Here is a 115,343-nt window from a genome sequence, read left to right on the forward strand (position 1 = left end):
CCTGCAGTCCAACATCCCGGGCCTGTACGTCACCGGCGAAGCCAACTTCTCGGATCACGGCGCGAACCGCCTCGGCGCATCCGCCCTCATGCAGGGTCTGTCCGATGGCTACTTCGTCCTGCCGAACACGATCAACGACTACCTGGCTCAGGGCCCGTTCGACAAGCTCGAGGATGACAGCCCGGCGATTACCGAGGCGCGTGCCCGCGTCCAGGACCGGCTCGACCACCTGCTGGCCGTTGACGGAACCCGCTCGGTTGATTCCTTCCATAAGGCGCTTGGCCACATTATGTGGGAAAAGTGCGGCATGGAACGCACCGAAGAGGGCCTGAAGGAAGCGATCCAGGAGATTCGCGAGCTGCGCGAAGAGTTCTGGCGCGATGTCAAGATCATCGACAAGTCGACCGATCTGAACATCGAACTGGAAAAGGCCGGACGAGTCGCCGACTTCCTGGAGCTCGGTGAGCTCATGTGCATCGATGCCCTGCACCGCCGCGAATCCTGTGGTGGTCACTTCCGGGCCGAATCCCAGACCGAAGACGGCGAAGCGATGCGTCACGACGACGAGTTCGCCTACGTCGCCGCCTGGGAATTCGCCGGGGACGGACAGCCCCCGATCCTGCACAAGGAAGACCTCGTGTACGAGTACGTCGAGATGAAGCAGCGGAGCTACAAGTGAACATCACACTCAATATTTGGCGTCAGCCCGGCCCGCAGGCCGAAGGCAAGATGGTGGCATACGAGCTCGCCGGCGTCTCCGAGGACATGTCGTTCTTGGAAATGCTCGACGTCCTCAACGAGGAGCTCTTTGCCCGCGGTGAAGCCCCGGTCGCTTTCGACTCGGACTGCCGCGAAGGCATCTGTGGCATGTGTGGCCTCGTCATCAACGGCGTCGCCCACGGCCCCGAGCGCACCACCACCTGCCAGCTGCACATGCGCACCTTCAAGGATGGGGACACCATCACGATCGAGCCGTGGCGCTCGAAGGCATTCCCCATCATCAAGGACCTCGTCGTCGACCGGCGAGCCCTGGACCGCATTATCGCGGCCGGTGGCTACATCTCGGTCAACACCGGCGCGGCTCCCGATGCTCACTCCCAGCTCGTGCCCAAGCAGGACGCCGACCGTGCGTTCGAAGCGGCGGCATGTATCGGGTGTGGCGCATGCGTGGCGGCCTGCCCGAACGCCTCGGCGATGTTCTTCACCGCCGCGAAGGTCACGCACCTCGGAATGCTCCCGCAGGGACAGCCCGAGCGCGCGGCTCGCGTGGTCAAGATGCTGAACCAGCAGGATGCCGAAGGCTTCGGCGGCTGCACCAACATTGGTGAATGCGCCGCGGTCTGCCCCAAGGAGATCCCGCTGGATGTCATCAGCCAGCTGAACGCCGACCTGGCGAAGTCCTGGGCCGGCGGCAACTAGCCCCAGCCCTTTCCGAGACCACTGAAGCGGCCGGCAGCGCAAGCTGTCGGCCGCTTCGCTATGCCTGCAACACGCCACGTACCACACTGCTTTTGTGGAACGCCTCACTGGCCCAGGGCGGGCAGCGACCGGCGTAGCGCGTAGGCTTCCGACTCTAGCCTCAAGGCTGCTCAAGCCTGGCTGGGCGAAGCCTGAAAGAAGCCTTAATCCGTCGCAAAGCCCTGAATCTCGCGTCAAATTGCGCCTCGGACCGCTGCTAGATTGCAAGTAACGTCCACGCGAACTCAGGGGGGGATCCTTGACCACTTTCCGACCGCGCTCTTCTCGCCACGTGCTCGCCGCCCTCGCGGCGGCAGCGGCCCTGACCCTGAGAGCCTGCAGCGCCCCCAGCCAGTCGACCACACCCAGCTCAGCTGCCAGCACCACGGCGAGCGTGACCTCGAGCGAACAGTTCGCGAAAGCCATCAGCGACAGAATCGCCAAGCACTGGCCGCACATGGCAAAGATCTGGCCGACCTACGACTACACCAAGCACACGCTCGTGCTGTTCTCACTATCGGCGCCGGGCAAGGTCAATGCCGCCTACGCCATCACCACCTCGGGAATGAAGGAGCTCACGCCAACCGAATACGCCGACATCGAGGTCCCCCAACACGATGGCTACGCCCAGATCACCTTCAACGGTTTGCCGTCGATCGCGATGAGCGTCAACTCCTCGGAAATGTCGAAGCCACAAACGATCGACTCGACCTACCGGGTCGCGACGCACGAGCTCGTGCACTTTTACTACCAGGGCGAAATGAAGCAGCCCGACGAGAACGCCTCGCGTGCCCAGCCCTATCCGCTGGATCCGACGCCGCGCACCTACCGGCAGATGATCCACCGTCAACTGCTTGCCGCCTACGAGACGCCGGACAAGCGAGCCGAGCACCTCGCCAAGGCGCGATTCTGGCTCGATAAGTATCACAGCGAGTTCGCCGACGAAGCCAAGGCCACCGCAAGCACCGATATCACCGAGGGCACGGCCCGCTACACGGACCTGCTTGGCGCCATCATCACCGGCGACAACAAGCCAGAAGAAGTCCGCCAGGCCGCACAAAAACTCCTCGGACGCGATGATTTCGTCCCTTCCGCGGAGGCTGAGGCCTACCAGCTCGGAGAAGTCGCGGGCCTGCTGCTCGATGAGGAAAACCCGCAGTGGAAGAAGGACTTCTACATCTCGGGCCAGACCCTTCTCGACCTCCTGCTAAAGGACATCAAACCCGCCGAGGACAGCGTCGCACCCGAGGTGGCCAAGGCCGTCGAAAGCGAGGTCGCGAAGCGAAACTCGGAGGTGAAGGACGAAATCGCGGACGTCCAAAAAGCCGCGACGGACACCTCCATCCCGTACCTGAAGATCGACGACACGGACGCCGAGGGCAGCTTCGGAGCGACCGGCTCATTCATCGTCGGCGACGAAGAGATCAGCACCGGGTACACCGCACGGTTTGACGTCGGCGGCACCGAGCTTGCGATCAATGACGCGGCGGTGAAGGCGACCTTTGATGAATCCGGCAGGTCCTACCTCCTGCTGCCGCTGACGATGAAGCACAGCGGGAAGGACGGCGTGCTCACCGTCGACGATGCGAAGCTCGCGGCCAAGGGCTTGAAGGTTGCCGAGTTGAAGGAGGATGGCCGCACGGTCTACACCGTCGTCGTGAAGTAAGCGCGGCGCGAACAGCGGGCCTAGGCTGGGAAGATGGATATCCGAGAGCTCTTTGCCGATGCCGCTTCCCGTCCCGTCGAGGCTGCTCGGGCCCTGCCCACGTGCTCGCCCGAGCAGCTCAATGCCCACCCGCTCGGCCACGATAATTCGATCGCGTGGCTGCTGTGGCATACCGGCCGCGAGATCGATGTCCAGACCGCGGCGCTATCCGGCACCGAAGAGGTGTGGAACGCGCAAGGCTTTAGGGACCGGCTTGACCTGGCAGCGGCCGGCGACGATATTGGCTACGGCCACAGCGCGGCAGAGGCCCGCTCGATCCACACCGCCGACCAGGCTGGACTGGTGGACTATCTTGCGGCCGCGACGGCCTCGCTCATCGAGTACGCATCCTCGCTCAGCGATGAGGACTTCGACGAGATCATCGATACCTCGTGGGACCCGCCGGTCACGCGCGGCACGCGGCTCGTCTCGATCGTCGACGATGCCGCCCAGCATGTGGGGCAGGCCGCCTATCTGGCGGGGATGCCGCACCTTGGCGCGGGCGTATCCTAGGGGAGTGTCCACTCAAGCGCCCCTGATCCTCGGAATCGAATCGACCTGCGATGAGACCGGCGTCGCGCTCGTGCGCGGCACCGAGCTGCTCGCCGATGTGACCGCGACGTCGATGGACGAGTTCGCGCGCTACGGCGGCATCATCCCCGAGATCGCCTCGCGCGCCCACCTGGAGTCCTTCCTGCCGACGATGCACGCGGCACTGGAGGCCGCAGGCGTCGAGCTCGCAGACGTCGATGCGATCGCATGCGCCGCGGGCCCCGGGCTCATCGGTTCGCTCACCGTCGGGACCGCGGCCGCCAAGGCGCTGGCGACCGCGACCGGCAAACCGCTGTACGGCGTCAACCACATCCTGGGGCATATCGCCGTTGACGAGCTCGTCCACGGCGAACTCCCGACCCCGGTCATCGGGCTCGTCGTATCCGGTGGCCACTCCTCGCTGCTGCTCATTCGTGATCTTGCGCGCGATGTTGTGGAGCTTGGTGGCACGCTCGATGATGCGGCGGGGGAAGCCTTCGATAAGGTCGGGCGCCTGCTCTCGTTGCCGTATCCCGGCGGCCCACACATCGACAAGCTCTCGCAGACCGGCAACCCGGACGCCATTCGCTTCCCGCGAGGGCTGTCCCAGCCGAAAGACCGCGAACGCTACCCTTACGACTTTTCCTTCAGCGGCCTGAAGACCGCGGTCGCGCGCCATGTCGAATCGCTCGACGGCGACGTCGAGGACCAAAAAGCTGATATTGCCGCGTCGTTTTCCGAGGCCGTGAACGAGTCGCTCGTCGATCGGGCGATCCGAGCCTGCCTCGATCACGACTGCTCGGTGCTTGTCATTGGTGGCGGGTTCTCGGCGAATTCACGCCTGCGGGCGCTCGCGAGCGAGCGTGCCGCCGAGCACGCCATCGAGGTGCGGATCCCGCCGATCCGCTACTGCACGGACAACGGCGCCATGATCGCGGCGCTCGGTTCCGTGCTCGTGCGTTCTGGCGTCGCGCCGAGCGGCATCGAGTTCTCCAATGATTCCTCGATGCCGCTCGAGTGTGCCTCGGTCTAGGTCGGCTTAGGGAGAACTCTGCGCGAGAGCTCGGACGTCATCACCCGTCAAGGCTCCCGCCCGCTGAGATTCCGCAAGCGGCAGCAAGAGCCAATAGTACAGCGCACAGGGTAGTGATCGCCGCAGTGATTCGTACTGTCTGCGGCCCGTGAGGCGCCTTCGACGTACTTCGTTGCCCCTAGCGGATTGCCGTATTAGTTGTTCGGCGCCGCTTTCGAGACCTCGGCCAGGACATCGTCGCCGCCACCATGCTCGGCAAGATCACCAAGCGAAATAATGCCCACGAGGGTGCCGCCGTCAACGACGGGAACGCGGCGCAGTGCGCCGTCAATCATGAGCTGGCGAACCTCGGTCACGTCATCGTTCGGCCCGACGGTGGTGACATCGGTCGTCATAATGGAATCGACACTGTCCTCGGGGCCGAGGCCACCGGCGAGCCCACGCACGACGAGGTCGCGATCGGTGACGACACCGACGACGAGGTCATCCTTGACGACGGGAACGACACCAAATTCGCCGGCCTTCATGAGCTTGGCGGCCTTGGAGATCGTCGAGTAGGTGTCGAGCACCTCGGGGTTGGTGGTCATGACATCGGCTACCGTGGTCATCGCATTCTCCTTTGACGTAGGTGCGGGCGCTGGTGCGCCTCGGTTCTTCCCAGTCTTGCGCGAACGAGGCCCGGATGCCACCGCTGAGGCTAGCTGCGGGAGCCACCGGAGGCATCGGTGCGCACGATCAGGGGCTCGGGCTGACGTTGGAAGGTGAAATCCTCCGGCGGGATCGGCCGATCGGCCTTCATTTCTTCGACGAGATACTGCGCGACGGCCTCCAGTGAGCCGCCGTGGTTGTCCGCGACTTTGAGCTGGCGCTGATAGGAGGCGCCGAGGGTGAGGATGTCGTTCACCCAGGTCAACTGTTCGGCGCAGCCGAGGCGCTTGGCAGCGGGCATAAGGTCGCTCAGCATCTTTTCCACGGTGTCTGTCACGAGTTCCTCGTTGCCTGCTTCATCGAGGATGAGGATGGCATCCATCCCGTAGCGGGCCGAGCGCCACTTGTTCTCGTCGACGAACCAGTCCGGGATGACGGGCAGTGTCTCGCCGGCGTCGAGGCGCGCAGAGAAATCTTCGACGAGGCAGTGAATGAGGGCGGCCAGGGCGAGCGTCTCACGCAGGTTGGAGGCCGCGTCGCAGACCCGGAACTCGATGGTGCCAAGCCGCGGGGCGGGCCGGATATCCCAGCGAATCTCGTCGACGTTATCGATGACGCCGGTGTGCAGCATGTCGCCCAGGTAGTGCTCGTATTCGCTCCAGTGCGTGAACTGGCGCGGGACCCCGGCGGTTGGCAGCTGTTTGAAGACCATTGCCCGGTTGGAGGCATAGCCGGTGTCGTCGCCCGCCCAGTAGGGGGAGGATGCGGCAAGGGACTGGAGGTGGGCGAAGCGGGTGAGCAGGGCGCGGATGAGCGGCAAAACCTTGTCCCGGTTCTCGACGCCAACGTGCACGTGGATGCCGTACAGGAGCATCTGGCGGCCCCAGTAGCCGGTGCGCTTGACGAGCTCGGCGTAACGGTCGGATTCGGTGACGCGCTGGTAGAGCGGCCGCGCAAACGGGTGAGAGCCAGCCGTGGCCAATTCGATGCGCAGGGCGTCGGTAATGGGGCGTACCCGGGTGATGAAATCGGCCAGATCTGCGCCACACTCCGCGACGGTGGCATGCGGTCGGGAGGTCACTTCGATCGTGTTGAGCAGCATTTCTTGCACGATGTGCTCGGACTCGCCGTGCTGCTCGCGGACCGCCCGTAGGACCGCGTCGGCGCTTTGTCTCAGATCCAGCGTGTCCTTATCGATCAGCTGTAACTCCCACTCGACGCCAACGGTCGAACGGTCAGAGGTGGCGAAGTCGACTCCCATATCTCCATTGTCATCATGAATCGAGCCCTGCGCGCGGCTTGGCGAAAAAAGCGATCAGATTCGCTCCACGAGCACTGCGGCGTGCCGACCTGCCACGCGAGTCATCATCAGGGTGGCTGCTTGTGAACCCCGTAGCTTGAGACGACGCCGAAAATCGTCGGGGACGATGTCTATTCCGCGTTTGAGGATCTCCACCGAGCCAATATCGCGCTGGCGTAGCTCGGCTGCGAGCACCTTTGCCTTGGCAGGCAGCGTTTCGATGACGCGGAAGCTCGTGACTCCGGCGAGATCTGCCGGGGCGCTGGAGGTGAGGTAAGAAATATCTGGCGAGATCAGGCCCGCTGAGAGTTGCTCAGCGATCGTTGCGAGAGCCCCGGCTCGGAGGATCGCGGGATCGACCTCGTGTACGAAGCCCTCCAGGGCGCGGTGATCGACGATGGTTGCGGGCGCTCGCGCACTTGAGACGGGTGCCGCATACGTCGTAGCCTGGCCGCCGCGCGACAATACGACGGCGGAACGCCCGGGTCCTTCGGGCGCGAGATCTCCGCACCAGATCGCTGCTTCCACGAGCGAACCGTCAACGGAGGTCCACTGGACGTGAGAATCCGACGGCAGATTCTCATATGCAATGCCGGGCGCCACCTTGACGCCGACGTTCGCGACCACAGCGCGCAGCGCCATGATGCTCGACAGCGGGGGAGACCACGTCTCCGGATCGAAGGATCTGCCAGCATCTGAGCGGCGCGCGGGATCGGCAAATATTCCGTCGACGCCAAGATCTGCGAGGTCAAGGTCCTCAATGCGGGCGTTGAGAACGGTAACCTCGGGGAACGTTTTGAGATTCAACAGTGCGAGCGCGGCGTGCGCCTCATCGGCGTCTACCGCAACGACCTTCAGGCCAAGGCCCGCGAGCGCGAAGGACTCGGTGCCGATCCCGCAGCCAAGATCGGCTACCCGCGTGCAGCCAGCGTCCCGGTAGCGCCTGGCATGCCTGGCGGCGACCTCCAGGCGTGTTGCCTGCTGCAGGCCCTCGGTCGTGAAAAGCAGGCTGGAGGCAAACGGGCCGAATTTGTCCGCCGCCTTGGCGCGCAGCCGCTGCTGGGTAAGCGCGGCGGCTATGATGTCCGGGTCATGGCCGGCTTTACGTAGCGTCGAACTGACCTCCAAAATGTCAGATTTCGAGGTGATAGGGGGTAGATCGGCGAGAAGTCCGAGGCCCTCGGGGTGAGCGAGGAGTGAGGTCAGTCCGGCGATCTCGCTGGCATGGGTCATGGCATCGAGCCTATCGCCCACCCGCCTGGCACTCACCTTGACCGAGTGCTAAGCAACGCCTAGATTATTGGTAGGCGCAACCACGGTTGCGACTCGTACCGAAGCACCGACCCCCGCGACGGCGGCGCACGAGGTACGTGTCCCGAACACCTACACGATTTGAAGGAAAGGGAGGTCCGCAGTGTCGATCTCCATCAAGCCGCTCGAGGACCGTATCGTCGTCCAGACCCTCGAGGCCGAGACCACCACCGCTTCCGGACTCGTTATCCCGGATACCGCCAAGGAAAAGCCCCAGGAGGGCAAGGTCCTCGCCGTGGGCCCCGGCCGCGTCGATGACAACGGCAACCGCGTCCCGGTCGATGTTGCCGAAGGTGACGTCGTGATCTACTCCAAGTACGGAGGCACCGAGGTCAAGTACGCCGGCCAGGAATACCTGATCCTGTCCGCTCGTGACATCCTCGCCATCGTCGAGAAGTAACGCCTCAGAGCAATCGAAAACGGCCGCCACATCGGACATGTGGCGGCCGTTTCCTTATGCCTGCAAGCTGTGCGGCCTTCGCATCGCGGGCCCTCCACCCGGGATGCGACCTCAGCTGGCCGCTTCTTGCAAAAGTTCTAGGAGACTCGTCGAGCCTTTCGCTTGGTGAAGTACTCGCGGCGCTCGTCTTCGCTCATTCCGCCCCACACACCGTAGGGCTCGCGGACCGCAAGTGCGTGTTCGCGGCATTCATTCAGGACTGGGCACGTGGCGCAAATTGCCTTGGCCGCTTCGTCGCGGCGTCGCCGGGTGCCACCTCGTTCGCCCTCCGGGTGGAAAAACAGATCCGGGTCCGCATCGCGGCATGACCCCTCGTACTGCCATTCCCACAGATCCATGATCGGTCCGGGTAGACGTGAGATCTCAGCCATCTCTTTCACCAAAGCCTTCCGTACTTCGAGAGCGTTGAGGTGACTCGCGGCTCTAAGTGAATAACGTGAGCATAGCAAACGGTGCACAACTTGTTCAAGGAGCTACTGGCAAGAAAAAAGTTGTTCACTGAGGAGCCTGGCCGCGACGAGCTAGCCGCCTTTCAGCTGCGCAGAAAAAAGTAAAAGAGCTGAAATCATAGGGAAAAGTCGAGGCGCGCGAAACTGCTTCACGATGCCCTCGCATGCGCCGAAGATGGCTAACTCTTAGGCGAAAACGTGTGGTAGACCACAAAAATAGTCGTCGTTTCACGCGCAGGCAGTGGAAATCCATCCTAATACTGAGCAAAGGGGAACCCATCTCGCGTCGGTTGTCGTCAGGGGTCGTCGATGGGCAAGTCAAATAAACGCAAAGAAGTGCGTCAGTGTGAACAAGGTGTGGCGCGTCCGGCTGTCTCGATACGAGTTCTTGCGGCCGATCGCGCTTGGATAATCTCCATTACAGGGGCGCTAAGCGCCATGATCTCGCGCATTACGCGTGATCGGGCGCCGATTCCTCGTCTCGAGTCGCGAATTCGCTTCAGAAGCGTGACAATCGAAATACCGCCGATAACAACTGCGCTTGCGTCATGAAAGGGGCACGTGAGATGTCCGTACCGGATGTACCCGATGCGCCACTCACCGTCGCTGCTGTGGCTTCCAGGCTCGGTGTCGCCGCTTCCACGCTTCGCACATGGGACCGTAGGTATGGGCTTGGCCCCTCATCCCACGAAGCGGGCGCCCACCGAAGGTATACACCCGCCGACGTCGCGCGATTGGAGCGGATGCGCTCCCTGACTTTGCAGGGAGTAGCGCCAAGCGATGCCGCGAGCATCGCGCTGTCGGAATCTCCCGATGAGGCGCTGGACGTCATCCCGGAGCCCCCGGCCCGCAAGCTCGCTCTCGTGGGAGACCCCGAACTCCTGGCGGATCCGCTCACGCTCGTTGCCGCCGCGCTTGAACCGGACTTGCCCCGCACCGAGCGGATCGTCGTCTATGCCGTTGAACGCCTTGGTGTCCTGCGGGCATGGGCGGAGGTGATCCGTCCTGCGCTGCGGATCCTGCGGAACAAAACGCGCGCCGATAAGCCTGGCATTGAGCCCGATGCGGCGATCGCGTCGGCGCTATGTGTGGCGGTGCGTCACGCCACGCCAGATCAGCGGCCAGTGAGCGGGGAAGCCGTCGGGATTCTCTCCGCTGCTCCCTCAACCATGCACGGGCAGATCATCGCGGCCGCGCTGCGGGCGCGGGGCGCGGACGTCGTCCTGTTGCGGCCGGCCTCCCAGGACTCCGCAGACGATGTATTGGCCCTCGCCAAGCGCCATAACGTGCGCGCCGTCGTGGCCGTGGGGGACACCGAGTTGCTAAGCGACATCATGACGCGCGTATCGGAATCGGAGGATCTCGTCGGGTTCCTCGTCGGGCGGTTTGCCTGCGATCTGTGGCTGCCGAGGGTGCACCGGGTGCGTACGGTGCCGGCTGCCGTGGAAGAGGTCGCGGACCTGCTCGCCCTGTAGCGGTCGTCATTCACGATCAGGTGCGGGCACGGTTAGACTGCACAGTGTGAGTGAGGATCCCTTTGGCCTCGTTGGCCTGACATATGACGATGTTCTCCTGCTACCGGGCGCGACCGATGTGGTGCCATCAGAAGTAGACACCTCAACCCAACTAACGAAGAAGATCCGATTGCGGATCCCGCTGCTATCGGCCGCCATGGATACGGTGACCGAAGCGCGCATGGCGATCGCCATGGCCCGCCAGGGCGGCCTCGGCATCCTGCACCGTAACCTCTCGATCGAGGAGCAGGCCCAGCAGGTGCGCACGGTCAAGCGCAGCGAGTCGGGCATGATCACCGATCCCGTCACCGTCGGCCCGGACGCGACCGTCGGCCAGCTCGATGCGCTGTGTGGGCGCTACCGGGTCTCCGGGCTGCCCGTCGTCGCCGAGGATGGCACGCTGCTCGGCATTATCACCAATCGCGATCTGCGCTTCATCGACGAAGCCGATTACGACTCGATTCGCGTGCGTGATGCGATGACGCCGATGCCGCTGGTCACCGGTCATGTGGGGATCGAGCGGGAGGACGCACGCCACCTGCTGGCCAAGAACAAGATCGAAAAGCTGCCGCTCGTTGATGGCGACGGCAAACTCGCCGGACTCATTACCGTCAAGGACTTCGTCAAGTCCGAGCAGTACCCGAACGCGACGAAGGACGCCGAGGGGCGGCTCGTTGTGGGTGCCGCGATCGGGTATTGGGGCGATGCGAAGGAGCGCGCGGGCGCGCTTATGGAAGCGGGCGTTGACGTGCTCGTCGCCGATACCGCCAACGGCGAGGCACGGCTGCTTCTTGAAATGGTGGCCGAGCTGAAGAAGGATCCGGCGTTTAAGGACGTCGAGATTATTGGTGGCAACGTCGCGACCCGCGAGGGCGCCCAGGCGCTCATCGATGCGGGTGTTGACGCCGTCAAGGTTGGCGTCGGGCCGGGCTCCATCTGTACGACGCGAGTCGTCGCTGGGATCGGCGTTCCGCAGGTGACCGCGATCCACCTCGCCGCCCAAGCCTGCACACCGGCCGGCGTCCCGCTCATCGGCGACGGCGGCCTGCAATACTCCGGCGATATCGCTAAGGCACTCGTCGCGGGCGCATCCTCGGTCATGCTCGGTTCGCTGCTCGCGGGCTGCGAAGAGTCACCCGGCGAGCTCGTGTTTGTTAACGGCAAGCAGTACAAGCACTACCGCGGGATGGGCTCGCTCGGTGCCATGGCCTCGCGCGGGCGCGTGTCCTACTCCAAGGATCGCTACTTCCAAGCCGACGTCTCCTCCGATGACAAGATCGTGCCCGAAGGCATCGAGGGCCAGGTGCCCTACCGCGGACCGCTGTCGGCCGTGGCCTACCAACTCATTGGCGGCCTGCACCAGTCGATGTTCTACGTCGGGGCGCAAACAATCGACGAACTGAAGAGCAAGGGCCGGTTCGTGCGCATCACGAGCGCGGGGCTCAAGGAGTCTCACCCGCACGACGTCCAGATGACCGTCGAGGCACCCAATTATTCGAGCCGGGGGATCTGAGCACCTCGTCCGTTATGGGCTTGACCCTCACGCGACGTGAGGCCCAACAATGGGGGGCATGAGCACACCCGATGACACCGAATTCAGCGTGGGACAAAGCGCTGAGATCCTGGGGGTCACTGTGCGCACCCTGCATCACTGGGATGCGATGGGCCTGGTTCGACCCAGCGGTCGAACCTATGCCGGATACCGCCGCTATTCGCATTCGGATCTGCAGCGCGCCCAGCATGCCCTGATCTACCGCGAGACCGGGATGAGCCTTGCCCAGATCGGCGAGCTGCTCGATTCAGGCACCCCCGTCGCGGAGCACTTGCAGCGCCAGCGCGACCTCCTTGCCGAACGCCTCGAGGGCCTCCACCACATGATCGCAGCGATCGATCAAATCTTAGGACACGAGATGAACGACGAAACCACACCCTTGACAGTTGCCGAAAAGGCCGAGATTCTCGGATCCTCGTGGTCGCCCGACTATGACGCCGAGGCCGCAGAACGCTGGGGCGAAACCAAGGAATGGGAACTGTCCCAACAGCGTCAAGCCAGCCTCACGAAGAAGGACTGGCGGCGCGTCAAAACCGAGCTCGAGGAGCTGGAAGCGCGCCTCGCCGAGGCCATGCGTCGGGGCGTGGCGCCCGGCAGCCCCGAAGCCAATGAGCTCGCCGAGGCCCATCGCGCGAATATCTCGCAGTGGTTCGACGTGAGCCACGCTCAACAGGTGCTGATCGCCCGCGGCTACGTTGCCGATCCCAGCTTCCGTGCGCATTACGACGAGCGGGCCGAGGGCCTTGCCGCCTGGTTGAAAGCCGTCATCGATGCGAACGCTGCGGCGCATCGCGTCAATCCGGAGGCCGCGAGGTGGCAGTGAGAGGCGCGGCGTAGACTGCGCTCATGAGTTCTCGGATCGAAACGATGCCCGTCGCCGCCGTCTATCCCCACTACGTCGCGAAGGTCGAAAAGAAGCGCCACACCGTCGACGAGCTCGATGAGCTCATCTGCTGGCTGACCGGCTATAGCCCGGCCGAGCTGCAGGCGCACCTGGAGGCCGAGACGACTTTCAAGGACTTCTTCGCCGGCGCGAAGTTGAACGATAACGCCCACCTCATCACGGGCGTGATCTGCGGGGTTCGCGTCGAAGAGATCGAGGATCCGTTTATGCAACAGGTGCGCTACCTCGACAAGATCGTCGACGAACTCGCCCGCGGCAAGAAGATGTCCTCGATCAAGCGTGGCGCCAGCTAGGGCAGCGGCCGGCCGCGGGCAGCGACATAGAGCTCGTACCACTGCTCGCGGCTGAGGCAAAGGCGCGCCGCCGAGCCAAACGTCGCGATCCGCTCGGGGTTGGCCGAGCCGACGACGGGCACGATGCCCGCCGGGTGGCGCAGCAGCCAGGCGAGGACGACCGCCGCCGGTTCGGCGCCCATTTCGGCCGCGATCCGTGCGACGCAGGCGCGGGTATCGGCAAGGGCGTGGCCCGTCATGTTTTCTGGGCCGCCCGCAGCTCCGGAAAAGACGCCGCCGGCCAGCGGGCTGTAGGCCTGGATCTCGATCCCGTGCGTCATGCAATAGGGGAGCAGGCCGGTCGGAAAGTCGTGGTGCTGATCGACGCAGTTAACGTCTACGTCAACGTCGACGAACGCGTGGTGGGCGAGCGAAAGCTCGATCTGGTTGGCGCTGACCGGGATGACACGCTGCCACAGCGCGATCTGATGCTCGTGCATATTGGAAACGCCGACGCGGCCGATTGTGCCTTCCTCCATCAGGCGCATGAGCGCCGAGCCGGTGGCGAAATAGTCGGCGAGCGGGTCTGGCCGGTGGATGAGCAGCGAGTCGATCCGATCGACTCCGAGGCGCTTAAGGGAGCCTTCCACGCTCGCGCGCACGTAGTCCCCGTCCTGGCGGTAGGTCGTCGGATCGCCCGGGCGGATCCCGAATTTCGTTTGGATGCTGAGCTGCGAGCGCCACGAGGGGTGAGCGGCAAGGACGGCACCGATCGCGCGCTCGCTGGCGCCGGCGCCGTAGATGTCGGCCGTATCCAGCCGGGTGATGCCGATCGCTAGGGCCGCCTCGATCGCTGCCTCGGCGCCGCCCTGATCGCGGAGCTTCATGCAGCCAAGGATGAGGTTCATGGCGCTAGCCGATCGGCTCGATGGGCCAGTGGGGGCTCGCACCCGGACCGCTCAGTCCCTTGGTGGTGCGCCAGGAGTTGAAGTTTTCGGCCCAGGCGCGGTGGGCATCGCACTGCCAGGAGTGGATCGCGCGCAGCTCCTGCAGCCCGAGGTCCGGATGGCTCGCAAGGATCGCGCGCAGCACATCGAGCGTGGCAAAGACATCGACCTCGGCGGTGTGCAGGTTCTCGCTGACGCTGAGGCCGTAGGCCACGGCGATATCCGCTAGGCGGCGCTTGCCCCGGCGGTAGCGATCAACGGCGCGATCGATGACGAGCGGATCGAGGATCGGGCAGACCTCGGCCCGCTCGGCGAGCGAGGGCAGCCCGTGACGGGCGAGTTCCCGCTCGATGATGGACAGGTCAAAGGCGGCGTTGAAGGCGACGAGGGGGATGCCCGAGCGCAGCGCGTCGACGAGGCGGGCGGATATCTCTGCGAGCGCAAGCGCGGGCGGCTGGCCGGAGGCGCGGGCCATCTCGGTGGTGATGCCGTGGACCTGGCTCGCGGCGGGCGGAATCTCGACGCCGGGGTTGATGAGCCACGTGTGCGTCTCGCGGTTACCGCGGCCATCGTCGTAGACGAGGGCGGCCGTCACGATGCGATCGGTGGCGGTATTGACGCCCGTCGTCTCGGTATCAAAGCCCAGCAGGGGGCCTGCGCTCCAGGTCATGGCGCTCCTTTGTTCTCGACTGTCTCCACTCTTGCACATCGCTCGGACAATGCCTGCTTGCCGCCCACCGACCCGGTAGCCTTAGACCGTGAGCTACGAGATTGAAATTGGCCGTGGAAAGCGCGCCCGGCGCGCCTACAGTTTCGACGATATCGCCGTCGTACCCTCCCGTCGCACGCGCGATCCGCAGGATGTGAGCGTCTCCTGGCAGATCGATGCCTACCACGTTGAAACGCCCGTCATGGCCGCGCCGATGGACTCGGTCATGAGCCCAGAAACCGCGATCCTGCTGGGCAAGCTCGGCGGCATCGGGGTGCTCGACCTCGAGGGCCTGTGGACGCGATATGAGGATCCGCGGCCGCTGCTCGCCGAGATTTCGCAGCTGCCGGCCGGTCAGGCGACGGCGCGCATGCAGGAGCTGTACGCCGAGCCGATCAAGCCCGAGCTCATCACCGAACGCCTGGAGCAGATTCGCGCGGCGGACGTTACCGTCGCGGGTAAACTCTCCCCGCAGCGCACCCAGGAGCTGTGGCGCACCGTCGTCGACGCCGGAGTCGACCTGTTCGTCATTCGCGGCTCGACGGTCTCGGCCGAGCACGTCTCCTCCGTGGCCGAGCCGCTGAACCTCAAACGCTTCATCTACGAGCTCGACGTGCCCGTGATCGTGGGCGGCGCCGCCACTTACACCGCGGCGCTGCACCTCATGCGCACCGGCGCCGCTGGCGTCCTTGTCGGCTTTGGTGGGGGCGCGGCGCACACGACGCGCCAGGCCCTCGGCATTCACGCCCCGATGGCCACGGCGATCGCGGACGTCGCCGCGGCCCGGCGCGACTACATGGACGAATCCGGCGGGCGCTACGTGCACGTCATCGCTGATGGTGGCGTCGGGCGCAGCGGCGATCTCGTCAAGGCCGTTGCGTGCGGCGCGGACGCCGTCATGCTCGGCGCCGCGCTCGCCCGCGCCGAGGAGGCACCCGGCGGCGGCTGGCACTGGGGCAGCGAGGCCCACCACCCGACGCTGCCGCGCGGCGAGCGCGCTCAGGTCGGCACCGTCGGCACGATGGAACAGATCATGCACGGCCCCGCGACGCAGCCCAATGGCACCCTCAACCTCGTCGGCGCGCTTCGCCGCACCATGGCGACGGCGGGCTACAGCGATGTCAAGGAGTTCCAGCGCGTCGAGGTCGTCATCGCGCCCTACCTGCCGGATTAATCCGTCGCGGCGGGGTTTCGCACGACGGCGTGAAAGAGCGTGAGGCCCGTCTCGGCGTGCTGGATGAGGAACGCATAGGGTCGGTCGACGATGAATTCGACCTCCGGCTGCGGCGGCGCAGAGGTCGCGCCGAGGCCCACCTCGGTCACGGCGGCCGCGATCGTTCCTTCCTCATCGACGATGAGGCGCGCCTGCTGAACGGCCTGCGTGAGCGCTAGATCCTCGCTCGGATCCGCGGGGGCCGTGATTCCTCGCAGCGGTTGCGCGCCCTGATCAAGTAGCGCCGAGACGCCGTTGTCTGCCAGCAGCGGGACGAGGTCGAGCCCGGTCGCCAGATTCAGCGTCGGCATCGCCATCCGGATAAACGACTGCTTGGCGCCCGGCAGGCCCGTGAGGATCGCCTCCAGCCGCGCGGTCGGCAGCTCGGCCGGATCGGAGCCGAGCGGCGGCAGGATCACGACCGCCGTGAAATCCTCGGTGTACGCGAGTTCAATCGCCTCCCAATCCTCGACGCGCACCCACGGCACGCGCCGGTCATCGGCCACCATCGGCACCTGGATCGTCTTGCCATTTGGCGGCGTGAACGGCATGTCGCGCGCCTCATCGAAGGGGACGCGCCAGCGCGCCGCGAAGAGCGTCGCGTTTTGCAAGGCGGCGCGTAGCCTCGGATCGGGTTTGATCGCCGACTCTTCGATGAGGCCGCCGCTGTGGTGCTTAACCCAGGCGTCCAGCAGCTTCTTCCCGTCGTCCGAGCCGAGGTCGGCCTCGGCGATCCCGGCATCGTGAAAGCGCTTCAGGCGCGTGAGGTAATCGTCGACGACGTCAATCTCGTCATCGAGCACGATCTGGTTCGCGACGTGCAGTAATGGCTTGTCGGGCGGCTTCGCCTCGGGATCGAAGTCGCCTGGGTCCGCGTCGTAGGGTTGTAGCGCCGTCAGGATCGCCGCCATCGCGGCGCTCGCCTCATCGCTGCCGGCGCCGAGGGCGGCGCGCAGTTCCGCGACGGCATCGTTGCTCGCACCTTCCCCGAGCATGCCGAGCGCGAGCGTCAGCGACACCGGGGAGAGCACGAGGTTGTCCTCGCGCTCCGCGCTCTTCAGCAGGTCATGCCCGAACGCCCGTGAGGCTGCGGCGACGTCCGCGAAGGCGGGCGCCTCGGCAACGGGGACGGGCGTGAACGTCGTATCCGGATCGCTTCTCACGTCCAGGCTGGACGTGCTCGCGCAGGCGGTCACGAACAGGGCGGCTGCCAGCCCCAGTGCGATGCGGCGTTTCATGCCTCGACGATAGCGCCGATGCGCTCAGACAGCAGGGCGTGTGGCACAACTGCAACCGTCGTCAGGGCGTGCGGATTGCGGCGAGCATGATCGGCAGCCCAGTCGGGGCGTGCACGATCGTGAACAGGAACGGGCGGTCCGCGCGGAACGTAAAGTCGATGGGGATGTAGGCGGCGCGAGCGACCGCGACTTCGGTGACCGCGGCCGCGATCGTGCCCGCCTCGGTGACGCGCAAGCCCACCTGATGCGACAGCTCGCTCATGGCGAGGTTGTGATCGGCGATGATGCGCTCAAAGGGCCGCGACGCCGGGTCGGTCGCGGCCGCGAGCCCGAGCGCCGGTAGATAGGGCATCAGGTCGAGGCAGTCGGATAGATCGAGCCGCGGGAGCTCGACGCGGCCATGACGCGGGCTGCCATCGGCGAGCGCGGCATCGCACTCGGCCAGCAGCTCGGCCGCCAGCAGGGCAGGGTCGAGGCCCGGCGGCGGTAGATAGATGCGTGCGACGACGTCATCGGTATAGGAAAGCTCGATCGCGTGCACGCCGCCGACCTCGGCGTAGGGAACGTCGAGCGTCCCGCTCATCATCGGCACGCTCGCCGGTCCCGCGAACGTAGCGAAGGGGGCGATCTGCGTGCCGTGCTGCGAAAACGGGGTGGCCCAGCGGGCCGCGAAGAGCAGCGCGTTTTGGATGACGAGGATTAGATCCGAATTGGGTTGGATCGCGGAGCGTTTGATGAGCCCGCCGGTGTGTTCGCGCACCCAGCGATCGAGGATCTTGCGCGCGGACGAACTCGCGAGGTCGGTGCGCTCAAGGTCGGCGCCGTGAAGCTCGCGCAGCCGCGCCGCGAACTCGGGCGCGACCTCGACGTCCGTGTCGACGAGCACCCGGTTGGCCACATGCAGCAACGCGCGTTCGGGCAGCGTCGCAGGATTAAAACGCCCGAGGTCCTGATCGAAGGCGGCAAGCGTCTTCAGCGCGCGCCGGCTCGCCGCGCTGCGTTCGGTGCCGAGCAGCTCATCAAAGGCCGCCGCCACCGCCCCGCTCGCGCCCTCGGCCACGGCCGATAGCGCGAGCGCGATGGACAGCGGAGACAGCACGCTCGTGCGGGAGCGGTCAGCCGCCGCCAGCAGCGTGTGTCCGATGCGTGCGACGGCAGGTGCGAAGCCGGAGCTTGTCATGAGCCCAGAATACTCAGAGCCCGGGCCGCTTTCCGATCGTCAGGGTCACCTCTTGGGTGCCGGCGAAGAAGTCGTTGCCCTTATCGTCGACGACGATGAAGGCCGGGAAGTCCTCGACGTCAATCTTCCAGACTGCTTCCATCCCGAGTTCTTCGTATTCGACGACCTCGACGTTCTTGATGCAGTCCTGCGCGAGGCGCGCGGCGGGCCCGCCGATCGAGCCGAGGTAGAAGCCGCCGTGGGCCTTGCAGGCGTCGGTCACCTGCTGCGAACGGTTGCCCTTGGCGAGCATGACCATCGAGCCGCCGGCTGCCTGGAACTGTTCGACGTACGAGTCCATTCGGCCGGCAGTCGTCGGGCCGAAGGATCCGGAGGGCATACCGTCGGGCGTCTTGGCAGGACCCGCGTAATAGACCGGGTGGTCCTTGAGGTATTGCGGCATGTCCTCGCCAGCGTCCAGCCGTTCCTTGATCTTGGCATGCGCGATGTCGCGCGCCACGATGAGCGGTCCGGTGAGGGAGAGGCGAGTCTTGATCGGGTATTTGCTCAGTTCTGCGAGGATCTCGCTCATCGGCTGGTTGAGGTCGATTCTGACGGCCGCGCCCTTGCCCGTGCCCGAGACGCCGTGGGTCTCGGCGTCGAGCTCCGCATCCGTGACATCGGGCAGGAAGCGCGCGGGATCGGTATCGAGTTTTTCGAGGAATACACCCTCGGGCGTGATCTTGGCCTTGGCCTGGCGGTCGGCGGAGCAGGAGACTGCGATCGCGACCGGGAGCGATGCGCCGTGGCGCGGCAGGCGGATGACGCGCACGTCGTGGCAGAAGTACTTGCCGCCGAACTGGGCGCCGATCCCGATGTTGCGCGAGAGCTCTAGGACCTTTTCTTCCAGCTCCGTGTCGCGGAATCCGTGTCCCGCGGGCGAGCCCTGCGTCGGCAGCGCATCGAGGTACTTCGCGGAGGCATACTTGGCGGTCTTGAGGCAGAACTCGGCGCTCGTGCCGCCGATGACGATCGCCAGGTGGTAGGGCGGGCAGGCCGCGGTGCCGAGCGAGCGCATCTTTTCTTCGATGAACTGCATCATGCGATCGGGGTTTAGCAGGGCCTTCGTTTCCTGGTACAGGAAGGACTTGTTGGCCGAACCGCCGCCCTTGGCCATGAAGAGGAAGGAGTACTCGTTTTCGTGGCCGGGCTTTGTGTCGGCCGCGATCTCGATCTGCGCGGGCAGGTTGGTGCCGGTGTTGATCTCTTCCCACATCGTGAGGGGGGCGTTTTGGGAATAGCGCAGGTTCAGGTGGGTGTAGGCGTTGTAGATTCCCTCGGCCATGGCCCGCTCGTCGGGTCCTTCGGTCAGGACCTGCTGGCCGCGCTTGGCCGAGACGATCGCGGTGCCGGTGTCCTGGCACATAGGCAGGATGCCGCCGGAGGAAATGGCCGCGTTCTTCAAAAGGTCAAGCGCCACGAACTTGTCGTTGTCGCTGGCCTCGGGATCATCGAGGATCGTCCGAAGCTGCTTGAGGTGGGCGGTGCGCAGGTAGTGCGAGATATCGTGCAGGGCCGTCTCGGTCAGCAGCGTCAGCGCCTCGGGCGCCACCTTGAGGAAGGTGCGGCCTTCCGGCCCTTCGATCACCTCCACGCCTTCGGTGGTCAGGAGCCGGTATTCGGTGTCGTCGGCTCCAACGGGCAGCATGTCTTCGTAAAGAAACTCGGCCACGAGTGTGCTCCTTGATTGCGAGGGGTGCTACCCCCAGGGTAGTCGGCACGCCGTCGGAAAGAGTATTCCTTCAGTCCTAGCTAGCTGCTCAATCTCGCGGAAGTCTGCGGCATTTGACACACTGGGTGCAGCCGACGAAGTCTCGCGAAAGGACCAGGTTATGGAATACCGCATCGAACACGACACCATGGGTGAAGTCAAAGTCCCCAAGGACGCGCTCTACAGCGCGCAAACACAGCGCGCAGTGGAGAATTTTCCGATTTCCGGCCGCGGCCTCGAGCCCTTCCATATTGCGGCTCTCGGACGAATCAAGAAGGCGGCAGCGCAGGCGAATGCCGAACGTGATGTCATCACGCACGAGCAGGCCGAGGCGATCATTGCAGCCGCCCAGCAGGTCATCGACGGTGAGCACAACGACCAGTTCCCGATCGATGTGTTCCAAACGGGATCCGGCACGAGCTCGAACATGAACACCAATGAGGTCGTCGCCAAGCTCGCGAGCGACCTGGGTTCAGATCCGATCCACCCCAATGACCACGTCAATGCGTCGCAGTCATCAAACGATGTCTTCCCATCATCGATCCATATCGCTGCGTACGCTGCGGTGAAGGACGTGCTGCTTCCCGGGCTCGAGCGCCTGGCCGAGTCCTTGGAGGCGAAGTCTCGGCAGTGGAAGAACATCGTGAAGGCAGGGCGCACGCACCTCATGGATGCCACGCCTATCACGCTCGGTCAGGAGTTTTCCGGGTATGCGGCCCAGATTCGCTATGGGATCGAGCGGGTTGAGGCCGCCCTGCCGCGCCTTGCGGAGCTACCCCTGGGCGGTACCGCTGTCGGCACCGGAATCAACACGCCCGAGGGTTTTTCCGCCCGCGTCATTGAGCTGATCGCGGAAGATACCGGCCTGCCGTTCATTGAGGCGCGGAACCATTTTGAGGCGCAGGCAGCGCAGGATTCGCTCGTCGAGCTGAGCGGCGCGTTGCGAGTCATCGCCGTGTCGCTGACGAAGATCGCGAACGATATTCGCTGGATGGGATCCGGCCCCCGTGCCGGCATCGGCGAGATCCATCTGCCTGACCTGCAGCCGGGCTCCTCCATCATGCCGGGCAAGGTTAACCCCGTCGTTCCCGAGGCAACCGTCATGGTGGCGGCCCAGGTGATCGGCAATGACGCGGCGATCGCCTTCGCTGGGGCGCAGGGCAACTTCGACCTGCTCGTGATGCTGCCGGTGATGGCGCGAAATCTGCTGGAGTCGATCACACTCATCGGCAACGTCTCCACCGTGCTGGCCGATAAGACGATCGACGGCCTGGAAGCGAACGAAGAGCGCTGCTTGACGCTCGCGGAGTCGAGCCCCTCGATCGTTACCCCGCTGAACCGCCTCATTGGCTACGAAGCTGCGGCAAAGATCGCGAAGCACTCGGTGGCCGAGAACATCACCGTGAAGCAGGCGGCGCTGGATCTCGGTTATGTCGAGCGCGGCGAGCTGAGTGAAGAAGACCTCGATCGGGCGCTAGACGTGTCCACCATGGTGGGCGACTACTAAACGCGAGTGCCGACGGGGCGCTGCCGAAAGACTGGCAGCGCCCCGTCGCTTCGTTAGGACCACCACGCGGCGCTTGCGCGGCGCCGTGATGAAACTGCGCTATGACGTTTCACAGCGGACCCCTCAACGACACCGACCAGCTCGTGGCGATGGTGAGCGAGGTGAAGTTCCAGCAGACCAAGTTTCGCGCCGGCTACGACCAAAGCGACGTCGATGACTTCCTGGATCACCTCATTGACGTCGTCAAGGACGGCAAACGCGGCGACGACATCACGACGCTGGTCGACGGCGCCGTCGAATATCCCAAGCGGTCTCTGCTTAAGCGTATGTTTGGCCGCGACTAGCAGCCGCCGATACTGATAGCGACGCCGCCCCGGATGTCCTCCCGGGCGGCGTCTGCGTAGTTTTGGGGCTTAGATTGCGGCGACCGTTTGGCGTGCGATCTCCCATTCCTCGTTGGTCGGAACGACGAGGACCTTGACCTTGGAGGAGTCGCGAGAGATCTCACGGATTCCGCGGCCCGAGGCGCGGTTGCGGGAATGGTCGAGCTTGATGCCAAGGAACTCGAGGCCCTCGGTCGCCATTTCGCGCATCTTCGCATCGTTCTCGCCGACGCCCGCGGTAAAGGTGACGACGTCTAAGCCGCCAAGGACCGCGGCGTAGGAGCCGATGTATTTCTTGATCCGGTGGGCGTAGACCGCGAGCCCGACGCGCGAGTTGCGGTCGCCCGCTTCGGCCATCGAGTGGACGATGCGCAGATCGTTTTGGCCGGTCAGGCCCTTCATACCCGAGCGTTTGTTGAGCAGGTTATCGATGTCGTCGATCGACATGTGCGCATTGCGGGCCAGGTGGAAGACGGCGGCGGGATCGATGTCGCCGGTTCGGGTGCCCATGACCAAGCCCTCCAGGGGGGTCAGTCCCATGGAGGTGTCGACTGCGCGGCCGGCATCGACCGCGGAGGCGGAGGCGCCATTGCCAAGGTGCAGCACGATCTGCTTGAGGTCCATGCGGCCGAGGTGGTCGGCCACCGTCTTGGAGACGTACTGGTGGCTCGTGCCGTGCGCGCCGTAGCGGCGGATCGCGTACTTGCGGGCGACTTCACGATCCAGGGCGTAGGTCGCCGAGGCTGCGGGCAGCGACTGGAAGAATGCGGTGTCGAAGACGACGACGTGCGGGACGTTTGGTAGCAGCCGCCGCGCGACCTTGATGCCCGTCAGGTTTGCGGGGTTGTGCAGCGGTGCGAGCGGGACGAGGGCTTCGATCGTGCGCATCACGTCGCGGTCGACGACGGTGGCGCGGTCGAAGAAGGAGCCGCCCTGAACGACGCGGTGGCCAACGGCTACGATGTTTGACTCGTGCAGGTTCGGCCCGACAGTGGAGAACAGCTCCAGGACTCGCTCCAGCCCCATGGCGTGGTCGCGGATCGGGTTATCTTCCTCGAATTCCTTTTCGCCGAAGACGTGGCGCAGCAGGGAGGAGCCTTCGCCGATGCGCTCGACGAGGCCCGTCGCGATCGCGCTACCGTCGGTGGGATCGACCAGCTGGTATTTGATCGAGGAGGATCCGGAGTTAACGACAAGGACGGTTTGGTTCATGACGGGGCTCCTAGCCTTCGGCCTGGATGGCGGTGATCGCCACCGTGTTGACGATGTCGTGGACGAGCGCGCCACGGGAGAGGTCGTTGACGGGCTTGTTTAAACCCTGCAGCACCGGGCCAACGGCGACGGCGCCGGCGCTGCGCTGCACGGCCTTGTAGGTGTTGTTGCCCGTGTTCAGGTCCGGGAAGATGAAGACCGTCGCCCGGCCCGCCACCTTCGAATCCGGCATCTTCGTTGACGCCACCGCGGCGTCGACGGCGGCGTCGTACTGGATGGGGCCCTCCACGAGCATTTCGGGGGCGCGTTCGCGAACGATCGCGGTTGCTTCGCGCACCTTGTCGACGTCCGCTCCGAAGCCGGAGGATCCGGTGGAGTAGGAGAGCATCGCGGTGCGCGGATCGATGCCGAACTGCTCGGCCGTCGCCGCCGAGGAGATCGCGATATCGGCGAGCTGTTCGGCGGTCGGATCCGGATTGACGGCGCAGTCGCCGTAGACGAGCACGCGATCGGCCAGCAGCATAAGGAAGACCGAGGACACGATCGAGGTGCCAGGCGCGGTCTTGATGATCTCGAAGGATGGCTTGATCGTGTGGGCCGTCGTGTGGGTGGCGCCGGAGACCATGCCGTCGGCGTAACCGAGGTGGACCATGAGCGTGCCGAAGTAGGACACGTCGCGCACAATTTCCTTGGCGCGATCCTCCGTCATCCCCTTGTGCGCGCGCAGCTTCGTGTACTCGGCGGCGAATTCGGGCAGGTAGTCAGAGGTGGCCGGATCCAGGATCGTGGCCGCGTCGATATCGAGCCCGAGCTCGGCGGCGCGGGCCCGGATCTGGGATTCGATACCAAGGATCGTCAGGCGCGCGGTGCCACGCGCAAGCAGGGTGGAGGCGGCGCGCAGGATGCGGTCGTCTTCGCCCTCCGGTAGCACGATGTGCTTGTTGGCCCTCTTCGCGCGCTCGAGCAGTTCGGCCTCGAACATCAGCGGGGTGACGACGCTCGGCTCGGAGACCTCCAGCAGCTGCGCGAGTTCGTCGGCGGGCAGGTGAGTGTCGGCCAGTTGCAGGGCGATATCGACCTTGCGCTGGGTGCGCGTGGTGAGGCCGCCGCGCGTCGTCGCCACGATCTGGGCCGTCTCATAGGTGTTGGTATCGCAGGTGATGATTGGCAGCTTGGAGGCGAATCCGGAGACGAGTTCGGTGACGATCTCAGCAGGCTGGTAGCCGCCGTTCAGGATGATGCCCGCGAGGGAGGGAAAGCCCTCGGCGGCGTGCGCCGCGAGCAGCGAGATGAGCAACTCGGAGCGGTCGCCGGCAGCGATGGCGACCTGGCCCTCGCGCAGACGCTCCAGGATGTGCTCCACGCCCATGCCGCACACGAGGAGAGATTCGGCCTCCCGATCGAACAGGGCCTCATCGCCGGAGAGCACCGTGCCGTTCAGGGCGCGCTTGAGATCATCGACCGTGGGGGCGGTCAGCAGCGGGACTTCAGGCAGGACCCACACCGGGCGGGCGTCACCGAGCGCCTGCCGGATGTCGGCTTCGTCACCGTCGGCGCGGTTGACGACGACGCCGACGACGGAGGCGTGGCCCGCGCTGATCTCGGAGACGGCGAGTTCGGCGACCTGCCGGATCTCGTCGGGGGTGCGCCCGGCGCCGCGCACCGTCAGCAGGACGGGCGCGCCGAGGTTGGCGGCGATGCGGGCGTTGAAGGCGAGCTCGGCGGGACCGGCGACGTCGGTGTAATCCGAGCCGATGATGACGACGAGATCGCATTTGGATTCGATCGCGCGGTAGGCCTGGACGATCTGGGCGAGGGCCTCATCCGCGTCGCGATGCAGCTCCTCGTAGGTCACGCCGACAACGTCGTCGTAGGCGATATCGGCGCTGTCGCGCTGCAGGAGAAGTTCGACGAGAGCGTCGCGTTCACCGGTGCGAACGACGGGCCGGAAGATCCCGACCTTGCCCACTCGTTTGGTAAACATATCGACGAGTCCGAGGGCAATGGTGGATTTTCCGGTCTCGCCTTCCGGGGAGGCAACGTAGATGCTGTTGGCCATGGGAAGTTCGCACTCCTGGGCGTCGGTGATCAGTTTGATTACCAGCCTAATGGGCAAAATCGGTCACGGCCGTGCATTAGGTCCTACGGCGGGGTCGGACAAAATATTGAGGCCCGCCACACACGCAACAATGCCAAGGACGAGGAACAGCTTGGCGACGGTCAGCGTCTCAGCGCCCGTAATGACGGCGTAGGCGAGGGTTGTGACGGCTCCGACCGCGACCCACACGGCATAGCCCGTTCCGACCGGGATGTGCTTGAGGGCGATGCCGAGCCCGCCCATGGAGATCACTGCACCGATGACGAACCAGATCATCGGGACGAGCTTGGTAAAGCCCTCGGTCTTCGCGAGCGCGACGGCCCACATGGTTTCGAAGGCGCCAGAGACGATCAAGATGACCCAGGGCATGACAACTACTTTCTGCTTCGGTCGGAACTAGCGGGGGTCGGGCAGATTACGGCCCGATTCAAGGACAAGGAACGCCGTGAGGATGCGTGCGATAACGACGTGGATGTCGGAGTGCAGGCCGCTCGTGAGTTCCGAGAGGTGATCCAGCAGGCGGTCGAGCAGGCTCGTATCGAGGTCCGTGAATTGCTGGAGGCGGTGCTTCCGCCCGGCCTCTTCGTCGCCGGAGCGCCAGGAATCGGCCTCGGCCTGGCACCAGTCGCGCTGGCGGGCGCAGCTGGTTGCGAGTGCCTCGTCGCCGGGATTGCCGTGGCTCAGCTCGACGAGGTCACTCTCGGCGCTGCGGGCTGCTGCGCCGCGCTCATAGGGCAGGATCATGCGGGCGCTCGTCACGAGGCGCTCGCCGCCCTCATTCGTCCAGGCCATCGAATCGAGCAGTCGGCTCACCCACGTGCCGTCGCGCAACTGGGCGACGAAGTCGTCGGTGGCGGGAGCGACCGCCTGGCGGACGCACTCCCAGCCCTTGGCGCGATCGGAGGCGACCGATGCCATGTGGTTGCGCATCTCGGGGGTGAGGGGAGAAAGGTCATTCATGCCCCCAGGATAGGTCCAGATAAGCTGAGGGGCATGGCCCGCCCCATCTCCGCTCGCGAGTTTGCTCGCGCCGCCCTCAGCGCGCGCATGATCGGCGTTTTCATCCTGCTAGCGATCGCCGCCGTCGTATGCGTGCAGTTGGGCTCCTGGCAGCTTGACCGCTCCCTAGAACGAGGCGAGGCCGGAGCGCGCGCCGCGCAACAGGAGATGCTCTCGGCGCAGCCGCGACCACTCGATGAGGTCCTCGCGCCCCAAACGGCGTTTCGCGCCGAACACCTCGGTGCCAAGGTCACCGCGCGGGGAACCTACGGCGAGCAAGTGGTGATTCCCGGCCGGCAGGTCGATGGCAACGCCGCAACGCTCGTCGTCGCGGATCTCGTGATCTCATCCGGTGAGCATGCCGGCGCCCACCTTCCGGTCCTGCGGGGCTGGATGGCACCCGATGCGGCGGCTCCACCGCCGCCGAGCGGCGAGGTCGAGGTGACCGGCTACCTCGCCAACTCCGAGCAGGAAACAACGACGTCGCGAACGCCCGGCACCCTCTCGAACATATCGTCGGCGCACCTCGTCAACCTGTGGGGGACCCCGATCTACAGCGGCTACCTCGTGCAAGAATCCACGTCCGCCGACAGCGCAGGTCTCGCGCTAGCTCCGCCACCGGACCTCGTGAAGGACTCCGGCCGAAACTGGCAGAACCTGGGCTATGCGGTCGAATGGTTCATCTTCGGCGGCTTTGCGCTCGCCCTGTGGGTGAAGATGGTGCGAGATGAAGCCGCTCATCAGCAGCGCGACAAGGAGGCAGCAGCCGCATGATTCCGCACTACTTTGCCATGGACGAGCAGGCCGCTCGCGACTTCGTCTTTTCCCAGGCGGCGGGCACACTCGTCACGACGCGTGAGGATGGCAGCTTCGATTCGACCTTCCTGCCGCTCATGTGGGAGGGCGATCGGATCCGAATGCACATGGGGCGCGCCAACGATCAGTGGCGCCACGGGGATTTCCCGCGCCCAGCCATCATCGTATGTACCGGCCCCCACGGGTATGTCTCCGCCGCCGACTACGACATTCCCGAGGGAATGTCGATCGCCTCGACGTGGGACTACACGCAGGTCACCCTGCACGGCCGGCTGGAGGTCAGCGACGACGCGCAGGCTGCTCGATGCGCCGCGGTCGATCTGTCCTACATGCATGAGCGTGAGGTCGCGGAAAAGCTCACCGATGACTACCTGGCGAAGGCCTCCAAAGCGATCATCGCGGTGACGTTCACCGTCGAGCGCATCGAGGGGATCGCCAAACTCAGCCAAAACAAATTGCCGCACGAACGAGAAAAGATCGTGGATCGGCTGCGGGCGCGGGGTTGCCCGGAATCCTCGGCGCTCGCGGACGACATCGAGGCTGCGCCCTCAAAGGCTCGCCGCGTGCCCTACCTCGGTCCGCTCAAGAGCGCCCACTAGCTACCAGCCCAGCTGCTTAAAGACGTCGGCGGCGATCGCCTCGCGTGAGTCGCAGGACGTGCACAGGCGAGTTTCGCCCGGGTGCAGCGGCCGATCGCACCGCTCGCAATGGGCGGCGTATACCCGTGCAATGACGGGGTTTGGCGGCATACGGTCGCACACCAGAGCGAGGGCATCGACCGGGCATGTCTGCACACAGATGCCGCATCCGACGCACGCGGATGGCTCGACCGATAGCTCGAAGCTCGCCCCGAGGTCCACCGCGGAGAGCGCGTGCGTCGGGCAGGCCGGCAGGCAGGCACGACACGCGGTACACACTGAGCGTCCGCGGTCATCGCTCGCGGCGATTGGCCGCGGGTAGAGCGGGTGCCATGCGCGGTGCCCGAGCGCACCGATGAAGGTCTCGCGCCGTTCGAGGGCCCCGGCGGGGGCGGCTGGCCCCGGTGTCGGCGTTGGCGGCAGGACGGCGAGAAGTTGGCGCCGGTTCATCGCGACGGACCGGTCCGATCGGGCGGGCGGCTCGACGTCCGTGAGGTGACTGACCGGGTGTGGCAGGCCAGCCACCTGCAAGGCCCCACGCAGTTGCGCGACGCTCGTCTCGACCTGCGCGGCAGGCGCGATGGGACAGTCCTGGCAATTCGCGGTGTACAGTTCGATCCGCCTGTCGGTGGCGCGCAGCGAGCTCAGGATGTCCTCGGGAGTGACGGCGACCAGGCACGGGGTGGCGCCGCCCGCCTGTTCGCACGTGAGGCAGCACGCCGACTCCGTGTGTCGGACATCGGGATGCCCACCCGAGATCGCGGCCGTCGGGCATGCGGGGATGCAGGCACCGCACGAGGTACAGTCGGCGGCCGAGACACGTGCCGCGCCGCTCGATGCGAGCTCGATAGCTTCGTTAGGGCAGGCATCAGCGCACGCCGCGCACGGGAAGCCAGCTGACCGGACGCACGCGGCGGGCGCAATCGCTGCGGGCGGGCTAAGCCTTTGCCACGTCGACACGAGTATCGAGCTGGGCAGCGCCGCCACCGATCGGATCGGAGATGCCGCCGCCACCGTCATCGTCATCGAGCAGGTCGTTAACGGCGATGCCGCGTCCGCGGTCAGCGGCAAACCCGTGTTCCTCGTGACCGGCGTTGATATAGCGAGCCGATGCCGTGTGGCCGTAGGCAGGTGTCTTCTTCACCGTCTGACCATCCACGACGTAGTCTGCCGATCCGTACTGTTTGTGGCCAAAGGCCGCGTCGGCGCCGACGATGCCCGGCCGGATTCCTTCGGTCACGTGGGCGATGCCCACGGCTTCGCCCGCCCCCGAGGTGATCCGGACCTTGTCACCGCTTTTAATGCCGCGCGGCTCGGCATCTCGCGGATTCATCGTGAGGTAGTTCGTGGACCGAACCTCCCGCAGCCACGTCGAATTGACGGTGCGATGGGTGCCCTGCTGGCGTGCCTTCCAGTTCACGAAGGCGAGCGGCAGGTCGGCGCCCGGAACGCTGCTGCCATCGGAGCGCACATGCTCACGCACGACGGGAAGGCCGTCGAAGAAATCACCCGTGATGGCATCCTTCGTCGCGGCCACCTTTGGGTCATAGAACTGGCAGAGCCCCTCATAGCGGGACTTCAACCATTCGCCCTCATAGCCGTTGGCGTGGTCGTCACCGTGCTCTTCGAAGCGTCCGCCCCGGTTGAGGACCGTGACGACCTTTGGCCATTCCTCGGCGGTGACGCCAGCGCGCCAGACCCGTTCATCAAAGCTGTCGCCGAGCGCCTTCGTGCGGGCGGCGGTGAACAGATCGAGTTCGGATTGCGGCGCGTCGGCCACCGGCTTCTTGCCGGCGTAGGCGATGTTCGCCGCCATCTTCATGTAGTAGTCCTCCACCGTATTGAAGTGCGCGCCGGGGCCGAACGCATCGGTACCCACTCCGGGAAGCTCCATCGCCTTGGCGAGTTGGAGGTAGAACCACTCCGTTGCTCGCGGCCCATCAAAGGCCTTGGTGACGGGCTGACCAAATTGGGTGACGGCGTACTGCTGGCTGGGGTAGATGGGCTCCTGCGTGAAGCGCTCCAGGTAGGTCGTATCCGGTAGCAGCACGTCCGCATAGGCGGAGGAATCGCCCATTGTGATATCGAAGGCGACAAGCAGCTTGATGGCCTCCAAGTCTTGCATCATCTCGGCCTGGCGGTGCGCTCCGGGTGAGGAGTTCAGCGGGGAGTGCCGGTGGATGAAAAGGGCGTTGAGCGAGTACGGGTATCCGATAGCGGCCGAGGGGAGAACCTCATGGCAGAGGTTCCCGGGGAAGGGATACCAGCGGCGCTTTGCCGGGTAGCCGTCGTTCTTGAACAAGGTCGACTGTTCGTACTTGGCTTTTTCACGGGTGATGGGGATACCCCACGCCTTGCGCGCATTGGGAACCTTGGTGAGGTCGTAGCGTCCCTCGAGCGGTTTGAATCCGCGCTGGGCCGTGATGTGGCCGCCCTTCCAGTCGTGGTTTCCGAGCAGGAAGTTGATATAGCCAATGGCCCGCACGGTATCAAAGCCGTTGGAATGCATCGCCGGACCGCGGTAGCTCATGATTCCCGCGCGCTTGCCATGGGAAGTGAGACCGCGAGCGATCTGCTCGACCTGATCGAGCGGAAGGCCGGCCTCTTCGGCGTGCTCGGCGACGCTACGGTTGGAGACGCGTTCCTTCAGGAGGGTGAACACGGATTTGACGCGAACAGGGCCGTTCGGGGTATCGACTTCTTGATCGACTTCCAAGTCCGCGGGTCCGCTCGCCTCGGAGGCCGGGGTGAGAAGACCGCCGACGAGGACCATCGGCTCGGGATCCACCGGCTTGCCGTCTGCTCCCGGCTCCGGCTCGGGTGCTCCATTGTCGACGACGGAGAACTTCCCGCGCTTTTCGTCTTCGACCTTCACCAGGTAGGTGGCGTCGGTCCACGTGGGTTCGCCGATCGCTTCGGCCGCCTTCTTGCCCGGTGCCCTGAGGTAAGCCTCGTCGTAGCGTTTCTCATCGATCATCCAGCGCAGGATTGCAAAGGCCAGATGAATATCTTTGCCGGGCAGCACGGGCGCCCAGATGTCTGCCTTCTCGGCAGTCTTGCTCATGCGTGGATCGACGACAACCATCGTCATGCCGCGGGCGCGAGCCTTACCGATACGCGGAGCGAGCCACGTCGGACCCTTTTGTGCCGTGAGCGGCTCGGTGCCCCAGACGACGAGGTAATCGCAGTAGTCGATGTCCATGTACATCCGCTTGTATCCGGTATCCGGATGGGAGCGGGCGTTGGCCACTACGCCGGTCACGCCGCACGTGCCGCCGTGGTTGAACTGGTTGATGGAACCGAAGGATTGGTTGAACATCCGTTCGCCAAGGAGCGCCATACGGTCGCCGCCGAGCATCGCCATGAGGTTCGATTTCGGGCCGAAATCGGGATGTTTGGAATCGATCAGGACATCAGCCCATGCGGCGTCGAAGTCTTCCTGGCTCATGTCGCCAGCTTCGACTTTCTTCCAGTCAGCCATGATGGGTTTTTCGGGCGCGAAGGCGTACCAGGATTTCAGGCCCGGAACTCCGAGCTCCGCATCGCCGTTGAGGACGATATCGAGCGCGTCATCCCAACTGATTGTCTGCCACTTACCGGAGCCACGCGGGCCCACGCGCTTCATGGGTTGTTTGATTCGTGCCGCATCGTGCGCGATTTGCACACCGGCTTGTCCCTTCAGGCAGGCGATGCCACCGGAACGGGAACGGGCATCCTTTTTCATATTGCCGATCCCAGTGACCGCATCCTCGGGGGAGGTGTCGTAGGGGATCGGCCCAACCGGCTGCGTGGTCAGTGGCGAGTAGGGGTTTCCCGCGATCTTTCGGATGAGGCTCGTTGCCTCCCCACCTTCGGTGGGAGTGATGCGTGCCTTGATCGTGCAGAAGGTGTTGCACTGCATGCACATCGTGTGGATGACCTCATCGGCGCTGTACACCTCGGCGAGGTCACCCATACCGTGCTGAGTCTCTTGGCGGAACGGGTCACCAAAGCCCTCACGCCACAGTGCGCCGACGACGGCCGCGCCGCCGACCGCCGCGGCGGTGCCCTTCAATACCGTGCGACGCTTGGTGCCCTGGGGTTCGGTCTCGTTGGTCGGGTTCGGGGTCTGCTCAGTCATCGGGCATCCTCCAGTTCAGTGACGCGGTCAGGGTCTTCTGCCGGGTCAGGATCGTGAACGGCCTGCCATTCGGAAAACAGTGAATAGGCCAGTGCGCCAGCCGCGATGACAAAGACGCACACGAGAATTTCGGAGAGGGTCGGGAAGTACCAGTTCTGTGGAAAGCCCTCCATCACGGGAACCGCGAGGGGTGGGACGACGATGTTGAACCGGACGCCCACAATGCCGACCACGACCATGCATGCGGCCGCCACGATCCACTTCGGATTGTTCTTCAGTGGTGAGAACAAAATGATGGCCGGAATCGTCAACCCGATCGCCATTTGCAAGATCCAAAATGTCCACCAGTAGGGGCCGGTCAGCATGAGGGCCATGATGGTCCCGTCATGTTCGTGGAAAGCGAGGAAGGGGACGATGAATTCGTAGAACGTGAGGCCCAGATCCACGACCACAGCACCGAGCAGCACGACCGACATGCGCTTCAAAAGCGGAATGTCAGGTTGGCGTCCCGCCGCACGCGCCTGGAAATGGTGGACCGCAATGAGCAGCGCGGTGCCCGAGACTATCGCGGAGACGACAAAGATCACGGGAAATAGTCCGCCGAACCACATGCCGCGAGCCTTCACGACGGCGAAGATCGTTCCGGTGCCGCCGTGGACTCCGAAGATCGCAAGTGGCACGCCGATTGTGCCGAGGATCCGCATCCAACGGTGGGCTTTTTGCAGGGAGTCGACGAGCCGGTATTGCACGCGTAGGGCGATGACCAGCTCGGTTATGAGCAGCGCGATATAGAGCAGGTAGAAGCGCACTTCCCAGGACAGGGGAGAGGTCCAGTGGAAGTAGAACATCGTATTGAAGGCTCGCTCGAAGCGCCCTAGGTCCAACCCGATGAAGACGAGTGCGACGCCCATGGAGACAATCGCGGAGGTAAGAGCGGCCCGGCCGATGCGTTCGAACTGGTACATCCCAAAGACATAAACAAGGGAGGAGAGTAAGAACGCACCTGCTGAGAGGCCAACGAAATAGATGTAGAACGCGACCCATGCGCCCCAGGGCATGTGGCTGGTGAGGTCGGTGATGGCAAGGCCCTGAGTGAGTCGCTGCCACATGGGGTAAGCGCCGGCCAGCAGGCAGAGCCCAAGAAATCCGTACCAGATGATGCGGTTGCGCTGGGTCAAGAAGGGGTAGCGCTCGAAGGACCACAGGCCTTTTCGGCGGGTGGCCGGAGGCAGGTTGTCCTCATGAGCGTCGTCGGTGACGAGGACATCGCTCGTGGGTGCGGCGGAAGTCATCGGAGCCTCACTTTAAGTAGTACACGCGAGGCTGGGTCCCCATTTCCTCGCGGAGCCTAAAGGCTCGGGGATCGGCAGCCAGCTTGGACACGAGAGATTCGGGATCAGCCAGATCACCGAAGTATCGAGCATCGCCGATGCACGTTTCGCAGCACGCAGGCTCTTCGCCGCGGGCGGTGCGATGCATGCAGAACGTGCACTTGCGGACGGTGCCTACCGGCGGCTTATTGCCGGCACGCTCCGCGTGCTCAGCGCCCCACTCAGGCACGGTAATTGCTTCGGCGCCCTGCATTTCATCGGCGTAGGTCTCACCGAAATCAAAAGACCGCGCGCCATAGGGGCACGCGGTGATGCAATAACGACAGCCAATACAACGATCCTGGTCAATGATGACGACACCGTTGTCGGCCTTGTACGTGGCGTTTACCGGACAGACGCCGACGCATGGCGGTTGGTCGCACTGCATGCAGGGGCGGGGAATGTTCACGCGTCGCACGTTGGGGTAGGTGCCGGCTTCTTCCTCCAGCACGACGTTGTAGTTCACGCCCGGCGGAGTTCGATTCTCGGCCTTGCACGCCACTGTGCAGGAGTCGCAACCGACACACTTTTGCAGATCGATGACCATTCCCCACTGGGGAGTATGGCCTTCCGGAGGGCGGGATTCGATCGAGACATGGGTCTTCATCGAACCTCCTCGAATCTTTCAGAATCGTATAGGACTGGTGAGTTCAAGCTATACGATCGAGGGGGTGCCCACGGTGACTTTGGTCCCGGTTAGGTGGGCCTTATGTCTGATTCGAGGACTTGGGTGTGGAGGAAATCTAGGCCTGTATCCTTAGCCAATCATTTTGTGCGATGACGTAAGAAAACGGCGGGCCGGTGTCGCCACCGGCCCGCCGCCATTGCCCTATTCCTGTTGCCAGGAGGCCCACAGTTTGGCGTAGGCGCCGCCGAGGGCTACGAGCTCATCGTGGGGGCCGATCTCCACGATCTTGCCGTCCTCGATTACTGCGACGCGGTCAGCATCATGCGCGGTGTGCAGCCGGTGCGCGATGGCGACGACCGTGCGGTCCGCGAGCACTGCCGAAAGGCTCCGCTCGAGGTCGCGAGCGGCTCGCGGATCGAGGAGGCTGGTGGCCTCGTCGAGGACGAGCGTGTGGGGATCGAGCAGCACGAGCCGGGCGAGGGCCAGCTGCTGGGCCTGGGCCGGGGTGAGCGTGTGGGCGCCCGAGCCGACTTCGGTTTCGATGCCGTCCTTGAGCTTGGTGACCCAGGTGCGGGCGGCCACGGCATCGAGTGCCTGCCACATCTCGTCCTCGCTGACATCGGCGTTGGCCAGCCGCAGGTTATCTGCGACGGTGCCGACAAAGACGTGATGCTCCTGGGTGACGAGCGCGACTTCCCGGCGCAGCACGTCCTCCGGTAGATCGATGACGTTCACGCCGCCGATGCGTACCTCGCCCGCGGTGGGCGGGTGGATCCCGGCGAGCATGCGCCCGAACGTCGATTTGCCCGCACCCGAGGGGCCAACGATCGCGAGGCGCTCGCCGGGCTTCAAATCGAGGTCCAGGCCGTGCAATACCTCGACGCCATCGACATAGGAGTACTTCACGCCGCGAGCCACGAGGTGCTCGTCTGCCGGTCGCACATCCTTGGTGAGGCGGTCAGGCTTGACGAGATCGACACCCATGATGCGCGAGAGCGAGGCCCGCGCGACCTGGGACTCATCGAGCCAGAACAGGAGTTCGCCGATCGGGTTTTGGATCTGGACCGCGTACATCGCGATCGTTGTGACCGAACCAATCGTGACACCCGCGATCGAATTCGTCGCGAGGTAGGTACCCCACATGATGACGGCGACGGGCGGCAGCACGAAGGTGACGCCGAGCCAGAAAAACAGCACGGCCCGCAGGCGGAGTGTGTAGGCCTCGGTGTCCCAAGCCTCCTTCAGCGCCCGATCCATGTGGAAGCGGCGGCGCAGCCCGAGGGAGAGCGCATCGACGGTGTCGACGTGCTCGATCGACTCGGTGAAGACGCCATTGAGCTTGGCGTAGGCCTCCGAGTTCCGCAGGTAGGCCGGCGTCGCCTTCTTCAGGTAGGCGCGCGAGGCGAGGATGAGGACGGGCGCACCAACGATGAGCGCCACCGCGATGGCGGGGGAGACGAGCAGTGCCGCGCCCGCCGTCAGCACGACGGTGATGAGCTGCACGAGGATCTGCGGGATCCCGAAGCGGATCACCCACTGGACGCGGTCGATGTCGTTGGTCGTGCGGGAGATGAGGTCTCCCGTTCCGGCCTTTTCCACCGTCGATAGCGGTAGATGCGTGATCTTTTGCAGGAACTGTTCCCGCAGCTCGGCAAAGATGGACTCGCCAAGGACCATCGCCGCGCGCTGGGAGATGCCGGTGAGCACCGCCTGGATGAGGACGGCCCCAAGCAGGATGAGCGCGACCTGGTTGACGTAATCAAGCGTGGTGCCGGCCGCGACCTGATCGACGAGGCGGCCCAGCAGCCACGGCATGGCGAGCGCCGCGACGGCCGCCAGCGCCTGCAGGCCGACGACGAAGACGAGCCCGCCGCGGTAGTTGGCGAGCAGCGCCTTGATGCGCCGCCACAGCGTCGCGTTATCGGCGATTGGCAGCTGCATGATCGCCCTCCTCTTCTGCGGTGGTGCGGGCCACGACGGCCCGGTAGGCGAGCGCGTCGGGATTGCCCTCGCGCGCACGATGTAACAGATCTTGGTGCGTGCCGCGGGCGATGACGGTGCCGTCGTCAATGAAGACGACCTCATCGGCGTGCTCGAGCACGAGCGGAGAGGCGGACACGACGATCGTCGTGCGCCCCTTGCGGGTGCGGGCGAGCTGCGCGGCGATGCGTGCCTCGGTGTGGGCATCGACGGCGGAGGTGGGCTCGATGAGCACGGCAATCTCCGCCTCGGTCAGGACGGCGCGGGCGAGGGCCACGCGCTGGCGCTGACCGCCGGAAAGCGAGCGGCCCTTTTCCGTGATCTCGCCCGCCAGGCCCCCGAGCGTCTGGGTGACGTCGTGGGCATCGGCGACGGCGAGCGCAGCAAGCACTGCCTCATCGTCTCCATTGCTCTCCCAGGCATCGACCTGCGAGCGCAGCGTGCCGGTGAACAGCTGCGGGGTGGCCTCGGCCAGCACGACGCGGCGGCGTACCTCCGGCAGCGGATAGTGCGTGATGGGCCGTCCCGCGAGCAGGATCTCGCTCGATTGGGCGTCATCCATCCGGGCGAGCGTGCGGGCAAATGCCGCCGACTCGTCCGGGTCCGCGCCCACGAGGACGGTGAATGCCCCGCCCGTGAGCTCCAGGCCGCTGGCGCGATCGGCCAGCACGGCCTCTCCCTCGGGCAGCGGCTCGAGGTCGCCCGCCCAGTCGTCACGATCGGCGAGGGTGCCGGCGGCCGGCTCGACGGCAAGAACCTTGCGCGTCTTGTTCTCGGCGACCTTGGCGCGCGTGAAGAGTTGGAACATGAACGTCACTTGGCGCAGCGGCTGCGACAGGTAGGCCGTGTAGCCGTAGAACGAGACGAGCTGGCCGGGGGTGATATCGCCGGCGACGGCCAGGCGCGCCCCAAACCACACGACACCCACGACGAACAGCGCCGGTAGGCCCGTGCGAACGGCCATGAGGATGGACTGGACATTGGCGACGTGTACGGCCGCGAAGCGCACCCGTTGGCTCTGCTCGCGGTAGCGCCCGGAAAAGACGTCCTCACCGCCGATGCCGCGCAGGATGCGCAGGCCCGCGACGGTATCGGAGCCGAGGGTCGTGAGCTTGCCCTGGGACTCGCGCTGCTGGTTTTGCCGCTCCTGCAGCGGTTTAACGAGCAGCGAGGTGAGCGCTGTGACGACGGGCAGGCCGATGAGCACGAAGAGGCCGAGTGGGACGGACTGGCTGAGCAGCAGGACGGAGACGAGGACGTAGACCATGAGGCCACCCACGAGCCGTGGCAGCGACTCCATGATGTTGCCGATGTGGAACGCATCGGAGGCGACGGTGGAGATGATTTCGCCCGTCGGTAATTCCTTGGTGAGCGAGTGACCCGAGCGCGAGACGTGGTGCCCGACGGTGCGCTGGTTCGTGATCGAGGCGCGCATCCACGACATCACCTCGGCCAGGTGCGTGATGGCGTCGAAAGAGGCGGCGAGCATGCCGAGCCCCATGAGCACGAGTGCCCAGGAGATGACCTCGGAGCTGAACCCGCTCGCTAGTCCCGCGTCGAGCGCCTTGCCAAGCGCTAGCGGCATGAGCGCGTTGGCGCCGTCGCGGACAATCGCGAGGGCGATACCGACCGCGAGCACCTTCCACTGGGCGCGCGCAATCCACGCCAGGTAGCGCTTGGGAGCGCCGTCGGCGCGATAGTCGGGGAAGTGTGAGGGGTATTCGAGCACGAGTGCCATGCTAGGCGCCGGTGGCGACGCGGCCTAATCTTTTTTGCCGCTACCCTGGCTTCATGACCTCCGTTGAGACCAAGGCCCGCACGGCCTTTTCGCGTTACCGGATCATGGCTTTCGTTACCGGAACGCTGCTGCTTGTCCTCACCCTTGAAATGGTGCTGAAGTACATCTTCCAGCTCAATGGGCTGGAAGAGCCGGGCAACTGGCTGAGCGCGCGGCCCGTCCTCGGCACGTGGATCGCGATCGTGCACGGCTGGATTTACGTGTTCTACCTCATCACCGTGTTCGCCCTGTGGTCGCACATGCGCTGGAGCTTTGGCCGGATGGTTGTCTTGATCATTGCGGGCGTCATCCCCGTCATGAGTTTTATCGTCGAACCGAACGCTAAGAAGTGGATGGAGGCCGACTTGCCGGCTCTGATCGCGAAGGAAGAAGGCGTCCATGAGTGAGCCCCGCCCCGTACTCGTTATCGACTTTGGCGCGCAGTACGCCCAGCTCATCGCTCGCCGGGTGCGCGAGGCACAGATCTACTCCGAGGTCGTCCCGCACTCCATGAGTGCGAGCGAGATCCTCGCCAAGGACCCCGCCGCGCTCATCCTGTCGGGCGGTCCGGCCTCGGTCTATGCTGACGGCGCTCCCGCGCTCGATCCCGCGTTGCTTGCCGCCGGCGTGCCCGTGCTCGGAATCTGCTACGGCTTCCAAGCGATGGCCCAGGCGCTCGGCGGCAGCGTCGGGCAGACCGGCCAGCGCGAATATGGCTCGACGCAGGCCGTCACGAGCCAGGGCGGCATCCTGCTCGACGGCATTCCCGCCCGCCAGCAGGTGTGGATGAGCCACGGCGACGCGGTCGCGGCTGCGCCTGCGGGCTGCACGGTCCTGGCGAGCTCTGCCGGTGCACCCGTTGCCGCCTTCGAAGATGCCGAGCGGCGGCTCTTTGGCGTGCAGTGGCACCCGGAGGTCCAGCACTCCGAGTACGGCCAGCAGGTGCTCAAGAACTTCCTCTACCGCGGGGCGGGCCTGAGCGCGACGTGGACGGCCGAGAACGTCATCGCCGATCAAGTCGCGCGCATCCGCGAACAGGTCGGCGCCGATCGCGTCATTTGCGGCCTGTCCGGCGGCGTCGACTCCTCGGTCGCGGCCGCCCTCGTGCACCGAGCGGTCGGGGAGCAGCTAACCTGCGTCTTCGTCGACCACGGCCTGCTGCGGTCGGGTGAAAAGGAGCAGGTGGAGCGGGACTTCGTCGCCGCCACCGGCGTCGATCTCATCACCGTGGACGCCGCCGAGCGCTTCCTGTCCGCGCTCGCCGGCGTGACCGATCCGGAAACCAAGCGCAAGATCATCGGCCGCGAGTTCATCCGCGTCTTTGAGGACGCGGCCCGCGAGGTCGTGGCCCGCGCCGGCGCGCACGGCGAGGTGGTCAAGTTCCTCGTCCAGGGCACGCTGTATCCCGACGTCGTCGAATCCGGCGGCGGCGACGGCGCCGCCAACATCAAGAGCCACCACAATGTGGGCGGGCTGCCCGACGACCTGCAATTCGAGCTCGTCGAGCCGCTGCGCGAGCTGTTCAAGGACGAGGTTCGCCAGGTGGGTCTGCAGCTGGGCGTGCCCGAGGCAATCGTCTGGCGCCAGCCGTTCCCGGGCCCGGGCCTTGGCATCCGCATCATCGGCGAGGTCACCAAGGAACGCCTCGATGTGCTGCGCGCCGCGGATGCGATCGTGCGCCAGGAGCTCACGGCCGCGGGCCTGGATCGCGAGATCTGGCAGTGCCCCGTCGTCCTGCTGGCCGATGTGCGCTCCGTCGGCGTCCAGGGCGATGGCCGCACCTATGGCCATCCGATCGTGCTGCGTCCCGTCTCCTCCGAGGACGCCATGACCGCCGACTGGTCGCGCCTGCCCTACGATCTGCTCGCCACCATCTCCAACCGCATCACCAACGAGGTAGCCGACGTCAACCGCGTCGTCCTCGATGTCACGAGCAAGCCGCCCGGCACCATCGAGTGGGAGTAACCTGAGTGCGGGATATGTCACTCAAGGCCGATTTGCCGTAATTATCGGCATTGTCGGACTTGAGTGACATACTGCATGCTTCACTCGGCGCGTGGCGTCGCTGAGTAGGGGTTGAATTTAATCACGACGAGAATTCTCGTCGACCCTCAACCCCTAAAGGAGATCACGATGGCTGCCAACGCCAATCCGATCGTCAAAATCGCGGGCATCATTGCGCTCGTAGTGGGCATCATCTTCGTGGGCGCTGGCGCGACCACGTGGGGCATGGTGACCAGCCAGCTCTCGGCCGAGAACATCACCGTCCCGAAGGACGCAGACATGCTCGCGGGCAAGAAGGTTGGCGGACCCTTCACCGCCTACGCCCAGGCCCAGATCATTAACAAGCACGCGCTCGCGGGCGCGAACGGCCTGACCTACGCCGAGCTCGGCGCCAAGGCTCGCGAAGCGGAGGAAGCCGGCGATACCGCGGCTGCCGAACAGTTCACGGAGCAGCGCGTGACCGCGATGAACGGCTCGTTCCTGCGTGCCTCCCTGTTCACCTCCGTGCTCGCCTATGGCGTGTCCGCGCTGGTGATCGGCCTGGGTCTGCTGCAGATCCTGAGCGGCCTGGCATTCCTCAAGCTTGCCAAGCGCGACGAGGTCTACGTTCGCGACGAAGCCGTCGCGCGCGACGTCTAAGACTCACGTCATCCTGCCGGAATCGGGCGGGGCCGGGAACGTGGCAGCGGAGAGATCCGCGGCCGCGTCATCCTCGGTCCCGCCCGTTTCTCGTGTGGGGCTCGGGGCGGCGGGAATGAGTGCGCCCAGAGCGAGCGCCGCGGCGAGAGCGAACAGCAGGGCGATGATGGCCGTGCGGACATCGATATCCGCGCCCAGCCCGCGAGCGATCGCCAATCCGGCAACGGCAAGCAGGGCGCTCGCCCATGTGAGTGTCGAGGTACGCATCGTTAGTTCTCCTCGGTGGTCGTAGGTGACGGGCTCGCCGTGGGTTCGGAGTGTCGCTTGACGTAGTCGACCCCATCGCTCACGTCAGTTGAGGCTGCCACGTGGGCGAACCCGAGGGTCAGTTCAATGCGCGTAGCGTCGGAAGGATTGGCCACCGCGGCCGGCGTCTTGAGTATGACCTGCTGGCCCGGTGAGAGGTAGAGGTCCTCATAGTCGGGGCTGGCCCAGGTTTGGTCGCCTTCGGTCTTGATTGTTGCTAGCGGAGTCGTATACGTGCGCGTCGGCGTCTGGACTTCCCAGCCGCCATAGGTCCACAAACTGATGGACGAGGAACCCGTCGACGTGACCGTCACGATGGCGTTCGTATCACCAAGGTCTCGAAGCCTGTAGTTCCCGAAACCCGCAGCCGCGGTGACATCCCCTTGGTCCGTGGGCAGGTCGATATTGCCAGCGACGAGCGCTGAAGAGTGCTGGGATGCCGTTGCTCCGAACCGCACGGGGGCCGCGCCCGGCTCAAAGAGCACAGCGTTCGGTAACACAAACGCCAGCGCGGTCGCCGCCGCAACGGGTAGTGCGCCGAGCCAGCTGATCGCCGTCAGCCAGCTACCGCGCCGACCACGGCTTGCCGCGATGATCAGTCCGATGGCGGTGACTGCGAGGAAAACCCCGCCGGCGGTGAGCCAGGCGGCAAGCGTTGCGGGCATGAGGAGCAGTGTGAGTGCTCCCAAGGAGATGGCGAGTGCCACGATGCCGAGGGTGAAGCGTGCGGGCACGGCCGGGGTGCGGGGCTTTCGAGGCCGGGGTGTTCGTGCCGGTGGGCGTTCTTCGAGGGGCGAGACGTGCGTTGCTTCCGCCTGCGCGGGCACAGGTGGAGCGGCCACCCCGGTGCGCAGCAACTCGCTGGCCGGCGAGGGGGACGGCGTCGAGTGCACAAGGCCGTTCGAATCAGTGCCCGCGCAAGGGGTGCGCTGTCGAGACGCGTAGCCCGCGACGATCGGGACTGCGATGATCAGCCCGAAGACTAGCGCCGGAGCAATACCGCCGAGCAAGACGGCGACGGTATCGCGGGTGTCGGCGAACCACAGTAGGGGGCCAAGGGCGCCAATCACGATGAAGGCCAGCGCCCCGGCCGCGGCTACATCGGGCCGGCCGTGGATGAGCTCGTCAAGATGAATGCGGCCATCGCGGTGTTCGGGCAGGAGCAGCCAGGCAAAGCCATAAATGATGAGGGGCAGCCCGCCAACGAGAGCGCCCAGGCAGAACAGGAGACGGACGAGCACGGGAGATATCCCGAACCGATGGGCGATGCCGGCGCAGACGCCGCCGATCATCCGATCTTCCGTTCGCCGCCACGGACGCTCTCGAACCGAATCGAAGAAACTCATAGCTTTAGCTTTTCCTACTTTTCTACTCGCTCGCTACGGGGAATGACCCTGATTCGTCCCTGATTTTGTGGCTGATAACTACTCGATCCGCGCGCGGCATGTCACCATCGGTAGGTGACCACTTCGCCTCCACCTGAGCTCGATGTGCGCGAATTGCGCGCGCCGTGGGCAAAGGACCGTCCGATCCTCGCGCGGCGACAGCCCGCGGTGATCGCCGGTGTCTGCCGCGGCTTAGCGGAGCACCTGGGCGGCAGGGTGCTGTGGTGGCGGATCGCGTTCGTCCTAGGGATCATTCCCGTGGGCCTGTCAGTGCTTGTCTATGTCGTGCTTGCGGCAGCGATGCCGCGCGCTGCACATGGGGATATCCCGGTTGAGCGATCCCGACTGGCTCGCCGGCTGTCTCGGTTAGAGACGAGACGCATCATGACGGGACAGCTGGCGCTCGCGGGAGTCTTGGCAGCGAGCGCCGTCGTCGTATGGATTTGGATGCTTGGCGGATTTTGGGATGGCGCAATCGTCATCCCGGTGCTCCTCCTGCTAGCCGGGGCTGGGGTGATCTGGTCAGCGAGCGCGCAAGACGAACAGCCCAAGCCGCTGCAGCTCATCGCCGGCGTGCTCGCGATCGTTATTGGGGCAGTGCTACTCGTGTCCTCGAAGATGCGTCCAGGTGAGGTGATTCCAGGACTGATTGCGGGAGTGGCGGTGCTGCTTGCGGTCGGGTTTGTGGGAGCGCCGCTGTGGATTCGTACGCGCACCCACCTGGCAGAAGAGCGTGATGCCCGGATACGGGAGTCGGAGCGGGCTGATATCGCGGCTCACCTGCATGACTCCGTGTTGCAGACTCTTGCGCTCATTCGCTCTCGGGCCGGCGAGCCGGATGTTGTGGAATCCCTCGCGCGTGCCCAGGAACGTGACCTGCGGCGCTACCTTTATTCTGATCGGCCAGAGGAAGGCACGAGCGCCGCGGAGGGGATCCGCACGCTTGCCGGAGAGATCGAAGAACTGTACCGCCATCCCATCGACGTGGTGATTACGGGCGATGCTGCCCCCGGCGCCGAGGTCACAGCGCTGATCGGAGCGGTCGGTGAGGCCCTGACCAACGCCTGCAAACACGGCGGAACCGGCCCAATCTCGCTGTACGCTGAGCTGCAGGAACGCAGCGCTGAGGCGTGGGTGCGGGATCGAGGACCGGGGTTTGACCCGGAGCAGATTCCTACCGATCGAGCCGGGATCCGATGCTCGATCATCGAACGCTTGCACCGTGTTGGGGGAGAGGCGGAGATCCGTTCCCCGTTGCCAACGGGTGGCGCCGAGGTGCGGATGAGTGTGCCAATCGAAGGAAAGGACAGCTAGGTGCGGATCGCGATTGTCGATGACCACGCCATGGTGCGGGCCGGCGTCAAGGCTCAGCTGGAGGCGCTGCGCGAGGACTATCAGGTCGTCGCGGAGGCTGGAAACGTCACCGAGGCGGTGCGTGTCCTCGTCTCGACCCCGTGCGACATCGTCCTGCTCGACGTCCATTTGCCGGGCGGCGACGGGGGCGGAGGCGCGGAGGTCGCCCGGAGCGTCCTTGCCCATAGCGATATTGAACGGCCACAGTTCTTGGCGCTGTCGGTTTCCGACGCCGCCGAAGACGTTGTCTCTGTCATTCGCGCCGGGGCGCGGGGGTATGTCACGAAGTCGGTGACGGCGACCGATCTCGTCGAAGCAATCGAGCGAGTTGCTGCAGGAGATGCTTACTTCTCACCGCGACTCGCCGGATTCGTCTTGGATGCGTTCGGAACCGCCCACCAGGACGTGGCCCAGCGTGATGAAGAATTGGATCGGCTCTCTGCCAGGGAGCAGGAAGTCATGCGACTCATCGCGCGAGGATTTGCTTATAAAGAGGTGGCAGCCGAGCTGTTCATCTCGATCAAGACGGTCGAATCTCACGTTTCTGCCGTCCTTCGCAAGCTTCAGCTCTCCAATCGTTATGAATTATCCCGATGGGCGGCAGCTCGCGGGATCGAGTGACCAACGCGTGCGATAGGCTCGTTTTGTGAACACACTTGTCAACATCCTGCTCGTCTTCCACCTCCTCGCGATGGCGTACATTTTTGGCGGCTCTATTGCGGGACTAGCGCTCAAGCGCGTTCCCAAGGGTCTGATCCACGGCGCACTGACCGCTCTTGCGGTGGGTGTCCTGATGGTCGTGGTGCGCGAATTCCAAGACGGTGTCACCGTCAACCACATGAAGATCGGCATCAAACTCATCGTGACCTTGGCCGTCTGCTACTTCGCATGGCGCGCCGAAAAACGCGAGAACCCCGAGGCGGCACGAACCGACCTCATTGCCGCTGCGGGACTCACTGCCGCAAACGTCGCCATCGCCGCAATCGTCTAACCGTATTCGACTGCCTCGTCCCGCCCTGCCATCCGGTAGTGGTGGGGCGAAGTCGTTAGCGTTAAGCCATGGAACAACTCGACATCCTCGTGACGCTTGCGTGCATCATCGGCGTCATCGGAGCGATCGTTCAGATTTATCCCGGGCTGCTCATCGTCAGCCTGGCGGTTGGTATCTGGGGTGCGGTCACCCAGGGCCCGTGGGGCTGGGCGATGCTGGCCGCGGCTATCCTCACCTTCATCGTGGCATCGGTGGGAAAGTACATCCTGGCTGGAAAGCGCCTCAAGAATGCGGGCGTGGCCAATTCCTCCATGATGATTGGCGGGGTGCTTGCCGTTGTTGGGTTCTTCGTCATTCCGGTCATCGGTGCAGTTGTGGGCTTTGTTGCCGGGGTCTACCTTGGTGAGGCACGCCGATCACGCTCCGGCCAGCAAGCCTGGCAGTCCACAGTGCACGCCTTAAAGTCTGTCGGGCTCGCTATCCTGGTGGAGCTATTCGCTGCCCTCGCTCTCTCAGCTGCGTGGGGTTGGGCCGCGTGGATGACCTAGAGGAACTATGGATTCGCTTTTTGATGAACTGGTAGCGGCGGCCCGCGCCTCCGCTCCCTTACCGGCCGCTGCGAACTGGGACGACCCGGATAGTTCGCGCGAAGCGGAGACCGACGCCTCCGAACTGCTGCGTGGCCTTAACCCGCAACAGCATGAGGCCGTTGTCCATTCGGGCTCGCCGCTCCTGGTCGTTGCGGGCGCTGGCTCGGGAAAAACCAAGGTCCTCACGCATCGCATCGCCTATGCGCTTGCGACAGGGCGCGCACGAGCCGACCAGATCATCGCCATCACCTTTACCAATAAGGCTGCCGCCGAGATGCGGGAGCGGGTTCGCGCGCTCGTGGGACCGCAGGCTGGGCGAATGTGGGTTTCGACGTTCCACTCCGCATGCGTGCGGATCTTGCGCCGCGAATACCGCGACGTACCGATTCGTTCGACCTTCAGTGTGTACGACATGCAGGACGCTCAACGGTTGATGGCGCTGACCTGCAAGCGGATGAACTTGGATCCCAAGCAGTTCAATCCCAAGATGTTCTCGCGCCGAGTTTCGGATTTCAAAAACGAACTTATTACCCCGTCACAGGCCTTGGCGCAGGCTCGCACCGATATCGAAAAGACCATCGCTGAGGCCTATCGGCTCTATAACGAGGCCCTACAGCAAGCGCACGCCATGGACTTCGATGACCTCATCATGCGCACGGTCCAGTTGCTGCAGAATAATCCCCAGGTCGCGCGCACCTATCGGCGCCGATTCCGACACGTCCTTGTCGACGAGTACCAGGACACGAATCACGCCCAGTACATGCTGGTACGTGCACTCGTGGGGGACGAGGACGACGATGCCGGTGTTGCTCCGGCAGAGCTCACGGTCGTGGGAGATTCCGACCAGTCGATCTACGCATTTCGGGGTGCGACCATCCGAAATATCGAGGAGTTCGAAAAAGACTACCCCGATGCTCACACCGTGGTGCTCGAACAAAACTACCGATCCACGCAGAACATTCTGTCGGCTGCTAATGCTGTCATTGCGGCGAATTCCGGTCGCCGTGCCAAACGGCTGTGGACGGACTCTGGCGACGGCGCCAAGGTTGTCGGGTACGCCGCGGACTCCGAGCACGATGAGGCACGCTTCATCGCTCGGGAGATCGATGCGCTCACCGATTCGGGAGTGAACCCGGGAGACGTAGCAATCTTCTATCGCACGAATGCTCAATCGCGCGCGCTCGAAGAGATCTTCATCCGAACCGGCCTGCCATACCGAGTCGTGGGCGGCACGAGGTTTTATGAACGAAAAGAAATCAAGGACGCCCTCGCCTATTTGAGAGCCATCGCGAACCCGGATGACTCGGTTTCCATCCGTCGCATCTTCAACACTCCACGGCGCGGCTTAGGCGACAAGGCCGAGGCAACGCTGGCCGCGTACGCACACGATCGCGGCATCTCCTTCGGTTCGGCGATTGCGGCTGCAGTCGAGGGCGAGATACCGGGTCTCGCTGCACGCACACTCAATGCCCTGCGCGACTTTTACGCCACTCTCACGGAAGTGCGCGACTTCGCTGAGGATGCCACACCAGCCGAGATTCTAGACGCCATCTTGGATCGATCCGGCTACGTTGCGACCTTGCGCGCCTCGGATGATCCGCAGGATGAGACCCGAGTCGAAAATCTCGCAGAACTGCATGCGGTGGCAGCTGAATTTCTCGAGACCCAACCCGAGGGAGATCTCGGTGATTTCCTCGAACGAGTAGCCCTGGTAGCGGACTCCGACTCGATTCCAGGTGACGAAGCCGGCCAGATCACTCTGATGACGGTCCACACGGCCAAGGGATTGGAATTCCCCGTTGTCTTCGCCTCCGGTATGGAGGATGGGACGTTCCCACATGCCCGCTCCATCGACGACGCGACGCAGCTCGCTGAAGAACGGCGCTTGGCCTATGTCGCCCTCACCCGAGCGCGCGAGCGCCTCTATGTCACTCGCGCGGCAGTTCGCTCCGCCTGGGGAATGCCTCAGGACCTGCCACCTTCGCGTTTCCTCACCGCTATTCCCGACGACGTCCTAGATTGGCGACGAGAAGTGGCCGGCAATGAGGCATTGCGCGCGAGTTCCACTTCTCGCAGCCCGCTCTCGTTCGGCAGCGGGTACACCCCCAAGGCATCCGCCGTGCGAACGGTGCAACGAGCAGGCGTGCAACGGTCAGCGGAAAAGGACGAGGCAGCGATCCCAGCGCTTGCCGCGGGCGATCGGGTGTTGCATGATTCCTACGGACTCGGCACGGTCTTGGAAGTCACGGGACAGGGGAGGCGAGCCGTCGCAAATGTCGATTTCGGCGACGGTGCAGTCAAGAAGTTGATGCTTCGCTATGCGCCACTGACGAAGCTCGAAGTATAGCCGTCCCGGCGCGCCCAACTACACCACCCTCAAGCTGAGCTTTAACCTTGAACCGTGGCGACACGTGTTCACCAGGCACGCGCACCGCGCGCGGCGCGGCAGCCAGGAGGCTACCGGGAGATCTCACCGGGGGATCGGCCAAAGATCATCCCCGGCCTCGATGGCCTGCGTGCCCTCGCTATCATCTCTGTTCTCATCTATCACCTGCGGCCGCAAACCTTAACCGGCGGATTCATCGGTGTCGACATCTTCTTCGTCGTCTCCGGGTTCCTTATTACGACCCTCCTGCTGCGCGAGGTCTCCAGCCGGGGTTTCATCGATTTGAAGGGGTTTTGGACTCGTCGTGCCCGGCGGCTGATCCCCGCGCTCGTCGTGTGTGTGCTGGTATCGGTCACGGCAGCCTATTTCGTCGGGGGCGATCTCCTTGTCGGCATCGGGCGGCAGACCCTTGGTGCCCTAACGTTTTCGAATAACTGGCTCGAAATTGGCGCCGGAACCTCCTATTTCGCGCGCACGTCTCCACAGCTCTTTGTCAATTTTTGGTCTCTCGCCGTCGAGGAACAGTTCTACCTGCTGTGGCCTATCATCGTGGCATTCATGCTGGCCGCGACGAAATCCTCCTCGACGCGAGTGCGCATCGTGTTCGCCGTCGCAGCCGGTTCGGCCATCTGGATGGCAATCAACGCCGTCCCAGGGCAGGATGCTACCCGCGCCTATTACGGCACCGACACACACCTTTTCGGTCTTATGTTTGGAGCGGCTCTCGCCTTTGCCTGGGGCCGCTATTCCGTGCTCGATACCCGCCTATGGCACCGTTGGCGGATTCCGGCCTCGCTCCTTGCGGCAGTTATCCTCGCAACGCTGCTTGTGACCGTGACCGAAGACGCGATCTGGACATTCCGCGGTGGCCTCGTGCTGGCATCACTCGCCACCACCGTCATCATCGCCGCTGTGATCACGGGCAAGCATCCGTTTCTGCCCGTGATGGAAGCGTGGCCCGTGCGCTGGGTTGGGGAGCGCTCCTACGGGATCTACCTGTGGCACTGGCCCGTCATTCTCATTTTGGAAGCAATGACATCCTCAGTGGTGCCTGATTCTGCTGCGTCATGGGTGGTACGCGCTCTGGCACTTTCTCTTACGCTCTCAATCGCGGCGGTCTCTTACCGGTATCTCGAGACCCCCATTCGACGGCACGGCTTCAAAGTCTGCATTGCGGATGCCATTGCCGCGCTGCGCTCCACCAGGCGATGGCAGCCGCGAGCGATTGCCGCAACGGCCGGCGCCTGTCTGCTCGTGATGCCCGTGGCGATTGCGACGGCCCCCGAGAAGTCTGAAACCCAGATCCAGATCGAGCAGGGCGAAAAGCTCCTGAAAGAAAAGGATGCCGCAGCGCCCCAGCCATCGGCCGAAAGCCCGGCATCGCCAGACGATACCGACGCCCACACCGGAGACGGGATCCACGACGATGGTGCTGGCACTGGAGATCCTGCAATCGTCTCGCCGACACTGAATACGACCGTGCCGAAGGGTGAGGAGATCTCGGCTTTCGGAGATTCGTTGCTCGTGACGACGATTCACGCGCTCGAGGACCGCTTCCCGGGTATTCGGGTCGATGCAAAATCGAGCAGGCAGTGGCCCGAAGGGCTAACCCGGATACGAACCGCGTTAGATGAGGGCTCAGTTCGGCGCGGCGTCGTCATTGCTCTCGGGACAAACGCTGGGCTACCGGAGCCGGACCTGCTGCGCGATGCGCTGGATTCGCTTGGCACCGAGCGACTCGTCGTGGTGGTCAATATCTACGGTAAATCCACCTGGACTGACGCCGTGAACGAGGATATTGCGCGCATCGCCAACGAATACGCGAACGTGACGGTGGCAGATTGGCATACCGCAATAGGCGAGCATCGCGCCCTGTTGCAGGCCGACGGTGTCCACCCGGGAATTGAGGGTGCTCACCTGTATGCGGACACCATCAAGGACTCCTTTGCCGAGCTGGCAAAGAAAGCCGAGGCTGCCCAGCACGACCACTAGGTGTGCCATTCGTCATAGGTCTTTGGTCCGTACCACACTCGAGACGATTCACTGCGCAATTGCCCCAACCCCGGATAGGCTGTCCCTAGATGTCTTGATGTCGAGGCATTTTTTATCCGATCACGGAAGGACTTAAGAAGCGTGGATCTCTTCGAGTACCAGGCTCGGGACCTCTTCGACAAGCATGGCGTACCGGTGCTCAGGGGCATCGTCGCGACCACGCCAGAAGAGGCTCGCAAGGCAGCGGAGGACCTCGGTGGTGGCACCGTCGTCGTCAAGGCCCAGGTCAAGACCGGTGGCCGCGGCAAGGCGGGCGGCGTCAAGCTCGCTCACTCGCCGGAAGAAGCCGAAGAGGCCGCCAAGGCCATCCTCGGGATGGATATTAAGGGCCACACCGTCCACAAGGTGATGGTGGCCGAAGGCGCGAAGATCGCTGAAGAGTATTACTTCTCCGTCCTGCTTGACCGTGCTGAGCGCCGCTACCTTGCGATGTGCTCGGTGGAAGGCGGCATGGAGATCGAACAGCTCGCCGTCGCACGTCCCGAGGCGCTCGCGAAGGTCCCCGTCGACCCGAGCGTTGGTATCGATGACGCGAAGGCCCGCGAGATTGTGGACCAGGCCAACTTCCCGGACGAGCTCAAAGATGACGTTGTCGCGGTCATCTTGAAGCTGTGGGACGTCTACACCGGTGAGGACGCCACCCTCGTGGAAGTCAACCCATTGGTGAAGACCGAGGACGGTCAGATCATCGCCCTCGATGGCAAGGTCTCGCTCGACGACAATGCGCGTTTCCGTCACCCTGAACACGAGGAACTCGTGGACAAGTCTGCGACGGACCCGCTCGAGATCAAGGCGCAGGAAGCCGACCTGAACTATGTCAAGCTCGACGGTGAAGTCGGCGTCATCGGTAACGGCGCCGGCCTCGTGATGTCGACCCTCGATGTTGTGGCCTACGCAGGCGAAAAGTATGGCGTAGGTCCCGCAAACTTCCTCGACATTGGTGGCGGTGCCTCCGCAGAGGTCATGGCCGCCGGCCTGGACGTCATCCTCGGCGATGAGCAGGTCAAGTCCGTGTTTGTGAACGTCTTTGGCGGTATTACCGCGTGTGATGCCGTGGCCAACGGCATTGTCAAGGCGCTCGAAATGCTCGGTGATCAGGCTTCCAAGCCGCTCGTGGTGCGTCTCGATGGCAACAACGTCGAGGAAGGGCGCGCAATCCTCGCGCAGGCGAACCACCCGCTCGTGACCATGGCAGATACGATGGACGGCGCTGCGGCCAAGGCCGCCGAGCTGGCCGCGAAGTAAGGACGGGAAAGCACTCACATGTCTGTTTACCTCGATGAAAACTCTAAGGTCATCGTCCAGGGCATGACCGGTTCGGAAGGGCAGAAGCACACCAAGCGCATGCTTGGCGCGGGCACGAATATCGTTGGTGGTGTGAACCCGCGCAAGGCGGGCACCTCGGTAACGTTCGATGTTGTTCCTGCTGGGCCCGCTGCCGACACCGTTGAAGCCGGCGAAAAGGACATCCCCGTCTACGGGACGGTCGCCGAAGCCAAGGAAGCTACCGGTGCCAACGTTTCGGTGATCTTCGTGCCGCCGGCATTTACCAAGTCCGCGGTTATCGAAGCCGTCGATGCGGGTATCCCGCTCGTCGTTATCATCACGGAAGGCGTCCCGGTTGCGGACACCTCGGAGTTCTTCTCCTACGCCCAATCGAAGGGTGTTCGCCTTATCGGCCCGAACTGCCCGGGCATCATCTCACCCGGAAAGTCCAATGTCGGTATTACCCCGCCGGATATCACCGGTCCGGGCAAGATTGGACTGGTCTCCAAGTCCGGCACCCTGACCTACCAGATGATGTACGAGCTGCGTGACATCGGCTTTACCACCTGCATCGGCATCGGTGGCGACCCGGTTATCGGCACGATTCACATCGATGCGCTGAAGGCGTTCGAGGAAGACCCCGAAACCGAGCTCATCGTGATGATTGGCGAAATCGGTGGCGACGCGGAAGAACGCGCAGCAGCCTACATCAAGGACAACGTCACGAAGCCGGTCGTTGGATACGTCGCTGGATTCACTGCTCCGGAGGGCAAGACCATGGGACACGCTGGAGCGATCGTCTCCGGGTCCTCCGGTACCGCTCAGGCGAAGAAGGAAGCGCTTGAGGCGGTCGGAGTCAAGGTTGGCAAGACCCCGACCGAAACCGCGAACCTCGCTCGCGAGATTCTCAACGGCTAACGTCCAGACGCAGTGGCGCCGCCCAGGTTATTCCTGGGCGGCGCCACTGCGTTGGGCAGGGGACTATGCTGCTTCAACTTCCCGGTCGCTCGTCTTGCGAGCAGCAAGACGTCCCCGCCAAGCCTGCCAGATAGGTTCCGGAGTCGGTGGCGTAAGGAGAGAGACCACCACGAAGACGACCAGGCTCGTGCCAAGGCCGATATAGATGGGCTCGTTTTCCAAGGGGCCGAACCAGAACATCCCGATGACGACGGCGATGGTGCCAGCAATCATCGCTGTCCACGCGCCCGTCCCCGTCGCTCGCTTCTACAACAGTCCGCCAAGGATTGGCACGAACAAGCCACCAACGAGGAAGTCATATTCCAAGATCTTTTCTCCCGGCGCTCGCGTGGGCTGGATCGCTGCACCACAGCCCGTGCACGAACGGCTCCAGGTGGCGTGTGAGTCCGTGTGCATCACGCCCTCCGTCCTCGCCCAGGAACTCTTTATTCCGTGTGCTACGGCCGCCGGGGTGAAGTGGAAGGACCCGTCGATCCCGTCGGAGGCTGTGTTTAAAGAGCGGATGATGGGCGGGGAGGTAGAACCGTGGATTCCGGCCTCGATTATGACGTGGGAGGCGGCCTCGGTTTCTATCGGTGAAATGAATACCGATGAGGGGCGCGAGTTTTGGACCAGGTGTCCGGCCTCACCTCCCTACGAGTACCTCCACCCCTAGCCTGTCGCCGCTGAGGCGCGGGGCTGTGGTGCCTAGACTTGGGGGCGATGAGCACCATGACAACCTCCCCACCTCGCATCCTTCCCGAAGGCTGGCTGCGCGCCGCCTTGGCGGGAGTTGAGGCTGTCGTCCTTACCTGGCTCGCGGTCGCGGCGGTATCTCTCATCGCCTATGCGGCAACGGCAACGTCTCCGCAGCTCGGGAACGCGACGTGGACGAGCGCGATGGATGTGGCAACCTCGGCGTTTTTCTTGGCGTTCGCGCTGCCAATTTCCACCCACCTAGGGCCGCTGACGCTGGCACCCACCTTCGTGACGTTGCTCGTCGGCGTGCTGGCGTTTGCGGCGAGTCGGAGGCTTGACGCGGCGGGACTGCGCCAACTGTGGTGTACCGGCGCTGGGGCGAGCGCCGGCGTCTTCGTCATTGGAGCGATCGCCGGAATGGGGCTGTCCTCGCTACCTTCCGCGGTGGCAGCGGGAATCGTGGCGGCGCTCGGCAATCTCGCGGCGCTACCGCGGGCTGAGCGGGCGCTCACCTCCTCACAATGGGATGGCGCGCTCGCTTCGGTGCGCAGAGTGCTTGAGCGGTTACCGGATTGGCTCCGCAGAGCCTGGCCGGATGCGATGCGGGCACTGTGGTGGCTCGCGGGTCTCGGACTGATGGGGCTCGTCATCGCCATCGCCACGGCGTGGCATCGAGTCAGTTACGCAACCGCGGGATTGACGGATTCCGGGCTCGATACCGCCGCGATTTGGCTAGCGCAGCTCGGCTACCTGCCAACGCTCATCACGTGGGCGCTAGGCTGGCTCATTGGAGCAGGCTATTCGATCGGGCCGGTGCGCTTTGTCCCCGGCACCGATGCGACGGGCCTGCTGCCCGCGGTCCCAGTTCTTGGGGCCGGCCCGCATTCGGCATGGTCGGGCTGGATTTCGCTCGTACCTGCGGCGGTCATGCTGGCGCTTGCGATCTGGCGGACACGGCGCCACGGCGAAGCCTCGCTCATTGCCAGCATGCTGAAAGCCGTGGCAAGTTCCGTAGTGCTGCTAGCCTCGCTCGTGCTGGCCGCGACCCTGACCTCAGGTGCGATCGGTAACGGCGTCTTGGCGCGCAACGGCGTGTGGCCGCTGCACATGCTCGCGTTTGGGGCGCTCGTCATCGTGGCGCCATACCTCATCGGGGTGGCGATCTCACATCCCGATTCGCTTGCGTGGCTGCGTGGAGTGGTCGGTAGCGCGCGCACCCGCGTCGGTGATCGCGGACATCGCGGCGCTGACTCCGAGGAGCAAGCAGAAGCGCCCAGGCGGACGTTCGGCTCCACGGCGGCGCCGGCCATCAAGGTGCCGCTTCAGGACGAGGGGGATGACGCGATCCCGGACTTTTTGCGGAGCGAGGACGATACGCCGGATCTCGACGAGGACTATCCGCCGAAGAGCTGACGAAGCAGCGAGGACGTCATGTCCTTTTCGCACGCGATCCGGCCAGCGTCGGTGAGGGCCGTTGAGACGCACTCGAGGTAGGCGCTCGTCGTAGAAAATGCGAGGAGCTGAATGAGGGTAGAGACGGCAAAGAACCCGCCGAGCACCATCGTCGCGATTAGGAAGAACCGGAAGACGCCGGTGCGCGGCGCGCCGCGAAGCTTTCGTAGCGCGTAGATACCGGTGGGAATGACGGCCACGGCAACGAGCGCGGAGGCGATGACCGCAGCCATGGGGGCGCGCGGCGCGTTTAGGACCATCGACAAGATGAGCAGCAAGCCCGCCGCGATGGCAGGCTGCGTTGAGATGATCCGCTCAGCGGCCTCACCGGGCGGCGTCTTGTCATTGGATGTTGGGATCGTGCTCACGTGTCTCTTTCCGGGGGGCAGTCCTCCTATTGAATCACCCCCAGCCGCGCTTGCCGCTACGCTTAGCGGCGTGACTACCCCCACGCCCGTTGTGACACCTCCCCTTGGCTCGCACGCGAAGCCGGCGCGGCTCGTCGTGCTCGTCTCCGGCGGCGGCTCGAACCTGGCGGCCCTCATGTCGGCGTGCGCCGATCCCGCTTACGGCGCCACGGTCGTCGCGGTTGGCGCTGACCGGACGGGAACAGGCGGGGTAGCGCTCGCCGAGGACGCCGGGATCGCCACGTTTGTGACGCGCGTGGGCGACTACCCCAATCGGCAGGCATGGGATCATGCGCTCACGGCCGCGGTGGCAGCGCACGAGCCGGACCTCGTCATCTCAGCGGGGTTCTTAAAGCTCTGCGGGCCCGAGTTTGTCGCCCGGTTTTCCGGCCGTTATCTCAACACACATAACTCGCTGCTGCCATCCTTTGCCGGGATTCGTGGTCCGGCCGACGCCCTCGCCTACGGGGTGAAACTGGCGGGAGCGACGCTCTTCGTCGTCGACGAGGGCGTTGATACCGGAGTGGTGCTCGCGCAGGTGGCGGTGCCCGTCGAATTTGACGACACCGAGGACAGCTTGCTGGAGCGGATCAAAACGGCGGAGCGCGCCCAGCTCGTCGACGTCGTTGGGCGGATGTGCCGCGAGGGCTGGAGCGTCGCGGGACGCCGCACCCGGATCGGTTCCTGACGCGATACGATAGGCGCGGCCGCAACTGGCGAAGAAGGTGGAGCACCACCGGGGAGCGGCCGCAGGCATCCGTCCCGCATCGCGCGCCTGGGTGGGGGAGCTCAACCGCAAAGGATGTTCATGACCCGTCGCCCCATTGCCCGCGCCCTCGTCTCCGTTTTCGATAAGACCGGCATTGCCGAGCTTGCTCGCGCCCTTGGCGCGGCAGGCGTTGAGATTGTTTCCACCGGATCAACGGCCGCAACCATTGCCGAAGCAGGCGTTGCCGTCACGCCCGTCGAGGAGCTGACGGGTTTCCCCGAATGCCTCGATGGCCGCGTCAAGACCCTCCACCCTGCGGTGCACGCCGGGATCCTGGCCGATCGTTCCAACCCTGATCACGTGGCACAGCTCGCCGATCTCGAGGTCGCTGGCATCGACCTCGTCGTCGTCAACCTCTACCCGTTTGCCGCGACGGTGGCCTCAGGGGCATCGGTCGCTGAGTGCATCGAAAAGATTGATATCGGCGGGCCGACGATGGTGCGTGCCGCCGCGAAGAACCACGGCAGCGTCGCCGTCGTGACTGATCCAGCCCGCTATGGAGAGGTCGCCGCGGCGCTCGCCGCCGGCGGATTCACCGACGAGGAACGGCGCGCCCTCGCGCTGGACGCTTTTCGACACACCGCGACCTACGATGTCGCGGTCGCGACGTGGCTGGCGCAACTCGGGGGGCAAGACGAGCTGCCGGAGTGGCTGGGGCGGACCTGGGATAAGGCCGCAGACCTGCGCTACGGCGAGAACCCGCATCAGCGAGCGGCGCTCTACGTCAGCGGAGAGGGGCTCGCGAGCGCGGAGCAACTCGGCGGCAAGGCAATGAGCTACAACAACTACGTCGATGCGGATGCGGCGTGGCGAGCAGCGTGGGACCAGGGCGATCAGCCAACCTGCGCGATCATCAAGCACACGAATCCGTGCGGGCTCGCTGTCGGGCAGACCATCGCTGAAGCGCACGCCGCTGCCCACGCCTGCGATCCGATGAGCGCCTTCGGCGGCATTATTGCCGTCAATCGGGAAGTTGATGCCGAGCTCGCGGCCCAGATCGTGCCGATCTTCACCGAGGTCGTCCTCGCGCCCAGCTACAGCGAACAAGCGCGTGACATCCTCGGTGCCAAGAAGAACCTGCGGCTGCTCAAGGTCGCCCCACCCGAGCGCTCCGGTGTGGAGATCCGGCCCATCTCCGGCGGCCTGCTCGCCCAAGAAGTTGACACGATCGATGCCGTCGGACGTCGCGATGACGGAAGTGGACTCGGCGATGATAGCGAGCACTGGAATCTCGTCGCTGGAGAGGCAGCCGACGCGCACACCCTCGCAGACCTTCAGTTCGCGTGGCGAGCCGTGCGAGCAGTGAAGTCCAATGCGGTTCTGCTCGCCAAGGACGGCGCGACCGTCGGGGTTGGGATGGGGCAGGTGAATCGCGTCGATTCAGCAAAGCTCGCAGTCGAACGGGCGAATACGCTCGGTGTGGCTGTTGCCTCCGAGGTCGATTCCGCCGGCGGCGCTGAAGGTGTGGATACCTCCGGTGCTCCGGAGCGGGCGCGCGGCGCTGTCGCAGCCTCGGATGCATTCTTCCCGTTTCCCGATGGCCTGCAGGTCCTCATCGATGCTGGGGTCCGGGCTGTCGTGGCGCCCGGCGGTTCGGTGCGCGATGCGGACGTGATCGCCGCGGCGAAGGATGCCGGTCTCACGATGTACTTCACCGGGGTGCGCCACTTCTTCCACTGATCTTATGATCGGACCATGGCCTCTGAGCTAGCCAGGGTGCTGACCGCGAAACAGGCTGTAGTGATCGGCCTGGGATCGATGCTCGGCGCCGGCGTCTTTGCCGCCTTCGCCCCCGCGGCCGCCGTGGCTGGCTGGGCGCTCCCGTTGAGTCTTGTCCTGGCAGCCGCCGTCGCCTTCGCAAACGGCACCGCCTCAGCCCAACTTGCCGCCCGCTATCCCAAAGCGGGCGGCAGTTATATCTACGGGCGAGAAAAGCTCGGCGCATGGCCAGGCTTCTTTGCTGGCTGGGCTTTCACCATTGGCAAGACTGCCTCGCTTGCTGCGATGGGACTCGTCGCGGCAACCTATCTACACCCGAGCAATCCCCGACCCGTTGCGCCCGGCATCTTGGCTTTCGTCACGATCATCGCGTGTCTCGGCGTTACCCGAACAGCACGCGCGACTGCCGTGATCGTCGCGATCGTCCTGCTCGTTTTGGGGTGCGTCTTCCTCACCGCCTTTGAATTACCTGCCGCCTATCCGTTCTGGTCGCACGTCACGGAGCTGGCGGCCACGGCCGATGGAACCACCGTCAGGGGAATGGCCCAAGGCGCAGCCCTGCTGTTCTTTGCCTTCGCCGGCTACGCCCGCATCGCGACGATGGGTGAAGAGATCCGGGACCCGGCCTCCTCGATCCCGGCAGCGACCCACCAGTCGATCGGGCTGGCAGCGGTCATCTACGCGGTGATCACGTATCTGCTCCTTACTCGGCTCGGGCCCGAAGCGACAGCTGCTACCGATATGCCCATCGCAAGCCTCGTTGACCTCACCCGTTTTGACCGCATCGGGATCGTGTTGAGTGCGACGGCTGCACTGGCTGCCACGGGAGCCCTGCTTGCCCTCATTGTCGGGATTTCCCGCACCCTGCTGGCGATGTCTTGCCACGGCGACTTGCCGGCGTTTTTCGCCCGCACCAACCGTCGACAGGTCCCGGCGCTCGCCACCATCGTCGTCGCCGGAGTCGTCGCGGCACTCATGGTCTTTCTCCCCTCGATCACCACGGCGATCGGCTTTTCCTCGTTTGGTGTCCTGCTGTACTACGCGATCGCCAACGCATCTGCATTGCGTCAGCCCGCAGCTGAGCGGCGTTACCCCCGGGTCCTTCACATCTTTGGGCTCCTCGCGTGCCTTGGACTCGTCGCATCACTTCCGGTCACCTCGATTGTGATCGGTGCAGGCGTTGTCGTGGTTGGGTCGATCTACCGTCTCGTGTGGCTAGGGCTTATGACTCACCGAAAACCACCCCGGGTTGAGACAATGGAACTGGAGCCAGGAAAGGACACCCAAGATGAGTGAGTCCGAGACCGGACACGATAACCCGTCAGCCGAAGACTTTGCGCGTGGGCAGGGAGTGCGGGTCGGAGTTCTCACCTCCGGTGGCGACGCGCAGGGGATGAATGCGGCGGTGCGCGCGGTAGTTCGCACCGCACTTGTCATGGGAGCAACCCCACTCTCCATCCTCGAGGGTTGGCAGGGAGCGGTCGATAACTCCATCCACGAGATGGGGTGGTCGGATGTCTCCTCGATCCTCAACCAGGGCGGCACCGTGATCGGGACCGCGCGGTCCGCGGATTTTCGGGAGTATGAGGGCCGGCTGGTCGCCGCCGAAAACCTTATCCGCCACGGCATCGACAAGCTCGTGGTGATCGGCGGCGATGGTTCCCTGACCGGTACCAACCAATTCCGCAACGAATGGTCGCAGCTCTTAACCGATCTCGTTGAGGCGGGGCGGATCAGTCATGAGGAAGCAGCCGCCCATCCATATCTCGCGGTCGTGGGACTCGTGGGGTCGATCGATAACGACCTCGTCGGCTCGGATATGACGATCGGCGCCGACTCGGCCCTACACCGCATTGTGGAAGCCATCGACGCGTTGACGTCGACGGCAGCGTCCCATCAGCGCACCTTCGTCGTCGAGGTTATGGGCAGACACTGCGGCTACCTTGCGCTCATGAGCGCGGTAGCGGGTGGCTGTGACTATGTCCTGATTCCCGAACGGCCTCCGGGCGAAGGCTGGGAAGAGGAGATGTGCAACGTCCTGACGCAGGGGCGTGAGGCAGGACGTCGCGAATCCATCGTCCTTGTTGCGGAGGGCGCGCAGACCCGAAGCGGGGACCGGATCACCGCAGCGGATGTCGCAGGCATCCTGAAAGACCGGATGGACGTAGACGCTCGCGTGACGATCCTCGGCCATGTCCAACGCGGTGGCACTCCCTCGGCCTATGACCGGTGGATGCCGACACTGCTCGGGTATGCGGCGGTGCAGACCGTGCTCGAGCAGGGCAGTGATGATGGCGCTGTCATCCTCGGTGTGCGGCACAACCGGATCGCCCGCCTCGATCTTGTGACGGCGGTCAGCGACACCCGAAACGTCGCGACCCTGATCGAGCAGGGAAGCTACGACGAGGCTGTCGCCGCGCGAGGCCGGTCATTTACCGAGATGTTGAAGATCAACTCCCTACTTTCGGCGCCACCGTCACAGGCCCCGCGCGCTACCGGAAAGCGGATCGCGATCCTGCACGCCGGGGGACTAGCTCCGGGAATGAACACGGCCGCCCGCGCGGCAGTGCGGTTGGGGCTCGCACGCGGCTACACGATGCTGGGAGTACGAGGCGGCTTCCCGGGCCTTATCGACGGCGCCGTCGACGAACTCAGCTGGGACGATGTCGAAGGCTGGGCGTTTGCAGGTGGTGCGGAACTCGGCACGCGGCGGACTGAACCAAGCCTGGAGCAGTTCTACGCCATCGGACGCTCGATCGAAACCCAACAGATCGATGGGCTCATGATCATTGGCGGGGTTGACGCCTACATGTCCGGCTACGAGCTTGTCAGCCAGCGCGACCGGTATCCGGCCTTCCGAATCCCGATCGTCCTCGTGCCAGCATCGATCGATAACAACCTTCCCGGCTCCGAACTCTCGATCGGAGCCGATACCGCCGTGAACAACGCGGTGTGGGCACTCGATCGAATTAAGGAGTCGGCGGCCGCTTCCCGCCGTTGTTTCGTCGCCGAGGCGATGGGACGAAAGTGCGGCTATCTCGCCTTCATGTCGGGCCTGGCCGCCGGGGCTGAACTCGTCTACCTCAACGAAGATGGCGTCGACCTTGACACGATTGCCTCCGATGCGGCCATTATGCGGGCCTCGTTTGAGGCCGGTCGAAGGCTTTTCCTGGTCGTACGAAACGAAGAGGTCTCCGAGCTTTTGACCATGGACTTCATGGCGCGAGCCTTTGAGGAAGAAGGCGGCGGACTTTTCGATGTCCGACAAAGCGCGATCGGTCACCTCCAGCAAGGTGGCAGTCCCACCCCGTTCGACCGCCTGCTTGCCACCCGCCTGGTCTCCCATGCCCTCGATGAGATCTGCCGCGAGATTGGGGACGAAACCTCGGCGGCGCTATATGTCGGGATGGCGGCCAATTCGCTGTCATCGCGCCCCATCGAACGGATGCTCGATGATTTCGATGTCGCCGACCGTCGTCCGAAGTACCAGTGGTGGCTGGGACTGAAACCCGCGGCGCAAGTCGTGAGCTTGCCCGGTGCGGGGCTACTCGGCCCGATTCCGATCATGGATGCATAGCACCTAGGCTGTCATTAGCTCGACTTCCAAGGAGAACAGATGAGTATCGATCCGACAACCACGACCGCGTGGCAGGCACTGCAAGACCTCGCCGACGTCTTCACGATCGACCTGCGAGAAGAGTTCGACAACGACGATAACCGCGTTGCCGATTTCACCGCTCGAGCGAGCGATCTGTATGTCGACATGTCGAAGAGCCTCCTCACCCGGGAAGTACGCGACGCGCTCCTTTCCCTCGCTGCCGAGTGCAAAGTCGAGGAATACCGCGACGCGATGTTCGCCGGAGACAAGATCAACGTCACCGAGGGACGATCGGTGCTCCACACGGCGCTGCGAAGGAAGCAAGGAGATACCCTCACCGTCGATGGCCAAGACGTCATCGGCGACGTGCACGCCGAACTCGACAAGGTCTACGACTTTGCCAACCGCGTGCGCTCCGGGCAGTGGCGCGGCATTACGGGAAAGCCCATCACGCATGTCGTCAATATCGGAATCGGTGGCTCCGACCTCGGGCCAAAGATGGCCTACGAGGCGCTGAAGCCCTACGTTCAAGACGGCCTGGAATGCCGCTTCGTGTCCAACATCGATCCGAGCGACATCTACGAAAACACGGTCGACCTCGACGCCGAGACCACACTGTTCATCATCGCCTCCAAGACGTTTACGACCCTGGAGACGCTGACCAACGCCCGACTCGCGCGGACATGGCTGCTTGACCAGCTACGCGATCAGGGCATCGTGACGGAGGACAGTGAGTCCGAGGCCATCGCCAAGCACTTCGTCGCGGTATCAACCGCGCTCGATAAGGTCGCCGAGTTTGGCATCGATCCCGACAATGCCTTCGGTTTTTGGGATTGGGTCGGTGGTCGTTACTCCGTCGATTCCGCGATCGGAACCTCCCTCGTCGTCGCCATTGGCCCGGAGAACTTCGCCGAGTTCCTCGCTGGCTTCCGCGCCATTGACGAGCACTTCGCCAACGAACCCGCAGAGGGCAACGTCCCGCTGCTGCTCGGTCTGCTCAACGTGTGGTACGTCAACTTCCTCGGCGCCGAGTCCCACGCGGTCTTGCCCTACGTGCAGTACCTGCACCGCTTCCCGGCCTACATGCAGCAGCTGACCATGGAGTCCAATGGCAAGTCGGTGCGATCGGATGGTTCCTACACCGAATACGACACGGGAGAGATCTTCTGGGGTGAGCCGGGAACCAACGGTCAGCACGCCTTCTATCAGCTGATCCACCAGGGGACACGGCTAATCCCGTGCGATTTCATCGCGGTGGCGAACCCCGCTCACGGTCTCAAGGATGGTGAGACGGACGTCCACGAGCTGCTGCTTGCCAACTTCTTTGCCCAGACCAAGGCGCTCGCATTTGGCAAGACTGAGGAAGAGGTTCGGGCCGAAGGAACCGAGGAGAAGATCGTTCCCGCCCGAATCTTTGAGGGCAATAAGCCTTCTACCTCGATCATGGCACCCGAGCTGTCACCCAAGGTTTTGGGCGAGCTCATTGCGCTCTACGAGCACATCACCTTCGTTGAAGGAGCTGTCTGGGGAATCGACTCCTTCGATCAGTGGGGCGTCGAACTTGGCAAGCAATTGGCGAAGGACCTCACGCCCGCGGTCGCTGGCGACGAGAAAGCCCTGCGTGAGACGGATGCCTCTACCCGGGCGCTGATCGACTACTACCGCAACGAGCGCGAATGACCGCTGTGATTCCGGGGTCACAGCCGGTTGACTCTCGCACGAGCTCGAAGTCGGCTAAGAGCGCCAATCGTGTGGTGTTGGTGCTCACCGCTGCCCTGATTCTTCTGGCGCTCGCCCTGTCATATGGGATCGGTGCGCAAGCAGGGATTGTGACGGTCGCTCTCGGCTGCATTGCAGCTGCCGGCGCTCGTGCGGTATTGCCGGAGTCCGTCATGCCGGCGGCTCGTTCACGCTGGTTCGATATCGCTGTCCTGCTCGCAGCAGCAGTGATCCTCTTTGCCTTCCTGCCTGTGGCCGGCCCTGGCATGGAGCGACCGATCCTGGTCCCTTAGCAGGACTGAGAAAACCACGGCCACACATGACTGTGGGCCTCGATAATTCGAGGCCCACAGCGCTGTGATGGACTAGGTCAGATCGATGAGGACCTTGCCGGACTCCTGAGAGTTCTTTGCCATTTCAAAGGCTTCCACCGCATCGGTGAGCGGATAGACATGGGTGATGACGACATCAGCGATGGAGGATCCTTCATCGGAGGCAAGGATCTGAATCGCGAAGTCAATCTCATTGTCGAAGCGGAAGGCACCGCGAATCTCGACTTCCTTCGACAACAGTCCGGCCATGTTGATGGGTTGGGGTCCGCCGGGAAACATTCCGATTTGAGAGATCACACCCGCTTTGCGGACCGCCGGGATGCAGCCATTGAAGGCAGCTGCGACTCCCGTGCACTCCAAGACCACGTCAAAATGGTCGGCAGGTAGTTCATCGTGGCCGACCCTGACAACCTTGTCGACACCGAGCGCGCGGGCGCGCTCGAGCGGACCGTCGAGAATATCGGTCGCCCAGATCTCGGCTGCCTTGCCAGCTTTGGCTCCCGCTGCCGCCAGCAATCCGATGGGTCCCGAACCTGACACGAGGATGGCCTTGCCTGTCGCCCACCCTCCGATCGCAACGCCGTGCAGGCCCACCGCTAGTGGTTCGGCGAGGGCCGCTGCCTTCAGATCCATATTCGCGGGCAACTCCCGCACCATGTAATCCTCGACGAGGAGGTAGTCACTCATGGCGCCTTGCGTGTGCGGCCAGGTTGCTGCCGAACCCAAGTAGGACCCGCCGTTCCACAGATGACGCCCGTAGCGCAGATCCTCGGTGCCAAACCGCGCCGGGTGGATGGTTACAGGGGTGCCCTCAGCGAGTTTTCCTGACGGATCATGAGCGACCGTACCCGAAACCTCATGGCCGGGAATCAATGGCTCCTTGACGACGAAGTCGCCGTTGGCCCCATTGAAGTAGTAGTGCAGATCGGAGCCACAGATCCCCACGTAGGCAACGCGAACGAGGACTTGGCCGGCGTGTGCTTGAGGAGTCTTAACCTCGCGAACTTCGGCGTCGCGGGCTCCTTCGATCACAAAAGCGCGCATAACTTCTCCTTTGCTACACGACAGACGTCATGCCGCCGTCGACGAAAATATTCTGCCCTGAGACGAAGCTCGAGGCATCAGAAGCGAGGTAAATCAGAGTCCCGATGAGCTCGTCAAACTTCCCCCATCGCTGGGCAGGAGTGCGGGCAATGCACCATGCATTGAATTCGGGATCTTCCCAAAGATTGCGGTTCATCTCGGTGGCAAAGTAGCCGGGGGAGATGCAATTGACCTGGATGTTGAACCGGGCAAGATCCGCAGCCATTCCACGAGTGAGCATCGCGACGCCCCCTTTAGAAGCGGAATACGGGGCGATTGTCTGCCGAGCAAGCATCGATTGGACCGAGCCAATATTGACAATTTTTCCCGAACCTCGCTCGGCCATCGCCGGGCTGATTGCTCGCGAAACATAGAACGCGCTGGACAAATTCGAGGCAATGACCAGATCCCAATCATCGGCATCGAATTCGGTAAAGGGTGCGCGGCGCTGCACGCCCGCGTTATTCACCAGGATGTCGGGCACCCCGTGCTCATCTATTAGACGAGCTGCTCCATCAACCACGGCGGACTTGTCCGTGACATCGAAGCTGACGGCGGCACATTCCGCTCCCGCTTCTCGGATAAGTTCTTGTGTTTCGGCTAGCGCTTCGGCATTGCGCCCGTGCACGATGACCCGCGCACCGTGGCTGGCCAATCCGAGCGCAAGGGCTCTCCCGAGCCCACGCGAGGATCCGGTAACCAATGCCAACTTGTCACGAACGTTGAAAAGATCGCTCACGTGAACTCCTTCGAGCGGCTGACGGCTTGTACCTCAGTCTACGTAAAGAGCCGTCTCACATACCGTGAATGGCGCTGCCGCAGCATGCATTTTTATTGCTATAGTCCCGAGTTACCCATACCACCCGGGGTGTGCCGGGCCACCAAAGGAGTACCATGTCTACCAGCGAAAACGCGACCTTCAAGGCGGTGACAAATCGCCGAGTGCTCACCGGTTCGCTAGCGGGCAGCGCAATCGAGTGGTTTGACTTTTTTCTCTACGCCACGGCCGCAGCGATCATTTTCGACAAGCAGTTCTTCCCGACCGATGACCCGAATATCTCTCTCATCCTGTCCTACCTGACGCTTGCCCTGACGTTCTTCGTCCGCCCCTTCGGCGGCATCGTCTTCTCCCACATCGGTGACCGGGTGGGCAGAAAAAAGACCCTGGTCATCACCCTGTCGCTCATGGGCGGAGCCACCGTCGCCATTGGGTTACTGCCCAACTATGACCAGATCGGTGTCCTGGCACCGATTCTGCTCATCATCTGCCGAATCGTGCAGGGGCTTGCCATCGGAGGCGAGTGGGGTGGGGCGCTGCTCCTGGCGTATGAATATGCCCCGAAGAATCGGCGCGGCTTCTTCGGTTCCGTACCTCAAACGGGCGTCACGATCGGCATGCTCATGGCCTCCCTATCTTTCGCCATCGTCTCGGCGCTGCCCGATGCGCAGTTCCAATCGTGGGGCTGGAGGGTTCCTTTCATCGCTTCCATCGTTCTCGTCTTCTTGGGCCTGTGGATCCGAAAAGGACTAAACGAGACCCCCGCATTCCAAGCCGCCAAAGACTCCGGTGCCGTGGCCAAAATGCCCCTGCTGGACACTTTCAAGGACCATTGGCGTTCTGTTCTCATCGCGGTGGGAATTAAGTTCGTGGAAACAGGTCCGTTCTATATCTTCGTCACCTTCGTGGTCTCCTACACGACGACGAACCTGAACTATGAGCGACCGACCGTCCTTAATGCGGTAAGCGTGGGCGCCCTGATTTCCACGGTCATGATCTTCACGATGGGAGCGCTGTCGGATCGGGTCGGACGCAAGCCCGTCTTTACTGCCGGTGTCTTCATGACGATGGCGTTCGCCTTCCCCTTCTTCCTCCTGCTCGACCTGCACGCAACCTGGGCCGTGTACGCCGCGGTGATCATTGGGCTTGCTATCGTTTGGCCGCCAGTGACGGCGACCCTTGGCACCCTCATGTCGGAGACCTTCTCCACTCGTGTGCGCTACACCGGGGTCACGCTCGGCTACCAAATTGGCGCGGCGCTCGCGGGCGGAAGCGCGCCGCTCATTGCGACGTGGTTGCTGCGAGAGTTCGATGGGAGTTGGACTCCGATCGCGATCTACATGCTCTTCCTGTCCGTCATCGGCCTCGGCTCAGCGATTGCCTCAGGACCCGTCGTGCGTAAGGAGACCGCGGACCTCAAGGCCTCCGGCAGGTGGGTAGAGGAGGCGGACGCCTAAATGGGCAAGCCCAGCTATCTCTCGGATCAGGTCGTGCGAGACAGCATCACTCCGACGAAGGCACGAGAACTCATCCGTGATGCCCTGCGCGGCGACTTCGACCCGGCAATGGATCCAGTGCGCGGTAACGTCGCTGCCGGTGCAGGACATTTCCTCCTCATGCCCTCGACGATCGGGCCGTGGACCGGAATTAAAGTGCTGACCGTGGCACCCGATAACCCGAGCCTGGGACTCGAACGGATTCAGGCGTTTTATCAACTCTTCGACTCCGCTACCCTCACGTGCCGCGCGATCATCGAAGCTAATGCGCTCACCTCGCTGCGAACCCCTGCCACATCGGCTGTTGCGGCCGATGTCCTCGCGGCTCCGGATGCGAGCAGGCTCCTCATTGTGGGAAGTGGGGGACAGGCCATCGGCCACGTGAGGGCGATGGCCGAGATTCGGCAGTTGACAGATATCGCGCTCACCGCCCGAAACCGGGACAAGGTTGCCGAGGTTGTCGCGCAATTGCGTGCGGAAGGCTACCCGGCGCGGGTTGCGGACTCCGCCGCCGAAGCCGCCGATTGCGACATCATCGTGTGCGCAACGTCCGCGGCAGAGCCCGTCATCGCCGATTCGGACGTCAAAGATGGGGCATGCGTCATCGCGATGGGCAGCCACGAGCCGCACTATCGCGAACTTCCTGGCGAGCTGATGGGTCGTTCGCTCGTCATCGTGGAGGATGTTGCGACAGCGCTGCGGGAGGCAGGGGATGTCATTCAGGCGATCGCCGAAGGTCATCTCAAGCAAGCAGATCTCGTACCACTGCGAGACCTTGCGACCGGTCAGGTCTCGCGGCGAACCAATGCTCCAAACGTCTTCAAGGGAGTCGGGATGAGCTGGCAAGACCTTGCAGTAGCGATCGGCGTCGCATCCGCGGCCGGTATCGACCATACCTAGGGTGGCCCTACCACACGCTTTCGCCGACCATCACGGACCGAAGCCGTGGCGAGGGCCGGGTAACCGCGTAAACTTTGGTTCGTACGAACAACCGAGTACCACCCCATGGCAAAGGAGCTCATCGCCATGACCACTCCGGTCAATGTCACCGTTACCGGCGCTGCCGGCCAAATCGGCTACGCCCTTCTCTTCCGGATCGCCTCTGGCCAGCTGCTGGGCGAAGATGTCCCCGTCAAGCTGCGTCTCCTGGAGATCCCGCAGGCTGTCAAGGCCGCCGAAGGCACCGCGATGGAACTGGACGACTGCGCCTTCCCGCTGCTGAAGGGCATCGATATCTTCGATAACCCCGAGGCCGGCTTCGATGGCGCCAATATCGGCCTGCTTGTCGGTGCCCGCCCCCGCACCAAGGGGATGGAGCGCTCGGATCTGCTGGCCGCCAACGGTGGGATCTTTGGTCCCCAGGGCCGCGCCATCAACGACAAGGCCGCGGACGATATCCGCGTGCTCGTCGTGGGCAACCCGGCCAACACCAACGCCTACATCGCAGCGGCCTCCGCGCCCGATGTTCCGGCCGATCGTTTCACCGCGATGATGCGCCTGGACCACAACCGCGCGATCTCCCAGCTTGCGACCAAGCTCGACGCCGATGTCACCGACATCAAGAAGATGACCGTGTGGGGTAACCACTCCGCCGATCAGCACCCGGACGTCTCCTACACCACTGTGGCCGGCAAGCCTGCACTCGACCTCGTCGACGAAGCATGGCTCGCCGACTACTTCGTGCCGACCGTCGCCAAGCGCGGCGCCGCCATCATCGAGGCGCGCGGCGCATCCTCGGCCGCATCGGCCGCGAACGCCGCGATCGACCACATCTACGACTGGGTCAACGGGACTCCCGAGGGCGACTGGGTTACTCCGGGCATCGCCTCTGACGGCTCCTACGGAGTTCCCGAGGGCCTCGTCTTCGGCTTCCCGGCCACCGCCGAAGGCGGCGAGTGGAAGATCGTCCAGGGCCTCGATCTCTCGGAGACGACGAAGGCCGGAATTCAGCGCAATATCGACGCACTGGTCGAAGAGCGCGACGAGATTAAGGCAATGGGAATCCTCTAATCCCACAGCCGGCTCATACGGCGGGGGGTGTCACCACGGGTGAACACTCCCCGCCGTAAGCGTTTACAGGTATTGTTTCTTCTACCTGGATCCCCTCACCGACGATTGGAGCACTCCATGTCTCCCATCCCCAGGAAGCGCCCCATTGCCGCTGCGCTCACCACTGGTTTCTTAGCCCTGACCTCACTCGCGGCCATCCCGTTTGCCGCTGCCGAGACCACGAGCGCCACGCTCGTCGGTTCGCTGCAGTCAGAACTCGGCTGCGCCGAGGACTGGATGCCCGCCTGCGATGCCACCACCATGATCGCCGCAGACGATGGGATCTATGAGCTGACCGTGACGGTCCCAGCGGGGGATTGGGAGTTCAAGGTCGCGCTCAACAAGTCCTGGGACGAGTCCTACGGCGATGGCGCAAATAACGTTCCGCTCAGTCTCGCGGGTGCCACCGAACTGACGTTCACCTACAACGATGAGACGCACGCCCTCGGACTAAAACCGACGTCTCTTCCGGGCCCCTACACGGAGGCCGATGCAGCTCTCGTGGCACAACCTGCCACCCATGCCGGGGCGGGCCAACAGTTCTACTTCGTTCTCACCGATCGCTTTGCTAACGGCTCCAGCGCGAACGACACCGCCGGCCTGGGCGATGATCGCCTCGCCTCCGGCTTCGATCCCACCGACGTCGGCTTCTACCATGGCGGCGACCTCGCCGGCCTGAAGGACAAACTCGACTACATCGAGGGGCTCGGAACCACCGCTATTTGGCTGACGCCCTCCCTGAAAAACAATCCCGTCCAAGGTGAGGGCAATGACGCCTCGGCCGGCTATCACGGCTATTGGATCACCGACTTCACCCAGATCGATCCGCACCTGGGCACGAACGAGGAAATGAAGGCCTTCATTGACGCGGCCCACGCGCGCGGCATCAAGGTCTACTTCGACATCATCACGAACCACACCGCCGACCTCATCGACTACGAGGAAGGCACCTACGACTACAAAGACATCGCGAGCCATCCCTATAAGGACTCCGACGGCAATGTCGTTGATGTCAGCAAGCTTGCGGGCAAGGACGGTTTCCCGACCTTCGATCCAAAGACCTCCTTCCCCTACACCCCCATCCGCGCGGCAGACCAACCCCAGATGGTGCCCGAATGGCTCAACGACGTCACCCTCTACCACAACCGCGGAAACTCGACGTGGGAGGGCGAATCCGTCACCTTCGGTGATTTCGTCGGCCTCGATGACCTCATGACCGAAAACCCCAAGGTCGTTGATGGCATGGCCGATATTTATCGGCAGTGGATGGACCTCGGGATCGACGGCTTCCGGATTGATACCGTCAAGCACGTCAACTTCGAATTCTGGACCTCCTTCAGCTCCCAGCTGCAACGCCATGCGGATTCGATGAACCCCGACTTCTTCACCTTCGGCGAGGTCTACGACGCGGATGCCGCCAAGATTTCGCCCTATATGCGCAAGACCGACATGTCGGCCGTCCTCGACTTCACGTTCCAATCACGTGCCGTCAACTACGCTAAGGGCCTGACGAGCGCGGGTCTGTCCGCCCTGTTCGCCGACGATGACCGCTACACGAGCCCGACGTCTAACGCCTCCTTCTTGCCGACCTTCCTCGGCAATCACGATATGGGGCGCGTCGGCCACTTCCTGAGCGGCACCGATAACGCCGAGGCGCGCAGCAAACTCGCGCACTCCCTGATGTACCTCACGCGCGGCCAGCCCGTCGTCTACTACGGCGATGAGCAGGGCTTCGTCGGCAATGGCGGCGACAAGGCTGCCCGCCAGTCGATGTTTGCCTCCAAGGCGGAGGAATACACGAGCCAGAACAAGCTCGACGGCTCGCCCTACGGCACCGGCGATCACTTCGATACCTCCGCGGCCCTCTATGGCCACATCGCCGCTCTCGGTGAACTGCGCGCAGAGCATCCCGCGCTCAACACTGGCGCTCAGATCGAGCTCTTCGCCTCCGACGGTCCCGGACTCTACGCATTTGCGCGCGTCGACCGCGACGAGAAGTACGAATACGTCGTAGCGCTGAACAACACCAGCGCGCCGATCACCCAGGAGATCGAGACGCTCACCCCGGGGGCTTCCTATGCCGCCGTCTACGGCGCATCGGGCTCCCTCACAACGAACGCTGAAGGCAAGACGAGCATCACGGTTCCGGCGCTCGGTGCGGTCGTCTACAAGGCCGAAAAGACCGTGGCCGCGGGTGACCTCAAGCCGGTGCTCAACCTTTCGGGCGACAAGCTCGACGCCATGGCTCCGATCGCCGTCGATACAGCGGACAATCGCTGGGCCGAGACGTCCTTTGCCTACCGCATCGTCGGCTCGGATGACTACACCCCGCTCGGCGTCGCCACCGGGCCCGACGGCCGTCTCTTTGCCGATACCTCGGCGCTGAAGAAGGGCTCCCTCGTCGAGTACCGTGCCGTCACGACTGATGCCGCCGGAAACCGCGAAGCGGCCTCCGGCTACGGTGTCGTCGGCGTGGACCTCTCCGGTTCCGCACCCGAGGCACCCGGCGGCGATGACCTGTTCGTCACCGTCCCCGGTAGCCACAACGCGGCCATGGGATGCCCCGGCGACTGGCAGCCCGACTGCGAAGCCGCCAAGCTCACCAAGGACGAGAACTCGTCCTGGTACACCGCCACCTTCGATATCCCGGCCGGCAGCTACGAATACAAGGTCGCGATCGGCGGCAGTTGGGACGAAAACTACGGTGTTGGCGGCGAACGCGATGGCGCGAACCTCACGTACACCGCACCGGGCGGGAAGGTCACCTTCTACTACGACTCGGTCAGCCACCGCGCCTTCACCTCCCTCGACGGCCCCCTCGTCACCCTGCCCGGCAGCTTCAATAAGGCTCTCGGGTGCACCGGCGGTGACGGCGGCAACTGGGACCCGGCATGCCTTGCCACCCTCATGACGCCGGGCGAAAACGGCACCTACACCTTCACCACGAACGCCATCCCCACTGGCAGCCACGAGGTCAAGGTCGCGCACGGCCTCGGCTGGACCGAGAACTACGGGGCCGACGGCAAGCCCGGGGGAGACAACATCACCTTTAGTGCCCAGGAGGGTAAGAACGTGACCTTCACCTATGACGTCGCCACGCACGTGCTGACCATCGAGGTGACTGATCCGCCCGCCGCCGGCGCCGGTGAACTGCGTGCCCAGTGGATTGATACGACGACGATCGTGCTGCCCACGAACCTCTTCGGATCCGTGCCCGCACCCGACGCCACAGTGGTCCTCGCGCACAACGCCACCGGCGGCATGAGCCTTGCCGATGGCGAGGTTGCTGGCACCGACGTGACGGTGACCCCGCTGTCCTACGTCGGTGCGCTGAGCGAGCAGCAGCTCGCGCGCTTCCCGCACCTGAAGGACTACATCGCCTTCTCGGTCACCGGCATGGACCGCAGCCAGATCGAGGACGCCCTCACCGGGGCGGTCAAGGTCCTCATCTCCGGTGAGGCGCCGATCGCCTTCACCGGCGTGCAGATCCCGGGAGTGCTCGATGATCTGTATGCGAGCGACGCTCGCGCCGCCGGTATCGGCGTCACCTTTGATGACGGCGCCCCGAGTGTGAAACTGTGGGCACCAACGGCAACGAAGGTCTCCCTGCAGCTGTGGGATGACGCGAGCGGCAGCGGCGATCCCACGAGCCACGCCATGACGCGCAACGCGGACGGCACGTGGCAGGTTGTCGGATCGCCGGACTGGAAGAACCGCGCCTACCGCTTCGAGGTCACCGTCTACGTCCCGTCCGAGGACGCGGTCGTCACTAACTCCGTGACGGACCCCTACGCGGTGGGCCTGACTGCCGGCTCGACGCACTCCGTGCTGCTCGACCTCGCGGATCCAGCCCTCGCGCCGGAGTCCTGGCGCACCACCGAGGTCCCGGTCGTTGCCCGTGCGGTCGACCAGGCGATCTACGAACTGCACGTGCGCGATTTCTCCATCGGCGACGAATCCGTCCCGGCCGAGATGCGCGGCACCTACAAGGCCTTCACGCTGCCCGAATCCGACGGCGTCTCCCACCTAAAGGAGCTCGCCGCTGCGGGCGTGAACTCGCTGCACCTGCTGCCGACTTTCGATATCGCGACGATTCCGGAACCGCGCAGCGCCCAGGTCGCCCCGCAGATCCCCGATGCGGGACCAGCAAGCGAGGAACAGCAGGCCGCCATCGCCGCGGTCGCCGATCAAGACGGCTTTAACTGGGGTTACGATCCCTTCCACTTCTTCGCGCCCGAGGGCTCCTACGCGCTCGACGAGACGGCCGCGGGCCGCGTCGCGGAATACCGCGAGATGGTCGCCGCGATCAATGGCCTGGGGATGCGTGTCATCGCCGATGAGGTCTTTAACCACACCGCCGCCTCCGGTCAGGCCGAGAAGTCCGTGCTCGATAAGGTCGTGCCGGGCTACTACCACCGCCTGAACGCAGCCGGCAAGGTCGAGACCTCCACGTGCTGCCAAAACGTCGCCACCGAACACCAGATGGCCGAGCAACTCATGGTTGACTCCGTCATGACGTGGGCGCGCGACTACCACGTCTCCGGCTTCCGCTTCGACCTCATGGGCCACCACTCGGTGGCCAATATGCTCGCCGTGAAGGAGGCACTCGCCACCCTCACCCTGGACAAGGACGGGATCGACGGCAGCACCATCCACCTGTACGGCGAGGGCTGGAACTTCGGCGAAGTCAGCGGCAACGCGCGCTTCACCCAGGCGATCCAAGGCCAGCTGAAGGACACCGGCATCGCGACGTTCTCCGATCGCCTGCGCGACGCCGTGCACGGTGGCAGCCCCGTCGATGGGGACTCCTACCGCGATCAGGGCTTTGGCACCGGGCTGTACACCGACCCGAACGGTGCCGGCCGCCTGCAAGGCGATGACAAGGCCCGCGCCGATCTCCTGCACCAAAGCGACCTCGTCCGCCTCGGGCTTGCCGGTAACCTCGCGGACTACCAGCTCCTGGCCTCCGACGGCAGCGTCAAACCGGGTAAGGACTTTGACTACCGCGGCGATCCAGCAGGTTATGCCGCGCAGCCCGATGAGGTCATCACCTACGTCGATGCGCACGATAACGAGACGCTGTTCGACCTATCGGTCATCAAGCTGCCCGAGGACACGACGATGGCGGATCGCGTGCGAATGAACGCCGTGCAGCTCTCGACGGTTGCGCTCGCGCAAACGCCGGCGTTCTTCCACGCCGGAACGGACCTCATGCGCTCCAAGTCGCTGGACCGCGATTCCTACAACTCCGGCGATCACTTCAACGCGATCGACTGGCGCGGAATCGAGCACAACTTCGGTGTCGGCCTGCCGCCAAAGGACAAGAACGGCGAGAAGTGGGACGTCATGCGCCCGCTGCTTGAGGACCCGGCCAAGAAGGCTAGCCCCGAGGACCTCGCGCTGTCCAAGGCGATGGCGCTGGACCTCATCAAGCTGCGCTACGCGAGCCCCCTCATGCGGCTGGGCAGCGCCGAGCTCATCGGCGAAAAGGTCAGCTTCCCCAACGCCGGACCGGGCCAAACCCCGGGCCTGATCCTCATGCACATCGACGACACGCGCGGCACCGATATCGACGGTGAGCTCGATGGAGTCCTCATCGCGATCAACGCCAGCCCGAAGCCGATCACCGAAAAGGTGGCGGACCTGGCCGGCAAGGACTTCGCGCTAAGCGCCATCCAGCAAAACGGCGCCGACGAGGTCGTCAAGGGCACGACGTGGGATGCCGCCAGCGGCACCCTGACGATCCCGGCCCGCACGAGCGCGGTGTTGCACCTCGCCCAGGAACCCGGCACGAGCCCGACGGATCAGCCGACCGGCGAGCCGACAGGGGAGCCGACCGGTCAGCCGACGGGCGATCCTACCGGGGAGCCGACGGGCGAGCCTACGAGCCAGCCGACGGCGGCACCCAGCCCGAGCGTGCCGGGCGAACCGGGCCTCCCGATCACCGGTGGCCAGGTGGGCGTGCTTGCCGCGCTTGCACTTGCGGCCCTCGGCATGGGTGCATGGTTGGTTGCTCGCCGGCGTGATCGGTTTGTTGCTCATCGGTAACGATTTTGATCGTTTCTGGTAGGTCCTAGTGTTTTCCCTTTTTGGGAGCGCTAGACTAAGACCACGCCCACACGTGTGGGGGCCCGCTGTGGGCGGGCCAGCAACGACGCAGTTTCGTGAGGAGAAGCAATGAAGCGGATCGGAGCAGTCGCGGGACTCGCCGCACTCAGCCTGGTTCTTGCCGCCTGTGGCGGCGGCGGATCATCCAATGGATCCACCACTGGTGGTTCCGGTGGCGGTTCAGGCGAAGGTGGCGGAGACGTCTCAGTCGTCAGCTGGTGGGAAGCCGGCTCGGAAAAGAAGGGCCTGGAGGCCCTCGAAGGAGTGTTTAAGAAGGAGCACCCCAACTTCACCTTTAAGAATGCGGCGGTCGCCGGTGGTGGCGGTTCCCAGGCCAAGCAGAAGCTTGCCGCGGACCTCGCAGCGAAGAACCCGCCGGATACCTTCCAGGCACACGCGGGTGCGGAGCTGACCGACTACATCGATGCGATGCAGATCGAAGACGTTTCCAACCTGTATGACGAGTTCAAGCTCAAGGATGCCTTCCCGCAGACCCTGATCGATCGCCTGACCGTTGACGGCAAGATCTACTCGGTCCCGTCCAACGTGCACCGCGCGAACGTCGTGTGGGCCAATAATGCGGTGTTGAAGGAAGCCGGCCTGGATCCGGAAAAGGCTCCGGCCGACCTCGATGCGTGGATCGCGGACATGGAGAAGGTCAAGGCCGCGGGTAAGACCCCGATCACCGTCGGCATGGCCTGGACGCAGCTTCAGCTCCTGGAGGTCGTCCTCATGGCCGATCTCGGCGCCGAAGGCTACAACGGCCTGTTCGACGGCAAGACCGCATGGGATGGCCCCGAGGTCACCAAGGCGATCGAGCACTACGCCAAGATCATGGAGCTGGCCGACAAGTCCTACCTCAATGAGGACTGGGAACCGGCCATGAACCCGGTCATTAGCGGCAACGCTGCATACAACGTCATGGGCGATTGGGCCGTGGCGGCCTTTGACGCGGCTGGCAAGAAGTACAAGGAAGACTACGTCGCCTTCCCCGTGCCCGGCACGGACGGCATGTTCGACTTCCTGGCGGACTCCTTCACGCTGCCGGTCGGCGCCAAGAACGTTGATGGCGCCAAGGCCTGGCTGCAGACCATCTCCGGCAAGGAAGGTCAGATCGCGTTCAACACGGTCAAGGGTTCGATTCCTGCTCGCTCGGATCTGAGCGAAGAGGAACTGGGCAAGTTCGGTGAATACCAGCAGGACGCGATGAAGTCCTTCGCGGAAGACACCATCGTGTCCTCGATCGCGCACGGGGCGGCTGCTCCGGTCGCCGTGTCCAACGCGATGAACGACGCCTGCGCCAAGTTCGCTCAGGGTGGCTCTGACGTGGCCGGCTTCCAGGCCGAGCTCGCCAAGGCTGCCGAACCGATGAGCAAGTAGCCTCGCGCTAGCCTCACCAGATCACCAATGAGCGCGGGTGGCGGCGACATCGCCGCCACCCGCTGCTATGGAAGGACCAACAATGGCGAGTAAACAACGGCGAAGCTCGCGGCAGTGGTGGCGCACCTACGGTCCGCCGCTCCTTCTCATTTCTCCCTCTGTCATCCTCGTCGGGATATTCGTCTACGGCCTCATCGCCGCCAACACCTATACCTCGATGCGCGATGCCCACACCGTCGCCCAGTACAACGGGGCACGCGAGACCTCCTTTGTGTGGTTCGAGAACTACGCGAACCTCTTCGGTAATGCGGACTTCCAGCATTCGCTGACGAACCTGCTGCTCTTCACGCTCGCATTCCTCGTTGGCACCCTCGTCCTCGGGTTCTTGTGGGCGTGGCTGTTAGAGCGCCCGATCAAGGGAGAGGGGTTCTTCCGCTCCGTCTTTCTCTTCCCGATGGCCGTGTCCTTCATCGCCTCGGGTGTGGTGTGGAAGTGGCTGCTCAACTCCGGCACCGGCGACCAGGCCAAGGGTCTGAACCGCCTGTTCCACATGTTGGGGCTGAGCTTTTTAGAGAACTCCTGGACCGCGAATCTCACTTTTGGTGTCCTCGCGGTGGCGCTGCCCGCGATCTGGCAGCTCGCCGGCTATGTCATGGCCCTATTCCTTGCGGGCTTTCGGGGGATCAGCGATGACCTGCGGGAGGCCGGCCGCGTCGATGGTGCAAGCGAATGGCAGCTGTACCGGCACATCATCTTCCCGCAGCTTTCGGCCGTTGCGTTGTCCGCGGTCATCATCATTGGGCACATGGCGATGAAGTCCTTCGACCTCATCATGGCCGTGACCGACCAGCGCACCTACTCGACCAAGGTTCCCGCGATCGACATGTACAACTTCATGACCTCGGGCGACTACTCCAACGCCGCGGCCGTCGGCACGATCCTCCTCGTGATCGTGGCGATCCTCGTCGTTCCCTATCTCATCCACGACGCGAAGCAGAGGCGCTGACATGACGACCACCTCGACTCAGCCCGCTCCCGCCCTGCCGGGCGAAGAGCTCGGCCCGCCCCCGTCTCTGGATCGATCCGGCACGAAAGGCACCGCAACCGCCATCCGCTATGCGCTGCTGATCTTCTCGCTCGCCGTCGTCCTCATCCCCGTCTACGTCCTCATCATCACCTCGTTTAAGGGCTCGGCCGAGGCAGATCCCTCCCGGACATGGTTCCTGCCCGAGGTGTGGCAGACCGCCAACTGGCAGCGGGCCTGGGACGCGTTGGCCGCGCCCATCGGGCGGACGTTTATGCTCGTCATCCCGTCCTCGATCATCTCGGCGATGCTCGGCTCGATGAACGGCTTCGTCCTTTCGCGCTGGCGCTTTCCCGGGGCGAACATTATCTTCACCCTCATCTTGTTCGGCATGTTCATTCCGTACCAGGCCGTCATGATCCCGCTCATGAAGATGGTGCTGACGATGGGACTGCCGAACGGTATTCCCACGCTGATCCTCGCGCACGTCGTCTACGGCATCCCCATCACGACGCTCATTTTCCGCAACTACTACGAATCGGTACCGCAAGAGCTCATCGAGGCCTCGCGCGTCGATGGAGCCGGCATGCTGCGCACCTATTTCTCGGTCGTGCTGCCGATCTCGATTCCGAGCTTCGTCGTCGTGTTGATCTGGCAGTTCACCTCCGCGTGGAATGACTTCCTGTTCGCCCTGTTCTTAACGAACACGGAGACCGGGCCGGTCACGCTCTCCCTGAACAACCTTGCCCACGGCTCGATCATGGCGGACTACGGGGCATCGATGGCGGGCGCGCTGCTAGCCTCCGCGCCCACGCTCATCGTCTATATCCTGCTCGGCAAGTATTTCGTCGGCGGACTCATGTCGGGTTCCGTCAAGGGATAGCCGCCAGCTCCGTCGATTCCCGCGATGCCCCGAGCCTAAAAACACCGTAGGCTCGGGGCAGAGCCATCTTTAGGAGGACAGCCGTGTCTGACGTGAGAATCGACCTCATCACCGCCGAGCACGCCGGAGAACTCATGACCGTGCGCCGCGCGGCGTTCGTGACCGAAGCGCAGGTCTACGGCGATCCGCACCTGCCGGTGCTCACCGAATCGCTAGAGGACATCGATAAGGACCTCGCCCGCGAGGACGTCGTCACCCTCGGCGCATGGATTGGCACGCGGCTCGTCGGCTCCATCCGCGTCGCGATCGATGGCACCCGCGCCAAGCTTGGCCGCCTGGCCGTCACGCCCGACTTGCAGAAGCAGGGAATCGGGACGGCGCTGCTGCTCAAGGTGCTGGAATACCTGCCCGAGGACATCTCCGAGGTGTGGGTCTTTACCGCGCAGGACAAGCGCGCGAGCCTGGACATCCCCGGGATGCCCGGCCACGACGATGATTTCGATGAATACGCCGGCGAACTGACCTACTCCTACCTGCGCCGGGTGCTTGGCGAAGAAGACGAAGACGATGACGATCTCGTCGACGCTTTCGGCGCCCCCGCCGCCGATTGATCTGCGCTAGGCTCAACCTCGTCACCCATTATCGATTCGGCGCCGATGACGGCCGAAACCTAGGAGTAGGTACCCGTGACGCAGGATGTCCTTAACGCCCCACTAGCTCAGATCGATCCAGAGATTGCCGACGTGCTGACCGGGGAGTTAGACCGGCAACGTCACACCCTGGAGATGATCGCCTCGGAGAACTTCGTGCCTCGCGCCGTGTTGCAGGCCCAGGGTTCGGTGCTCACAAACAAGTATGCCGAGGGCTACCCCGGCCGGCGCTACTACGGTGGCTGCGAGCAGGTCGACATCGCGGAAAACCTCGCTATCGAGCGTGTCAAAGCGCTGTTCGGGGCCGACTACGCCAACGTCCAGCCGCACTCAGGAGCTACCGCCAACGCGGCCGTGTTGCACGCGATCGCCTCGCCCGGTGACACCCTGCTCGGCCTCGAGCTCGCCCACGGCGGCCACCTCACCCACGGCATGAAGATCAACTTCTCCGGCAAGCTGTACGACGCCAAGGCCTATGGCGTGGATCCACAGACCTACCTCGTCGACATGGACAAGGTACGCGAGGCGGCCCGCGAGCATGAGCCGCGCGTCATCATCGCCGGGTGGTCCGCATACCCGCGTCAGCTCGACTTCGCCGCCTTCCGCGAGATCGCCGACGAGGTCGGCGCGACCCTGTGGGTCGACATGGCGCACTTCGCCGGGCTCGTGGCGGCCGGCTTGCACCCGAACCCCGTCCCACACGCCCACGTCGTCTCCTCCACCGTCCACAAGACGCTCGGCGGCCCGCGCTCCGGGCTCATCCTGTCCTCCGACGCCGAGACCTTCGGCCGCAAGCTCAACTCGGCGGTCTTCCCCGGCCAGCAGGGCGGCCCGCTCATGCACGTCATCGCGGCGAAGGCCACCGCCTTCAAGCTCGCCGGCAGCCCGGAATTCGCCGAGCGCCAGCAGCGCACCATCGAAGGCGCCAAGATCCTCGCCGAGCGGCTGCTCGCTGATGATATGAAGGACTCCGGCGTCTCCGTCCTGACCGGCGGTACCGACGTCCACCTCGTGCTCGTCGACCTGCGCAATTCCGAGCTCGATGGCAAGCAGGCCGAAGACCTGCTGCACGCTGCCGGCATCACCGTCAACCGCAACGCGATCCCGTTCGACCCGCGCCCGCCGATGGTCACCTCCGGGCTGCGGATCGGTACCCCGGCGCTCGCCACGCGCGGCTTTGGCGCGACCGAGTTCGCCGAGGTCGCCGACGTCATCGCCATCGCGCTGCGCGATGGGGCAGGCGCCGACGTCGAGGCCCTGAAGGCGCGCGTTACCAAGCTGACCGAGAACTTCCCGCTGTACGACGGGCTCGTCCAGTGAGGGCGCCGTGGCAGGGGCCAGCCAAGGTCCTTGATGGCAAGGCGACGGCGGCCGAGATCAAGGCTGAACTGGCTGAGCGCGTCGCCGCGCTAAAGGAACGCGGCATCACGCCGGGCCTCGGGACGGTGCTCGTCGGGGAGGATCCCGGCAGCGTCTCCTACGTCGCGGGTAAGCATCGCGACTGCGAGCAGGTGGGGATCGCTTCCATCCGCGAGGACCTGCCGGCCGATGCGAGCGAGGACGACATTCGCGCGGCGATCACGCGGCTGAATAACGATCCGGCGTGTACGGGCTACATCGTCCAGCTGCCGCTGCCCAAGGGCGTCGATACCAACGCACTGCTGGAACTCATCGATCCGGACAAGGACGCCGACGGGCTGCATCCGACGAACCTCGGGCGGCTCGTGCTGCGGGTCTCCGAGGACATCGACACGCCGCTGCCGTGCACGCCGCGCGCCGTCATCGAGCTCATGCAGCGCCACGGGATCGACCTCAACGGCGCCGACGTGTGCGTCGTCGGCCGCGGGACCACCGTCGGGCGTTCCATCGGGCTGCTCATGGGCCGCAAGGACGTCAACGCCACGGTCACGAGCTGCCACACCGGAACGACGGACCTGGCCGACAAGGTCCGGGCCGCCGATGTCGTCGTCGCCGCCTCGGGCGTCGCCGGACTCATCACGCCCGAGATGCTCAAGCCCGGCGCCATCGTCTTGGACGTCGGCGTCTCGCGCGTCGTCGATGAGGCGAGCGGCAAGGCTCGCCTGCAGGGCGACGTCGCCGACGGGGTCGACGAGGTCGCCTCCTGGCTCTCGCCCAACCCCGGGGGAGTGGGACCGATGACGCGCGCGCTGCTGCTCGTCAACGTCGTGGAAGCGGCCGAACGCGCCGCCGCCGCGAAGGCGTAGCGCGCGTCGCAAACGAGGTCTCGTCGAGCGTGTCCGCGCGGCATGCGACGATAGGGGCATGCTTTCGATCTCTACCGTCAACGTCAACGGAATCCGCGCCGCGGCCCGCCGCGGCATGCCTGACTGGCTCACCCACGCCGCGCCGGACATCCTGCTGCTGCAAGAGGTGCGCGCCAACCGCGCCCAGCTCGATGAGGTTTTCGAAACGACGGACACGATCCACCTGCACGATTCGTGCCTGAAGGGCCGGGCAGGCGTCGCCGTCATCTCCGCGCTGCCGCACGGTGAGGTCCGCACCGGGCTGAGCGAGGAGGAGCCGGAGGTGGATTCGGGCCGCTGGCTGGAAGTCGATCTCAGCGTGCCGGGGCTGCAGCGCCCGCTGACGGTCATCTCCACCTACCTGCACTCCGGCACCGTCGGCACCGAGAAGATGGACTTCAAATACGCCCACCTCGATCGGGTCGGCGCACGCCTTAGCGACCTCGCCGCCGATATGGCCGCCGGTCGCCGCGAGGTCCTCATCGCGGGCGATTTCAATATCGTGCGCAGCGAGCGGGACATCAAGAACTGGAAGGGCAACTACAACAAGACGGCGGGCGTGCTGCAAGACGAGATCGACCACCTCGATCGCTGGTTCGATGAGCTTGGTTTCGTTGACGTCCACCGTCAGCTAGCAGGCGACGTGCAAGGCCCGTACACGTGGTGGTCCTGGCGCGGCAAGGCCTACGACAACGATGCCGGCTGGCGCATCGACTACCAGATGGCGAGCCCCGGCCTCGCCGCGGCCGCGCGCGAGGCGCACGTCTTTCGCGCCGAGACGTGGGCGGAGCGGTTTTCCGATCACGCCCCGCTCACGGTGCGCTACGAGCTTTAGGCCAGGTCCGCCCGGCCGCGCTCGGCGAGCAGCTTCGGGATCTCGCCGACGCCCTGGGCCTGATCGGCCGTCGTGATGAGGATGGCGTCGTCGGTCAACGTGACAACGACGTTCTCGATCCCCTTCGCGATCACCACGGGCAGGTCATCACCCGTGCGGTGATCGACGACGAGCGCGCCCGGGGAATCGAGCGCGAAGGCATGCTCGGAGACGTCCACATCGAGGTGCTGGCGCAGCGCCGCCATATCTCCTAAGTCATCCCAGCCGAGATCGGCGGGCGCGGGAACGACGGCGACACCGCCGTCCGCGGCGACGGGCTCGGCAATCGCGTGATCGATCGCGATGGCCTCGAGCGCATCCCAGTGCTCGGCCAGCGCGTCCTGCCGGTCCTCGCTATCCCACGCCTGCGCAAGGGCCTCGATATGGTCCGCGAAATCGGGCATGAGCGAGCGCAGGTGGCGTGCCAGGACATCGGCCCGCATGACGAACATTCCCGCGTTCCAGACGAACTCGCCGGACTCCAGGTAGGCGCTAGCGCGCTGCGCATCGGGTTTTTCGACGAACTGGCTCGCGCGGTAGGCGGGCAGCGGGGGAGCGATCGGGTGCGGGCCGGTCACATGCAGCGACGTTTGAGCGAGCATCGTCGCCGCGATCGCGAGCTCCGGCTTGGAATCGGGCGTCTCGGCAGCGGACAGTTCGAGCTCGCTGCCGAGCTTGATGTAGCCGAAGCCCGTCGCGGCATGCGTCGGGGTGATGCCGATCGTCGTGATGTAGCCATCTTCGGCGCACGTGAGCGCGGTCAGGACCGCGTCGTCGAAGGAGTCCTCGTTTTCGATGACGTGATCGGCCGCGAAGGAGCCGACAAGGACGTCCTCACCGTAGCGGCGTGCCGCAATCGCGCTCGCGAGCGCTATCGCGGGCAGCGAATTGCGACCCGACGGCTCGGTAATGATCGCCGTTTCCGGCAGGCCGGACTGCGCGGCGACGGCCTCGGCGTGCGCGGCGCCCGTGACGATGAGGGTCTCATCGGCGAGCGAGTCGAGTCGGTCAACGGTCGAGCGCAGCAAGCTCGAGCCCGAGCCGGTGAGGTCGAGCAGGAATTTGGGGTGGTGGCGCCGCGACAGTGGCCACAGGCGCGTGCCGGCGCCCCCTGCGGGAATGATGGCAACGAAGGTCATGGCTCAATCGTGTCATGAGCAAAGCCCGGCGCGGCTGCGATTGCGGCATACAGGTGGGGCTCGGCGAAGCCCCCTTCCGCAAACGCCGCACGGATCGCGGCCGCGGTATCGGCAGCACGCTCGCTGGTGGTCAGGACGATGGCGCTGCCGCCAAACCCGCCGCCCGTCATGCGCGCACCGATCGCGCCCGCCGAGGCGGCCGTATCGACCACGAGGTCGAGCTCGGGGCACGTCACCTCGTAGTCATCGCGCAGCGAAGCGTGCGAGGCGAACATGAGCTCGCCGAGCGCGTGTCTGCCCTCGGGCGTGGTAAGCGCGCCGTCCTGAAGCAGCTCGATGAAGCCGCGCGTGCGGCCAATTTCAGTCACGACGTGGCGCGTGCGAGCAACCAGGCGGTCGCGGTCGGCCGAAGGTGCCCGCTCGGCGAGCTGGGCCAGCGCTGAATCGAGGTCGGTGATGTCGGCGAGCAGCGGGATATCGAGCAGCTGCGCGGCCCGCTCGCAATCGGCGCGCCGGGCCGCATACTGCCCATCGACGAGCGCGTGTGGTGCCCGCGTATCGACGACGAGCAGCGTCGCGCCCACCGCTTCGAGGTCGAACGGCACGTGGGAGATCTCGCCGGTGCGGCAATCGAGGGCGAGCGCGTGACCTTCGTGGGCGCGCAGCGACGCGGCCTGGTCCATGCCTCCGGTCGGGGCGCCCGCAATCTCGTTTTCGGCCCGCACGCACGCCTCAACCCAGCGCGCGCGGCCCTCGTCGTCGTCCAGTGCGAGGGTGGAGCCGGTCGCGGTTGCGAGCGCTACCGCCACGGTGCACTCCAACGCGGCGGAGGAGGACAGGCCCGCGCCGAAGGGCACGCACGAGTCAACGGCGATGTCGAAGCCCGGGCAGCGCTGCAGGAGTCCGGCCTGCTCGGCAGCCCACGTGACGCCCACGACGTAGCTGGACCAGCCGAGGTCCGCACCGGGGGCCACATCATCGAGCGATACCTCGATCACGCCGTCGGCCTGCGCGGATGTGAGCCGAACGGTTCGGTCATCGCGCAGGCGCACGTGAGCAAATGTGCGGTGGGGTAGGGCGATCGGCAGGGCGAGCCCGCCGTTGTAGTCGGTGTGCTCCCCAATGAGGTTGACTCGGCCGGGCGCCGAGCCGATGACGGCGGGGCGCTCGGATGCGCCGAAGGCGTTCTCAGCCAGGCGCGTCACGCGCTCGGCGCCGGCGGCGAGGGCGAATGGCTCTGAGGTCTGCCAGGTCGTCATGTCTATCACCGGGTGGGTTGCTCTGCGGAGGCGAGAGCGAGTGCGCTACGGAAGCGTTCCGCGATGTTCTCGGGGCTCGTATCCGAGATCCAAGCGCCCATGCCCGATTCGGATCCGGCCAGGTACTTCAGCTTGCCGGGCGAGCGCAGGAAGGAGAAGTACTGCAGGTGCAGGCGGAGGTCCTCGCGACCGGGCCCGATGACGGACTGGTTCCACGAGGCGATGTAGGGCATGTTGAGCTTGCCGACCTTGTCGGCGAAGAAGTAGTTTCCGGCCGCCAGCAGATCCAGGTACATGTGCGAGAGCTCAGATTTCTCGTCCTCGTTCAGTGCGGCGAGGTCAGGAACGTTGCGGCGCGGCACGAGGTGGGCCTCGATCGGCCACTTCGCAGCGACCGGGACATACAGCACCCAGTGTTCGCCTTCGGCAAGGATGCGGGTTCCCGCGCGCAGTTCGGCCGCGAGAACGTCTTCGTGCAGTTGGCGTCCCGTGGCCTGCCGGTAGGCGGTAGCGCGCTGCAGCATCGCGGCGGTGCGAGGCGGAATGTAGGGGTAGGCGTAGATCTGACCGTGGGGGTGGTGCAGGGTGACGCCGATTTCCTCGCCGTGGTTTTCGAAGCAGAAGACCTGTTTGATGCCCTCGAGCTCGCTGAGCTCACGGGTGCGATCCGCCCACGCTCCGATGACGGTGCGCATGCGCTTGGGGCCCATGTCGACGAGATTTTCTTCCAACCGCGGGCCAAAGCAGATGACCTCGCAGCGGCCTGCCGCCGGAGCAGCGGCGAAGAGCTCCTCGCCGTCGACGTGGACGATCCCGGTGTCCTCGCCGGGAACCGCAAGCAGGGACGGGAAGCGGTTTTCAAAGACGACAACGTCGTAGTCGGTGTCGGGAACTTCGCCGTCTTGATATTCCGCGCCGGGCCGCGCTGGTGCGAGTGGATTGGCGTCAGCGGGCGGCAGGAACGTGCGGTTCATCCGGTGGGTGGCCATCGGAATCCATTCGCCCGTGAGGGGGCACTGTCGCATTTGAGGTCCCGCGCTCATGGACTCGAATCGATCCGGCAGTGGGCGCGGATCATCGAGTCGCCTGGTGGCCTTACCCGAAACATAGGGCTCGGAATCGTCGAAGTAGATGAGCTCGCGGCCATCTGCCATGCGAGTGGTAGTTTTACGCATCGCGTTTCGCGACCTCCAGGTTAATTCCATGGTTGACGAGCGATTCCCGCGTCGCCCTATCGGGTTCTTGATCGGTGACGATGACCCCGATGCGAGAGGGATGGCAGAAGCTTCGCAGGCCCGCAACGCCCCACTTGGTGTGGTCCAGGACCGCGACGACCGTGCGGGAGGCCTCAATCATTGCGGTGTTCGTTGCCGCTTCCGACATGTTGGGCGTCATGAGTCCGACTTCCAGGTCATAGCCATGTGCGCCGGCAAAGACCCAGTCGAGGCGCAGCTGCTGGAAGGTTTCAATCGCGAGCATGCCCACGAGTGCGTCGGACGGGGTGCGCTCGCCGCCCGAGAGCATGACGGTCGGTGCGGTCTTGCCTTCGGCCCGGGCTTGCAGTGTCGCCTCGTACAGCACTTGAGCGGCCGGCAGCGAGTTTGTCACGATCGTGAGCGTTGCGAAGTGGGGGAGTGTTGTCAGGGCTCGGGCAACGGCGAGGGTCGTGGTGCCAGCGGTGAGAGCCACGGCTTCGCCCGGACGGATTCGAGGGACCGCGACCTCGGCGATGCGGGCCTTCTCACTCACGTACTGAATCGACTTTGATTCAAAGGAAGGCTCCACAGCCGCCGGCTCGAGCGCGACCGCACCACCGTGAACGCGATCCACGAGTCCGCGGTCGACAAGTTCGGTGATATCGCGACGCGCGGTCATCTCCGAGACTCCCAGGCTCGAGACGATCTCCGCGACTCGCACGGCGCCATGATCTTCGACCCAGGCAAGAATTCTCTCTTGGCGTTGCCGTGCCAGAAGGGGTGGCCCGCCGTTAGCTGCTTTGCTCATGGTCCTATTGTTGCAAAACAAACACAATCGAACAAGATCGAACGGCGGGCGGCGTGAAAATCGTCGAGCCGCGATAAGCTGACCTGGATGGTTGCGTCCCGAAGTCTCTACGCCTGTGTGATCCTGCCCTTGTCGGGATCGCTAGCGCGCGCGGTCCGCGACGCTCGGTCGGCCTCCCTTCCGCCCGGCATCGAAGTTCCGACCCATATCACCGTGCTGCCGCCATGGCGGGCCAGCGCTGGTGAGATCAACGCGCTCTTAGCACACACCGCTACGGTGGGGGAAACATGCTCGCCATTTGAAGTGTCGTCCGGGGAGATCGGTACCTTCGAACCGATTTCGCCCGTCGTCTATCTCGACATTGCGCGGGGGCGCGAATCCATCTTCCGATTGCATCGCCAGCTCAAGGCGGGTGTACCCGGCGCCGATTTTAGGTTCCCATTCGTCCCGCACATCACCCTCGCTCAAATCGATGATGATGCTCAGCTCGACGCGGTTCGCGAGCATATGGCGGACTTCTCTGGCAGCAGTCTCGTCACCGATATGTGTGTTGTCACCGGCCCCTCGCTGGAGCACTGGTCCGAGCAAGAGTGCGTGAAACTCAGCGGACCGGGATCGCGGTAAATGTCGCCTGGAGCCTGCACCATCGATAGCCTGGCTCCATGACCAGCCTGGAAGATAACCCGCGAATTGACGAGGCGACAGTTGTCGCAGTCGAGAAGATCTCCCTCAAAGAGTTGCTTGCAAGTGAATCAAGCGCCGTGGGCAAAGCCAAGGCGACCTTCACGTGGTACCAATCCACTCGCGTCGGTCGCGCTATGTCGCGCCTATCGATGGCCTCGGGATTTTACTTAGCCGGTGGTATCGCTTATGCCGCACTGTTTTCCATCTTCGCCGCATTAGCCATCGGGTGGACGATCTTCATGGCGGTGCTCGGCGGAAATGACCAGCTGCGCGCCTCGGTGATCGACTCGGTCAATACCGCGCTGCCGGGAATGATTGACAACGGATCCAATAATGGCTTGGTCAGCCCCGACAGTCTCGTGCTCGATACGGCGTTGAACTTGACGTCCATCATCGCGTTCGTGGTCCTGCTGTGGTCGGCGCTCGCGGTGATGACCGCACTTCGCACGTCGATCCAAAAGATGTTCGGCATCGTCGGTGCCCCGGTGAGTTTCGTTGTCGGCAAGCTCAAAGACCTGTCCGGATTCGTTGTCCTTGCCCTCGCTGTGCTTGTCACTTCGGCGCTCGGCATCGCCGCGGGCACGCTCGGCACCGCGATCCTGGACTGGCTCGGCGTTGAGGGGGCTGTCGCGGGCTTCTTGCTGCGTGCCGTCTCCTTCCTCATCGCCGCTGCGGTCGACTTTGCAGTCTTTGTCTTCCTCTTCCGATTCGTGGCGGGAATGCGAGTGCCAAAGAAGGACCTCGTGATGGGGGCGGGGCTTGCAGCGATCGCCTCGTCGGTGCTTCGCGTCGTAGGAACGGCCGCTGTGGGCTCGGTCAGCGATAACCCTGTGCTAGCTGGTGCGACCGCACTTGTCACCCTGCTGTTGTGGGTCAACCTGCTTGCCCGCGTCACGTTGCTGATGGCGGCATTTACCGCCAACCCTCCGGCCCCGGTTACGCCGGACTCGCCGGAGGAAATTCGCCAGAATGAATCGCCCAACTATGTCACCGTCTCGGCTCCTCGAACGCTGAACTGGGATTTCCAAGCGATGACCGGCGCGCTCAATCCCGATCCCTCGCTCAATCCGGACGCTGAGCCCAAGGAACCCGAGACGCCCTATTGGGGCGGTATCATTGGTGCATACAAAAAGTGGCGGATCAAACGCACTGAAGCCAAGCTCGCGAAGATGCGGCGCCATTACTACCACGGCGAATAAAGGCCGAGCTGCTTTGATTGCGATAGCCGTCATAGATGGTTTAGTGAAACGTTAGTTCCGGTCGCTTTTGCGTTGCTTGATTGTGAGCTGAAACTCAGCCGTGTGCCGAAGATCATGGCGTCAAGGGCGTTCCATGGTGCGGCACAGGGCTCTCTCCCACGTATGCTGGAGGAGAAGTCGAAACAGGTTCGACGAGACCCATTCGTCAACGAGGTAGATGAGGTCATTGTGATTGAGTCCATCTCCGTCCCGAATTGGTAACGAAACGAAAATCCAAGGACAAAGACTTCGGACATGGAAACAACTCGTCGTACGATGTTTTGGACATATCGCCACAGGGCTACAACGGAGTCGTCCGTTGAGCTCCCCTCTGTGGCGGCAGACTGCAGGTAGGAGAACCCGTGAAGAAGTCAGTACTCTTCAGCACCATGGCCGCTGCGGCCCTGGTTCTTTCAGCATGTGGCCAGGCGCCCGAAAGCACGCCTACCGCCACGAACAACAAGACCGACAGCACCGGCGAAGCGACCGATGGCGCCAAGGACGGCGTGGATTACGCCAAGTTCAAGGCGTGCATGGTCTCCGATGAAGGCGGCTTTGATGACCGCTCCTTCAACCAGTCCGGTTTCGAAGGCCTGAAGAAGGCCGAAAGCGAACTCGGCGTCCAGGTCGCCATGGCTGAATCCCACAGCCCGGGTGACTTCCAGCAGAACATCGACTCCCTCATGGGTCAGAACTGCAACCTGATTATCGGCGTTGGCTTCATGCTCAACGACGCGATCCGTGATTCGGCGCGCGCCAACGAGGACGTCCACTTCGCTCTCATCGACTCTCGCATCACCGAGGGCCAGGGCGAGGACTTCAAGGTGCTCGATCTGCCGAACGCCAAGCCCCTCGTCTTCAACACCGCTGAAGCTGGCTACCTCGCGGGCTACGCCGCTGCAGGTATGTCGGAGTCGGGCAAGCTCGGCACCTTCGGCGGCATGGACCTGCCCTCGGTGAAGATCTTCATGGATGGCTTTGAAGACGGCATGAAGAAGTACAACGAGGACAACGGCAAGTCCGTCACGCTCGCGGGCTGGTCCAAGGACTCACAGACCGGTCAGTTCGTTGGTAACTTCTCCGACACCAACAAGGGCAAGCAGATCACCGAGAACATGCTCGCCCAGGGCGTCGACATCGTGATGCCGGTTGCTGGCCCGGTTGGCTCCGGTACGGTTGCCGCCGTCAAGGAGCAGGGCAAGGGCTCGGTCGTGTGGGTTGACTCCGATGGCTTCGAGTCCACCTCAGACGGCGCCGTCATGCTCACCTCTGTCGTGAAGGAAATCGGCCAGTCCGTCTTCGACACGATCAAGGCTGCTGCTGAAGGCAGCTACAGCTCTGAGGCCTACGTGGGCACCCTGGAAAACGGTGGTGTCGCGATGGCTCCGTTCCACGACTTTGAGGACAAGGTCCCCGCGGAACTGAAGGATGCCCTGGAGAAGATCAAGGACCAGATCATCTCCGGCGAGATCAAGGTTGAGACCGAGAACCAGCCGTAAAGCTCGCAATCGGCCCGCGAGAGATGCCAGGGGAATTTTCTCCGACATGCTCGCGGGCCGACCCATACTCTCCTTAATTCCATCCGACTGCCTGCCCGTATCGGTGCGGGCCAGACTGACAGGAACAGCCAAGTGAAACTCGAACTTCGCGGGATCACTAAGGTTTTCGGGCCCCTCGTGGCCAACGACTCTATTGATCTAGTCGTCGAACCTGGTGAAATCCATGCGTTGCTCGGTGAGAACGGCGCCGGTAAATCCACGCTGATGAACGTCCTTTACGGGCTTTATCAGCCGGACGGTGGCGAGATTCTCATCGACGACAAACCCGTCACATTCAACGGTCCCGGCGACGCCGTCGCCGCCGGTATCGGCATGGTGCACCAGCACTTCATGCTCGTCCCCGTCTTCACCGTCTCCGAATCCGTTGCCCTCGGCTACGAACCAACCGGTCCACTCGGGATCATTTCCACCGAACGTGCCGCCGCCAAGGTGAAGGAACTGTCCGACCGCTTTGGCTTCAATATCGATCCAGATGCCTACATCGAGGACCTGTCGGTCGGCGCACAGCAGCGAGTAGAGATCATCAAGGCACTCTCCCGGGAGGCTGAGGTCCTCATTCTCGATGAGCCAACCGCTGTGCTCACCCCGCAGGAAACAGATGAACTGCTGCAGATCATGCGGGAGCTGAAGGAGCAGGGCCGCTCCATCATCCTCATCACCCATAAGCTACGTGAAGTCAAAGCCGTCGCTGACAAGATCACCGTCATCCGTCGCGGCAAAGTCGTTGGTACCGCCGATCCTTCCGCATCGGAAACAGATCTCGCCTCGGCCATGGTGGGCCGCGCTGTCGACCTTGGAGTCGACAAGAAGGCTGCGCAGCCGGGCAACGCCGACTTCCAGATCAAGAACCTCACGGTGCTCGACCATCTCGGACGCGCCGAAGTCCGCGATCTCAGCTTCGATGTTCACGCGGGCGAGATCGTGGCAATCGCGGGTGTTCAGGGCAATGGCCAAACCGAACTCGCCGAAGCAATCTTGGGCCTGCGCGACATCTCCCAGGGCTCAATCGAGCTGGACGGCAAGCCGCTGGCCGGGATGAACGTCAAGAGCCGCCTGAAGGCCGGAATCGGCTTCGTTCCCGAAGACCGCTCCACCGACGGCATGATCGCGACGTTCTCCATCGCCGAGAACATGATCCTCGATATGTACGATCGCGAACCCTTCGCCAAGGGCGTCAATATGAACAAGTCGGTGATCGCAAAGAACGCTGAGGAACGTCGCGATGAGTTCGATGTTCGCGTCACCTCAGTCTTTGATCCCATTTCGACGCTGTCTGGCGGTAACCAGCAAAAGGTCATTCTCGCCCGCGAAATGTCTCGCGATCTCCACCTCCTGGTGGCATCCCAGCCCACGCGCGGCCTCGATGTCGGCTCGATCGAGTTCGTCCACGCCCGCATCGTCGCGGAACGAGACAAGGGCACGCCAGTGCTCATTGTCTCGACCGAACTCGATGAGATCTATGCCCTCGCCGACCGCATCGCGGTCATGTACGGCGGCAAGCTTGTCGGCATGGTCACGCCCGATACCCCTCGCTCGGTCCTCGGCCTGATGATGGCTGGCGTTCCCTATGAGGAAGCCGTCGCACAGGCCGAATCCGATCAACAGTCGGCGGAAATCGCCAAGGAGGAGTCATGACACAGACCCCGAATCCCACAGGCGACCCCACGCCCATCGAACCCAGCATGCAAGCGGCCCCCGAGGCCGCTGAAGCCCCCGAGGCGCCAGCGTCGCGTCAAGACCGACGCAAGGATAGCCAGTCGGTAATCCGCGAGATCATGGGCTCCTCTGGCGTCCTGATCTTCTTCGCGATTCTGCTCGCGCTTATCATAGGAGCCATTTTGGTGGCGGCGTTTGACCCTCGCGTCCAGACGACGGCCTCCTACCTGTTCGCTCGCCCATCGGACTTCTTCGCCGCGGTCTGGCATTCCATTTCCGGATTCTTCAGCTCGCTCTTTAGGGGCGCGCTGTTTGATTACTCGGCCAGCTCGACCGCTCGCATGGTCCGGCCCTTGACCGAATCGATGACAAATGCCGTGCCGCTGATTCTGGCAGGCCTTTCCGTCGCGGTGGCTTTCCGCGCCGGCCTGTTCAACATTGGTGCGCAGGGGCAGATCATCCTCGGTGCGCTCGTTGGTGGCTATGTCGGCATCGCGTGGGAGCTGCCGGTAGGCCTCCACCTGATCGTCGCAGTCCTCGGCGCGGCCCTGGGCGGCGCTATCTGGGGCTCGATCCCCGGCATCCTAAAAGCTAAGGCGGGTGCGAACGAGGTTATCGTGACGATCATGCTCAACTCGATCGCGCTCTACCTGCTGTCGTTCTTCCTCAAGACCAAGACCTACATTGGGGCGGGTTACGCAGGTAAGTCGGAGAACATTCCGGCCGATGCCTCCTACCCGCTGATCTTCGGTCCGCCGTTCCGCCTGCACTACGGCATCCTCGTCGCGCTCGCCGCAGCGGCATTCGTCTGGTGGTTACTGGAACGTTCGACGCTCGGCTTCGAGATCCGTGCAGCAGGCGCTAACCCATCGGCTGCACGCACCGCTGGCGTGTCGGTGAACCGCACCATCATCATCACGATGATCATTGCGGGTGCACTCGCGGGTCTTGCCGCGACCGGTCCCGTGTTGGGAACCGAGCGGTTCCTGTCCAACGGCGTGGCCGCATCCTTCGGTTTTGACGCCATCACCGTTGCGTTGCTGGGACGCTCGCGTCCCGTGGGCGTGGTCTTTGCTGGTCTGCTCTTCGGTGCACTCAATGCTGGCGCCGCCACCATGCAGGCCGCAGCACAGATCCCCGTTGACATCGTCCAGGTCGCCCAGGCCATCATCGTGCTGCTGATCGCAGCTCCGCCGCTCGTGCGGTGGATCCTGCGGCTACCTGATCCGGAGCGGCGCACGACCCCGAGAGCCCGCGTTACGAAGAAGGAGGTGGCGGCGGCATGAGCCAGGCCACAGCAGACATGGTTCGCCACGATGAAGTAATCGAGGCGCCCGTCATCCACGCTCCAATTCAGTGGCGGTTCCCGATCGCGGCAATGGTGATGGCCATCCTGACGGTCATTTTCGCCACAATTTCCAAGGGCGAGTCGGTATTCTCGATGGCCGGAGCATCGCGTGCCTTCGAGATTTCCAACCTGCACATGAACTCCTCACCGGTCGTATGGACGCTCGCCGTCCTGGCGATCGTCTTTGCGGGGGTCGCGACCTATCTTGCGATGAACCGCAAGAAGTACGTCGCCATGTTCACCGGTCTCGCGGCCGTCGCATTCATCCTCGGCTTCCTGGTATGGATTGTCGCGGGTCGCACCGGCGCCACGATGCCCGTCGTCCAGCTCTTGCAGGGTGCAGTGGCATTCGCCGTTCCGCTCATCCTTGGGGCCCTTTCGGGTGTCGTGTGTGAACGCTCCGGCATCATCAATATTGCGATCGAAGGCCAACTGCTTGCGGGGGCCTTCATGGGGGCGGTCATCGCATCGCTCGCGAATAGCCCACTCATCGGGATGCTGCTCGCTCCCGTGGCCGGCGTCCTCGTGGCGCTGCTGCTCGGCCTGTTCACCATCAAGTACCGGGTGGACCACATCATCGTCGGCGTCGTGCTCAACATGCTCGTCCTCGGCCTGACGTCCTTCCTGTACTCCTCGTGGCTAATGAATGATCCGTCGCGATTGAATCGTGCGTCGTTCCTCGGCCGTTACCCGATCCCGCTGCTGTCCGATATCCCGGTCATCGGCCCGGTCTTCTTCAACCAAACGATCCTGGTCTACCTCATGTACATCATCGTGATCGTTTTGCAGTTCATGCTCTTCCGCTCGCGCTGGGGTCTGCGCCTGCGCGCCTGCGGTGAGCACCCGAAGGCCGCTGACACCGTGGGTATCAAGGTCAACCGCACCCGGTGGCGGGCCGTCATGCTGGGCGGTGCGCTCGCCGGACTTGGTGGCGCGTTCTTCTCGATTGGTTTGGGCCTGGCCTTTACCAAGAACATGGCTGCCGGTAACGGCTTCATCGCCCTCGCGGCGATGATCCTTGGCCGCTGGAATCCCAAGGGTGCCGTAGCCGCGGCCGCCATCTTCGGTTTCGCGACCAACCTCGGCTACGTCATGCAGTCGGTGAACAACTCCATCCCGTACGAGTTCCTGCTCATGATCCCGTATGTCGTGACAATCCTCGCGGTTGCGGGCTTCGTTGGGGCGGTTCGCCCGCCCGCGATGGAAGGCAAACCCTACCCGTAAGCCGCAAGCTTCGGCACAGTACAGCCCAGGGTCTACCTGGGCTGTACTGGTTAATGAAGGAGAACCATGCCCCACACTGAGGCAACATGGGTCGAACTACGCGCCCAAGCGATCGCTGCGATGCGGCGCGCCTACGCGCCATACTCCAACTATCCCGTCGGCGCGGCCGCGCTCGTCGATGACGGCCGCATCGTGACCGGATGCAACGTAGAAAACGCCGCCTATGGCGTGACGTTGTGTGCGGAGTGCGGGCTCGTCTCAGATCTCATCAACACTGGCGGTGGCCGCCTCGTCGCCTTCACCTGCGTGAATGGCAACGAGGAGACCATCGTCCCGTGCGGCCGCTGCCGCCAACTACTGTTCGAACACGGTGGACCCGACCTCCTGGTAAAGATGCCGGGCGGGGTCATGCCGATGAGCGAGGTCCTACCCGAGGCTTTCGGGCCCTGGGACCTGGCAGAAATGAAGAAGAAGGAGACATCATGACCGAACGGTTCGACGTCGTCGACGTCATCCGCACCAAGCGCGACAAGGGGGAGCTCTCCGGCGATCAAATCGACTGGGTGATTGACGCCTACACGCGCGGCGCGGTCGCCGACGAACAGATGGCCGCCCTGAACATGGCGATTTTCCTGAACGGGATGAACCGAGGGGAAATCGCACGCTGGACCGCCGCGATGATCGCCTCGGGCGAGCGGATGGACTTTTCTTCGCTATCGCGACCGACCTCCGATAAGCACTCCACCGGTGGGGTGGGAGACAAGATCACGCTGCCCCTGGCGCCGCTCGTCGCCGTCTTTGATGTTGCCGTCCCACAGCTATCGGGGCGCGGCCTCGGTCATACCGGCGGCACGCTGGACAAGATGGAATCCATTGCCGGGTGGCGAGCCGATCTGTCGAACGAGGAGATCCTCACCCAGCTCGAAGAGGTCGGCGCGGTCATTTGCGCGGCCGGTGCTGGACTCGCGCCGGCGGACAAGAAGCTCTACGCACTGCGCGATATCACCTCCACCGTCGAGGCAATTCCGCTCATCGCCTCCTCAATCATGAGCAAGAAGATTGCCGAGGGCACCGACTCGCTCGTCTTGGATGTCAAGGTGGGCGCAGGTGCGTTCATGAAGGACCTGGACCAGGCCCGCGAGCTTGCACGCACCATGGTGGATCTTGGCACCGATGCGGGAGTGAAGACGACGGCGCTGCTGACCGACATGTCCGTTCCGCTGGGACTGACCGCGGGTAACGCGCTGGAGGTTCGCGAAAGCATCGAGGTGCTGCAGGGCGGCGGCCCGAAGGACGTCGTCGAACTCACGGTCGCGCTCGCGAAGGAGATGCTGGCGTCGGCAGGCAAGGGCGATGTCGATGTCGAAGCCGCGCTCAAGGACGGCCGCGCCATGGACAAGTGGAACGAGATGATCCGCGCCCAGGGCGGCGACCCGGATGCGCCCCTTCCCGTTGCTGAGCACACCGAGGACATCCTGGCCGAGGCCGACGGTGTCATCACCGGTATGGACGCGCTCGATGTCGGTGTCGCCGCGTGGCGTCTGGGTGCCGGCCGAGCCCGCAAGGAAGATCCGGTGCAGGCCGTCGCGGGAGTCGAGATCCACAAGAAGCCCGGCGAGTCGATCGCTAAGGGCGACAAGCTCTTCACGCTGCACACGGCGACCCCGGAGCGCTTTGCGCGCGCCAAGGAGGTGCTGGCGGATGCCGTCGCCATTGGTGAGGCGTACACCGGCCCCGAGTCGATAGTCTTGGACCGTATCGGCTAGTGGACCGGAGGTGAGAGCCATGGCAGATTCGCGAGAGTCCGTCGTGCCGCACAGCGAGGATGAGCAAGAGCACGAGGTCGATGAACGGCCCGTAGCCGAGGAATACCAGCCCGATAACCCGCGGCAGGTATTCGAAGCCGACCCCGCCGACGTGGCAGACCAGGCAACCGAAGAACCAGTCGAGGACGAGGATGCTCGAGACGACGCCTGACCTGAGAGTCTGGCCCGTCGAGCTTGGCGGGCATCGCCTGCGCCAGTGTGATGAGACGAGCTGCGGTAGCGCAGCGCTTGTCATGCTGGCGGCCTCCGGCGATGCCCGGCTCGCCTCCTGGCTAGCTGGCACGGACCTCCCGCCAGAAACCGCGCTGCCCGAAGTACCGTCGTGGGCCATGGCCAATCAGCCACCCGTCGAGCATCGCTTCGAGATCGCGCAACGCCATGTGCGCGGCAAGCTGCGGGGCTGGCCGAGCGCCCTCGGCACCCTGCCCGGCGGTGCGGCCAAGATGGCGCGGTTTCGAAACCTCGACTATGAGGTGACATGGCTGCCCTCGGGGGCCCCGCGCCGTGCGGCGGGTATTCGTAACCTGGTAGGCACCGTCCGCTCGGGGATCCCGTGCCTGCTGTACGTCGGTGGCACTACCTCCGATTCCCTCACCAAGCGCATCCCGCGCCACGTCGTGCTCGCTGTTCCTGCCAAGGATGCACACCACGCCGACACCATCAATCTTTACGAGCCGGATTCGGCCGCCCTGTATCAACTCCCGATCAGCCGGCTCGACGACGATGAGAAGAAAGCGGCCTTTGGCAACTGGTCGCATATTTTCGCCATCGTTGCTCCCAAAGCGACCGAGATTGCTCAATCCTCGCCGTTAGGCGCAGAAAGGACCCGTTTGTCATGACGACCCGTAGCGACATTGCTGCCATCATCGACCACACCCTGCTCAAGCCCGAATCGACCAAGGCCGATGTCGATGCGCTCGTGGAGCAGGGCAAGAAGCTGGGCGTGAAGGCCGTGTGCGTCTCGCCGTCCCAGCTGCCGATCGAAAACCCGGGAGACCTCACCGTCGCGACTGTCGTCGGCTTCCCCTCGGGCGCAGTCAAGACCGAGATCAAGGCCGCCGAGGCCAAGCGCGCCGTCGAGGACGGCGCCGATGAGGTCGATATGGTCGTGAACCTCGGCCAGGTCAAGGCCGGCGAGTTCGACGAGGTAGAACGCGATATCCACGAGGTCAAGCAGGCCTGTGGACACGCGCAGCTGAAGGTCATCATCGAGTCGGCGGCCCTCACTGACGATGAAATCGTCGAGGTGTGTAAGCGGGCAGAGGCCGCGGGAGCGGACTACGTCAAAACCTCCACCGGCTTCCACCCCGCGGGCGGTGCCTCCGAGCACGCCGTGAAGCTCATGAGCGACACCGTGGGCGGGCGCCTCGGCGTCAAGGCCTCCGGCGGCATCCGCACCGGCGAGGCCGCCGTTGCGATGGCTGAGGCCGGCGCTACTCGCCTGGGACTGTCCGCCTCCGAGCAGATCCTGTCCGAGCTCGACGCTTAATCACCAGCGAGCTGGACGCTCGTGTAGACGCCATCGACGTCCAGACGCTCAGCTCGCTGTTGCTTTGGTACCGGGCGTATTCAATGAGCTGAGTCGCGCCGTTATAGTGCCGGGTGCTATCGGCGTCGACTCGAGCTCGTGTCGCGTGCCAAGAAAAGATCGCGCATGAGCGGTCGGCGCTGAGCACGTAGGAGTGAGCGGTGATCAGTGCCCTGCCGGGGATGCGAAAAACCGTGAGCGGCATTCGCATGTGGTAGAAGTCTTCACCAGCCTCCCGCTCGACCAAGGAATGTCGAGAGACGTGACAGCGATCGTCGACGCTCCAGCTTTCCACCTCGCTCACGGCGGCAATGATCGGGAACATGACATCGGGGTCCGGCCCCATAATCCCGGGTCCAACGCCCCAACTATCCAGGGCGTGATAGTCGGTCGGGTGCAGGGCCTGTGGCGTTGCCGCGATATCGAACTGAGGCCCGATCAGCTGCACTAACGGTTCTGGCGTCAAGGGTGAGTCGGACCAGACTGCGAGGCTATCCCCGTCACGTCGATGGGCGACGTACTGCCGAGTCGGGCACTCCGCGACGATCGAGAGGTTGTTGCGATTCCCAACAGGCGACATCATCCGAACCCCACGACGCGATCAACGGCCTTGAGCGTCTCCGGGCGATGGCTGATGACGATGACGGTGCGCGCGCCCTTCAATTCGGCGAGCTGCTGGTAGATCGCGGCCTCCGCGTCCGCGTCGACGGCCGCGGTCGGCTCATCGAGGATCCACGCGTCCCGATCCGACAGCAGGACGCGAGCAGCGCGAGGCGCTGCCACTGGCCGCCGGAGAGCCCCGCGCCGTCCCATTGCGGGCCGAGCTGGGCGTCGATGGCGCCGGGCAGGGGAGCGATATAACTCCACGCCTGGGCGGCACGCAGCGCCGCCTCGATCTGATCATCGCTGTGGCGCAACAGGGGATCGACGAAGCGGCGCACGGTCACTTCGAAGCGCGTGAAGTCCTGAAAGACCATCGCACTGCGGGCACGCCGGCTCGCTGCATCGCTGGCCTGTCCGATCGCGATTGTGCCGGCGTCCGGTTCCAGGATTCCGCCGAGGGGCTTAGCGAACGTCGTCTTGCCGCTGCCGTTCGCGCCAACGAAGGCGACGAACTCGCCGGGTTTGATTCGCATGCTCGCGTCCGTGATCACGGGCGCGTGCGAACCGGGGTAGGTGAAGGTCACGTTGCTAGCAACAAGCGCTTCGGGTCCGCGGCCGGGAGTCTCCGCCTCGCCGGTACGGGCAGAGATATCGGCGGCCAGCGACTCGTACTGCGCAATGATCGGGGCACTGGCCATGAGCTCGCCGTAGGCGGCGCCCGCGCCGCGCGTGACGAGCAGACAGCTCAAGACACCCACGATGCCAGCGCCGAGCGTGCGGACGGCGCGACAATGATGGCGGCGAACGCCCCAGCCGCGAGCACAAAGACCACGAGGCTCGAAATCATTTGAAGGCGGATACCGTAGCGCGGTGCCTTGGCGAAAACATCGAACTCCCTGCCGTACAGGTCTGCGAGTTCATCGTTGAAGGAGTCCCCGTGGCCACCGGACGCGATCTCGGTCGCCGCCGGTTGGAAGTTGACCTGCGCGTGGAGGTATTCCTGGCGGCGATTAATGCCCGCAGCCTCGGGCCAGATCTCGTTTTCGACGCGCGCAAGCCGGGAGTACACGAGAAGGTCGGGCACCATGACGAGTGCGACGAACAGCGAGGCGAGCGGCGAGATCGACCACAGTGAGATGGTCAGGAACACCACGGCAAAGATCGCCGTCATGACCGAATAGAACGAGCTTGCCTGCCACGCTAGGTTGAACGGGACGGCGTCGCGCGCCGCCCGAATCCGTTCGACGCGCCGATTATCGACGGTCTCCGGCGGCGTGAGCCGCGTGATGAGTCGCGTCAGGTCACTCGAATAGGACCGGCGCAAATCCAATTGGCTGAGCTGGACGACATGCCGATTGACGTTCGTGGTTAAGGAGATCACGACGGCGGCGAGCGCCGCCAGGATGATCGGCAGTACCGGCGAAGATCCGGGCTCGAGTGAGGCGATGAGGTACTTCATGACCTCGACCTGCGCGGCAGGCACGAGCGCCGCGATGGTCCCGGAGATCAACGTCCCAGCGGAATAACGAGGGGAGTGTTTCCACGCGTAGGCCACCGCCCGAAACGAGGTCTTCAGCGCAGCAGCGATGGAATTAGGGGGGATCGGAGTGAGACATGACGGGGCTTTCACGAGGGCGCCCCGGCCCTTGGTGGGCCGGGGCGCAGTGAACTAGACGCCGAGGAAGGCAGCGAGATCCGCGCGCACGCGGGCGACTCGCTCGGTTGCCTGATCACGGCTTTGGGCGACGAGCGCGAGGTCCTGATCGGGGACCTTCACGATCGATTCGAGGTAGCACTTGAGCTTCGGCTCTGTGCCAGAGGGACGGACGATGACGCGATCGTTCGCCTCGGTAATGAAGCGCATGCCGTCGGTCGGCGGCAGATCCTTGCTGCCTTCGGACAGGTCCTCAACCGAGACGATGGGCGAGCCTGCGAGCTCGCTGAGGCCGCCACCGCGCAGCTTAGCCATGGCCTCGCCGATGAGGGAGAGGTCCTTGACCCGCACGGTCAGGGGGTTCGTCGCGTGCACGCCGTGACGGGCAGACAGGTAATCGAGCTGGTCCTCAATCGTCAGGCCCTTGTCGGCGAGATCTGAGGCCAGCAGGCACAGCCGCACGGAGGCGGTGATCCCGTCCTTGTCCTTCACGTACTGCGGGTCGCAGCAGTACCCGAGCGCCTCCTCATAGCCGTAGGTCAGCCCGGGAACGCGCGAGATCCACTTAAAACCGGTGAGCGTCTCGACGTAGTTGAGGCCGTGGGAGGACGCGATCTTGCCGAGCATCCGCGAGGAGACGATCGAACACGCGAGCACGCCTTCGCCGCGCAGGGCCGCGAGCGGTGCGACCTGTTCGCCAAGGAGCTGGCCGACCTCGTCGCCGGTGAGCTGGCGCCAGCCGCCGCCGCGCAGCGGGATGGCGGCCGAGCACCGATCGGCGTCCGGGTCGTTGGCGATGATGAGATCGGCGCCGATTTTCTTCGCGAGCGCGAAGGACAGGTCCAGGGCACCGGGCTCTTCCGGGTTCGGGAAGTTCACGGTGGGGAACTCCGGGTCCGGCTCGGCCTGCTCGGCAACGAGGTGGACATCATCGAAGCCCGCACCATTGAGCGCCCGCATGCAGGTCTCGGCGCCCACACCGTGCATGGCGGTGAGGACGACCTTCAACGATCCGGCCCGGCCCTTGGGTACGAGGGAGATGGCACGCTCGATGTAGCGGTCGATGAGATCCTCGCCGATGAGGTGCCAGCCGGAATCCGCCCGCTCGATATCGGCGACGCGCTCGATCCGGGCAATCTCGGCCGCGATCCCGGCGTCATGGGGCTCGACGATCTGCGCGCCCCGGCCGGCCTCATCGACCATGCGACCGCCGAGGTAGACCTTGTAGCCGTTGTCCTGCGGCGGGTTGTGGGAGGCCGTCACCATGACGCCGGCGTCCGCGTCGAGATCGCGCACCGAGAACGCGAGGACCGGCGTGGGTAGGGTGCGAGGCATGAGGTGGGCAATGCCGCCGGACGCGGTCACGATTGCGGCGGTGTCCTCGGCGAACTGCTTGGAGCCGTGGCGCGCGTCGTAACCGATCGTCACGACAAAGCCGTCCCCGATGGAGTTCTTCAGGTAGTTGCACAGTCCCTTGGCCGCGCGGATGACGACCGCGCGGTTCATGCGGTTGGGACCGCCGCCAAGCGCGCCGCGCAGGCCGGCCGTGCCGAATTGCAGCGTGCCGGAAAAACGGTCGGTGAGTTCGGCGGCCGCGCCATCGTCGCCGCCTTTGGCGGCGGCAAGCATATCGGTCAGTTCCTTGGCGGTGATGGGATCCGGATCGTCCTCGATCCAGCTCTGGATGTATCCCTCGTCGTAGCGCATGGGTTAATTCTCCTTGGCCATGGTGGTGACAATATCGGCAAGCAGTCGCGCGATGCGGGGTCCGGCGGCGCGGCCGGCCGCAAGAACTTCTGCGTGATCAAGTGGGGTGGGGGAGATACCCGCCGCGGGGTTGGTGACGAGCGAGATTCCGAGAATCTCCATGCCCGCCTCGCGGGCGGCGATGGCCTCCAGCGCCGTGGACATGCCGACGAGGTCGCCGCCGATGATCTTGGACATCTGGACCTCGGCCGGGGTCTCGTAGTGCGGGCCGCGCCACTGCACGTAGACGCCCTCATCCAGGCTGTCATCGATACCGCGGGCGAGGGCTCGCAGACGCGGCGAATACACATCGGTGAGGTCGACGAAGGTGGCACCCTCCAGCGGCGAGTCCATCGTGAGGTTGATGTGATCAGAGATCAGCACGGGAGTGCCGGGCCCCCATTCGGGCCGCAAACCACCGCAGCCGTTCGTCAGCACGAGCTGGGTGCAGCCCGCAGCGGCCGCCGCGCGGATCCCGTGGGCGACGGCGCGCACGCCGTGGCCCTCGTAGTAGTGGGTACGAGCGCCGAGCACGAGCGCGTGCTTGTCCGAGCCGGCGACCTTGATCGAGGTGATCTTGCCGCCGTGGCCCGCGACCGCTGCCTTGCGGAAGCCCGGGATATCTTCGGCGTCGATCTCAGCGACGGTTTCGCCCAGGAGTTCGGCGGCGCCGCCCCAGCCGGAACCGAGGACGAGGGCAATATCGTGACGAGCCACGCCCGTTGCCTCGGCAAGGGCCCGCGCGGCCTCATCAGCGAGGGAACGCGGGTCAGTTTCAGGTAGTTCGTGAGTCATAGCTTTATTGTTCCACGAAAGTTTTTACTCCTCCTTCGTTAAGACGTTAAACGAGTGTGACCTTGGCACGAGCGCCGCAGACTTTTGCGACAATGAGGAGCGTGACTGTGACATCTGAACAATCGAGCACCGCCCTGCCGCCCGACAGCCCCGCCGGCGCCCAATCATCCGGCTCCTCTCCGGTACGTGCCGGCTCCCGCGTCGTCATCATCGGTGGTGGACCGGGTGGCTACGAAGCCGCCCTCGTGGCACGCCAGCTCGGCGCGGACGTCACCGTCATCGAGGACCGCGGGATGGGCGGCTCTGCCGTCTTGACCGATGTCGTGCCCTCTAAGACGCTCATCGCCACGGCCGAGTGGATGACGCTGACCGAATCGGCGGCCGAACTCGGCATTCACGCCGGCGATGGGGCCCCGAGCGTGGACCTTGACAAGGTCAACGAACGAGTCCGCGCGCTCGCCGCGCAGCAGGAGCGCGATATCGCGGGCCGGCTGGAAAAAGAGGGCATCCGGATCATCAGTGGCCGCGGCCGCTTAGGGCCGGCCACGAGCGCCGGCGGCAGCCGAATCGTCTACGCCGAAACCGGCGAACGCGTCCTCGAGCTCGAAGCCGAGATGGTCCTGATCGCCACGGGCGCGACCCCGCGCGAGCTCGCCGACGCCAAACCCGATGGCGAACGCATCCTCACGTGGAAGCAGCTATATGAGCTGACCGAGCTACCGGAGCATCTCATCGTCGTCGGCTCGGGCGTCACCGGTGCGGAGTTCGCGGGCGCCTACGTCCAGCTCGGCGCGGACGTCACGCTCGTCTCCTCGCGGGTGCGGGTGCTACCGGGCGAGGACGAAGACGCCGCCGAACTCATCGAGACGATCTTTCGCCGCCGCGGCATGAGCGTGCTGTCCGAATCGCGTGCGCAGTCGGTCACGCGTACCGATGACGGCGTGCGCGTCACGCTCGCCGACGGCCGCGAAATCACCGGCTCGCACTGCCTCATGGCGGTGGGCGCGATCCCGAACACCGCCGGCATCGGCCTGGAGGAAGCCGGCGTCAAACTGCGCGATTCCGGTCATATCGAGGTCGACCGGGTCTCGCGCACGACGGCGTTTCGCGTCTATGCGGCCGGTGACTGCACGGGCGTCTACCCGCTGGCTTCCGTCGCCGCGATGCAGGGCCGGATCGCGATGTGGCACGCACTCGGCGATGCCGTCTCGCCCCTGTCACTGACGGCCGTCGCCGCCAATATCTTCACCGCCCCCGAGATCGCGACGATTGGCGTCACCCAGGCCCAGATCGAATCCGGCGAGGTCGATGGTGCGATCACGCGCCTGCCCGTCGCCCGCAACCCGCGCGCGAAGATGCTCGGCATCAAGGAAGGCTTCGTCAAGGTCTTCTCCGACGCCGCCACGGGCGTCGTCATCGGCGCCGTCGTGGTGGCACCGCGCGCCTCCGAACTCATCTTCCCGCTGACGATCGCCGTTACGCAGCGGCTCACCGTCGACGAAGTCGCGAACGCCTTCACCATCTATCCCTCGCTGTCGGGAACACTCGGAGAGGCCGCCCGCACGCTGCATCACGTGGACGAGGACGATGTCTACTAACGCTGCGCGCACCCTGCCCGACCCGGCCACGACCTCACCCGCGGACCTCACCGCGGCGATGGTCGATATCTACTCGGTTTCCGACCACGAAGGTCATCTCGCCGACGAGGTGGAACGCCACCTGCGCGCCTGCGGCCACCTGCACGTCGTGCGCGCCGGCGACGCGATCCTGGCGCGCACGAACGCCGGACGCGGCCGCCGCGTCATCATCGCGGGACACCTCGATACCGTGCCCGTCGCGAACAACATCCCGCACCGCCGTCAGGTCATCGACGGCGAGGACGTCATTTGGGGCCGCGGCAGCGTCGACATGAAATCCGGCTGCGCCGTCCAACTGGCGCTCGCGGTCACGCTGCCAGAGCCCGCCATCGACGTCACGTGGGTGTTTTACGATCACGAAGAAGTCGACACTGACCGCTCGGGCCTCAAACGCCTGCTCGATACCCACCCCGAACTCATGGCGGACGCCGAATTCGGGATCCTCACCGAGCCCACGAGCGCCGCCATCGAAGGCGGCTGCAACGGCACGCTACGTGTGCGCGTCGACGTCACCGGGCGGGCCGCCCATTCGGCGCGGCACTGGCTGGGCAGCAACGCCATTCACCTTGCTGCCCCGGTCCTTGATCGGCTCGCGCGCTACGAGCCGCGCACCGTCACCGTCGATGGCTTGGACTATCGCGAATCGCTGTCGATCGTAAAAATCGAGGGCGGCATCGCCTTCAACGTCATCCCCGATGCCTGCCGGATCTGGATTAACTACCGCTACGCGCCCGATTCCACCAGCGAGCAGGCCTATGGCCGCGTCACAGAGCTCCTCGAAGGCATCGAGGCCAGCGTGAGTCTGGAGGATGCAGCCGACGGCGCCCGCCCGGGCCTAACCTCCGACCTCGCGCAGGATTTCGTCGCGGCAGCCAAGCGGCATGCCGGGGCCAGCGTCGGACCAAAATACGGCTGGACGGACGTGGCGCGCCTGTCGGCGGCGGGCATCCCGGCAGTCAACTTCGGGCCGGGCGATCCGACGCTTGCGCACACCGATGAGGAGAACTGCCCAATTAGCCACATCGAGGCATGCCACGCGGCGCTCCTCGCCTGGCTCCGGCAAGATGGGGCTCATGGCACCACGTAGACGCACCTATCGTAAAGGCCCCGTCATGCTGCGCGGGAGGATGGTCCCCGAGGAAACGACCGACGCCCGACTGCTCGATCCGGCGCAAGATGTCGACTGGCTGCATTCCGACCCGTGGCGGGTCATGCGCATCCAATCGGAGTTCGTCGAAGGCTTCGGCGCGCTCGCGGAGCTGGGCCCCGCAGTCTCGGTCTTCGGCTCGGCTCGCACACCGCAGGGCACGGCCGAATACGAACTCGGCGAAGAAGTCGGACGCCTGCTCGCCGAGCGGGATTATGCCGTCATCACCGGGGGCGGGCCCGGCGTCATGGAGGCCGCCAACAAGGGCGCCTGTGAGGCCGGTGGGCGCAGCGTCGGGCTCGGCATCGAACTACCCTTCGAGCAGGGTCTGAACCAGTGGGTCGACCTCGGCGTCAACTTCCGCTATTTCTTTGCCCGCAAGACGATGTTCGTCAAATACTCCGAAGGCTTCATCGTCCTGCCCGGCGGGTTCGGCACGCTCGATGAACTCTTTGAAGCAGCAACGCTCGTGCAAACGAAGAAGGTCCGCTCCTTCCCGATCGTCCTCGTCGGACGCACCTACTGGGAGGGCCTTGTGACCTGGCTGCGCACCACCATGCAGGCCGAGGGCAAGATCGGGGAGGCCGACCTCGACCGCATCCACCTCGTCGATACCGCCGAGGAGGCCGTGGAGCTGATGACCAATGCGATCGATGAGCTGCGCCACCAGGTTCCCACGACGGATGGAATGTGACGACGCGACTTAGGCGGGCTTGGTTGGCGCGGCGGGGTTAGAATAGAGGCGACAATCACGTTGGTGGAAGGATTTTACGCATGGCCGCCATGAAGCCCCGCACGGGGGAGGGTCCGCTGGAAGTCACGAAAGAAGGCCGTGGCTTAGTCATGAGGGTACCGCTCGAAGGCGGTGGCCGACTCGTCGTCGAAATCTCCCAGCAGGAAGCTCAGGATCTCTACGAGGCGCTCAAGCCCGTCGTCGCCTAAGAGCTACAGCACCGAAAATCCCCCGCCGGGCTCGATGAGCCGGCGGGGGATTCTTCGCGACTAGTTAGCGGGTCGGTGGCCGGTTAATGGCGACGAGTAGCCCGTCGCCAGCGCCCAGCAGCACGGGGGTGAGGCGGTCATCATTACGCACCGAGCGCACGAGCTCGCGCATCCGGACCGTATCCTCATCGCGGCGGGCCGGTTCGGGAACCAGATCGTGCCACAGCGCATTCGCGACGATGAGAATGCCACCGGGGCGCAGCATACGGATCGCGTGCGTGACGTACTCCGGGGTTTCTTCCGGATCCCCGTCAACGAAGACGAGATCGTAAGCGCCACCGGCAAGTCGCGGGAGGACATCGAGCGCCCGGCCCCCGATGAGACGGGCCTGGGCGGGCTTTACCTTCATCGCGGTAAGAACCTCGCGAGCAGCCGCTTGGTATTCGGGCTCGACATCGATTGAGGTCAGCACGCCGTCCGCATCCATCCCGGACAGCAGCCACGCGGCAGAGGTTCCGGTTCCCGTACCGATCTCGGCAACCGAGTGGGCGGCGGTCGCGGCCGCCAGCGCGCGCAGCGTGGCGCCGACGCCGATGGTTACCGGGCTGACGCCAAATTCCTCGGCGAGTACCCGCGCGCGAGCTGGCCCCTCGGGTTCGGGGATATAGCTTTCCGTAAATGCCCAACTTAGGGTCTTATCGCCAGTAATGGTGAACCTCCAGACTCGCCGTTAACCAAAGTGTATCGAAAAGGGGGTCGGCGGCATGCCCTAAGGTAAGTGCTATGACACAGCCGCCGTCCTTCGCCTCGCCGAGTCCGCCCGGCGCGTACGAGACCGCGCCCATGACCTACCAACAAAGCGCGAGCCAGGCGCGCGCACCGCAGGTCTATCCGGAGCCGCCGCGGCGGCGGAAACAGCGGCGCCAGGGAGCCCCGGTCGCGTTCTGGCTGATGGCCATCATTCTTGCCTTTGCTCTCGGGCTCGTCACGGGCGGCATCGCCGCACGAGAGTATTTCGGGCTGGGAGACCGGGCCCTGCCTAGCGTTCCCACTTCTCGGCAGGGCAGCGAACTCCCGCCTTCGGTGACCGCGGCACAATCGGATGTCGGCAAGGTCGCCAAGTCGGTCCTTAATTCGACGGTCTACATCGAGGCCTATACCGGTAACGAGGGGGGCTCCGGTACCGGCTTCATCTACCGGTCGGACGGCACCATCGTGACGAACGCTCACGTTATTGCTCCCACGGGCTCGGTTGCCTCCGACATTACGGTCACCACTCCGGAGGGAGATCGCCTCCCCGCCAAGGTGGTGGGCCTGACATCCGAGTACGACATCGCCGTCATCACGATTGACGCCAGTGACCTCACAGCCCTGCCGCTTGCCGATTCTTCGACGATCGCGGTCGGCGATGAAGTTGTCGCCGTGGGAGCTCCGCTCGGCCTCACGGGAACGGTCACAACAGGCATTGTTTCCGCCACCGATCGGCCGGTGCGCAGCGGCGATGCGGAGACGACGTCGTTCATTAATGCGGTGCAAACGGATGCGGCCATCAATCCTGGAAACTCCGGCGGACCGCTCGTGAACATGGCCGGCCAAATGGTTGGGCTGAACTCGGCGATCGCGCAGCCTGTGGGTAACAGCCAGCAGGGGGTCGGGTCGATCGGCCTCGGATTCGCGATTCCTTCGAGCCAAGTCGCACGTACGGCCGACGAGATTCTCGACAAGGGCTATGCGACCTACCCGATCATGGGGATCATGGTCGATATGTCCGATCGCCGGGTCGGAGCCCGCATTCTCGATGATGCCGAAAATTCTCCCGGCATCGTCGCCGGCGGCCCTGCCGAAGCATCCGGATTACGAGCGGGCGACCGCATCGTCACGGTGAACGGGAAGCGGATCGGCTCACCAACCGAGTTCATCGTCTACCTGCGCTCCTTGCAGCCTGGCCAGACCATCTCGGTCATCGCCGATCGCAATGGCGAGCAGGTCAAGGCCGAAGTCACCTTGGATGAGGCGCGCGCGAAGTAACGTCTGGACGTCGAGTTACGTTGCCTCGTCATCGAAGGCGCCCGGCTCGCCCGGAGTGAACTGGTAGGGATTGCGGCGAGCGGCTCCTGGCGACATCGCCACCGGAGTGGCAGCCGCGAGTGGGGTCGCGGGGCTCGCGGGCATTCCGGGGGCCTCGCGTACCGGTGGTGCGAGGGCCGTAGGCGCGGCGGTTACCGGCGGCGGATCGTCGCGCAGCGCATCCCGTACGATCCGGCGCGGATCGTATTGCCGGGGATCCAGGCTCTTCAGATCGAGGTCGTTGAGATCCGGGCCGAGCTCCTCTTTGACACGGTCTTTCGCCTGCGTCGTAAAATCCTTCGCCTGGCGCACAAAACGACCGAACTGCGCGGCCGCTTTGGGCATGTTCTCTGGACCGATAACGATCAGAGCGATGACGATGATGATGAGGAGCTCAGCCCCGGAAAACGGCCCCATGAGCTACCTCGGGGATAAACCCAACGAGCGTCCGGCAAGACCGCGGGCGCGGTGGCCCAGGGAGTGCGCGAGCTCGGTCATGGCTTGCGCAGCCGGTGATTCCGGATGGGCGAGAACGATCGGCGTGCCGGTATCGCCGCCATCAGCGACGCCCGAATCGATGGGGACCTGTGCCTTGAGTTCGACGGGGTAACCGAGGATCGTCGTGAGGCGCTCGGCGACGGTCTGGCCGCCGCCGGAGCCGAAGAGCTCCAGACGCGAGCCATCGGCTTGCTCCAGCCAGCTCATGTTTTCCACGACCCCTACGACGTGCTGGCGCGTCTGACCCGCGATTGAGCCGGCCCGTTCAGCAACCTCCGCTGCCGCGGCCTGCGGGGTCGTGATGACGACGATCTCCGCATTGGGCAGGAGCTGGCCAACGCTAATCGCGACGTCTCCCGTGCCGGGCGGCAGGTCGAGCAGCAGGACATCGAGATCACCCCAGTAGACGTCCCCGAGGAACTGCTGGACCGCACGGTGCAGCATCGGTCCGCGCCACACGACGGCGGTGTTGTCAGGCACAAACATGCCGATCGAAATGACCTTCACCCCGTTGGCGATGGGCGGCACGATCATGTCATCGATCTTTTGCGGCGCGTGCGTGACGCCGAGCATGCGCGGGATGGAAAAGCCGTAAATGTCGGCATCGACGACTCCGACCTTCAGGCCTTGCGCGGCCATCGCGGCAGCGAGGTTCGCGGTCACGGACGACTTACCAACCCCGCCCTTACCGGAAGTGATGGCATAGACGCGGGTGAGGTTACCGGGCTTGGTGAAGGGAATCTCGGGCTCGGGAACGCCGCCGCGCAGCTTGGTGCGCAGCTCCTTTTTTTGCTCCTCGCTCATGACGCCCATTTCGACCTTGCAGCTCGTTGCGCCCTCGACCTTGCGCACGGCCTCGGTCACGTCGCCGGTGATCGTGTCCTTCAGCGGACAACCGGCCGTCGTCAGATCAATGCCGACAGTGACATTGCCGGCGTCGTCAACCTCAACGGAGCGCACCATCCCGAGATCGGTGATGGGTTTTTTGATTTCCGGATCGAGGACCGTATCGAGTTGGGCGGTGATGGCTTCTATCGACGGGGGAGCTACAGTCATACCCTCCATGCTACGTGGCTTTTCACCTACCGTTCGCGCTCGGCTAACTCCTCGTCCTCTTCCTCGCGGCTGGCCTGGAGCTCTTCCAGCATGTCGCGAATCTCGGAGCGGACGAAGTCGCGGGTTGCAACATCTTGGAGTGCCAGACGTAGGGCGGCGAGCTCGCGGGCGACGTATTCCGTGTCAGCGAGATTTCGCTCCGCGCGCTGCCGATCCTGCTCGGCGGTCACGCGGTCGCGGTCGTCCTGACGGTTTTGCGCAAGCAGGATAAGGGGCGCGGCGTAGGACGCCTGTAGCGAGAGCATGAGGGTCAGCGTCGTAAAGCCCAGTTCCACCTTGTCAAAGCGCAAGTTTTCCGGCCCCCAGGTATTCCACACGAGCCAACCGAAGACGAAGACGGAGAGCCACACGAGGAATTGCGGGGTGCCGGTAAAGCGCGCGATCGCTTCGGCGACGCGGCCGACGCCCTCGGATTCCAGGTCGACCTTGGGAACCCAGGATTTGCGGGTGGTTAGCGGGGTGTCGAGACGATCAGCCATCAGCCCACCTATCCATCTCGTCATCGGTTTGCGTTTCGTCCGCATCGCGCCAGTCCTCGGGCAGGAGGTGATCGAGGACGTCGTCGACGCTGACCGCGCCCAGGAGGCGCCCCGCCTCGTCGACGACGGGCATCGCGGTGAGGTTATAGGTTGCGAGCAGGCGCGTGATCGTGCCGATCGTGTCGGTTACGTCCAGGGGCTCGACCGAGGTATCGAGGATCGTGCCGACGAGTGTCTGTGGCGGTTCGCGCAGGGCCCGCTGGATGTGGACGACGCCGAGAAGCTTGCCGGTCGGCACCTCCAGCGGCGGGCGCACGATATAGGCCATGGCCGCCAGCGCGGGCGGCACGTCCTGGCGACGCACGTGCGCGAGCAGTCCCGCGACGGTCGCGTCGGGCGGCAGGATTACGGGCTCGGTCGTCATGAGGCCACCCGCGGTGTGTTCCTCGTAGGCGAGCAGGCGGCGCACGTCCGCCGCTTCCTCGGGCTCCATGAGCTCCAGCAGTTCGGCCGCGATATCGGTTGGCAGCTCCGAGACGAGGTCCGCGGCATCGTCGGGCTGCATTACATCGAGCACATCGGCGGCGCGGCGCGGTTCCAGGGCCTGAACGATGCTAACCCGGTACTCTTCGCCCAGCTCCTCGAGCACGTCGGCGAGCGCGTCATCGGACATTTCGTGAGCAACCTCGATGCGTCGCTCCTCGGGCAGATCGCGCACGAGGTCGGCGATATCGGCCGGCTTCAGGCCCGCAAAGGACGCGAGCAGGCTGGCCGCTCCTTGCCGCGCGAGCTGGTCTTCCAGCCCGGTGATTTCATTGGGGGCGACGACGACGGAGTGGCCGCGTCGGAACAGCCCGATCGTGTTTTTTCGCACGACGGCGAGCGCGCTGACATGCCAGTCGCCATTGCGCTGCTGCTCGATCGCGACGTCCTTGACGATCGCCTCGCCGCTGCCGTCGCGGAAGGTGACCGAACGTTCAAAGAGCTCACCGGCAACGAGCGTTTCGACGCTGCGCAGTTGGAAACGACGAATGTTGAGCAGGCCGGTCGTGATAACGGCGCCCGCAGAAATCGAGGTGACGCGCGTGAGCGGCACGAATACCCGACGCCGGCCGGTGACCTCAACGACGAGGCCGATCGCCCGCGGCAAACTTCGCGCATCAAAGATCACGACGACGTCATGGACACGGCCCACCTGGTCCCCGAGGGGATCAAAGACGGCCGTACCAACGAGGCGCGCGACGAAGACGCGTTGCTGAGTGGAAACGGGCGAGGCAGTCACGTCTTTAGGCTAATCGAGAACCACCGCGCGCGGGATCCTCGCAGCGCGAGATAATGGCCGCATGCGTACCGTACCCCCGTCCCGGATGGTGACCCCCTCGATCCCGCAAGGCATCGAGCTGGCCTCCTTTGATTCCTACCTGAAGGCCCAGGAAGCTGTCGACGCCCTGTCGGATGCCGAATTCCCGGTCCAGCACACCTCAATCATCGGCACGAACCTGAAGATGGTCGAGCGAATTATTGGCCGCCTCACCCTGACACGCGCCTCGATGGCGGGCGCCGGCACGGGCGCCTGGCTCGGTTTGATGTATGGCATCCTCATGTGGATCGTGCTTCCGGACGGGGCCGTTGCCGCGTTGGCGGCGGGCCTGCTCGTCGGCATCATCATGGGCGCCCTCTTCGGTGCCGTCTCCTACATGTTCACTCAGGGCAAGCGCGACTTCACGTCCTCCTCGCAGGTCGTCGCTGCCCACTATGCGGTGATTTGCGAGCCCGAGCATGCAAACGCGGCCCGCGAGATCCTGGCCAAGGCCGGAATCCGGGCGGCAACGCCAAACCAGTCGGCGCCGTCGCCCGAGGCGGATTTGTCCACCCCGCCGCGCTATGGAGTGCGGCTCGATGAAGACGGCAACCCGATCGATTCCTGATCCACGGGGGTCGCAGGCTCATTGGCGCGCGTCCGCACGACGCTCCCTGCCAGGAGCGAGAACGCCAGGGGCACCGCGAGGGTGAGCCAGCCGTCGCGCTCGGCGAACAACAACGTGACGAGGTAACCGAGCATTGCAGCCGCCGCGAAGACCAAGCCGAGGTAGGTGACCGGCACGTAGGGGCGATAAGACTGCGTGATTCGCGCGGCCTCACCGACGCCTAGGCTTATGGCCGCACCCATTAGTGCCACGACGGCCAGGGCGCGTTGTGAAACGGCGTGGGCAGATGCTGCACGAACCACACGCCAATGGCGTAACTCGAGGGAATCCAGAGCGCAGCGGCTGCAATCCGAATCCGTGGCGGTGTCATCATTGTTCTGCCGCCCTATTTTGGACAAGTCTGACGCTGATGACCCGCCACGTGGGCGATCAGCTGGCCAGAACCTTCGCCATCCAGGCCTCGACGTCATCGGCCGTGCGCGGGATGTCCTCCGACAGCCGGATCGCGCGGTGGTCCTCGGTAATGATGATGTCGTCCTCGATGCGCACGCCGATACCGCGGTATTCCTCGGGAACGGCGAGATCATCCGCATGGAAGTACAGTCCCGGCTCGATCGTGTAGCACATGCCCGGCTGCAATTCGGCATCCAGGTACATGTCCTTTCGGGCCTGCGCGCAGTCGTGCACGTCAATCCCGAGGTGGTGGCTCGTGCCGTGGACCATCCAGCGGCGGTGCAGCTGGCAATCCGGCTGCAGCGACTCTTCGGCGGTCACGGGCAGGATTCCCATGTCTTCGAGTTCGTGGGCGATGACTTCCATCGCGGCGGCGTGCACGTCACGGAACTTCACGCCGGTGCCGTGGGATGCCTCAAGCGCGGCCTCGCAGGCCTTTAAGACGGCGTCGTAGACGCGGCGCTGGGCGGGCGAGAATGTGCCGCTGATGGGCAGGGTGCGCGTGATGTCTGCGGTGTAGAGGGAGTCGATTTCAATGCCAGCGTCGATCAAGACGAGCTCGCCCTCGTTGACCTTGCCGGTGTTGGCCGTCCAGTGCAGCGTGTTGGCATTGTTACCGGCGGCGGCGATGGTGTCGTAGCCAACGGTGTTGCCTTCCTCGCGGGCCTTTGCACCAAAGGCGCCCTCGAGAACGCGCTCGCCGCGGTGGTGGGTCGTAGCCCGCGGCAGGGAACGGATCATGTCCTCAAAACCCTCGGCCGTCGCGGCCACGGCGAGCTTCATCTGCTCGATTTCCCATGCGTCCTTGATGAGGCGGGCTTCGGATAGTGCCTCTGCCAAGGCCTCATCGACCTCGCTTGCGACCTGTTGGCTGACCTCAGAACGGATCTCGCTGACCATGGTGCTCACTTGGTCGCTGGCGCCCGGAACGATCCGAATCTGGACCTGGCCGGCGTCCTTGGACAGCGCATCCTTCAGCTCATCGATATGGGCCGTGCGCACACCGGTTGCTGCCTGAATGTATTCGAGGGTGGGCCGGGCGCCGACCCAAAACTCGCCGTAGCGCGAATCAGCGAAGAACTGGTCGGTGTCACGCGATGCGCAGGGGTGGAAGTAAATCGTGGCGTCGTGCTCGCCGTCGTCGTTAGGGTCAAGCACGAGGACGGCGTCCGGTTCGAAGTCCGTGCCCGTGCCGAGCATGTGCGCGAAGGCCGAGTGCGGTCGGAAGGGGTAGTCGGTGTCATTGGATCGCACCTGGAGCCCGCCGGCGGGGATGACGAGCCGGTCCCCGGTGAACTTCTTGGAGATCGCCTCCCGGCGCAGCTTCGCGTAGGGGGCGGAATCGTTCGGTTCGGGCAACGTCGTATCGCGCGGCGCCCAGTGCTGGGTCATGAAGTCCCGAAAACGGTCGGAGGTGGGGCGTTGGGAACGGTTCGAGCCGCGGTCATCGAGTGCTTGAGAGGTATCGTCGGTGCGGTTATCCGTAGTCATAGCCCCAATTGTGCACTACCTGCAATACTGGTGTGTCGTGACCCTCCGGATAGACCCTCACGCCCACACCTCGCACTCCGATGGCACCGACAGCCCTGCCGGTCTTATGCGAGCGGCCGCAAGCGCCGGGCTCGACATCGTGGGGATCACGGATCACGATACGACCGCCGGCTGGGCGGAAGCCGAGGCCCACGTGGCCGACACCGGTGTCGGCTTGGTGCGGGGAGTCGAGATTTCCTGCCGTGCCGATGGGGTCACCGTCCATCTGCTTGCCTACCTTCATAACCCGGACGATGAGGATCTCGCCGCGATCTTCGCGGCCTCACGCCAGGCTCGAACGAGCAGGGGGCGCTTAATGTGTGAACGCCTGGCACGTGACTTTCCGATCTCCTGGCAGGACATCGTGGCGCATGCGGGTAGAGGAGCGACGATTGGGCGCCCCCACCTTGCCGATGCACTCGTGCGGGCCGGGGTTATCCCGAACCGCTCCGCAGCATTCGAGCGGATCTTGCACCCCTCGTCGCCGTACTACGTCCCCTATGACTCGCCCCACCCCGTGGAGGTAACCGAACTTGTGCGCAATGCCGGGGGAGTGCCTGTCTTCGCCCATCCTCGGGCATACGGGCGGCAACGTCGGATGGTGCCAGTGCCAGTCATCACTGACATGGCAAGGGCAGGACTGTTTGCGTTGGAAGCCGATCATCGGGATCATAGTGACGCTGCCCGCGCAGAGGTGCGGGAGATCGCCGCGGACCTGGGACTGCAGGTCACCGGATCGAGCGACTATCACGGCACCGGCAAGCCCAATCGACTGGGAGAAAATCTCATCGATCCCGCGGTGCTAGTTCGCATGGAGGAAGAGGGATACATGAAGGTGGTGCGTCCGTGAACGCATACGTGGACATCACGCTCTTGATGACCACGTTCCTTACGCTGTTCGTCATTATGGACCCGCCCGGCCTCGTGCCGGTCTATTTGGCCCTCACGTCAACGCAGACCTCCAAACAGCGGAAGAAGGCCGCGTTTCAGGCAACGATCACGAGCCTCGGGGTCATGGCGACCTTCACGGTCTTCGGCCAGTACATTCTGAACTTCCTGCAAATCTCGCTGCCTGCGCTGCAAGTCTCCGGCGGTCTCTTGCTTCTCATCGTCGCCATGGAACTGCTCGCCGGAAAGGATGGCAGTGGGGATGCGGAAGGCGCGACAAAACAAAACGTTGCACTCGTACCGCTTGCTACACCCCTCATGGCGGGACCGGGATCGATCGTCGCGATCATGGTGGCGTGGCAACGTGCCCCCGACGGGATCTCGTCGTGGACGGCTATCGGTATTGCGCTCATCGCCATCCACCTCGTGCTGTGGCTATCAATGAGGTTTGCCGACATCATTCACCGTGTTCTCGGCACGGATGGCACCCTGTTGGTGACACGCCTAGCCGGAATGCTCCTGGCAGCCATCGCCGTAGAGATTCTCGCCTCGGGCATCTTCTCCTACATCGCTGCGCACCAGTAACCGCAACGCATCATTCGGGTTACGCGAGGTCGGCTACGGTATCGGCGATCGTCTCATCAAGCGGGCGTGGCAGGTAGCCAAGTTCGGACGTGGCTTTGGCATGTGAGAATTCGGCCGGCGCGCTAACGACGTCGAGGGAATACCGGGTGAACAACGGCGCCGTTCCGCGCAGCTTGTAATAGGCCTCCGCGAGGTAGGAGGTGGCCTTTGCGAACCACATCGGCAAGACGGAGGGCAGGCGCTTGCGGCCAGTCACGGCTGCAACGCGGGCGGCGAGGTCACTCATCGTCACGAAGTGCCCACTCAACACGTAGCTCTTCGCGGGCTTGGGGTGACGGGCGGCCGCGATGATGCCGGCGACAACGTCGCGAACATCGACGATGTCGTAGCCGCCGGGAACAACGCTTGTAAGCGACCCGGAAATGAGGTCTCGCATCATTCGCGTCAGGTGGCCCTCGCCGGGATCACCCGGTCCGATGAGCCCGGAGGGAAAGAGCACGACGGTTTCTAGCTCGGCTTCTTCTAACACCAACGTCGTGGCGGCGGCTTTTGATTGGGCGTACGCGCCTCGGACGTAGTCGGGGCTGATGGGCGTGGTTTCACTCATCGCTCCCAGGTGCTCGGTCAGTGCGTGGACGCTGCTGATGTATAGGAAGCGGGAGACACCGAGTCGGCGGCATTCGGCAAGAACATTGCGCGTGCCCGCGACATTCGTGGCCCACAATTGCGGGGTGACGCGTGAAGCGATGGAGACGATTCCCGCGCAGTGTACGAGCTTCGTCGCGGGGCCGGCGCCGCGCAGCGCCCGGGCCACCGACTCCGCGTTCGTGACGTCGAGTTCGGCAATCTCGCAATCAACGTCGAGCAGAACTTTGGCTTCGGTGGCGCCAAAAAT

Annotated in this window: 105 protein-coding genes and 1 riboswitch (2 of these 106 running past the window's edge); of the genes, 64 read left to right on the forward strand and 41 right to left on the reverse strand. The window is 64.3% G+C overall.

All coding sequences use genetic code 11. The features are described 5' to 3' along the window. The 5 genes from BLU67_RS04770 to tsaD form a co-directional block, all read left to right on the forward strand. A protein-coding gene (locus BLU67_RS04770; protein WP_092562938.1) for a fumarate reductase/succinate dehydrogenase flavoprotein subunit crosses the window boundary here: on the forward strand, positions 1-679 show its final stretch. The gene continues 1,277 nt to the left of window position 1, outside the view; 679 of the gene's 1,956 nt are visible here — the last part of the coding sequence; the start codon falls outside the window, past its left edge; the stop codon is at positions 677-679. Further along, positions 676-1,419 (forward strand): succinate dehydrogenase/fumarate reductase iron-sulfur subunit, encoded by a 744-nt coding sequence (locus BLU67_RS04775; protein WP_092562941.1) that lies wholly within the window; start codon positions 676-678, stop codon positions 1,417-1,419. The genes BLU67_RS04770 and BLU67_RS04775 overlap by 4 nt, the downstream gene beginning before the upstream one ends. A gap of 298 nt (positions 1,420-1,717) precedes the next feature. Beyond that, a complete protein-coding gene (locus BLU67_RS04780) occupies positions 1,718-3,124 on the forward strand; it encodes a hypothetical protein (RefSeq protein ID WP_143027338.1) in 1,407 nt (468 codons plus the stop codon). Between the two features lie 33 nt (positions 3,125-3,157). Next, complete coding sequence (locus BLU67_RS04785) at positions 3,158-3,676, forward strand: mycothiol transferase (RefSeq protein WP_092562949.1); 519 nt, start codon at positions 3,158-3,160, stop codon at positions 3,674-3,676. Between the two features lie 4 nt (positions 3,677-3,680). Next, positions 3,681-4,727: a tRNA (adenosine(37)-N6)-threonylcarbamoyltransferase complex transferase subunit TsaD gene (gene tsaD, locus BLU67_RS04790; protein WP_261977032.1), complete on the forward strand. Its 1,047-nt coding sequence runs from the start codon at positions 3,681-3,683 to the stop codon at positions 4,725-4,727. Between the two features lie 194 nt (positions 4,728-4,921). Here tsaD and BLU67_RS04795 read toward each other — a convergent pair whose 3' ends face one another. The 3 genes from BLU67_RS04795 to BLU67_RS04805 all read right to left on the reverse strand — a co-directional run bounded on the left by BLU67_RS04795 (position 4,922) and on the right by BLU67_RS04805 (position 7,908). Next, positions 4,922-5,335, reverse strand: a complete 414-nt coding sequence (locus tag BLU67_RS04795; RefSeq protein WP_092562955.1) for a CBS domain-containing protein — start codon at positions 5,333-5,335, stop codon at positions 4,922-4,924. A gap of 89 nt (positions 5,336-5,424) precedes the next feature. Then, on the reverse strand, positions 5,425-6,636 hold the full coding sequence (locus BLU67_RS04800) for a glutamate--cysteine ligase (RefSeq protein WP_092562958.1): 1,212 nt from the start codon (positions 6,634-6,636) through the stop codon (positions 5,425-5,427). A gap of 54 nt (positions 6,637-6,690) precedes the next feature. Next, positions 6,691-7,908: a class I SAM-dependent methyltransferase gene (locus BLU67_RS04805; RefSeq protein ID WP_092563296.1), complete on the reverse strand. Its 1,218-nt coding sequence runs from the start codon at positions 7,906-7,908 to the stop codon at positions 6,691-6,693. Positions 7,909-8,089: 181 nt separating this feature from the next. On the opposite strand from BLU67_RS04805, the gene groES reads away from it, so the two are divergent. After that, entirely contained in the window at positions 8,090-8,386 is a 297-nt protein-coding gene (gene groES, locus BLU67_RS04810) for a co-chaperone GroES (protein WP_092562961.1), read from the forward strand. A gap of 137 nt (positions 8,387-8,523) precedes the next feature. Here groES and BLU67_RS04815 read toward each other — a convergent pair whose 3' ends face one another. Beyond that, positions 8,524-8,817 carry a WhiB family transcriptional regulator gene (locus BLU67_RS04815; protein ID WP_092562964.1) on the reverse strand — a complete coding sequence of 98 codons (294 nt, stop codon included), beginning with the start codon at positions 8,815-8,817 and terminating at the stop codon, positions 8,524-8,526. A 644-nt stretch (positions 8,818-9,461) separates the two neighbouring features. Between BLU67_RS04815 and BLU67_RS04820 the strand changes: the two genes are divergently transcribed. From BLU67_RS04820 to BLU67_RS04835, 4 genes are read left to right on the forward strand one after another with little or no spacing between them, the layout of a single operon-like run. After that, on the forward strand, positions 9,462-10,370 hold the full coding sequence (locus BLU67_RS04820) for a MerR family transcriptional regulator (RefSeq protein ID WP_261977041.1): 909 nt from the start codon (positions 9,462-9,464) through the stop codon (positions 10,368-10,370). A gap of 37 nt (positions 10,371-10,407) precedes the next feature. Then, positions 10,408-11,922 carry an IMP dehydrogenase gene (gene guaB / locus BLU67_RS04825; protein WP_092563299.1) on the forward strand — a complete coding sequence of 505 codons (1,515 nt, stop codon included), beginning with the start codon at positions 10,408-10,410 and terminating at the stop codon, positions 11,920-11,922. Between the two features lie 58 nt (positions 11,923-11,980). Continuing rightward, positions 11,981-12,784, forward strand: coding sequence for a MerR family transcriptional regulator (locus BLU67_RS04830; protein ID WP_092562970.1), 804 nt, complete (start codon positions 11,981-11,983; stop codon positions 12,782-12,784). A 23-nt stretch (positions 12,785-12,807) separates the two neighbouring features. After that, the gene (locus BLU67_RS04835) at positions 12,808-13,158 is read left to right on the forward strand and encodes a DUF2200 domain-containing protein (RefSeq protein ID WP_092562973.1); all 351 of its coding nucleotides are present in this window, start codon (positions 12,808-12,810) and stop codon (positions 13,156-13,158) included. Here BLU67_RS04835 and BLU67_RS04840 read toward each other — a convergent pair. Then, entirely contained in the window at positions 13,155-14,045 is an 891-nt protein-coding gene (locus BLU67_RS04840) for an aldo/keto reductase (RefSeq protein ID WP_092562976.1), read from the reverse strand. The two genes, BLU67_RS04835 and BLU67_RS04840, sit on opposite strands and share 4 nt — an antisense overlap. Positions 14,046-14,049: 4 nt before the next feature. After that, positions 14,050-14,754 carry an exonuclease domain-containing protein gene (locus tag BLU67_RS04845; RefSeq protein WP_092562978.1) on the reverse strand — a complete coding sequence of 235 codons (705 nt, stop codon included), beginning with the start codon at positions 14,752-14,754 and terminating at the stop codon, positions 14,050-14,052. An 88-nt stretch (positions 14,755-14,842) separates the two neighbouring features. Between BLU67_RS04845 and BLU67_RS04850 the strand changes: the two genes are divergently transcribed. Continuing rightward, the gene (locus BLU67_RS04850; protein WP_092562981.1) at positions 14,843-15,967 is read left to right on the forward strand and encodes a GuaB3 family IMP dehydrogenase-related protein; all 1,125 of its coding nucleotides are present in this window, start codon (positions 14,843-14,845) and stop codon (positions 15,965-15,967) included. Here the strand turns inward: BLU67_RS04850 and BLU67_RS04855 are convergent. From BLU67_RS04855 to BLU67_RS04865, 3 genes are all read right to left on the reverse strand, one after another. After that, a complete protein-coding gene (locus tag BLU67_RS04855) occupies positions 15,964-17,244 on the reverse strand; it encodes a serpin family protein (RefSeq protein WP_092562984.1) in 1,281 nt (426 codons plus the stop codon). The genes BLU67_RS04850 and BLU67_RS04855 overlap by 4 nt on opposite strands. 61 nt (positions 17,245-17,305) lie before the next feature. Continuing rightward, a complete protein-coding gene (locus tag BLU67_RS04860) occupies positions 17,306-18,424 on the reverse strand; it encodes a serpin family protein (RefSeq protein WP_092562987.1) in 1,119 nt (372 codons plus the stop codon). A gap of 13 nt (positions 18,425-18,437) precedes the next feature. Further along, positions 18,438-20,135, reverse strand: a complete 1,698-nt coding sequence (locus BLU67_RS04865; RefSeq protein ID WP_092562990.1) for a fumarate hydratase — start codon at positions 20,133-20,135, stop codon at positions 18,438-18,440. Between the two features lie 160 nt (positions 20,136-20,295). Between BLU67_RS04865 and BLU67_RS04870 the strand changes: the two genes are divergently transcribed. After that, positions 20,296-21,681 carry a class II fumarate hydratase gene (locus tag BLU67_RS04870; RefSeq protein WP_092562993.1) on the forward strand — a complete coding sequence of 462 codons (1,386 nt, stop codon included), beginning with the start codon at positions 20,296-20,298 and terminating at the stop codon, positions 21,679-21,681. A 101-nt stretch (positions 21,682-21,782) separates the two neighbouring features. Beyond that, positions 21,783-22,025 (forward strand): DivIVA domain-containing protein, encoded by a 243-nt coding sequence (locus BLU67_RS04875; protein ID WP_092562996.1) that lies wholly within the window; start codon positions 21,783-21,785, stop codon positions 22,023-22,025. A gap of 69 nt (positions 22,026-22,094) precedes the next feature. Here BLU67_RS04875 and BLU67_RS04880 read toward each other — a convergent pair whose 3' ends face one another. The 4 genes from BLU67_RS04880 to BLU67_RS04895 all read right to left on the reverse strand — a co-directional run bounded on the left by BLU67_RS04880 (position 22,095) and on the right by BLU67_RS04895 (position 26,334). Continuing rightward, complete coding sequence (locus tag BLU67_RS04880; RefSeq protein ID WP_092562999.1) at positions 22,095-23,276, reverse strand: acetate/propionate family kinase; 1,182 nt, start codon at positions 23,274-23,276, stop codon at positions 22,095-22,097. A gap of 10 nt (positions 23,277-23,286) precedes the next feature. Continuing rightward, positions 23,287-25,335, reverse strand: coding sequence for a phosphate acetyltransferase (pta, locus tag BLU67_RS04885; RefSeq protein WP_092563002.1), 2,049 nt, complete (start codon positions 25,333-25,335; stop codon positions 23,287-23,289). A 63-nt stretch (positions 25,336-25,398) separates the two neighbouring features. After that, positions 25,399-25,743, reverse strand: a complete 345-nt coding sequence (locus BLU67_RS04890) for a DMT family transporter (RefSeq protein WP_092563005.1) — start codon at positions 25,741-25,743, stop codon at positions 25,399-25,401. Between the two features lie 27 nt (positions 25,744-25,770). After that, on the reverse strand, positions 25,771-26,334 hold the full coding sequence (locus tag BLU67_RS04895; protein ID WP_092563008.1) for a hypothetical protein: 564 nt from the start codon (positions 26,332-26,334) through the stop codon (positions 25,771-25,773). 33 nt (positions 26,335-26,367) lie between these two features. Between BLU67_RS04895 and BLU67_RS04900 the strand changes: the two genes are divergently transcribed. Then, positions 26,368-27,147, forward strand: a complete 780-nt coding sequence (locus tag BLU67_RS04900; RefSeq protein WP_092563011.1) for an SURF1 family protein — start codon at positions 26,368-26,370, stop codon at positions 27,145-27,147. Continuing rightward, positions 27,144-27,788 (forward strand): FMN-binding negative transcriptional regulator, encoded by a 645-nt coding sequence (locus tag BLU67_RS04905; protein ID WP_092563015.1) that lies wholly within the window; start codon positions 27,144-27,146, stop codon positions 27,786-27,788. Before BLU67_RS04900 ends, BLU67_RS04905 begins: the two co-directional genes overlap by 4 nt. Here the strand turns inward: BLU67_RS04905 and BLU67_RS04910 are convergent, their stop codons facing one another. The 6 genes from BLU67_RS04910 to BLU67_RS04935 all read right to left on the reverse strand — a co-directional run bounded on the left by BLU67_RS04910 (position 27,789) and on the right by BLU67_RS04935 (position 37,654). After that, positions 27,789-28,787, reverse strand: a complete 999-nt coding sequence (locus BLU67_RS04910) for an ATP-binding protein (RefSeq protein ID WP_176780702.1) — start codon at positions 28,785-28,787, stop codon at positions 27,789-27,791. Beyond that, positions 28,765-31,947: a molybdopterin-dependent oxidoreductase gene (locus BLU67_RS04915; RefSeq protein WP_176780703.1), complete on the reverse strand. Its 3,183-nt coding sequence runs from the start codon at positions 31,945-31,947 to the stop codon at positions 28,765-28,767. Before BLU67_RS04915 ends, BLU67_RS04910 begins: the two co-directional genes overlap by 23 nt. Then, positions 31,944-33,239 carry an NrfD/PsrC family molybdoenzyme membrane anchor subunit gene (gene nrfD / locus BLU67_RS04920; RefSeq protein ID WP_092563021.1) on the reverse strand — a complete coding sequence of 432 codons (1,296 nt, stop codon included), beginning with the start codon at positions 33,237-33,239 and terminating at the stop codon, positions 31,944-31,946. The genes BLU67_RS04915 and nrfD overlap by 4 nt, the downstream gene beginning before the upstream one ends. A gap of 7 nt (positions 33,240-33,246) precedes the next feature. Next, the gene (locus BLU67_RS04925; RefSeq protein WP_092563023.1) at positions 33,247-33,924 is read right to left on the reverse strand and encodes a 4Fe-4S dicluster domain-containing protein; all 678 of its coding nucleotides are present in this window, start codon (positions 33,922-33,924) and stop codon (positions 33,247-33,249) included. A 222-nt stretch (positions 33,925-34,146) separates the two neighbouring features. After that, positions 34,147-35,886: an ABC transporter ATP-binding protein gene (locus BLU67_RS04930; RefSeq protein ID WP_092563026.1), complete on the reverse strand. Its 1,740-nt coding sequence runs from the start codon at positions 35,884-35,886 to the stop codon at positions 34,147-34,149. Continuing rightward, positions 35,864-37,654 (reverse strand): ABC transporter ATP-binding protein, encoded by a 1,791-nt coding sequence (locus BLU67_RS04935; protein ID WP_176780704.1) that lies wholly within the window; start codon positions 37,652-37,654, stop codon positions 35,864-35,866. Before BLU67_RS04935 ends, BLU67_RS04930 begins: the two co-directional genes overlap by 23 nt. A 62-nt stretch (positions 37,655-37,716) precedes the next feature. Between BLU67_RS04935 and BLU67_RS04940 the strand changes: the two genes are divergently transcribed. From BLU67_RS04940 to BLU67_RS04950, 3 genes are all read left to right on the forward strand, one after another. Next, on the forward strand, positions 37,717-38,109 hold the full coding sequence (locus BLU67_RS04940; protein ID WP_092563032.1) for a DUF3817 domain-containing protein: 393 nt from the start codon (positions 37,717-37,719) through the stop codon (positions 38,107-38,109). Further along, positions 38,102-39,667 (forward strand): glutamine-hydrolyzing GMP synthase, encoded by a 1,566-nt coding sequence (gene guaA, locus BLU67_RS04945; RefSeq protein ID WP_092563035.1) that lies wholly within the window; start codon positions 38,102-38,104, stop codon positions 39,665-39,667. Before BLU67_RS04940 ends, guaA begins: the two co-directional genes overlap by 8 nt. Positions 39,668-39,835: 168 nt before the next feature. Continuing rightward, positions 39,836-40,345, forward strand: coding sequence for a hypothetical protein (locus BLU67_RS04950; protein ID WP_092563038.1), 510 nt, complete (start codon positions 39,836-39,838; stop codon positions 40,343-40,345). 3 nt (positions 40,346-40,348) lie between these two features. Here BLU67_RS04950 and BLU67_RS04955 read toward each other — a convergent pair whose 3' ends face one another. Continuing rightward, on the reverse strand, positions 40,349-40,612 hold the full coding sequence (locus tag BLU67_RS04955; protein ID WP_092563041.1) for a hypothetical protein: 264 nt from the start codon (positions 40,610-40,612) through the stop codon (positions 40,349-40,351). A gap of 2 nt (positions 40,613-40,614) precedes the next feature. Then, positions 40,615-41,997, reverse strand: coding sequence for a PspC domain-containing protein (locus tag BLU67_RS04960; RefSeq protein ID WP_092563044.1), 1,383 nt, complete (start codon positions 41,995-41,997; stop codon positions 40,615-40,617). A gap of 114 nt (positions 41,998-42,111) precedes the next feature. On the opposite strand from BLU67_RS04960, the gene BLU67_RS04965 reads away from it, so the two are divergent. The 8 genes from BLU67_RS04965 to sucD all read left to right on the forward strand — a co-directional run bounded on the left by BLU67_RS04965 (position 42,112) and on the right by sucD (position 51,592). Next, a complete protein-coding gene (locus BLU67_RS04965) occupies positions 42,112-43,350 on the forward strand; it encodes an ATP-binding protein (protein ID WP_092563047.1) in 1,239 nt (412 codons plus the stop codon). After that, positions 43,351-44,010, forward strand: a complete 660-nt coding sequence (locus BLU67_RS04970) for a response regulator (protein WP_261977033.1) — start codon at positions 43,351-43,353, stop codon at positions 44,008-44,010. A gap of 25 nt (positions 44,011-44,035) precedes the next feature. Further along, positions 44,036-44,380, forward strand: a complete 345-nt coding sequence (locus BLU67_RS04975; RefSeq protein ID WP_092563050.1) for a hypothetical protein — start codon at positions 44,036-44,038, stop codon at positions 44,378-44,380. Positions 44,381-44,448: 68 nt separating this feature from the next. Continuing rightward, entirely contained in the window at positions 44,449-44,928 is a 480-nt protein-coding gene (locus tag BLU67_RS04980) for a DUF456 domain-containing protein (protein WP_092563053.1), read from the forward strand. A gap of 7 nt (positions 44,929-44,935) precedes the next feature. Beyond that, entirely contained in the window at positions 44,936-47,317 is a 2,382-nt protein-coding gene (pcrA, locus tag BLU67_RS04985) for a DNA helicase PcrA (protein ID WP_092563056.1), read from the forward strand. 54 nt (positions 47,318-47,371) lie between these two features. Then, positions 47,372-49,348 (forward strand): acyltransferase family protein, encoded by a 1,977-nt coding sequence (locus BLU67_RS04990; RefSeq protein WP_092563059.1) that lies wholly within the window; start codon positions 47,372-47,374, stop codon positions 49,346-49,348. A 141-nt stretch (positions 49,349-49,489) separates the two neighbouring features. Further along, positions 49,490-50,653 (forward strand): ADP-forming succinate--CoA ligase subunit beta, encoded by a 1,164-nt coding sequence (gene sucC / locus BLU67_RS04995; RefSeq protein WP_092563062.1) that lies wholly within the window; start codon positions 49,490-49,492, stop codon positions 50,651-50,653. Positions 50,654-50,671: 18 nt separating this feature from the next. Then, the gene (gene sucD / locus BLU67_RS05000) at positions 50,672-51,592 is read left to right on the forward strand and encodes a succinate--CoA ligase subunit alpha (RefSeq protein ID WP_092563065.1); all 921 of its coding nucleotides are present in this window, start codon (positions 50,672-50,674) and stop codon (positions 51,590-51,592) included. 63 nt (positions 51,593-51,655) lie between these two features. Here the strand turns inward: sucD and BLU67_RS05005 are convergent, their stop codons facing one another. After that, positions 51,656-51,865: a hypothetical protein gene (locus tag BLU67_RS05005; RefSeq protein ID WP_092563068.1), complete on the reverse strand. Its 210-nt coding sequence runs from the start codon at positions 51,863-51,865 to the stop codon at positions 51,656-51,658. A gap of 142 nt (positions 51,866-52,007) precedes the next feature. On the opposite strand from BLU67_RS05005, the gene BLU67_RS05010 reads away from it, so the two are divergent. Both BLU67_RS05010 and BLU67_RS05015 read left to right on the forward strand, forming a co-directional pair. Next, positions 52,008-52,307, forward strand: a complete 300-nt coding sequence (locus BLU67_RS05010) for a hypothetical protein (protein WP_092563071.1) — start codon at positions 52,008-52,010, stop codon at positions 52,305-52,307. Positions 52,308-52,354: 47 nt separating this feature from the next. Then, positions 52,355-53,743, forward strand: a complete 1,389-nt coding sequence (locus tag BLU67_RS05015; RefSeq protein WP_143027339.1) for a cell division protein PerM — start codon at positions 52,355-52,357, stop codon at positions 53,741-53,743. On the opposite strand, the gene BLU67_RS05020 is transcribed toward BLU67_RS05015, so the two are convergent. Beyond that, positions 53,725-54,150: a hypothetical protein gene (locus BLU67_RS05020; protein ID WP_176780700.1), complete on the reverse strand. Its 426-nt coding sequence runs from the start codon at positions 54,148-54,150 to the stop codon at positions 53,725-53,727. The two genes, BLU67_RS05015 and BLU67_RS05020, sit on opposite strands and share 19 nt — an antisense overlap. Positions 54,151-54,220: 70 nt before the next feature. Here BLU67_RS05020 and purN point away from each other — a divergent pair, with 70 nt between their 5' ends. The 6 genes from purN to BLU67_RS05050 all read left to right on the forward strand — a co-directional run bounded on the left by purN (position 54,221) and on the right by BLU67_RS05050 (position 62,287). Further along, positions 54,221-54,877, forward strand: coding sequence for a phosphoribosylglycinamide formyltransferase (gene purN, locus BLU67_RS05025; RefSeq protein WP_261977034.1), 657 nt, complete (start codon positions 54,221-54,223; stop codon positions 54,875-54,877). 11 nt (positions 54,878-54,888) lie between these two features. Then, positions 54,889-54,977: riboswitch (ZMP/ZTP riboswitch) on the forward strand. Between the two features lie 20 nt (positions 54,978-54,997). Continuing rightward, positions 54,998-56,638 carry a bifunctional phosphoribosylaminoimidazolecarboxamide formyltransferase/IMP cyclohydrolase gene (gene purH, locus BLU67_RS05030; protein WP_261977035.1) on the forward strand — a complete coding sequence of 547 codons (1,641 nt, stop codon included), beginning with the start codon at positions 54,998-55,000 and terminating at the stop codon, positions 56,636-56,638. Positions 56,639-56,653: 15 nt separating this feature from the next. Beyond that, a complete protein-coding gene (locus BLU67_RS05035) occupies positions 56,654-57,973 on the forward strand; it encodes an APC family permease (protein WP_092563082.1) in 1,320 nt (439 codons plus the stop codon). Further along, positions 57,966-60,254, forward strand: a complete 2,289-nt coding sequence (locus tag BLU67_RS05040) for a 6-phosphofructokinase (RefSeq protein ID WP_092563085.1) — start codon at positions 57,966-57,968, stop codon at positions 60,252-60,254. The genes BLU67_RS05035 and BLU67_RS05040 overlap by 8 nt, the downstream gene beginning before the upstream one ends. Before the next feature lie 39 nt (positions 60,255-60,293). After that, positions 60,294-61,955, forward strand: coding sequence for a glucose-6-phosphate isomerase (gene pgi / locus BLU67_RS05045; RefSeq protein ID WP_092563088.1), 1,662 nt, complete (start codon positions 60,294-60,296; stop codon positions 61,953-61,955). Continuing rightward, on the forward strand, positions 61,952-62,287 hold the full coding sequence (locus tag BLU67_RS05050) for a DUF3017 domain-containing protein (protein ID WP_092563091.1): 336 nt from the start codon (positions 61,952-61,954) through the stop codon (positions 62,285-62,287). The genes pgi and BLU67_RS05050 overlap by 4 nt, the downstream gene beginning before the upstream one ends. A gap of 72 nt (positions 62,288-62,359) precedes the next feature. Here the strand turns inward: BLU67_RS05050 and BLU67_RS05055 are convergent, their stop codons facing one another. Both BLU67_RS05055 and BLU67_RS05060 read right to left on the reverse strand, forming a co-directional pair. Further along, positions 62,360-63,370, reverse strand: a complete 1,011-nt coding sequence (locus tag BLU67_RS05055) for a zinc-binding dehydrogenase (protein ID WP_092563094.1) — start codon at positions 63,368-63,370, stop codon at positions 62,360-62,362. A gap of 13 nt (positions 63,371-63,383) precedes the next feature. After that, positions 63,384-64,148, reverse strand: coding sequence for a glucose 1-dehydrogenase (locus BLU67_RS05060; protein ID WP_092563097.1), 765 nt, complete (start codon positions 64,146-64,148; stop codon positions 63,384-63,386). 155 nt (positions 64,149-64,303) lie between these two features. Between BLU67_RS05060 and BLU67_RS05065 the strand changes: the two genes are divergently transcribed. The 11 genes from BLU67_RS05065 to BLU67_RS05115 all read left to right on the forward strand — a co-directional run bounded on the left by BLU67_RS05065 (position 64,304) and on the right by BLU67_RS05115 (position 80,876). Further along, a complete protein-coding gene (locus tag BLU67_RS05065; RefSeq protein WP_092563100.1) occupies positions 64,304-65,644 on the forward strand; it encodes an MFS transporter in 1,341 nt (446 codons plus the stop codon). After that, entirely contained in the window at positions 65,645-66,583 is a 939-nt protein-coding gene (locus BLU67_RS05070; RefSeq protein WP_092563103.1) for an ornithine cyclodeaminase family protein, read from the forward strand. It abuts the gene before it with no gap. A 126-nt stretch (positions 66,584-66,709) separates the two neighbouring features. Next, positions 66,710-67,693: a malate dehydrogenase gene (locus tag BLU67_RS05075; RefSeq protein ID WP_092563312.1), complete on the forward strand. Its 984-nt coding sequence runs from the start codon at positions 66,710-66,712 to the stop codon at positions 67,691-67,693. Between the two features lie 117 nt (positions 67,694-67,810). Next, positions 67,811-73,780, forward strand: a complete 5,970-nt coding sequence (gene pulA / locus BLU67_RS05080; protein WP_092563106.1) for a pullulanase-type alpha-1,6-glucosidase — start codon at positions 67,811-67,813, stop codon at positions 73,778-73,780. A gap of 129 nt (positions 73,781-73,909) precedes the next feature. Next, positions 73,910-75,220: an ABC transporter substrate-binding protein gene (locus BLU67_RS05085; RefSeq protein ID WP_092563109.1), complete on the forward strand. Its 1,311-nt coding sequence runs from the start codon at positions 73,910-73,912 to the stop codon at positions 75,218-75,220. 82 nt (positions 75,221-75,302) lie between these two features. Beyond that, positions 75,303-76,226 carry a carbohydrate ABC transporter permease gene (locus tag BLU67_RS05090; RefSeq protein WP_410002418.1) on the forward strand — a complete coding sequence of 308 codons (924 nt, stop codon included), beginning with the start codon at positions 75,303-75,305 and terminating at the stop codon, positions 76,224-76,226. A gap of 1 nt (position 76,227) precedes the next feature. Continuing rightward, positions 76,228-77,127 (forward strand): carbohydrate ABC transporter permease, encoded by a 900-nt coding sequence (locus BLU67_RS05095; RefSeq protein ID WP_261977036.1) that lies wholly within the window; start codon positions 76,228-76,230, stop codon positions 77,125-77,127. A gap of 83 nt (positions 77,128-77,210) precedes the next feature. Continuing rightward, positions 77,211-77,738, forward strand: a complete 528-nt coding sequence (locus tag BLU67_RS05100; RefSeq protein ID WP_222842385.1) for a GNAT family N-acetyltransferase — start codon at positions 77,211-77,213, stop codon at positions 77,736-77,738. Between the two features lie 75 nt (positions 77,739-77,813). After that, positions 77,814-79,097, forward strand: a complete 1,284-nt coding sequence (gene glyA, locus BLU67_RS05105) for a serine hydroxymethyltransferase (protein WP_092563112.1) — start codon at positions 77,814-77,816, stop codon at positions 79,095-79,097. After that, positions 79,094-80,002, forward strand: coding sequence for a bifunctional methylenetetrahydrofolate dehydrogenase/methenyltetrahydrofolate cyclohydrolase (locus tag BLU67_RS05110; RefSeq protein WP_092563115.1), 909 nt, complete (start codon positions 79,094-79,096; stop codon positions 80,000-80,002). Before glyA ends, BLU67_RS05110 begins: the two co-directional genes overlap by 4 nt. Before the next feature lie 58 nt (positions 80,003-80,060). Continuing rightward, positions 80,061-80,876 carry an exodeoxyribonuclease III gene (locus BLU67_RS05115; RefSeq protein ID WP_092563118.1) on the forward strand — a complete coding sequence of 272 codons (816 nt, stop codon included), beginning with the start codon at positions 80,061-80,063 and terminating at the stop codon, positions 80,874-80,876. On the opposite strand, the gene BLU67_RS05120 is transcribed toward BLU67_RS05115, so the two are convergent. Genes BLU67_RS05120 through BLU67_RS05135 form a run of 4 tightly spaced genes read right to left on the reverse strand, consistent with a single transcriptional unit; the run spans position 80,873 to position 85,317 of the window. Beyond that, positions 80,873-82,054: a mannose-1-phosphate guanylyltransferase gene (locus BLU67_RS05120; protein WP_092563121.1), complete on the reverse strand. Its 1,182-nt coding sequence runs from the start codon at positions 82,052-82,054 to the stop codon at positions 80,873-80,875. The genes BLU67_RS05115 and BLU67_RS05120 overlap by 4 nt on opposite strands. After that, positions 82,051-83,313, reverse strand: a complete 1,263-nt coding sequence (gene galK / locus BLU67_RS05125; RefSeq protein ID WP_092563124.1) for a galactokinase — start codon at positions 83,311-83,313, stop codon at positions 82,051-82,053. Before galK ends, BLU67_RS05120 begins: the two co-directional genes overlap by 4 nt. A gap of 5 nt (positions 83,314-83,318) precedes the next feature. Beyond that, a complete protein-coding gene (galT, locus tag BLU67_RS05130) occupies positions 83,319-84,467 on the reverse strand; it encodes a galactose-1-phosphate uridylyltransferase (protein ID WP_261977037.1) in 1,149 nt (382 codons plus the stop codon). A gap of 13 nt (positions 84,468-84,480) precedes the next feature. Beyond that, the gene (locus tag BLU67_RS05135) at positions 84,481-85,317 is read right to left on the reverse strand and encodes a DeoR/GlpR family DNA-binding transcription regulator (protein ID WP_092563130.1); all 837 of its coding nucleotides are present in this window, start codon (positions 85,315-85,317) and stop codon (positions 84,481-84,483) included. 87 nt (positions 85,318-85,404) lie between these two features. Here BLU67_RS05135 and BLU67_RS05140 point away from each other — a divergent pair, with 87 nt between their 5' ends. The 11 genes from BLU67_RS05140 to deoC all read left to right on the forward strand — a co-directional run bounded on the left by BLU67_RS05140 (position 85,405) and on the right by deoC (position 96,341). After that, positions 85,405-85,941 (forward strand): 2'-5' RNA ligase family protein, encoded by a 537-nt coding sequence (locus BLU67_RS05140; protein ID WP_092563133.1) that lies wholly within the window; start codon positions 85,405-85,407, stop codon positions 85,939-85,941. 38 nt (positions 85,942-85,979) lie between these two features. Then, on the forward strand, positions 85,980-87,200 hold the full coding sequence (locus BLU67_RS05145) for a YihY/virulence factor BrkB family protein (RefSeq protein WP_092563136.1): 1,221 nt from the start codon (positions 85,980-85,982) through the stop codon (positions 87,198-87,200). A gap of 401 nt (positions 87,201-87,601) precedes the next feature. Next, positions 87,602-88,738, forward strand: a complete 1,137-nt coding sequence (locus BLU67_RS05150) for a BMP family lipoprotein (RefSeq protein ID WP_222842386.1) — start codon at positions 87,602-87,604, stop codon at positions 88,736-88,738. Positions 88,739-88,870: 132 nt separating this feature from the next. After that, on the forward strand, positions 88,871-90,433 hold the full coding sequence (locus BLU67_RS05155) for an ABC transporter ATP-binding protein (RefSeq protein ID WP_092563142.1): 1,563 nt from the start codon (positions 88,871-88,873) through the stop codon (positions 90,431-90,433). Between the two features lie 47 nt (positions 90,434-90,480). Continuing rightward, complete coding sequence (locus BLU67_RS05160) at positions 90,481-91,740, forward strand: ABC transporter permease (protein ID WP_222842388.1); 1,260 nt, start codon at positions 90,481-90,483, stop codon at positions 91,738-91,740. Then, positions 91,737-93,026, forward strand: a complete 1,290-nt coding sequence (locus tag BLU67_RS05165) for an ABC transporter permease (RefSeq protein WP_092563147.1) — start codon at positions 91,737-91,739, stop codon at positions 93,024-93,026. The genes BLU67_RS05160 and BLU67_RS05165 overlap by 4 nt, the downstream gene beginning before the upstream one ends. 66 nt (positions 93,027-93,092) lie before the next feature. After that, entirely contained in the window at positions 93,093-93,512 is a 420-nt protein-coding gene (locus tag BLU67_RS05170; RefSeq protein WP_092563150.1) for a cytidine deaminase, read from the forward strand. Beyond that, positions 93,509-94,792 carry a thymidine phosphorylase gene (locus BLU67_RS05175; RefSeq protein WP_092563153.1) on the forward strand — a complete coding sequence of 428 codons (1,284 nt, stop codon included), beginning with the start codon at positions 93,509-93,511 and terminating at the stop codon, positions 94,790-94,792. Before BLU67_RS05170 ends, BLU67_RS05175 begins: the two co-directional genes overlap by 4 nt. 19 nt (positions 94,793-94,811) lie before the next feature. Further along, on the forward strand, positions 94,812-95,003 hold the full coding sequence (locus BLU67_RS05180) for a hypothetical protein (RefSeq protein WP_092563156.1): 192 nt from the start codon (positions 94,812-94,814) through the stop codon (positions 95,001-95,003). Further along, entirely contained in the window at positions 94,984-95,691 is a 708-nt protein-coding gene (locus tag BLU67_RS05185) for a hypothetical protein (RefSeq protein WP_092563159.1), read from the forward strand. Before BLU67_RS05180 ends, BLU67_RS05185 begins: the two co-directional genes overlap by 20 nt. Continuing rightward, positions 95,688-96,341, forward strand: a complete 654-nt coding sequence (gene deoC / locus BLU67_RS05190; protein WP_092563162.1) for a deoxyribose-phosphate aldolase — start codon at positions 95,688-95,690, stop codon at positions 96,339-96,341. The genes BLU67_RS05185 and deoC overlap by 4 nt, the downstream gene beginning before the upstream one ends. A 698-nt stretch (positions 96,342-97,039) precedes the next feature. Here the strand turns inward: deoC and BLU67_RS05195 are convergent. The 4 genes from BLU67_RS05195 to BLU67_RS05210 form a co-directional block, all read right to left on the reverse strand. Continuing rightward, complete coding sequence (locus tag BLU67_RS05195) at positions 97,040-97,732, reverse strand: ATP-binding cassette domain-containing protein (protein ID WP_092563165.1); 693 nt, start codon at positions 97,730-97,732, stop codon at positions 97,040-97,042. After that, positions 97,729-98,493 (reverse strand): ABC transporter ATP-binding protein, encoded by a 765-nt coding sequence (locus tag BLU67_RS05200; RefSeq protein WP_092563168.1) that lies wholly within the window; start codon positions 98,491-98,493, stop codon positions 97,729-97,731. The genes BLU67_RS05195 and BLU67_RS05200 overlap by 4 nt, the downstream gene beginning before the upstream one ends. Before the next feature lie 159 nt (positions 98,494-98,652). After that, the gene (locus tag BLU67_RS05205) at positions 98,653-100,344 is read right to left on the reverse strand and encodes a phospho-sugar mutase (RefSeq protein WP_092563171.1); all 1,692 of its coding nucleotides are present in this window, start codon (positions 100,342-100,344) and stop codon (positions 98,653-98,655) included. Between the two features lie 3 nt (positions 100,345-100,347). Continuing rightward, positions 100,348-101,178: a purine-nucleoside phosphorylase gene (locus BLU67_RS05210; RefSeq protein WP_092563174.1), complete on the reverse strand. Its 831-nt coding sequence runs from the start codon at positions 101,176-101,178 to the stop codon at positions 100,348-100,350. A gap of 101 nt (positions 101,179-101,279) precedes the next feature. Between BLU67_RS05210 and BLU67_RS05215 the strand changes: the two genes are divergently transcribed. The 4 genes from BLU67_RS05215 to BLU67_RS05230 all read left to right on the forward strand — a co-directional run bounded on the left by BLU67_RS05215 (position 101,280) and on the right by BLU67_RS05230 (position 104,904). Further along, entirely contained in the window at positions 101,280-102,776 is a 1,497-nt protein-coding gene (locus BLU67_RS05215; RefSeq protein ID WP_261977038.1) for an NAD(P)H-quinone dehydrogenase, read from the forward strand. Continuing rightward, complete coding sequence (gene dapE, locus BLU67_RS05220; protein WP_092563179.1) at positions 102,766-103,902, forward strand: succinyl-diaminopimelate desuccinylase; 1,137 nt, start codon at positions 102,766-102,768, stop codon at positions 103,900-103,902. Before BLU67_RS05215 ends, dapE begins: the two co-directional genes overlap by 11 nt. Further along, positions 103,889-104,656: an LOG family protein gene (locus BLU67_RS05225; protein WP_261977039.1), complete on the forward strand. Its 768-nt coding sequence runs from the start codon at positions 103,889-103,891 to the stop codon at positions 104,654-104,656. Before dapE ends, BLU67_RS05225 begins: the two co-directional genes overlap by 14 nt. An 80-nt stretch (positions 104,657-104,736) precedes the next feature. After that, positions 104,737-104,904 (forward strand): DUF3117 domain-containing protein, encoded by a 168-nt coding sequence (locus tag BLU67_RS05230; protein ID WP_092563185.1) that lies wholly within the window; start codon positions 104,737-104,739, stop codon positions 104,902-104,904. Between the two features lie 64 nt (positions 104,905-104,968). Here the strand turns inward: BLU67_RS05230 and BLU67_RS05235 are convergent, their stop codons facing one another. Continuing rightward, positions 104,969-105,613 carry an O-methyltransferase gene (locus BLU67_RS05235; protein WP_092563188.1) on the reverse strand — a complete coding sequence of 215 codons (645 nt, stop codon included), beginning with the start codon at positions 105,611-105,613 and terminating at the stop codon, positions 104,969-104,971. 74 nt (positions 105,614-105,687) lie between these two features. Between BLU67_RS05235 and BLU67_RS05240 the strand changes: the two genes are divergently transcribed. After that, a complete protein-coding gene (locus BLU67_RS05240) occupies positions 105,688-106,932 on the forward strand; it encodes a S1C family serine protease (RefSeq protein WP_092563192.1) in 1,245 nt (414 codons plus the stop codon). Positions 106,933-106,947: 15 nt separating this feature from the next. Here the strand turns inward: BLU67_RS05240 and BLU67_RS05245 are convergent, their stop codons facing one another. Genes BLU67_RS05245 through BLU67_RS05260 form a run of 4 tightly spaced genes read right to left on the reverse strand, consistent with a single transcriptional unit; the run spans position 106,948 to position 110,346 of the window. Next, complete coding sequence (locus BLU67_RS05245) at positions 106,948-107,388, reverse strand: twin-arginine translocase TatA/TatE family subunit (protein WP_143027341.1); 441 nt, start codon at positions 107,386-107,388, stop codon at positions 106,948-106,950. Between the two features lie 3 nt (positions 107,389-107,391). Continuing rightward, a complete protein-coding gene (locus tag BLU67_RS05250; RefSeq protein WP_092563195.1) occupies positions 107,392-108,525 on the reverse strand; it encodes a P-loop NTPase in 1,134 nt (377 codons plus the stop codon). Between the two features lie 26 nt (positions 108,526-108,551). Continuing rightward, positions 108,552-109,064: a DUF1003 domain-containing protein gene (locus tag BLU67_RS05255; RefSeq protein WP_092563198.1), complete on the reverse strand. Its 513-nt coding sequence runs from the start codon at positions 109,062-109,064 to the stop codon at positions 108,552-108,554. After that, positions 109,057-110,346, reverse strand: a complete 1,290-nt coding sequence (locus BLU67_RS05260) for a magnesium transporter MgtE N-terminal domain-containing protein (protein ID WP_092563201.1) — start codon at positions 110,344-110,346, stop codon at positions 109,057-109,059. Before BLU67_RS05260 ends, BLU67_RS05255 begins: the two co-directional genes overlap by 8 nt. Before the next feature lie 61 nt (positions 110,347-110,407). Between BLU67_RS05260 and BLU67_RS05265 the strand changes: the two genes are divergently transcribed. Then, the gene (locus BLU67_RS05265; RefSeq protein ID WP_176780705.1) at positions 110,408-110,992 is read left to right on the forward strand and encodes a YflT domain-containing protein; all 585 of its coding nucleotides are present in this window, start codon (positions 110,408-110,410) and stop codon (positions 110,990-110,992) included. Here the strand turns inward: BLU67_RS05265 and BLU67_RS12070 are convergent. Both BLU67_RS12070 and BLU67_RS05270 read right to left on the reverse strand, forming a co-directional pair. Beyond that, the gene (locus BLU67_RS12070; protein ID WP_143027342.1) at positions 110,947-111,294 is read right to left on the reverse strand and encodes a hypothetical protein; all 348 of its coding nucleotides are present in this window, start codon (positions 111,292-111,294) and stop codon (positions 110,947-110,949) included. The genes BLU67_RS05265 and BLU67_RS12070 overlap by 46 nt on opposite strands. 127 nt (positions 111,295-111,421) lie before the next feature. Next, a complete protein-coding gene (locus tag BLU67_RS05270; protein ID WP_092563204.1) occupies positions 111,422-112,936 on the reverse strand; it encodes an aminopeptidase P family protein in 1,515 nt (504 codons plus the stop codon). Between the two features lie 37 nt (positions 112,937-112,973). Here BLU67_RS05270 and BLU67_RS05275 point away from each other — a divergent pair, with 37 nt between their 5' ends. Further along, positions 112,974-113,825 (forward strand): PHP domain-containing protein, encoded by an 852-nt coding sequence (locus BLU67_RS05275; protein ID WP_092563318.1) that lies wholly within the window; start codon positions 112,974-112,976, stop codon positions 113,823-113,825. After that, positions 113,822-114,448 (forward strand): MarC family protein, encoded by a 627-nt coding sequence (locus tag BLU67_RS05280; protein WP_092563207.1) that lies wholly within the window; start codon positions 113,822-113,824, stop codon positions 114,446-114,448. Before BLU67_RS05275 ends, BLU67_RS05280 begins: the two co-directional genes overlap by 4 nt. 19 nt (positions 114,449-114,467) lie before the next feature. Here BLU67_RS05280 and BLU67_RS05285 read toward each other — a convergent pair whose 3' ends face one another. Further along, on the reverse strand, positions 114,468-115,343 hold the 3' portion of the coding sequence (locus tag BLU67_RS05285) for an NAD-dependent epimerase/dehydratase family protein (protein WP_092563210.1). The gene runs 102 nt beyond the window's last position; 876 of the gene's 978 nt are visible here — the last part of the coding sequence; its start codon lies off the right edge, out of view; the stop codon is at positions 114,468-114,470.

The organism is Bowdeniella nasicola (assembly GCF_900107735.1).
GTDB lineage: Bacteria > Actinomycetota > Actinomycetes > Actinomycetales > Actinomycetaceae > Bowdeniella > Bowdeniella massiliensis.

What these genes read in the sequence shown, in the direction of transcription:
- BLU67_RS04785 (WP_092562949.1), top strand. Translation starts at nt 3,158, where the DNA reads ATGGATATCCGAGAGCTCTTTGCCGATGCCGCTTCCCGTCCCGTCGAG.
- BLU67_RS04795 (WP_092562955.1), bottom strand. Translation starts at nt 5,335, where the DNA reads ATGACCACGGTAGCCGATGTCATGACCACCAACCCCGAGGTGCTCGAC.
- BLU67_RS04800 (WP_092562958.1), bottom strand. Translation starts at nt 6,636, where the DNA reads ATGGGAGTCGACTTCGCCACCTCTGACCGTTCGACCGTTGGCGTCGAG.
- BLU67_RS04805 (WP_092563296.1), bottom strand. Translation starts at nt 7,908, where the DNA reads ATGACCCATGCCAGCGAGATCGCCGGACTGACCTCACTCCTCGCTCAC.
- BLU67_RS04815 (WP_092562964.1), bottom strand. Translation starts at nt 8,817, where the DNA reads ATGGCTGAGATCTCACGTCTACCCGGACCGATCATGGATCTGTGGGAA.
- BLU67_RS04820 (WP_261977041.1), top strand. Translation starts at nt 9,462, where the DNA reads ATGTCCGTACCGGATGTACCCGATGCGCCACTCACCGTCGCTGCTGTG.
- BLU67_RS04830 (WP_092562970.1), top strand. Translation starts at nt 11,981, where the DNA reads ATGAGCACACCCGATGACACCGAATTCAGCGTGGGACAAAGCGCTGAG.
- BLU67_RS04835 (WP_092562973.1), top strand. Translation starts at nt 12,808, where the DNA reads ATGAGTTCTCGGATCGAAACGATGCCCGTCGCCGCCGTCTATCCCCAC.
- BLU67_RS04840 (WP_092562976.1), bottom strand. Translation starts at nt 14,045, where the DNA reads ATGAACCTCATCCTTGGCTGCATGAAGCTCCGCGATCAGGGCGGCGCC.
- BLU67_RS04845 (WP_092562978.1), bottom strand. Translation starts at nt 14,754, where the DNA reads ATGACCTGGAGCGCAGGCCCCCTGCTGGGCTTTGATACCGAGACGACG.
- BLU67_RS04855 (WP_092562984.1), bottom strand. Translation starts at nt 17,244, where the DNA reads ATGAAACGCCGCATCGCACTGGGGCTGGCAGCCGCCCTGTTCGTGACC.
- BLU67_RS04860 (WP_092562987.1), bottom strand. Translation starts at nt 18,424, where the DNA reads ATGACAAGCTCCGGCTTCGCACCTGCCGTCGCACGCATCGGACACACG.
- BLU67_RS04870 (WP_092562993.1), top strand. Translation starts at nt 20,296, where the DNA reads ATGGAATACCGCATCGAACACGACACCATGGGTGAAGTCAAAGTCCCC.
- BLU67_RS04875 (WP_092562996.1), top strand. Translation starts at nt 21,783, where the DNA reads ATGACGTTTCACAGCGGACCCCTCAACGACACCGACCAGCTCGTGGCG.
- BLU67_RS04880 (WP_092562999.1), bottom strand. Translation starts at nt 23,276, where the DNA reads ATGAACCAAACCGTCCTTGTCGTTAACTCCGGATCCTCCTCGATCAAA.
- pta (WP_092563002.1), bottom strand. Translation starts at nt 25,335, where the DNA reads ATGGCCAACAGCATCTACGTTGCCTCCCCGGAAGGCGAGACCGGAAAA.
- BLU67_RS04890 (WP_092563005.1), bottom strand. Translation starts at nt 25,743, where the DNA reads ATGCCCTGGGTCATCTTGATCGTCTCTGGCGCCTTCGAAACCATGTGG.
- BLU67_RS04895 (WP_092563008.1), bottom strand. Translation starts at nt 26,334, where the DNA reads ATGAATGACCTTTCTCCCCTCACCCCCGAGATGCGCAACCACATGGCA.
- BLU67_RS04900 (WP_092563011.1), top strand. Translation starts at nt 26,368, where the DNA reads ATGGCCCGCCCCATCTCCGCTCGCGAGTTTGCTCGCGCCGCCCTCAGC.
- BLU67_RS04905 (WP_092563015.1), top strand. Translation starts at nt 27,144, where the DNA reads ATGATTCCGCACTACTTTGCCATGGACGAGCAGGCCGCTCGCGACTTC.
- BLU67_RS04915 (WP_176780703.1), bottom strand. Translation starts at nt 31,947, where the DNA reads ATGACTGAGCAGACCCCGAACCCGACCAACGAGACCGAACCCCAGGGC.
- nrfD (WP_092563021.1), bottom strand. Translation starts at nt 33,239, where the DNA reads ATGACTTCCGCCGCACCCACGAGCGATGTCCTCGTCACCGACGACGCT.
- BLU67_RS04925 (WP_092563023.1), bottom strand. Translation starts at nt 33,924, where the DNA reads ATGAAGACCCATGTCTCGATCGAATCCCGCCCTCCGGAAGGCCATACT.
- BLU67_RS04930 (WP_092563026.1), bottom strand. Translation starts at nt 35,886, where the DNA reads ATGCAGCTGCCAATCGCCGATAACGCGACGCTGTGGCGGCGCATCAAG.
- BLU67_RS04940 (WP_092563032.1), top strand. Translation starts at nt 37,717, where the DNA reads ATGACCTCCGTTGAGACCAAGGCCCGCACGGCCTTTTCGCGTTACCGG.
- guaA (WP_092563035.1), top strand. Translation starts at nt 38,102, where the DNA reads ATGAGTGAGCCCCGCCCCGTACTCGTTATCGACTTTGGCGCGCAGTAC.
- BLU67_RS04950 (WP_092563038.1), top strand. Translation starts at nt 39,836, where the DNA reads ATGGCTGCCAACGCCAATCCGATCGTCAAAATCGCGGGCATCATTGCG.
- BLU67_RS04955 (WP_092563041.1), bottom strand. Translation starts at nt 40,612, where the DNA reads ATGCGTACCTCGACACTCACATGGGCGAGCGCCCTGCTTGCCGTTGCC.
- BLU67_RS04960 (WP_092563044.1), bottom strand. Translation starts at nt 41,997, where the DNA reads ATGAGTTTCTTCGATTCGGTTCGAGAGCGTCCGTGGCGGCGAACGGAA.
- BLU67_RS04980 (WP_092563053.1), top strand. Translation starts at nt 44,449, where the DNA reads ATGGAACAACTCGACATCCTCGTGACGCTTGCGTGCATCATCGGCGTC.
- pcrA (WP_092563056.1), top strand. Translation starts at nt 44,936, where the DNA reads ATGGATTCGCTTTTTGATGAACTGGTAGCGGCGGCCCGCGCCTCCGCT.
- sucD (WP_092563065.1), top strand. Translation starts at nt 50,672, where the DNA reads ATGTCTGTTTACCTCGATGAAAACTCTAAGGTCATCGTCCAGGGCATG.
- BLU67_RS05005 (WP_092563068.1), bottom strand. Translation starts at nt 51,865, where the DNA reads ATGATTGCTGGCACCATCGCCGTCGTCATCGGGATGTTCTGGTTCGGC.
- BLU67_RS05015 (WP_143027339.1), top strand. Translation starts at nt 52,355, where the DNA reads ATGAGCACCATGACAACCTCCCCACCTCGCATCCTTCCCGAAGGCTGG.
- purH (WP_261977035.1), top strand. Translation starts at nt 54,998, where the DNA reads ATGACCCGTCGCCCCATTGCCCGCGCCCTCGTCTCCGTTTTCGATAAG.
- BLU67_RS05035 (WP_092563082.1), top strand. Translation starts at nt 56,654, where the DNA reads ATGGCCTCTGAGCTAGCCAGGGTGCTGACCGCGAAACAGGCTGTAGTG.
- BLU67_RS05040 (WP_092563085.1), top strand. Translation starts at nt 57,966, where the DNA reads ATGAGTGAGTCCGAGACCGGACACGATAACCCGTCAGCCGAAGACTTT.
- pgi (WP_092563088.1), top strand. Translation starts at nt 60,294, where the DNA reads ATGAGTATCGATCCGACAACCACGACCGCGTGGCAGGCACTGCAAGAC.
- BLU67_RS05050 (WP_092563091.1), top strand. Translation starts at nt 61,952, where the DNA reads ATGACCGCTGTGATTCCGGGGTCACAGCCGGTTGACTCTCGCACGAGC.
- BLU67_RS05055 (WP_092563094.1), bottom strand. Translation starts at nt 63,370, where the DNA reads ATGCGCGCTTTTGTGATCGAAGGAGCCCGCGACGCCGAAGTTCGCGAG.
- BLU67_RS05065 (WP_092563100.1), top strand. Translation starts at nt 64,304, where the DNA reads ATGTCTACCAGCGAAAACGCGACCTTCAAGGCGGTGACAAATCGCCGA.
- BLU67_RS05070 (WP_092563103.1), top strand. Translation starts at nt 65,645, where the DNA reads ATGGGCAAGCCCAGCTATCTCTCGGATCAGGTCGTGCGAGACAGCATC.
- BLU67_RS05075 (WP_092563312.1), top strand. Translation starts at nt 66,710, where the DNA reads ATGACCACTCCGGTCAATGTCACCGTTACCGGCGCTGCCGGCCAAATC.
- pulA (WP_092563106.1), top strand. Translation starts at nt 67,811, where the DNA reads ATGTCTCCCATCCCCAGGAAGCGCCCCATTGCCGCTGCGCTCACCACT.
- BLU67_RS05085 (WP_092563109.1), top strand. Translation starts at nt 73,910, where the DNA reads ATGAAGCGGATCGGAGCAGTCGCGGGACTCGCCGCACTCAGCCTGGTT.
- BLU67_RS05090 (WP_410002418.1), top strand. Translation starts at nt 75,303, where the DNA reads ATGGCGAGTAAACAACGGCGAAGCTCGCGGCAGTGGTGGCGCACCTAC.
- BLU67_RS05095 (WP_261977036.1), top strand. Translation starts at nt 76,228, where the DNA reads ATGACGACCACCTCGACTCAGCCCGCTCCCGCCCTGCCGGGCGAAGAG.
- BLU67_RS05115 (WP_092563118.1), top strand. Translation starts at nt 80,061, where the DNA reads ATGCTTTCGATCTCTACCGTCAACGTCAACGGAATCCGCGCCGCGGCC.
- BLU67_RS05120 (WP_092563121.1), bottom strand. Translation starts at nt 82,054, where the DNA reads ATGACCTTCGTTGCCATCATTCCCGCAGGGGGCGCCGGCACGCGCCTG.
- galK (WP_092563124.1), bottom strand. Translation starts at nt 83,313, where the DNA reads ATGACGACCTGGCAGACCTCAGAGCCATTCGCCCTCGCCGCCGGCGCC.
- galT (WP_261977037.1), bottom strand. Translation starts at nt 84,467, where the DNA reads ATGGCAGATGGCCGCGAGCTCATCTACTTCGACGATTCCGAGCCCTAT.
- BLU67_RS05135 (WP_092563130.1), bottom strand. Translation starts at nt 85,317, where the DNA reads ATGAGCAAAGCAGCTAACGGCGGGCCACCCCTTCTGGCACGGCAACGC.
- BLU67_RS05140 (WP_092563133.1), top strand. Translation starts at nt 85,405, where the DNA reads ATGGTTGCGTCCCGAAGTCTCTACGCCTGTGTGATCCTGCCCTTGTCG.
- BLU67_RS05145 (WP_092563136.1), top strand. Translation starts at nt 85,980, where the DNA reads ATGACCAGCCTGGAAGATAACCCGCGAATTGACGAGGCGACAGTTGTC.
- BLU67_RS05160 (WP_222842388.1), top strand. Translation starts at nt 90,481, where the DNA reads ATGCAAGCGGCCCCCGAGGCCGCTGAAGCCCCCGAGGCGCCAGCGTCG.
- BLU67_RS05165 (WP_092563147.1), top strand. Translation starts at nt 91,737, where the DNA reads ATGAGCCAGGCCACAGCAGACATGGTTCGCCACGATGAAGTAATCGAG.
- BLU67_RS05170 (WP_092563150.1), top strand. Translation starts at nt 93,093, where the DNA reads ATGCCCCACACTGAGGCAACATGGGTCGAACTACGCGCCCAAGCGATC.
- BLU67_RS05175 (WP_092563153.1), top strand. Translation starts at nt 93,509, where the DNA reads ATGACCGAACGGTTCGACGTCGTCGACGTCATCCGCACCAAGCGCGAC.
- BLU67_RS05180 (WP_092563156.1), top strand. Translation starts at nt 94,812, where the DNA reads ATGGCAGATTCGCGAGAGTCCGTCGTGCCGCACAGCGAGGATGAGCAA.
- BLU67_RS05185 (WP_092563159.1), top strand. Translation starts at nt 94,984, where the DNA reads ATGCTCGAGACGACGCCTGACCTGAGAGTCTGGCCCGTCGAGCTTGGC.
- deoC (WP_092563162.1), top strand. Translation starts at nt 95,688, where the DNA reads ATGACGACCCGTAGCGACATTGCTGCCATCATCGACCACACCCTGCTC.
- BLU67_RS05205 (WP_092563171.1), bottom strand. Translation starts at nt 100,344, where the DNA reads ATGCGCTACGACGAGGGATACATCCAGAGCTGGATCGAGGACGATCCG.
- BLU67_RS05210 (WP_092563174.1), bottom strand. Translation starts at nt 101,178, where the DNA reads ATGACTCACGAACTACCTGAAACTGACCCGCGTTCCCTCGCTGATGAG.
- dapE (WP_092563179.1), top strand. Translation starts at nt 102,766, where the DNA reads ATGTCTACTAACGCTGCGCGCACCCTGCCCGACCCGGCCACGACCTCA.
- BLU67_RS05225 (WP_261977039.1), top strand. Translation starts at nt 103,889, where the DNA reads ATGGCACCACGTAGACGCACCTATCGTAAAGGCCCCGTCATGCTGCGC.
- BLU67_RS05230 (WP_092563185.1), top strand. Translation starts at nt 104,737, where the DNA reads ATGGCCGCCATGAAGCCCCGCACGGGGGAGGGTCCGCTGGAAGTCACG.
- BLU67_RS05240 (WP_092563192.1), top strand. Translation starts at nt 105,688, where the DNA reads ATGACACAGCCGCCGTCCTTCGCCTCGCCGAGTCCGCCCGGCGCGTAC.
- BLU67_RS05245 (WP_143027341.1), bottom strand. Translation starts at nt 107,388, where the DNA reads ATGGGGCCGTTTTCCGGGGCTGAGCTCCTCATCATCATCGTCATCGCT.
- BLU67_RS05250 (WP_092563195.1), bottom strand. Translation starts at nt 108,525, where the DNA reads ATGACTGTAGCTCCCCCGTCGATAGAAGCCATCACCGCCCAACTCGAT.
- BLU67_RS05255 (WP_092563198.1), bottom strand. Translation starts at nt 109,064, where the DNA reads ATGGCTGATCGTCTCGACACCCCGCTAACCACCCGCAAATCCTGGGTT.
- BLU67_RS05265 (WP_176780705.1), top strand. Translation starts at nt 110,408, where the DNA reads ATGCGTACCGTACCCCCGTCCCGGATGGTGACCCCCTCGATCCCGCAA.
- BLU67_RS05270 (WP_092563204.1), bottom strand. Translation starts at nt 112,936, where the DNA reads ATGACTACGGATAACCGCACCGACGATACCTCTCAAGCACTCGATGAC.